The organism is Nocardia sp. NPDC058176, from assembly GCF_042883805.1.
In the GTDB taxonomy this organism is placed as follows: Bacteria; Actinomycetota; Actinomycetes; order Mycobacteriales; family Mycobacteriaceae; genus Nocardia.
The window spans coordinates 2,476,904-2,592,246 of record NZ_JBHVVA010000001.1 but is presented as its reverse complement, the minus strand read 5'-3'; the positions used below and the strand labels follow the sequence as shown (position 1 = coordinate 2,592,246).

The following is a 115,343-nucleotide window of genomic DNA, read 5'->3' as shown; positions in this document are numbered from 1 at the left end:
AGACGTCGAGAATCTCGGCCGCCACCCGGATGTAGTCGTCGAGCGAGCGCGGATCCACCGCCGTGGGCAGGTCGAAGACCCGCTCGGCGAATTCGCGCTCGGCATCGGCGATGAGCCGTTCCAGGATCTCCTCGACCAGAATGGAACGATCCGAGAAGTATCGGTACAGCGTGCCGATACTGATTCCCGCCGTGGTCGCGATCAGATTGGTCGAGGTCTGGGCGATACCCCGCTCGCCGAACAACTCCGCGGCGGTGTCGAGAATGCGCTCGCGCGTCGCTTTGGCCCGTTCCTGGGTGGGTTGCCTACGCCGGTCGACTGCCTTCGGCGGCATATCCGAACTCCTGCCTCGTCTGGGACAGAGGCCAGTATCGGCCGGGGTGATCGCCGGAACCAAGCGCGCACCGGCACTCCTGTGACTGTGGCCAATATCGGGCCGAGGTCATTGCCGTGGGCCACGCCTTGCGCCGATGGTGGATACGTGGGAAATGCAGTCCCACACATCTGGTGGTCGGCAACCGGCATCAGGTCCGACCGCATACCGACTCCGTTCCGAGGCCGTCCGGCCTCGGGGCGGCTCGGCTCGAACCTGTTGTGGAATGTGGACATCGGAGTCTTATGAACACCTTGTTCGACTGCCATCGCGGCTGGGTCGCTGACATCTTCGCCGACGGCCTGCACGGCCCCGGCGTTGCCGCGCACCCGGCGGCGATCGCGGCGCTCGACGCCACCCCGCTCACCCCCGCGCTGTGCCGCACCCGCGAACCCGACGAGGTGATCGGCTGGCGCGTGCTCTGCTCGTGCGGCGCCTGGCACGGGCGCACCTGGCTGCGCACCGAGAATCCGGTCGACCACGATCCGGTGCTGCGGCGATTGCACTGCCCCAGCGGACGGCTCGACGCGAGCGCCACCGCCCTGGTACTCGCGGAATGGGACTACCACCGCGTCGAGATGCAGGCCCTGATCCCGGTGCTCCTGGCCTACCAGGACTCGGTCTCGGCCCAGCGGCGCCTCGTCGAGGCCGTGCGCTTCGTCCGCTCGGCCGGTGCCTCCTGGGCGGCCATCGGGCAGGTGAGCGGTGTCGGCTCGGCCGAGGACGCCGAACTACGTTTCGGTCCCGAAGCCTGTGACATGTGCTGAATGGCGCACACCAAAGGGTCCTGACCTGGGCTTGTGAGCTGTCGCAGGCCGCATCGGTAGCGCTTCGCGGCCGCTGTTCCGCGGCGCACCGTGATCCGGAGACCGGTCATCGTCGACCGGTCCGGACGCGAGGAGACAGCGATGGTTTCGGTGTGGCGAGCGGCGATGGCGGTGGTCGCGACGGTGGGTCTGCTGGGTTCGGCGGCGCAGATCGTACAGGCGCAGGTGCCGTGGCCGACCGGGGTGGCCGACCTGCCGTCGACGTGGACTCCGGCGCTGCCGGGGACCTACGGACCCGACACCGCGGTGGTGATCCTCGGCTACGGCCTCACCCCGGAGGGCGCGATGCGCGAGGAGCTCGTGCGACGACTGCGCGCCGGCCTGCTGCAGGCGGCCCTGGCGCCACTGTCGCCGGTCATCGTCACCGGCGGGAATCCGCGTGCCGGCATCACCGAGGCCGATGCGATGGCGGCGTGGCTGGTGGCCAATGGTGTTGCACCGGAACGGATCCTGCGGGAGGACCGGGCCGACTCGACGGTGCAGAACGCGCGCCGCACCGCGACCATGATGGCCGATCGCGGACTGCGCGCAGCGGTACTGGTGACCTCCGACGACCACATCGTCCGCGCGGCGACCGCCTTCGCCGATGCCGATGTCGCCGTGGTGGGTGAGCTGACGCCCGACCGGATCCCGTGGTTCGTCCAGCCCCTCTGGCTCGGATCGTTCGGAGCCGGCGCGGTCTCGGCAGCACGCTGATAATTCTCGACACAGCGTTGACTATTACCATCGGCATGTGGATTATTGCTCCGCATGAGCGCTTTCCCTTCCCGTCCCCTGAGTCGACGCACCATGCTCGCGGGCTCGCTGGCCGCCCTCGGCGCGCTCGCACTGCCCGGTTGCGCACCCGCGCCGAGCGGCGCCGTCGCACTGGCCGACGCGGACACCCTGTGGCGCTGGGTCGAGAAGATGGTCGAGGGCGGTCCCCGCTTCACCGGCAGCCCGGCCCACCGCCGCTGGATCGACCACCTGGCCGGTGAACTGGAGTCGATCGGTGTGCCCGTCGAGCGTTTCCCCACGCTGCTGAAGTACTGGAACGCCACTTCGTGGGCGCTGTCGGTGACCGACGCGCACGGCAGCACCGAGCAGATCCCCGTCGCCTACTACTGGCCCTACTCGGGCACCACCCCGGCCGCCGGTGTCACCGGCCTGCTCGCCGAGCACACCACCGACGCGGATCTGACCGGCAAGATCGTGCTGCTGGACCGGGTGCCGACGAAGGTGGGCGCGGCGGTCCTGCAGGCCGCCACCGACGCGCGGCCGAAGTCGCTGCTCGCCGAGGCCGCGCTCGAAGATCCGACCCGGCTGTGGGCGTACGCCGCGCCGAGCCTGCGCGCGGCACGCGAACGCGGTGCCGTGGGGGCGATCGGCATCCTGCCCGCCGCGCCCGCGGACGCGAAGGACCAGTTCTCGCCACACCAGCAGGCCCTCGCCGATCTGCCCGCCGTCCAGCTCGATCGGGTGCAGGGCGCCCGCCTGCGCGCGCTGCTCGAGCGCGGCCCCGTCACCGCGACCCTGACCCTCACCGCCGACACCGACGACGCGGCCACCGTCGACTACCTCGTCGCCACCCTGCCCGGCAACGGTGCCGAGCCCGGCGCGATCCTGCTGATGACCCACACCGACGGCCAGAACGCCATCGAGGAGAACGGCGCCGCCGCGGTGCTGGCGATGACCGAGTACTTCGCGAAGATCCCCCGCGAAGACCGTGCTCGCGACCTCTGCGTCGTGTTCTCACCCGCCCACATGACCGCCGCAGACAGCGGTGTGCACGCGAAGGCCTGGCTCGAGCAGAACCCCGCGATCACGAACCGGATCGTGGCCGCGGTGGTTCCCGAGCACCTCGGGGCGATGCAGTGGGACGCCGCCGGCGGCGAGGGCCCGTGGCGGCCCAGCGGCAAACAAGAACTGCTCATCCTCGGTGTCGGCAACAGCCCGGAACTCACCCGGCTGGTCGCCACCGAACTCGAGGCGAGCGAGCTGGAGCGCACCGTCGTCGCGGGGCCGTACACGAACAACCTCTACGGCGAGGCGACCGGGCCGTACCAGGTCGGGATCCCCACGGTGACCGCGATCGCGGGCCCGAACTACCTCGTGCAGGTCGCAGGCGACGGCGACCTCGACAAGCTGGATTCCGCGCTGGCGCACCGGCAGACGCAGTACCTGACCCGGGTCACCGAACAACTGCTGAAGGCGAAGTGGCTACCTGCTCCCCGGTAGTACGGAGCCGATATCGGTAGGCTCACCACCGTGACGATGGCCGAGCAAGTCGACGAATCGCGCTGATGGCGCAGACACGGCAACCGCGTGGCCGACGTGGTCCCAGCAAGGGCGATCTGCGCGAGGCGGCGATCCTGGACACGGCCAGGCAGCTGGTGGCCGAGCGGCCGATCGCCTCGATCACGGTGGATCAGCTGGCCGGTGGTGCCGGGTTGTCGCGGTCGACCTTCTATTTCTACTTCGAGTCGCGGGACGCGGTCTTCTACACCCTGGCCACCGACAGCCTGGCCGAACTCGGTGGCATCCTCGGCGAATTCGAGAGCACCACACCGGCGCGGGCCGCGATCCGCCAGGCCGTCGTCCGCTACCTGGAGCGGTGGCGGGTGCACGGTCCGCTCCTGCGCGCCCTGTCGGATCACGAACTGCAGCTGCACGAACCCTGGCAGACGGTCCACACGCGGGCCGCGGACAGCATCAGCGCGCTGATCGAGGCCGAACGCGCCGCCGATCGCGCACCCGGTGGACCCGACGCCCGCGATCTCGCGGTGGCCTTCCTGGCGATGATGTGGCGCGCCGGCTACGAATTCTCCGTCGAACAGCCGACCGGGGACGCGGCGATTCGCAAGGTCGACACCCTCACCACCGTGTTCGTCCGAAGCATCTGGTGCACCCCGGACTAGGCGCCGCACACCCGCGCGATCACCCGGTGTGCTGGTGGGCGACGGGTTCGGCGTGGGTGGCCCCGATCCAGTGCAGCAACTGGTGGACGGTGTCGTCGGCGAGCCGGTAGCGCACGATGCGCCCGTCCTTGGCGGCGGCGACCCAGCCCTGCTGGCGCAGCAGCCGCAGCGCCTGGGAGGTCGCGGTGGCCGACATACCCACCGCCGCTGCCAGATCGCTGACGCTGATGTCGGGCGCGTGGTGCAGACACAGCAGCAGGCGCAGCCGGTTCACGTCGGAGAGCAGGTCGAATCGCCCGGCCCAGTGCTCGATGCCGGCGATCTTCAACGCGGACGCGGCACGGCTGACGTGCTCGGGATCCAGGGAGGGACTGACTGCCACGATTCCACTGTGCCTTTCCGGGGCGGAGAGAACCAGTCGTACGTCTCAGCAATTCATGTGTTCACATGAGCATATATCCGGCGTATCATCTTGATGGGTGACCCAGATCACTGTGGCAATGCATATGAGCGACGGCATCGTCGATGCGCCGACCTCGTTGCTGTTCGCGGTGATCGCGATCGCCGGACTGGGTTACGCCGCGTGGCGGGCAAGGGCTGATCTCGACGAACGTGCCGCCCCGATGGCCGGTCTGGTCGCCGCGTTCATCTTCGCGGTGCAGATGGTGAATTTCCCGATCCTGCCCGGGGTGAGTGGGCACCTCCTCGGCGGGGCGCTGGCCGCGATCCTGGTCGGCCCGTATCTCGGGGCGCTGTGCGTGGCGATCGTGCTGGTCGTCCAGGCACTGCTGTTCGCCGACGGCGGATTGTCGGCACTGGGTACCAACATCACGAACATGGCGTTGATCGGCGTCGGCGCGGGGTATCTCGTCGCACGGCTGGGGATCGGGCTGCTCGGCAAGCGCTCCGACGCGGGCATCGGGATCGTGGCCTTCGTCGCGGCGCTCATCGGGACCCTCTGCGCCGCCATGGGTTTCGTCGTCGAGTACGCGATCGGTGGCGCGGCGGGCTCGACGGTCGGCGCGGTCGCCGGGTACATGTTCATCACCCACGCACTGATCGGGATCGGCGAGGGGATCATCACCGCGATCACGGTGGTCGCCGTGGCCAGGGCCAGACCCGATCTCGTCTACCTGCTGCGTGCCGCCTCGGCGCGGACGGAGACGTCCTCGCTGCGCGCGCGGGTCTCGGTCCCGGGCTTCCTGCTGGCGTTCGCCGCGGCGGCGGTGCTCGTCGCGGGCGCGCTGTCCTACGTCGCGAGCTCGCACCCCGATGGTCTCGACGCCACCACCCAGCGCGGGTGCACGACGGTCGAGGTCGACAGTGTCGAGGAGCTGCGCGGCGAGTGCATCGCGCAGAACGCGGCCGAACACCGCCTCGCCGATTCCCCACTGGCCGACTACGCGATCGGCGGGGACGAGGCATGGGTCGGGCTCGCCGGTGTGCTCGGTGTCGCCGTCGCGTTCGCGGTGCTGTTCACGGTGGTCAGGGCGATCGGCCGACGGTCGAGCACGGCGGACGACGTTGTCGCCGGGTCGGATCCGGGGCCGAGGTAGGTGAGCGGCCCCAGCCGACTGCTCTACCTGGCGGGGGACTCGCCCGCGCATCGCGCGCCGACGGAAGTGAAGATCGTCTGCGCGGTGCTCGCCGTCTTCGCCGTCGTGGCCACTCCGCGAGAGTTGTTCTGGCCCTACGGTTGTTACGCGCTCGGCCTGCTCGCCGTCTGGCGCTGGTCCGGCATTCCGCTGCGCTGGATCGCGCCGCGCCTGCTCATCGAAGTGCCGTTCGTGGTGCTGGCGGTGTTGTTGCCGTTCGCCGTCGGGGAACCGCGCACCGAGTTCCTCGGCCTGTCGCTGTCGACCACCGGGCTCTGGGCCGCGTGGGGAATCATCGCGAAAGGCACTCTGGGCGTGGGTATCTCGTTGACCCTGGCGGCCACCACGAGCGTGCGCGACCTGCCCGGCGGGCTCACCCGGCTGCGCGTGCCCGGCATGATCGTGATGATCGTGGTCCTGATGCTGCGCTATGTCGACGTGCTGGTCGCCGAGGCGGGCCGGATGCGGCTGGCCCGGATCTCGCGGGGCGACGACCCGCGCACGCTGCGCCAGGCCGGGGCGACGGCACGCGGGGCGGGCACCCTGTTCCTGCGCTCCTACGAACGCGGCGAACGGGTGCACCTGGCCATGCTGTCGCGCGGATTCGACGGCGCGGTACCGGATCTCGGCATCGCGCCCGTGCGCGGCAAGCAATGGGTGCTCGGCTGCCTGCCCGCCGTCGCGGCGATCGCGATCTGTGTCAGTGCTTGGATGGTCCGGTGACCGAACCGGCAGTACCCGCCGTGCGCGTGACCGACCTGAGCTACGCCTACCCCGACGGCACCTGGGCGCTGCGCGGCGTCGACCTCGAGGTCGCGGCGGGGGAGCGGGTGGCGGTGCTCGGCCCCAACGGCGCGGGAAAATCCACCCTCATGCTGCACCTCAACGGGGTGCTCACCGCCACCTCGGGCGAGGTGCGCATCGGCGGTACCCGGCTGGAGCGCGAGACCGTGCGGGCCATCCGGCAGCGGGTCGGGGTGGTGTTCCAGGACCCCGACGACCAGCTGTTCATGCCCACCGTCGAACAGGACGTCGCCTTCGGTCCCGCCAACTTCGGCGTGCGCGGCGCGCAGCTCGCGGAGAACGTGCGCGAGGCACTCGCCGCCGTCGGGATGTCGGATCGCGCCGGTCGTTCCCCGGCCCACCTGTCGCTGGGCGAACGCCGTCGCGCCGCCCTGGCCACCGTGCTGTCGTGTCGTCCCGAGGTGCTCGTCCTCGACGAACCGGCCGCCAATCTCGACCCGGTGGCGCGCCGCGAACTGGCCGACATCCTGCTCGCCCTGCCGACCACCCTGCTCGTGGTGACCCACGATCTGCCGTACGCGCAGCGGATCTGCGATCGCGTGGTGATCCTCGACGCGGGCGAGATCGTCGCCAACGGCCCGGCCGCGCGGATCCTCGGCGATACCGCTCTGCTGGCCCGGCATCGGCTGCACTGAGTGGGAGTAGCCTCGGGATAGGTTCTCACCTTCGACGAGCCGAGACCGCGATGCACGAAATGGCCATCACCCAAAGTGTCATCGACGCCGTGTGTGAACACGCGGCGGGACAGCGGGTGCACAGCGTCCTGGTCGAAGTGGGCGTGCTGTGCGCGGTGGTTCCCGAGGCCATGCGCTTCTGTTTCGAGCTGGCCGCGGAGGGGACCCTCGCCGAAGGCGCCCGCCTCGAGATCGACGAGGTACCCGGCGCCGCGCTCTGCCGGACCTGCGGCGCCGAATTCACCCTGACCCAACCGATCGCCCTGTGCGATTGCGGCAGCGCCGATGTCGACATCAGGGCCGGACACGAACTCCGAATTCGATCCATGGAGGTGAGCCGAGAATGTGCGCAACCTGCGGATGTGGCGACGACGCGGCAGCAGTGATCACCCTGCCGCACGAACACGAACACGAACACGAACACGGTCATGATCACGACCACCCGCACGAGCACGGTCACGACCACCCGCACGATCACGCCCACGGCGCCGACCACGTCCACCTGCCGGTGACCGAGACCATCACCCTCGAGCAGAAGGTCCTCGCCAAGAACGACGAACTGGCCCAGCGCAATCGCGACTGGCTCGCCGCCCGCGACATCCTGGCCCTGAACATGACCAGCTCGCCAGGGGCGGGCAAGACGACCCTGCTCGAGCGCACGATCCGCGAGTTCGGCGACGCCTCGATCGCGGTCATCGAAGGCGATCAGGCCACCCTGCTCGACGCCGAACGGATCGGCGCGACCGGCTGCCGGGTGGTCCAGGTCAACACCGGCGCCGGCTGCCACCTCGACGCCGAGATGACCCATCGCGCGCTGGAAACCCTCGATCCGGCGCCGGGCAGCCTGTTGTTCATCGAGAACGTCGGCAACCTGGTGTGCCCGGCGCTGTTCGATCTCGGCGAGCGCGGCAAAGTCGTGGTGATCTCGGTGACCGAGGGCACCGACAAGCCGCTGAAGTACCCGCACATGTTCGCCGCCGCCTCGCTGGTCCTGGTCAACAAAATCGATCTGCTGCCCTATGTCGACTTCGACCTGGCGAAATGCCGCGAATACGCGGCCATGATCAATCCCGGCGCCGAGATCGTGCCGATCTCGGTCACCAGCGGCGAGGGCATGGCGCGGTGGTACGAGTGGCTGCGCAGCCAACGCGCGGCTATTGATGATCACGCACCGGCGACCTAGACTGTTGTGATCAGGATCACAAATCCACATCGCTTCAGAAAGTGGCACAGCCCATGCCCACCAAGGAAGCAACCACAGCGGAACAGACCCTGATCCACGTCCTGTGGATCAACGCCGGTCTCAGTTGCGACGGAGACTCGGTCGCGTTGACCGCTGCCACGCAACCCAGTATCGAAGAAATAGCCCTCGGCGCCCTGCCCGGACTCCCGCAGATCGCCGTCCACTGGCCCCTGATCGATTTCGAATGCGGACCGACCGGCGGCGCCGACGACTTCCTGGAATGGTTCTTCAAAGCCGATCGTGGCGAACTCGAACCGTTCGTGCTCGTGGTGGAGGGGTCGATTCCCAACGAACAACTCCACGACGAGGGCTACTGGTGCGGATTCGGTAACGATCCCGCCACCGGTCAGCCCATGACGACCAGTGAATGGCTCGATCGTCTGGCACCGAAAGCCACCGCGGTGGTCGCGGTCGGCACCTGCGCCACCTACGGCGGCATCCACGCGATGGCGGGTAATCCCACCGGCGCGATGGGGGTGCCCGACTATCTGGGGTGGGGCTGGAAATCCAAGGCCGACATCCCGATCGTCTGCGTCCCCGGCTGCCCGGTCCACCCGGACAACATGTCCGAGACGCTGACCTACCTGCTCTACATGGCGACCGGCCAGGCGCCGATGATCCCCCTCGACGAGGCGCTGCGCCCGAAGTGGCTGTTCGGCGCCACCGTGCACGAGGGCTGCGATCGCGCGGGCTATTACGAGGAAGGTGATTTCGCCGACGAATACGGCTCCCCGAAATGCATTGTGAAACTGGGCTGTTGGGGCCCGGTGGTCAAATGCAACGTCCCCAAACGGGGCTGGATCAACGGTGTCGGTGGCTGCCCGAATGTGGGCGGCATCTGCATCGGCTGCACCATGCCGGGATTTCCGGACAAATTCATGCCGTTCATGGACGAACCGCCGGGCGGGAAGATCTCCTCCACGGCATCAGGGCTGTACGGGTCGGTGATCCGCAGCCTGCGGCACATCACCGGACGCACCGTCGACAAGGAACCGCGCTGGCGGCACAAGGGCGAGAAGCTGGAATCCGGCGCCACCCGCACCTGGTAGGAGGCGATTGGAATGACTGCCATCATCCCCGAGCCGTCGCACAAGAAGATCGAGCCCGACCGTCTCGTCGAGATGGCGTGGGATCCGATCACCCGAATAGTCGGCAGCCTGGGAATCTATACCAAGATCGATTTCGAGAACCGCGAAGTGGTCGAGTGTCACAGCACCTCGTCCATCTTCCGCGGCTACTCGATCTTCATGCGGGGCAAGGATCCCCGCGACGCGCACTTCATCACCAGCCGCATCTGCGGCATCTGCGGCGACAATCACGCCACCTGTTCGTGCTACGCGCAGAACATGGCCTACGGCGTGAAGCCGCCGCACCTGGGTGAGTGGATCGTCAATCTCGGCGAGGCCGCGGAATACATGTTCGACCACAACATCTTCCAGGAGAACCTGGTCGGCGTCGACTTCTGCGAGAAGATGGTCGCCGAGACCAATCCCGGCGTCCTCGCGCAGGCCGAGCAGACCCTGGCTCCGCATTCGGACGCGCACGGCTATCGCACCGTCGCCGACATCATGCGCGCGCTGAATCCGTTCACCGGCGAGTTCTATCGGGAGGCGCTGCAGGTCAGCCGCTACACCCGCGAGATGTTCTGCCTCATGGAGGGCAGGCATGTGCACCCCTCGACGCTGTATCCGGGCGGTGTGGGCACGGTCGCGACGATTCAATTGATGACCGACTACATGACCCGGCTGATGCGCTACGTCGAGTTCATGAAGAAGGTCGTGCCGATGCACGACGACCTGTTCGACTTCTTCTACGAGGCGCTGCCCGGCTATGAACAGGTCGGTCTGCGGCGCACCCTGCTGGGTTGCTGGGGTTCGTTCCAGGATCCGGAGGTGTGCAATTTCGAATACAAGGACATGGAGGAGTGGGGTCGGCGGATGTTCGTCACCCCAGGTGTGGTCGTCGACGGGAAATTGGTGACCACCTCCCTGGTCGACATCAATCTCGGCATCCGAATCCTGTTGGGCAGTTCGTATTACGACGACTGGACCGATCAGGAGATGTTCGTCAAGACCGATCCGCTCGGTAATCCGGTCGATCGGCGCCATCCCTGGAATCAGCACACCAATCCCAAGCCGCAGAAGCGCGACATGGACGACAAGTACAGCTGGGTGATGTCGCCACGCTGGTTCGACGGCACCGACTATCTCGCCCTCGACACCGGTGGCGGGCCGCTGGCCCGGCTGTGGTCGACGGCGCTGGCCGGACTGGTCGACATCGGCTACGTGAAGTCCACCGGGCACAGTGTGCAGATCAACCTGCCCAAGACGGCTTTGAAGGGGCCGGTCGAATTCGAGTGGAAGATCCCCGAATTCGGCAGCAACACCATCGAACGCAATCGCGCCCGCACCTACTTCCAGGCATATGCCGCCGCCAGCGCGCTGCACTTCGCCGAGCAGGCGCTCGTGGAGATCCGGGCGGGCCGGACCAAGACGTGGGAGCACTTCGAGGTGCCGGAGGAAGGCATCGGCTGCGGGTTCACCGAGGCGGTGCGCGGTGTGCTGTCGCATCACATGGTGATCCGCGACGGCAAGATCGCCAACTACCACCCGTATCCGCCGACGCCGTGGAACGCCAACCCCCGCGACAGTTTCGGCACGCCGGGACCGTACGAGGACGCGGTGCAGGGCCAGCCGATCTTCGAGGAGAACGACCGCGAGCACTTCAAGGGCATCGACATCATGCGCACCGTGCGCAGCTTCGATCCCTGCCTGCCGTGCGGGGTGCACATGTACCTCGGCAACGGCAAGTCGCTGGAGAAACTCCACTCGCCGACACAGACCCTCACCGGGGAGTAACGGTGATGCCGGATCGGCCGGGGGAGCGCGACGAGGCAGCGATCGACACGGACCGATGGCGCGGAGCGGGCGACCGGATCGAAACCCTGCTCGACGCGAGTTCGGCCGGTGGCGTCGTCGCCCGTGAGCGCGCCGAGCAGCTGGTGCGCGAGGTGTCCGATCTCTACGGCGCCGGTTTGGCGCGGATCCTGGACCTGGTCGATCAGGGTGTGCGCGAGCGGCTCGTCGCCGACGACCTGATCGCGAGCCTGCTGCTGGTGCACGGACTGCACCCGCACGACGTGGACACCCGCGTGCGCGCGGCCCTGGACAGCGTGCGCCCGTATCTGGGTTCGCACGGTGGTGATGTGGAGCTGCTCGGCGTGCACGAGGGTGTGGTGCGCCTCGAACTGTCGGGGAGCTGCCGTACCTGTCCGTCGTCCTCGGTGACCCTGGAACTGGCCGTGGAGGACGCGGTGCGCGCCGCGGCGCCGGAGATCGAGTCGATCGAAGTGGCGGCCGCGCAACCCGAGTCGACGGAGTCGCTGATCTCCGCCGACTCGCTGTTCGCCCGGGTGCACGCCGAGGCCCATCCGGTGGAAGCGCACGGGAGCTGGATCGCTGTGCCGGAACTGGGGGAACTGGGTGCGGGTGAGGTCGGTGGCTTCGTGATCGGCGGTCAGGCGGTGCTGGCCTGCCGGGTCGGCGACGACCTGTTCGTCTACCGCGACCACTGCCCGTCCTGCGACCAGTCGCTGGCCGGTGCCGCCCTGCAGCGCCGGGTCGGCTTCCCGGTCGGTGACGCGGTGCTGCGCTGCCCGACCTGCCTGGCCCACTATGACGCCGTCCACGCCGGCGCCAGAGTCGACGGCGAGGGCCATCTGGAACCGCTGCCGGTGCTGGTGCGCGCCGGGGAACTGTCGGTGGCCGTCCCGATGGAGGTGGCCGGGTGAGTTCTCCGCTGGGGGTGCTGCGGCGCCTCACCGTCGATCGCAAGCCCGCCGTCCCGGCGGGTGAGCGGTGCGAGATGTGCGCGGAGACCATCGCCGCCGAGCATCAGCATGTGGTGAATGTCGAAGGGCGCCAGCTGTTGTGCGTCTGCCGGGGCTGCTACCTGCTGTTCACCGACCAGAACGCAACCCTGCGGTATCGCGCGGTGCCCGACCGCTACCTGCGGTTCCCCGGCTTCACCATCAGCCACGGTGAATGGGATGCACTCGAGATCCCAGTCGGCCTGGCGTTCTTCTTCGACAACTCCGCGCTCGGCCGCACCGTCGCGTTCTATCCGGGACCGATGGGCGCGACCGAATCCGAACTCCCCCTGGACGAGTGGCGCACCATCCTCGACCGGCACCCGGAGATCGATGTGGTCGCCCCCGATGTCGAGGCGCTGATGATCCGGGTCCCCGAGCGCGGCACGGCTGAGGCCGCCTGCCTGCTGCTGCCAATCGACGCCTGCTACGAATTCGTCGGCCGGATGCGGATGCTGTGGCGCGGCTTCGACGGCGGTCAGGACGTGCACCGGTACCTCGACGAGTTCTTCGACGCGGTGTCGGCGCGGGCACGACCGGGTGGTGTGTGATGTGCCCGGCCTACTCGACGACCTTCGCGGTCATGGGGATCCAACCCGAGCCGTACGCGGCGACCCCCGCGCTGTCCGCGCGGATCGGCATCGCCGTGCTCGGTGAGGAACCCGTGCACGCGATCGCCCTGCGGGCCCAGGTCCGGATCGAACCGCACCGGCGCGGCTACACCGACGAGGAGAGCGCGGGACTGATCGACCTGTTCGGGCCGCGCGAACGCTGGCGCGACACCCAGCGCTCCTTCCTCTGGATGCACTGCGCCACCATGGTCCCCGGCTTCCACGGCGGTGCCCAGGTGGACCTGCCCATGCCGTGCACCTACGACTTCGAGGTGAGCGGATCAAAATACCTCCATGCTCTGCGCGAGGGCACCGTGCCGCTGATCTTCCTGTTCAGCGGCACCGTGTTCATCCGGGGCACAACGGGTTTCGCGGTGCAGCAGATTCCGTGGGACCGCGAGGACAAGTTCGAGATGCCGGTCTCGGTCTGGGAGGACCTGATGACGGCGCACTTCCCGAACGCGGGCTGGCTGCGCCTGCAACGCGACACCGTCGAGGCGCTGGCCGCCTACAAGTCCAGCCACGGGCTGCTCGGCTTCGACGACGCGGTCCTGCGCCTGCTCGAGGACAGCCCATGAGCACCGAGCCGACGAGGTCGCAGGCCAGGGCACGCGCGGTCGCCGACGCGGTGCTCTACGAGGGCTACCTGCTGTACCCGTACCGGGCGAACTCGCGAAAGAACCAGTCGCGCTGGCAATTCGGTGTGCTCGGCCCGCTCGGTGCGGCCACGGCCGGGCTCGGTGAGGACTCGGAACTCTCGGCGCAATGCCTGCTCGACGCGGGCGAGCGCGCCGTGCTCACGCTGACCGTCCGGTTCCTGCACCTGCAACGCCGCACGGTCGAGGATGCCGGGGGAGCGCCGGTCGCCGACCTCGTCGTCGACGGCCGATCGTGGATCAGCTGGGACGAGGCGGTGGAGTGCGAGCACCTGATCGGCCCGATGTCGCTCGCGGATTCGACCGCGCACCTGTCGATTCCGTCCGGAACCGACCACGAGACGATCCCCGGACCCGATGGCACACCGGCCGGGCGGCTGGTCCGTCGGCGTGAGCGTCTCGACGGTGCGGTCGAGGTGCGCGTGGCGCGCGACGAGCGATTCGTGCGGCTGAGCCTCACCCTGCGCAACACCGGCGCCCCCGTGACCGACCAGCACGACGCCATCGCCCGCTCCCTGATCGGCGCGCACGTCATCGCCGAACTCGACGACGGCCGGTTCGTCTCGCTGCTCGAACCCCCGCCCGACGCCGAAGCCGCCGTGGCCCGCTGTGTGCACCACCGCTGCTTCCCGGTCCTGGCCGGGCCGCCCGGTGACCACAGCATCGTGCTGGTCTCGCCGATCATCCTCTACGACCATCCCGAGATCGCCGAGCAGAGCGAGGGACCGCTGTTCGACTCCACCGAGATCGACGAGATCCTCACCCTGCGCGTCATGACCATGACCGAGCAGGAGAAGGCCCAGGCCCGCGCGACCGACGAGCGGGCCGCGCAGATCATCGACCGGTGCGATGCCATGACACCGGAGGCCCTGCAGCAGCTGCACGGTGTCCTGCGTGATCCGCACGCCGAACCCGCCGCGTTGATCCCCGAGGTGCCCGACGGGGTCGACTGGTGGGATCCGCTGGCCGACAACGCTGTTCGCCCGGAGGCCGACGCGATCCTGGTCGGCGCGGTCCGGGTCAGCAACGGCAGCCGCGTGCGCCTGCACCCCTCGCGGCGGGCCGATGCCCACGATCTGTTCTACGACGGCCGGATCGCCCGGGTCGTCACCGTGCACGAGGACGTCGACGGGCAGGCGCACGTCGGCGTGGTCATCGAGGACGACCCCGCCGCCGAACTGCACGAATGGTACGGCCGCTACCTGTACTTCGCCCCGGAGGAGATCGAACCACTCGACAGCCCACGAGAATGAGAGAAGGGGTCAATCATGGCCACGATAGGAATGATCGCGGTGGCGTGTGCCGCCGTGGTGGCGTTCGCCGCCGCGATACTCGGTGTCCGATCGATACCGGACCTGCAGCGCTACCTGAAGATGCGCCGGATGTGAGATGACGGCGCGGGTGCTCGTCGCCGGGATCGGCAACATCTTCCTCGGCGACGACGGTTTCGGGCCCGAAGTGGTGCGACGGCTCCCGCCGCACGGTGCTCCCGTGCGGGTGGTCGACTACGGCATCCGCGGCATGCACCTGGCCTACGACCTGCTCGACCCCTGGGACGCGCTGATCCTCGTCGACGCCGTCCCCGACCGCGGCACCCCCGGCACCCTCGCGGTCTTCCACGCCGAACCCGACCCCTCGGGCGCGGCCCAGCTCGACGCCCACGCCATGAATCCCGACGCCGTCTTCGCCAGCGTCCGAGCCCTCGGCGGAACCCTGCCGCCCACCGTCGTCGTCGGCTGCCAGGTCGCCTCGGTGGAGGAGGGCATCGGCCTGTCCGAACCGGTCACCGCCGCCCTGGACCCAGCCGTCCACGCGGTTATGGAGGTCATCGCACGACTGTCCGCCGAACCGAATGATCAGGCCACCGTGCCGCGTGGTCCTGCCGCCGACCTCAGCCGCCCCGGTGCGGTGGTCAGCGGTCCGGACGCTGCGCCAAGCGGTTCGGGCGCTGACTCGAGCGACCCGGGGGTCATACCGAATGGCCAGAGTGCGGAGTCGGGTGGTTCGGGCGCTGCACCTCATGGTTCGGGTGTCGTGGCGGGTGGGTCGGCCGCCGGGGCGAGCGCAGCGGGTGGCGAGTCGCGTGGGTCGGCCGCGGTGCCGCGTGGTTCCGGTGGCGGCCTGCGCGAGTCGCTCGCCGCGTGGAACCGATCGGGAGGGTGAACCATGTGTCTCGGTATTCCCGGACAGGTCGTGGAGATCCTCGACGGCTATCACGGTCAGCTCGCGTTGGTCACCGTCTCCGGCGAGGACCGGAAGGTGAATGTCGGTCTGCTGGAGGAGGATCCCGTGCGGCCCGGCGACTGGGTGATCATCCATATGGGGTTGGCGGTGGAGAAGACCGACGAGGCCGGTGCCGCCAGTGCGCTGGCCGGGCTGAACCTGATGGGGCGGGGCGAGCAGCCGTGAGTGCCGACCGGCAGCGTCGTCACCTCGTGGTCCGCGGGGTGGTACAGGGCGTCGGGTTCCGGCCGTTCGTCTACACCACCGCCGCCGAACTGTCCCTGTCCGGCTCGGTCGCCAACGACAGCTGCGGGGTGATCATCGAGATCGAAGGCGCCCCAGGAGATCTCGACGAGTTCTCGCGTCGGCTCCGCGACAACCCGCCCCCGCTGGCCGTCATCGAATCGGTCGACCAGATCACCGTCGCGGTGCGCGGCGGCACCGGCTTCCACATCGCCGACACCACCCGCGCCGACGGCGGCCGCACCCTGGCCTCGCCCGACATCGCGATCTGCGCCGACTGCGCCACCGAACTCACCGACCCCACCGACCGCCGCCACCGCCACCCCTTCATCAACTGCACCAACTGCGGCCCCCGCTTCACCATCATCACCGACCTCCCCTACGACCGCCCCCGCACCTCGATGGCGGACTTCCCGATGTGCGCCCGCTGCGCCACCGAATACACCGACCCCACCAACCGCCGCTTCCACGCCCAACCCATCGCCTGCCCCGACTGCGGGCCCCGCCTGACCTACATCGCCGCATGGCCGTCCGCCGCGACCACAGGCGATCGCTCGCACCTGCCTCGCTCCGACCTCGGCGAATCCCAGGCCACCAGCACCGCCCACTCGGACGACGGCGTGCAGCCGACCTCCAGCGATCCCGCCGACGCACTGGCGGCCGCACGAAACCTGTTGCGCGAAGGGGGGATCCTCGCGGTCAAGGGCATCGGCGGCTACCATCTCGCCTGCGATGCCACGAACGAGCACGCAGTGGCCACCCTTCGAAGCCGAAAGCGGCGCGGCGACAAGCCCTTCGCGGTCATGGTTCCCGACCTTGCCGCCGCACGCACCATCGCCCAAGTCGACGACATCGCCGCAGCGCTCCTCGCCGGTCCCCAGCGCCCGATCGTCTTGCTCGCCCGCAAAGCGCCCGCCGTCGACTCTCCTGTGATGGGGGCTTTCGCACCGAGAACGCAAGACCGGCAGTCCGGCGACCACAGGCCCGACGAGCCGAATGGCCTGATCGCCGGCAGTCGTGACGAATTCGGCCGCTCGACGGCCGGCGACTCCGGCGGCTGCGGGCAATCGGCCGTCGGCACTGCCGCTCTCACCCTGTCGGAAGCTGCCGGCAACTCTGGGGTCGGGACCACCCGTCGCGCCATCGCACTCGCTCCGTCGGTCGCGCCACGTAACCCCGACTTGGGCGTGATGCTGGCCTACACGCCGCTACACCTGCTGCTTTTCGGCCTGCCCGGTGACCCTCCCGGTCCGCAGGTGCTGGTGATGACTTCGGGCAATCTCGGCGGTGAGCCGATCTGCTACGACGACGAAGACGCCCGAACCCGACTGGCCGAACTCGCCGATGGCTGGCTGTCGCACGACCGCCGCATCCTGACACCCTGTGACGACTCGGTGGTGCGCGTGGTCGACGGGATCGAACTGCCGCTGCGTCGTTCGCGCGGTTACGCTCCGCTGCCGGTGACCTTGCCGGTTCCGGTACCGCCCACCCTGGCGGTCGGCGCGGACCTCAAGAACACCTGTGCCGTGGGGGAGGGCCGCTACGCCTGGCTCAGCCAGCACATCGGCGACATGGACGACCTGGCCACGCTGCGCGCCTTCGGCTTCGCAGCCGAGCATCTCGCGGAGCTGACCGGCGTGCAACCGACACAGCTCGTCGCCGACGCGCACCCGGGCTACCGGTCCACCAGCTGGGCGCGCACCCATGCCGAAGGTCGCCCGGTACACACCGTGCAGCATCATCACGCGCACATCGCCGCCGTCATGGGCGAACATGGACTCGGACCGGAGGAGACCGTCGCTGGAATCGGCTTCGACGGCACCGGATTCGGACCGGACGGTGCCATCTGGGGTGGGGAGGTGCTGGCGGCCGGGTACAAGGGCTACCGGCGGCTCGCGCACCTGAAGTACGTGCCGCTGGCCGGTGGTGACGCCAGCGTGGCCCGGCCGTACCGCATGGCGCTGGCCCACCTGTGGGCCGCCCACCTGGACTGGTCGGACACGATTGCCTCGGTCGCCGCCTGCCCCGCCGACGAACGCGCCGTCCTGGCCCACCAATTCGACACCGGACTCGGCTGCGTCCCCACCTCGAGCATGGGCAGGCTCTTCGACGCCATCTCGTCGTTGGTCGGTGTCCGCCACACCGTCGACTACGAGGCCCAGGCCGCGATCGAACTGGAGGCGATCGCGCGCGGCGTCGACACCGGCTCGCACACCTACCGATTCGGGCTCGACCACACCGGCGCCGGTGCCGACGACCTGCCGACCGTGGGCACCGAACCGGCCGTGATCGACCCGGGTCCGGTGGTCGCCGCCGTGGTCGCCGATGCCACCCGCGGTGTCCCGGCCCCCGTCATCGCCGCCCGCTTTCACCACGCCGTGGCCCACCTGGTCCTCGACCTGGCCCAGAACTTCGCCCCGCCCCCGACCACCGTCGCGCTGTCGGGTGGCGTGTTCCAGAACGCGCTGCTGCTCTCGGCGGCGCGCACCCTGCTGCGCGACAACGGATTCCCCGTCATCACGCATCGCAGGCTGCCGCCCAACGACGGTGGCCTCGCGTTCGGGCAACTACTCGCTGGTGCGGGTTGAGGAAAGGAGAGCAGCGATGTGCCTGGCAGTTCCGGGAAAGGTGCTCAGCCTGCACGAACGCGACGGCACGGTGATGTCGGTTGTCGACTTCGGCGGCGTGCACAAAGACGTGTGCCTGGAATACATTCCGGACGCAGCGGTCGGTGACTACGTGGTGGTCCACGTCGGGTTCGCGATCCAGCGCCTCGACGAGGAGTCGGCGCTGCGCACACTGGCCGAATTCGAGCACCTCGGTGTGCTCAACGAGGAGTTCGGCGACGGGTTCGCCCTCGCCGCCAAGCAGTCGGGCCTCCCCGATCCCACGGCACGACCGGCAGCGTCCGACTCCGGCGACGACACGGAGGTGACGTCATGAAGTATCTCGACGAATTCAGCAATCCCGAGCTCGCGAAGAAGCTGCTGGACCAGATCCACGCGGCCACCTCGCATCGCTGGGCCATCATGGAAGTCTGTGGCGGACAGACCCATTCGATCATCCGCCACGGCATCGACCAGCTGCTCCCCGACGAGATCGAGATGATCCACGGCCCCGGCTGCCCGGTGTGTGTCACCCCGCTCGAGGTGATCGACAAGGCGCTCGAGATCGCCGCGCAGCCCGGGGTGATCTTCTGCTCCTTCGGCGACATGCTGCGGGTGCCGGGCAGCGAGCGCGACCTGTTCCGGGTCAAGAGCGAGGGCGGCGACGTCCGGGTGGTGTACTCGCCCCTGGACGCGCTCACCATCGCCCGCGAGAACCCCGACCGCCAGGTGGTGTTCTTCGGCATCGGCTTCGAGACGACCGCACCGGCCAACGCGATGACCGTCTATCAGGCCAAGAAGCTCGGCATCGAGAACTTCTCGCTGCTGGTCTCGCACGTGCTGGTGCCGCCCGCCATCGCCGCGATCATGGAGTCGCCGAGCTGTCGCGTGCAGGGGTTCCTGGCCGCCGGGCACGTCTGCAGCGTGATGGGCACCGAGGAGTATCCGCCGCTGGCCGACAAGTACGGCGTGCCGATGGTGGTCACCGGTTTCGAGCCGCTCGACATTCTCGAAGGGATCCGCCGCACCGTCACCCAGCTCGAGGACGGCAGGCACGAACTCGAGAACGCCTACCCCCGCGCGGTCCGCGCCGAGGGCAATGCGGCCGCGAAGGCGATGCTGACCGATGTCTTCGACGTCACCGACCGTGCCTGGCGCGGGATCGGCGTGATCCCCAGCAGCGGCTGGCGGCTCTCGGATCGCTACCGTGCCTACGATGCCGAGGACCGGTTCTCGGTGAGTGATCTGCACACCGCCGAGTCCTCGATCTGCCGCTCCGGTGAGGTGCTGCAGGGACTGATCAAGCCGCACGAGTGTGCCGCGTTCGGCAAGCAGTGCACACCGCGAAACCCGTTGGGCGCCACCATGGTGTCCTCCGAGGGCGCGTGCGCGGCCTACTACCTCTACCGGCGCCTGGACCTGCCCGCGGAGGTGGCTCATGCGTGAGGACAACGCGGCGGCGACCTTCGACATGGAGAGCTGGGTCTGTCCGATGCCGCTGCGTGATTCGCCGACCATCGTGATGGGTCACGGCGGCGGCGGCGCGATGTCGGGGGAGCTGATCGAGCACCTGTTCCTGCCCGCGTTCGGCTCCGCCGCCGACGCGGGCATGGGTGATTCGGCGGTCCTCACCCTCGGTGGCGTGCGGTTGGCGTTCTCGACCGACTCGTTCGTGGTGAAGCCGCTGGTGTTCCCCGGCGGGTCGATCGGCGATCTGGCCGTGAACGGCACGGTCAACGACCTGGCCATGTCGGGTGCGCGCCCGATCGTGCTGTCCACGGCGTTCATTCTCGAGGAGGGCACCGCGCTGGCCGAGATCGCCCGGGTCGCCGAGGCCGTCGGCACGGCCGCGCTGGCGGCCGGGGTCAAGCTGGTCACCGGCGACACCAAGGTGGTCGACTCCGGACACGGTGACGGGATCTTCATCAACACCGCGGGCATCGGCATGGTCGACGACGGCGTCGACATCCGGCCGCAGCGGGCCCGGCCCGGTGATGTGGTCCTGGTCAGCGGTGATATCGGGGTGCACGGCGTCGCGGTGATGAGCTGCCGCGAGGGCCTGGAGTTCGGCACCACCGTGTGCAGCGACACCGCACCGCTCAACGGCCTGGTCGCGGCGATGCTGGCCACCGGCGCGGACGTGCACGTGCTGCGCGACCCGACTCGCGGTGGTGTGGCGGCGACCCTCAACGAGATCGCCGGTGTCGCGAAAGTCGGTGTCGCACTGGATGAACGGAAGCTGCCGGTGCCCGACGCGGTGCGCGATGCCTGCGGGCTGCTCGGCCTCGACCCGATGTATGTGGCCAACGAGGGCAAGCTGGTCGCCTTCGTCGCACCCGAGGACGCCGACCGGGTCCTGGCCGCGATGCGTGAGCACCCGCTGGGCACCCGAGCGGAAGCCATCGGCGTCTGCGTCGAGGAACATCCAGGCATGGTGGTCGCCCGCACGGCACTCGGCGGCACGAGGGTGGTGGATCTGCCCGCTGGCGAACAACTTCCACGAATCTGCTGACCGGAGGTGCCACCATCGACGGAACCGAACTGTTCGCCCGCTACGCCTACGCCCCCAACCGCCTCGGCTACTGCGGCCCCCGCGACGCCGAGGCACTCCACGGTGGCTCCGCAGCCCAGATCCGCGCCCTGGCCCGCGAGTTCTCCGGCGCCTGGCCCTACCTGCGAGTCATGGCGAAACTGACCGGCATCACCGACCCCCTGGACCACCGCCTCGTCGAGTCCTACTGGCTCGGCGGCGGCATCGGCGCCGACCTCGACCCCACCACCTTCACCACCGAACTCCTCGCCCTCATCGAGCCGATGGCAGGCCACTACTGGTCACACCTGACCGCCGACCTGTCCGACGAGGCCGCCGCCAACCACGGCTTCCACGTCTTCGCCATCTACCCGTGGTCCCGCCTGCTCGACCGCGGCACCGGCGAACACCCACTCCGCATCCTCGACAGCTGCCGCATCACCCCCGCCACCGTCGTCACCACCGGCCTCACCGTCCGCAGCCGCCGCCTGATCCGCGACGGCCCCCTGTTGGCCCTGTCGGAACCCGAACTCCGCCAGGTAGCGTTCGATGACGCACGCCTCGCCGCCGCCCTGCACCCCGGCGACCACGTCGCCCTGCACTGGGACCACGTCTGCGCCCGCCTCACTCCCGACCGACTGATCGACCTGACGACCAGCACCGACCGCCAACTCGCCGTCACCAACCGCCGCCTGTCTCGTCAGCTGAACCACGTCGAGTGACTGGGATATCGCCGCCACCAAAGCTGTTCCACCGCAATGGTCCAGGCGGTTCTCACTCAGAGTCGCAGCACGAGGGTGTAGCGGGCGCTGTGGATTCGATCACTTGACCTGAATTGGGCCTGGTGAACGATCTCTGAATCAGGGCACCGGGCCTAACGTTTCGGTATGAACTGGTCTTCACCGATCTCTTCGTCGGGCGACTCGTACTACACATTGCCCAACGAGTGGGACTTCGCGGACGAACGCCTTGCGTTGCTCGGCGCGGCTTATGATCCGGAAAGTATTGCGCTTGCTCGGCGGCTTGGCGTGGGTGTGGGGTGGCGGTGTCTGGAAGCCGGGGCCGGTGGCGGATCTTTTGCGCGCTGGCTGTGTGGTGCGGCGCTGCCCGGTGGCCGAGTGCTCGCGGTGGATGCCGACACGCGCCATCTCGCCGACTTACCCGGTCTCGGTGGTGAAGTCGGAGAGCTCGACCTTGTCACCGATGAAATCCCCGAGCGTGCATTCGATTTCGTTCATACCCGATTCGTGCTGCTACATATCGCCGATCGGGAGGTCGTTCTGGAGCGATTGGTTCGAGCGCTGGCGCCGGGTGGCGTACTCCTCCTCGAAGAAGGCGATGGGCTGGGCGTACTCGACGAAATGCCAGGTGCGTTCGGCGAGGTCTGGCGTGCTTTCGCGCGGTCGACCGAGATCGCGGGTGCCAGCCAATCGTGGGCCCGGGACTTGCCCATGCGTTTGGAGTCGCTCGGGCTCGACGACATCCACGTCGACGCGGACATCCCGTTCTTTCGTGGCGGCTCGGCGATGGCGCGCATGTGGAGCCTCACCTGGGCGCAGGCACATGACACCCTGGTCGAGCTCGGTGTCTCGCCGGAGGTGATCGGCACCGCGCAGTCGGAGTTGGAGGACGAACGGCAATGGCTGTACGCCCCGCCCACAGTTCGCGCATGGGCTCGCCGAGGCGAGCTGCGCGATCTGTGAGCGGATCCCATCGTTATCCGGGGGTATGGTCGACTATCGCGGGCGAACCTGGCGCGACACCGCGGGTCGGAACCCGCTCTCTCCGGCGACGCGCACCATCCGCTCATGTTGTTCGTCGATGGCGCGTTGGGCGAGTGGATGGGTCGAGTGGCCTGCCGTCCACGCCGGGCGCCCGCCCACATAGACCGATTCGAGATTGCGGAGTGTGCAGGCGAGTACGTAGGTGGCCACCGGATCCCAGATCGGGCCGGTGTCGGGATTGTTGGGGTCGACGATGACGAAGTCGGCGTATTTGCCGACTTCCAGGGAGCCGACCCGGTCGGCCACGCCGATTGCCGCGGCCGCGCCGAGGGTGTGCAGTCGCAGCATGTCGGCGGGGCTGAGGATGGACGCGTCGCTGTGTCGGGCGCGCTGGGTGTAGAGACCGGCGCGCATGTTTTCGAAGGGGTCGGCGACGTCGGTGCAGGACTGGTCGTCGAGGCCGATGCCGACTCGCATTCCGGATTCCAGGATTCGGGGGATGTCGGCTATTCCGGAGCCGAGTCGGCCGTTGGACAGGGGCTGCCAGACCATGGCGCAGCCGGTGTGGGCGGCTCGTTCGAGCATGCGGTCGGTGGGGTGGACGAAATGGCCGAAGGCGAAGTCCGGGCCGAGGGTGCCTGCCTGGTCGTACCAGTCGAACTTGGCCTGCTGGATGTCGAGTTGTTCAGCGGTTTCGACGAAGTGGGCCTGGTTGGTGACGCCGTGGCGGTCCATCATGGCCCGTTCGCGCCGGGCGGTCTCGGGCGAGCTCGACCACTGCACGGCGCCGTAGACCGATCCGCCGAGGTAATGGTCCGGCGGCACAGTGGTTTTCGCGTAGTCCATCACCTCGCCGAACACTGACAGCGCCTCGTCTTCGGGCAGCTGCTCGTCGTCGAGGCGGACGCTGGCCACGAAGCGGATCCCCGCGTCGGCGCCGGCATCGATCTGCCGGGTGAGGAATTCGATCGGTTGGACGGCGGCCGCCTTCATGGTCGAGCTCGCGTAGTCGAACAGCGCCAGTACCCGGCTCTGGGTGAAGTTGTAGGCGGAGGTGACGCCGTTGGACAGGAAGTCCAGCGAGCCGGCCAGCGTCAGCCAGTAGAGGTCCTCGGCCTGCGCGGTCAGCAGCATCTCGGTATTGCGGGTGACCCAGGGGTAGAGCGTGCTGTCGGGTGCGACGCCGCGCATGCCGCCGGTGTAGATGTGGCTGTGCGCGGAGACGAAGCCGGGCGCGACGAATTTGCCTGCCACATCGATGATCTCGCCATCGGTCGGTGGCGGATCGCCCTCACCGATCCCCGAGATACGGCCGTCCGAATCGACGGTCAACCAGCCGTGCAACCACTCCCGCGCGCCGGCGACCGGCAGCAGGGTGGCATTGCGCACTGTCAGCGTGGTCATCCGGGTAGTACCTCCACAGTCCATCGATCCTTGTCCCGTCGGTAGCGCGTGCGCTGGGACGGCCCCAGCGGATCACCACGCCAAAACGTCAATTCCTTTGGCTCTAGTGCGAAGCCGACCCAGTTCGGCGGTGGTTCGAGCCGGGGATGTTCGGCGTCGAACCGGGCCCATGCCGCGTGGCGCCGGGCGGGGTCGAGCGCGGCGATCTCGGGGGTGTTCAGCCAGGCGAGCAGCTGCAGGTAGCGTCCGCGCCGCGCGTACACGGCCTGATCGAGCTGCGGCTCGGACGACGTGATGTCGCCGTACATGCTCACCTGCCGCCCGATCTCCGGCCAGGCCACCGTCACCGCCGCGCGCGGATTCACGCTGAGTTCGGCGACCTTGGCCGAGGTGGCATCGGTGTGGAAATACACGGCGCCGCCGCGGTATTCGCTCAACAGAACGTGGCGGGCCCGCGGATAACCGTCCTCGGCGATCGTGGCCAGCGCCATGAGCGGCGGCGGCGCGTCACCGGGCGCGGGAATCCACATCGACAGCAGCTGCACCGGGTCGATCTCCGCGTACTCCGCGGGTTCGCAGTCGTGCCCGAAGACCGTGCTGCTGGTGATCACCGGCGCACCCGGCCGGGATCGAAGCTCGCGATCTCCGGAATGGCCGCGGTCAACGCGCCGACCTTCTCCGCGAACAGCTCGGCGCCGATCTCGGCACTGGCCCCGGTCGGATCCCCGATCACCCCCGACTCCGCGAAATCGTCGGCGAGCCAGCCGAAGCGGACCGGTTTGCCGAACCCGACGTGCGAGTGCCCCGCGATCGCGTGCGGGACAGCTGATTTCGCCGCACTCATGTCCACCAGATCCGGGCGCAGATGCAACATCATCGACGTCTCCGCCCACCCGGCGTGGATGCCGAACCCCGACTCGGTCGGCCCGGGCTTGGCGGGCGCCGCATACAGGAAGGTCTGTAGATCGAAGCGGCGCCGCAGTTCCCGCAGCGCCACCTCGAGCAGCGCCGAATTTCCACCGTGACAGTTGACGAACAGCAACCGCCGCGCCGGTGTCGCGGCGATACTGCGCCCGAGATCCACCACCGTCCGCAGCATCGTCTCCGCCTGCAACCACATCGCCCCCGGCAGGTTCGCGTGCTCGTCGGACTTGGTGTAGGCCAGCGCGGGCAGCAGCCACGTGTCCTGCCCCTCGGCGACCGCCCGCTCGTGGGCTGCGGCGGCGACGGCCTCGGCCATCACCAGGTCGGTGCGCAGCGGCAGGTGTGGTCCGTGCGGTTCGATCGCGCCGGTCGGCAAGATGAGGACCGAATCCGGATGCAGCGCGTCACCGATCTCTGCGGTCGTGAGATCGGCGAATTGCCTTGTCGCGGTGCTCATTGCTGCCACCGCCCCGGATTCAGCAACCCCTTGGGATCGGTGTCGCGGGCGATCGCCTTGACCCGATCGGCATCGAGATCGACATAGGACTGATGCGGCGAATGCACCCGCACACCGAGCGCTTCGAGTGCGGGCACCCCGGCGAAGACCTGCCCGGGATCGCGGTAGATCCCGTTGATCATCCCGAACATCGTCTCGTGACCCACCTCGAGATGCAGCATCCCGCCTTCGTAGACTTCCTCCACCTCCTGGAGCCGCGTCACCAGCGAATCACCCTGGCACTCCATGTGAAAGTAGGTGTCGGGCACCGCCTTCTGCAGCCACCAGGTGGGATGGTTGTAGGACAGGGTGCTCAGCCGTGCGGTCTGCGCCAGCCCGGAACGGACCGCCTCGATCCGTCCGCCCGCCGCCTCCAGCACCGCGACGGTCTCGTCGAGCGCGGCCGCGTCGATGATTCCGCGCACATTGGCCCGCCCGCGCACCAGTGCCGGATCCGCGGGCAGCGCGTCGACGATCGTCGCGCAGTCGGCGGAGAGCAGGCGCGGCTTCGGCTCGATCCGCGCCGCGCGGAACGCGGCCGGGAACGCCTCGCGATGGGAGTCGAAACTGGCGTAGAGACATCGCCAGTCCTGCAGCGGCTCGATGCGCACGGTCGCCGCGACGATGATCCCGGCCACCCCGTAGGTGTGCACCATCGGTTGTGCCGCAGCACCTTCCAGACGCACGATCTCGGCATCCTCGTGCGCGAACACCACATCCAGCGATTCGACGAACCCCATGTGATTGCGCCCGTGCACGATGGTGCCGGTGCCCGCCGACCCACCGGCGAGGAACCCGCCGAGGGTCGACTGCACCGTCGAGGGATACATCCACAGTTGTTTCCCGGCGTCCCAGGCCGCCTGTTCGAGCGCGATCATCCTGGCCCCCGCCTGCGCGGTCACGGTCGTGCCGGTGATCGCCGTGACCTCCCCCAGCGAGGTCATGTCCATCACCAGGCCGCCGAAGCGGGGCACCACCTGCCCGTAGTTGCCGGTGCCCTTGCCGCGCGCGGTGATCGGCACGCCGTGGCGCACCGCCGCCCGCACGATCGCGGGCACCTGCTCGGCCGATTTGGGGTAGCACACCGCATCCGGCCTGCCGAGGGGATGCTGCGCCGACAGGATCGGGCTCATGCCCGAGCCGTCCCGGCTGGCCCGGTCCAGTGCCCGGTCCAGGGTGCTCACCCCCCGTGGGCCGAGCAGCGCGAGCAGGTCGTCGACGAGCGCGTCGAGCTGATCGGGTCCGAATTCCGGGCGTCCGGCCTCGGTCATCACGGCCCCCGTCACGAGGTGAACCCGATGCTGGGGTCGATGAACCGGTTGGTGGCGAGCTGCTCGGGTGCCAGCCCCGCGGGCACCGACACCTTCTGCTCGGTGAACACCGGGCCGGTGATGTCGATGACGCGCTGCACCCGCGCGGTGTCGAAATCACCGACGGTCGCGTTGTCGCCGTTGCCGACCACACCGGTCGACAGCATCGTCTCGGCCGCGTACTCGGCATTGCCGGCGTTGTAGACCCAGCCGGTGTCGTACTTCTCGACCGCCTCCAGGATCACCTCGTTGGTGGCGGCCGGGTCGGCGAAGTAGTCGACCGCGGCCTGCTGCATCACCGGAACCAGCCGCTCGAAGCAGCTCGCGTTCGCCTCCAGCTCACCCGAGCGCACCGCGAGCGCGGACTTGTACACGGGGAAGCCCGCGTCGTGCAGCAGCTGATAGGCGACCGGCTTCTTCCACTGCGCGATCTCCTGCTCGTAGAGATACGGCTCGGCGCTGGCGAAGCCCTGCTGCGCCTTGCTGCCGCCCGCGGCGACGAAGTTGGCCGGTGAACCGTCGTAGCTGCCGTCGACCTGGCTCTTGTCGAGAATGCCCGCGCCGGTGAAGTAGTCCATGTAGGCCGAGCCCTCGAAGTACAGCACCGTGGCGCCCGTGCCCTTGAGATCGGCGATGGTCCGCACCTGCGGGTAGGTCGCCGGGTCCCACATGATCATCTGCGGATTGATCTCGAGCGAGGCGAACACCGCCGTGGTCGGGTTGGTGCCCGAAGACTGGACGGACTGATCGGTGTCGACATAGCCGAGCAGGATCGAATCGTCCTGATACATCTGCGAGGTCACCGACTGGAACCCGATGGCCGGCCCGCCCGCCCTGACCTCGATGTCGACGCCGGTGTACTCACCCTGCGAGAACAGTGGGCCGGTGGCCTTCTTGGCGCCCGCGTCGATGACCGGGTCGGGGCCGAGCATCTGGTAGAGGCTGCCGTGTTCGGCCTCGGGGTTCCAGTCGGTCTGCACCACGATCTTGGCCGGACAGACGGCGGACAGATCGACCGCGCCGATCGGGCCGTCGTAGCCGGAGGAGGCGGTGGTGCCGGAGTCGGCGCACCCGGTGAGGGCGGCCAGGCCGACCGCGGTGGCGCAGGCGCCGACGCGCAGCGTGCGGGAGAAGCGGCGGGGAACTGTGGACATGAGAACTCCGAAAGGTAGAGCGGGGAAGGGGATTTCAGTTGCGTGCGGTGTCGTGCCAGGCGCCGACCAGCCGACGCGAGAGCCAGCCGAAGAAGGCGAACACCACGACACCGAGGGCCGAGGCCAGCAGGATCGAGGCGAACAGCTGCGGGGACTGCAGCCGCGAGCGGTAGTTGTCGATGAGGATGCCGATACCGGGATCACCCTGTTTGAAGAAGAAGTCGCCGACGATCGCGCCGACCACGGCCAGCCCGGCCGAGATCCGCACACCGGCGAAGATCGCGGGCATGGCGGCGGGGAACTCGAGCTTGCGCAGCACCGTCAGCCGGGGCGTGTTCCGCAGTGCGAACAACTCGCGCATGCCCTTGTCCACGGATTTCAGCCCGAACAGCGTGTTCGACACGATCGGGAACAGTGCGATCAGCACACACACGAAAACCCGTGCGGTGAAGCCGAATCCGAACCAGAACCCGATCAGCGGCACCAGCGCCAGGATCGGGATGCACTGCAGCACCACCGCATACGGGAACAGGGCGGTCTCGGCCCAGCTCGCCTGGGCCATCAGTACTGCCCAGACGATGCCGAGCACCACCGCGATCGCCAGCCCGGTGAACGCCACGGTCGCGGTGCGCTGCAACGCTTCCAGCATGGCGGGTGCGGACGGACCGAACAGGCCCTCGGTCACCACCTCGTGCGGCGGTGGCATCAGGAACCGGCGGGCCGGGGGAAGTACGGCGTAGCTGACCAGGTACCAGGCGGCGATCACGAGGCCGAGCACGGTCGCGGGCGCGATGAACGCGCTCGGCTTCCACGTCCGCTTCGGCGCGGCGACCTTGGTATCGATACTCATGCGTGTGCTCCTCGCAGTGCGCGCGAGACCTGGCCCGCCAGCGTGGTGAACTCGGGGGTGAACCGGATCTCCGGCTTGCGTGGAAAGTCGAACGGGACGTCGAATTCCTCGACGATCCGGCCCGGCCGTCCAGACATCACGGCCACCCGGGTGGACAGGTACACCGCCTCGGCCACCGAATGGGTGATGAACAGACCGGCGAAGCGGCGGGCGGCGAACAGTTCGGTGATCTCGTCGCCGAGCCGCTCCCTGGTGATCTCGTCGAGCGCGCCGAAGGGCTCGTCGAACAGGAACAGTTCCGGATCGACGGTGAGCGAGCGGGCCAGCGACACCCGCATCCGCATCCCGCCCGACAGCATCCGCGGCAGATGATCGGCGAAGCCGGACAGACCGACCAGCTCGATCGCCTCGTCGGCACGGCGATACCGTTCGGCCTTGCCGACCCGGTCGAGTTCGGCCAGCAGGGCCACGTTGTCGCGCACGCTGCGCCAGGGCAGCAGGGTCGCGTCCTGGAAGACGTAGCCGATCCGGTTGGCCCCGACCTGGGTGTAGCCGCCGGTCGCGGTCTCGAGTCCGGACGCGATCCGCAGCAGGGTCGACTTGCCGCAGCCGGAGGGACCGACCACGCTGACGAATTCCCCCGCGCGCACCGTCAGATCGACGCCACGCAGCGCCACGGTGCCGCCGGGATAGGTGAGTTCGGTGGACTCGAAGCCGAGTACCTGGCTGCCGGGACGCGGCGCCGCCTGCTGCATCGTCGCGGGCTTGGTCATGAGAACTCCAATTCGGCGAATATCGCTGTGCGGTGGTCGGTTCGGCTGATCGAGACGATCGCGCCGTCGCGGATGACGATGCGGTCGGCCGGGGCATTGGCGACGATGTCGAGCAGCCCGGTGCCGCGCACGGCCAGCAGTTCGGCGCGGGCCCCCACCCGCACACCGGCCGCGGGCAGCCCGAGGACGGCACGCGCGCCGTCGGTCACCAGGTGCACGGCCTGCGCGGGCGGGAGATGTCCCGCGGTGATCAGCAGCGAGGCGGTCTCGAGCGCATCGCTGCGCCCGACCGGATTGAACGGGTCACGCACATTGTCCGCACCCGCGGCCACCGGCACGCCCGCCGCGAGCAGCGCCGAGAGCGCGGTGAGCCCGCGCGGCGTCGCGACCGGCCGGTCCCAGCCCTGCAGATACAGATTGGTGATCGGCAGGCTCACGATGCCGAGGCCGCTGCGCGCCACCGCGGGCAGTAGTTCGGCCAGTTCGGCGGCGTCCATCGTGCCCAGCCGGCAGCAGTGCCCGGCGGTGCGGGTGCGCGTCGACGGCCAGTCCCGCACCCGTTCGGCGAAGTGCGCGAGGGTGTGGTGGTCGCCGTCGAGGAACTCGTCGACGTGCAGGTCGGCGCCGATACCGTGCGCCTCGGCGATCGTGAGGAGGCGTTCGACCTCGGCGGCCGGGTCCGGTGCGAGATGCGGTGCGCCGCCGACGAGATCGGCGCCCGCCTCGAGCGCGGCGTCGAGCAGCGCGGCCTCGGCCGTGGGCGGGGTGAGCGCCACGATCTCGATGTCGAGCAGTCCGGCCAGTTCACGGCGCACCCGATCGATCGCCCGGATGCCGCGCAGCGGATCGGGTCCGCCGAGGATGTCGGCGTGCGTGCGGATCGCGGTGGTGCCGTTGCGCAGCAGCGCCGCGGCCGCCGCGGTGGCCCGCCGATGGAACGACTCCTCGGTCAGGCCCGCGCTGCCGCCGCGCCAGGACTCGACGGCCGCGCCCAGATCGCCGAACGGCGGGTTCAGCACATCCCAGGACAGTGCTTTGTCCAGGTGCGCATGGGGCTCGGCGGGCGCGGTGAGCACGACGAAGCCGCGCAGATCGATGGCCGTGTCGGCGAGCTCGCCGGAAGGGAAACCCGGGCGGATGGCGGTGACCACGGCGTGGCCATCGCGGCGGCCGATGTCGATGTCGACCACGGCGCCGTCGGGCAGGGTCGCCCCGCACAGCCGCGAAACACGGTGCGGCAGGGGATGTTCCATAGGGCATCCTTCGGCAGGTGGAGGGAAGGGATGGCTCGTCCGTGGCTGGTCGGCGAGGCGTTGGCTGTTATAGAGTCGATGTTGATGTGATCAACATTTGTCACTGTGCAGCGACCGTATTTCCGGCAGATGACGGAGTTCGCGTCGGTCGTGTTAATTCGCCGGGGTCCGCCGCGCCGGCGGGAAAGTGGGTGGGCAGTGCCCGATGACGCTCAACTCGCGCTCGGCACCGAGATTCGCCGCCGTCGCCGTGACCGTGGCCTCACCCTGGTCCAGCTCGCCGGTCAGGCCCAGATCTCGCACCCGTTCCTGAGCCAGCTCGAACGCGGCCTCGCCCGGCCGAGCATGCTGACCCTGGCCCGGCTCGCCTCGGCGCTCGACACCACCCAGGTCGACCTGATGCTGGCCGCCGACACCCGCGATCACGAGGACACCGCGACCGGCGCACAGGTGGTGCGCGCCGACGAGGGTCTGCGGCTGCCGCGCGGCATCGCCGGACGCGGCTCGCAGGCGGGTTCGAGCAGGTTGCTGGTGCGCGGGCGCGCCGCGTTCTATCCGCAGGAGTTCGACGAGGTGCACACCGAGTTCGGGCCGTATTTCGAACACGACGTGGACGAGTGGGTCTACGTGGTGACGGGCGCGATCGTCGTCGACTTCGCCGACGGCGGGCTCACTCGCCTCGCCGAGGGCGACGGCCTCTACTACACTGGCGGCACACCACACCGATGGCGGGTGGTGGACAGCCCGCGTGCCAGGTTGATCGTCGTGAAAGCGGCCGGGCACCAGGCGGATTCCGTGGCTGGGATCACTGCGGCGGGGCCCGACGAGAGGCCCTGATGACCACCTCCGATCCGTTCCCCGTCCTCGTGCGGGACCGTCGCCGACTGGCCGACGACATCGACGAGTTCACCCTCGCCCGCCCCGACGGTGCTTTGTTGCCCGCGTGGACGCCCGGCGCGCACATCGATCTGCTGCTCGACGACACCGTGGTGCGCCAGTACTCGCTGTGCTCGGACCCGGCGGACACCGGCACCTACCGCATCGCGGTGCTGCGGGAAGCGGACGGGCGCGGCGGATCGGTGCTCGCGCACACACTGGCGATCGGCGCGGACGTATCGATCCGCCCACCGCGCAATCACTTTCCGCTCGTCCGCGCGCTCGAATACGTGTTGATCGCCGGTGGCGTCGGCATCACCCCGATCCTCGCGCTCGCCGCGGCGGCCGCACGGAGTGGACGACCGTGGCGGCTGATCTACACCGGTCGCGATGCGTCGAGCATGGCCTATCTGGACGAGGTGGCTCTGCGCTATCCGGAGGCGATGATCCAGCAGTCGGCGAGTGACGGCCGTCTCGATCTGGGCGCCTCCCTCGCCGATCTCACGCCGGGGACCGCGGTATATGTCTGCGGTCCAACGGGTTTGATCGAGGCCGCCGAACTGGCTTGCGAGGCGCAGCCTGCCGTCGATGTGTTCGCCGAGCGGTTCGTCGCCCGTGATCTGGATGCCGCCGCCGATACCGTGCCGTTCGAGGTCTCGCTGGCCGTCTCCGGGCTCACCATCACCGTCGACCCGGCCGGCTCCATCCTCGCGGCGGTCGAGGCACAGGGGGTGGCCACGGTGGCCTCGTGCCGGGAGGGCACCTGCGGAACGTGCGAGACCGGTGTGGTCAGCGGCGAGGTCGACCACCGGGATTCGGTGCTGTCACCGGCCGAACGTGCCGAGAGCGAGTCGATGATGATCTGTGTCTCGCGCAGCGCGAGTGCCCGATTGGTGCTGGAGCTGTGATGGGGATCAGGTCCGGTACCCGGCATCGGATCGGCTCATGACACTGCACGTGCGCGGTGCGCGCGCGATTCTCGGTGCCGCGGACACTGAAGGTGACCTGGTTGTCGCCGGTCCCGACGGCACCCTCGATGCCGAGGGGTGCGTGGTGACTCCCGGCCTCGTCAATGCCCATCACCACCTGCTCCAGTCGGCGTTCCGCACGCTGCCCGGCACACGTGGGGTGGCGATGTCGACCTGGTTGCCGACCATGGCCGCGGCCTACGCAAGGGCCGGGGTCGACGAGGAACTCGTCTACGCGGCGGCACGGGTCGGAATGGCCGAGGCCCTGCTGTGCGGGGTGACGACGGTGGCCGATCATCACCTGACCTGGCCCGCCGCCCTCGCCCCCGAGGACACCGTGGCGCTCGCCCGCGCGACCGAACGGGCCGCGCGCGAACTCGGCGGGCGGCTCGTCTTCGTGCGCGGGTCGGCCGGGGACGATCCCGAAAGTGCCGCGCACAGTGCGGATCTCATCGCCGAGGCGCTCGCGCCGACCGGGGTGAGCGCCGACGCGATGGTGCAGGTCGCGGTCGGGCCCGCCGGGGTGCACTCCGACAGCGAAGCGACCTTTCGGCTGATGGCCGAGGTGGCCGGTCGGCGCGGACTGCGACGGCGCACGCAGGCCAATGAGCAGGTCGACGTGGCGATCGCGCTGGAGCGCTACGGTCGGCGCCCGCTGGACCTGCTCGACGAATGGGGTTGGCTGGCGCCGGATGTCACCGTGGCGCACCTGTGCGACGTCACCGATGCCGAGATCGCGCGGCTCGCCGCGGCGGGTGTCACCGCGACCCACGCGCCCGGCTGCGATCTGCCGATGGGGTGGGGAATCGCCCCCGTTGCCGCCCTGCGTGCCGCGGGCATCACCGTCGGACTCGGCACCAGCGGTGGCGGCAGCAATGACGCCGGGCATCTGCTCGCCGACGCCCGGCTGGCCATGCAGGTGTCACCGCTGGTCGGACCGCCGTTGTCGGCGCTCGACGCACTGACCATGGCCACCACGGGTTCGGCCACCGGCCTCGGCCGCCCGGAACTCGCGTCCGTGACCGGTGGTGACCTGTGCGTCTGGGATACGACCGGGGTCGCCGACGCCGGAGTGGCCGATCCGATCGCGGGCCTGCTCTGGGCCAACCCCGGACGGCGACCACGTCACGTCGTCGTCGCGGGCCGCGTCGTCGTCCGCGACGGACGTCTGGTCACCGCCGACGAACACGAGATCGCCACCGGCCTCGACCGACTCACCCCCGCCGGTCGCTGACAAGCTGTGCCCAGCAGCCACACAAAGCTGGACCGTTGATCACCAGGCTCTCAGGTGAGTATCGGCCGAGAGGCGACCGCCACCAGTGCCTGGTGATCAACGGTCCAGCACGCCTCGGACCCGTCGCCGATCGATGCGGTGGGGCCGGTTCGTGGTCGACGAGGCCGAGTGGTGACAAGACTCGCGCGGTCATCGTGCATTTCCGGGTGGTCGGTGTGACCGCGCGTGGCTCGGTCCTAGGCGTTGACCAAGGCGTCGATGGGCAGGCGCGAGACCCACTCGACGGCCATGTCCTTGGCCTTGATCTCGGTGGAGGCGTCGTGGCGGGCGTGCTCGCCGACCTGGACGGCACCGCGGGCGGCGAGCTTCTCGGCCGCGATCTCGCCGCCACGGTTGAAGGTGTCGCCGTAGACGCTGTCGCCGAGGCCGAACACGGCGAAGCGCAGGCCGGTCAGGTCGGGGCGGGTGGCGTCGAGCTCGTCGAAGAAGGGCTCGGCGCCGGTGGGGAGATCGCCGTCACCGTAGGTCGAGCAGACGATGATGTGGAAGTCGTCCAGCTCGAGGTCGCCCGGATCGAAGTCCATCATGTCGTAGACCGACACCTCATGGGCGTGGAGTTCGTCGGCGAGACGGTCCGCGACCGCCTCGCCCGTGCCGATCTCGGATCCGAACAAGATGATGACGCGCACGCACGACCCCTTTCGTCAGGAAATGTAAGCCTACCCTAACTCGAGGTGGCCGATTCCGTCTCGCCGTGGCCCGGCCATGGCCCGCAGGGTGCCGGTCGCGGCGTCCAGCGCGGCCGGGTCGGGGAGGGTCGTGTTGTCCTCGTAGACGACGCCGGCGGGCACATCGTCGCTGCCCACCGGGTCGGCGTCCCAGAAGTTGCGACGGTAGACGACGTTGTCCAGTGGTGGAAAGACCTGGAGGACCGAGCTGCTGTCGGCGCGGCGGACGACGTTGTCCTCGACCGTCACCCAGGCGGCGCCGTAGTCGGTGTAGAGACCGAAGTTGTAGGGGGTGTGGACGTCTTCGATGACATTGCCGCGGACCAGCGCGCCGTTGTCCGCGCTGTCGCCCTGGCTGCCGGACAGATAGATGCCGCCGCCGTCGGCGAGCGCCGTCAAGGTGTCGGTCACCAGGTTGTGCAGGATGCGGGTGCCCTGAGCGGACCCGGCGACGATGCCGCAGTGCGGGGTGTGCGCGATGTGGTTGTGCGCCACGGTGCATCCGCTGGTCTCGTCGATGGCGATGCCGGGCGCGCCGGAGTAGTCCAGGCCGATGTGCTGGATGCGATTGTCTTCGACGACGAGGTCGCGGCTGCCGGTGGCGGTGATGCCGGAGGCAGCGATGGTGTCGAAATCACACTCGCGCACAACGAGATCCGCGCCGCCGGTGAGGCCGAGCCCGGTGGCGCCGAGGCGGGTGAAGCGGCACCCCTCGATCCGCACGCCGGTGCTGTCCTCGATGCGGACGCAAGCCGGGATCGCCGAGGATTCGCCGGGCACGGTGACCCAGGACCGGTCGGCCTCGATGGTGACGACATCGACCCGGCCGCCGGTGTAGTAGTTGCCGCCGTGGTAGTGGAGGAATCCCTCGGCGGCGGGGCGCAACCAGGTCGCATCCGCGAAAGTCAGTCCGCGGAAAGCGATCTCGGCGACGCCGGTCGCACGCAGCAGGACCTCGAGCGCGGGCGCGACGACCACGGTGCGTTCGGGATCTTCACCGGGCAGCGGCAGATACCGGAGGGCGTGGCGGCCCGGGCGTGACCGATCGAGGACGAAGGTGCCGGGCTCGGTGAGAAAGGCGGCGTCGTTCTCGATGCGGGTGGGCAGGCCGGGCCCGCGTGAGCTGTGACCATCCCAGGCGAAGTGGTACAGCGTGTGGGCGTGGTCGAACGCGGGTTGTGCCATGGTGACGGTGGTGGCGCCGTCGGCGTCGACCGTGGTGGATGCCACGGCGCAGCGGGCCTCGGTCCACGGATAGACACCGCGGTGGACGAACTCCACGTCGGCCGGACTCTGCCAGTTCAGCGTGACGTCTGTGACGTAACCCGTGTCGGTGCTCGTCGCGGCGCCGGGTAGTGTCTCGATCGCGGCCCGCTCGGCCCGCCTGCCGTCGACCGACAGGTGCCTGGTGTCGAGATCGCCCACCTCGGCCACCCAGCTACCTTCCCGGTGCTGCCAGCCGGTGATCCGGCGGCCGCCGCTGACAACCGCCGCCTCCTGCCCGGGCGTTCCGAACCCGTAAGCCTGGAAAGCGATATCGCCCCTGGTGATTTCGAGCGGATCGGTCAGGAAGTGACAGCCCGCCCTGAGCTGGACGACGACCGCGCCGGTCGTTTCGCTCGCGGCGCGCACGGCTCGGTCGAGCGTGGCGAACGGCTGGGTTTCACTGCCCGGCCAGGAATCGTCCCCACTCGGATCGACAAAGAACTCCGACACTGAACTCCCCTTCTTCGCGTATGCGGTGTACACAAGATATAACACCATAGACGGCAGGAGTGGCAATGGTGAGCAAGGCGGACGACCCCGACCACGGGGTGGAATTGCTGTGGGGCGACGGTGCGCGCCAGTCGCGGCCCGGCCTGAGTCCGGACCGCATCGTGCGCGCCGCCGTCGAGCTGGCCGACGCCGAGGGCCTCGACGGGCTGTCCATGCGCAAGGTCGCCGAACGTCTCGGCTTCACCACCATGTCCATCTACCGACACATCCCCGGTCGCGACCAGCTGATCGACCTCATGCTCGACGCCGTACAGGGCGAGAACCCGCTCGTTCCGGTCGGCGACGGCTGGCGGGCGCGCCTGGAATCCTGCGCCCGCGGTGGCTGGGAACTGCGCAGACGTCATCCCTGGATGGCCGAGGTGCGCGGCACCAGACACCTGCCCGGCCCGCACGGCGTCGCGGTCTACGAGCACATGCTGAGCACCCTCGCCGACACCGGACTCCCGCCCGCACAGGTGATCGCCGCGGTCGGCCTGGTCGGCCGCTTCGTCGACGCCGAAGCGCAGACCCTGGTCGAAACCGCCCGCCAGGAACGCCACAGCGGGGTGGGTGAACAGGAGTGGTGGGGCGCCCGCGACTCCCTCTACGACCGCCTCGATTCCTATCCCACGCTCACCGCGCTGTGGGAAGCCGGCGGCTACGACGCCCCGGAGGACTCCTTCGAATTCGGCCTCGCCCGCCTCCTCGACGGCATCGGGGCGCTCATCGCCCGCCACCGTGATGAAAGTCGTGACGAAATATGTCCGGTCTGCGGAACCACCGTGCGGCAACCCACGCCTGGCCGTCCCCGCGTCTACTGCTCCCGGGCGTGTCAACAGCGCGCTTACCGGCGACGACACGACACCTGACCGCGATCGACCTCCCGGCTCGGCAGTGCGCAGCCGAGGCGCTCGACGACGGCGCCGCGCGCACCTCACCTCGGGCCCGGGTCGCCTGCCTCGGGTCCGGAATCCGCCCCGGTGAAGGAACCATGACTCCGTGCCGGGTCGCCGGCGGAGGTCCCGGCAGTCAGCAGGCGCTGGGCGAGGTCGCGGCAGCGGGTGGCGAGTTCCGGTGGACTCAGCACGTCGAAATCGGGGCCGAGCCGGAGCATGTGCAGGAGTACGGCATCGAGATCCGCAGCGCCACTGAGCACTTCGCAGTGTCCGTCGTCACGGGGGCGGACGACGGCCGCGGCGGCGGGGATCAGCGCGCGGACGGCATCGGCGGTGGCGTAGACGAGGAAGCGCGCCTGGTGAGGGTAGGCGCGGCTCGCGATGTTCTCCTGCACATAGGCCGCCGCGGCCGGTGCGGGGCGGGGGCGGAAACGCCAGGTTCGCGTGGCGACCTCGGTCATCCGGTCGACCCGGAAGTTCCGCCAGTCGTCGCGGTCCAGGTCGTAGGCGAGCAGGTACCAGCGTCGATCCGAGGCGACGAGGCGATAGGGCTCGACTCGTCGCTGTGCCTGTGTCGCCGACGGATAGCCGAAACCGATCTCGACCTCGTCGCGGCAGGCGCGGGCCAGCGTCATGAGCGTGTCGGGGTCGACCGGGAGATGTCCGGTGCCGAAGGACTCCACCGAGCCCATCAGGGCGTGCACCTCGTGCCGCAGCCGCGTCGGCAGCACCCGGTCGAGTTTGCTCAGCGCCCGCAGCGCGGCGTCCCCGGAGCCGGACACCGCGCCGCCCGCGCCGACCAGCAGCGCGACGGCGGTGGCGATGGCCTCCTCGTCGTCGAGCAGCAGCGGCGGCAGGTCACGGCCGGGACCGAGCCGGTAACCGCCGCCGACCCCCTGACCGGCCTGCACCGGATAGCCGAGCGCGCGTAGCCGTTGCACATCGCGGCGCACCGTGCGCGCGGTGACGCCGAGCCGGTCGGCGAGTTCGGGACCGGTCCACACCGCGCGCTGCTGTAACAGTCCGAGCAGGGTCAGCACCCGCTCGGTCGTTCCGCGCTCGTCACTCGCTGTCACCCGTTCAGCTTGCCAGAGATAGCGGACCGATCCTGTCCGCTTCGGGGTGCAGGGTGGCGGTATGGACATCGACGAACTCGACTGGAATCAGACACTGCGCGACCAGTGGGAGTTCCACTGGAACCATCAGATCCGCGCCCGGCTCGACGGCCTCACCGACGACGAGTACTTCTGGTCGCCGGTGCCGGAGGCGTGGAGCGTACGACCGCGCGGCACCTCGACCGCGCCCATACAGGGCGGAACAGGGGATTTCACCATAGATTTCGCCTTCCCCGAGCCGGTCCCCGCACCGCTGACCACCATCGCCTGGCGCCTCGGCCACGTCATCGTCGGCGTGCTCGCCATGCGCAACGCGGCGCACTTCGGCGCACCCGCCGCCGACTATCAGACGTGGGAGTACGCGGGCAGCGCCAAGGCGGCACTGGTCCAGCTCGACACCGAACTCGACACCTGGCAGGCCGGAGTGCGCGGTCTCGGCGAGGCCGGGCTGCGGGTGCCGGTCGGCGAGAAGGAGCCGTTTCCGGACTTGCCGATGGCCGCCCTGGTACTGCACATTCAGCGTGAATTGATCCACCATCTGTCCGAGGTCTCCCTGCTGCGTGACCTCTACCTGCACACCCACACCGCCACGAACGGAGCCGCCCGATGAGCCGCGACATCCAGATCACCTTCGACGCCCACGACCCGCGGGCCCTGTCGACCTTCTGGCGCGACGCGCTCGGCTACGTCCACCCCGGCCCGCCCGGTGTCGAGGTGCCCGCGGGCACCGACCCGCTCGACGCGTGGGACGAGTTCCTCGCCGGGATCGGTGTGCCGCCGGAGCAGCGCAACACCAACTCGGCCATCGAAGATCCGGACGGGCACGGCCCGCGCGTCTTCTTCCAGCAGGTGCCCGAGGACAAGGTCGCCAAGAACCGCGTCCACCTCGACGTCCGCGCCGCCCCAGGGCTGGCGGGGGAGGAGCGGATGGCCGCGCTGGAGACCGAGTGCGCGCGGTTGGTCGCCCTGGGCGCCAACAGGATTCGCCGTTTCGAGCCCAGCCCGCCGATGAGCGCCGGGTTCATCGTGATGGCAGATCCCGAGGGCAACGAGTTCTGTCTGGACTGATGCGGTGAGATCCCGTGCCGTCGATCATCCGCCCGGCGCGGGGTCCTTCGGGGGCGAAGTCGCTGGATCAGGTCCGCCTTGCGGGCGGCGCGGAATCCGTGCGGTGCCGAACAGCACCGCGATGGCGAGCAGAGCGGTGAGCGAGAACGCGACTCGCAAGGCGTCGAGGCGGGCATCGCCGTTGAGGGCGAGGATGTCCGCGGCCTGTGGGTCCGGAACTGCGCTCTCGCTCAACGCTTCCCGCAGCTGAGCATCGGACAGGAAGGGGACACCCGCGGCCAGTTCGGTGGTGGCTTGTTGTTTCACCGATGACGGCACGTCGGGGTTGTCGTTGATGCCGGTGATGATCGAGGTGCTCAATGTCGCGATGAGTACCGAACCGACCAGCGCCGTCCCCAGGGAGGCACCGAGGTTGGATGCGGCGTTCTGCAGGCCGCCGACCTCGGCGCTCTGCGCGTCCGGCACCGCGGACACGGTGACGGCGCCGAGCTGGGAAGCCAAGGCGCCCAGCCCCAGTCCCATCAGCAGCATCGGGATGGCGACCACGCCCGCCTCGGCGCCGGGGTCCATCCCGGCCACGAGGAACAGGATGCCGACGATCATGGCGGTCACCCCCGCCCGGACGACGCGGCGCGGATCGGCCCGCGGCCAGATCTTGGGAATTCCGACGGCGGACACCAGCAGCGCCACCGACAGGGGGACCAGCCGCAGCCCGGTCTGCAGGGCGTCGAGTTCGAGGACCACGGTCAAGAAGAGCGGGACGGTGAAGAACACCCCGGCTTGAATCGTGTACTGGCCGAGGAACATCGTGAGTCCGCCGGTGAGCTGTCGATTGCGAAACAGCCCGGGGTCGATCAGCGGTTCGCCTCCGGTCTCGGCGAGGTGGGTCTGCCTGCGCGCGAATCCGTACAGCAGCAGGAGCCCGCTCATCAGCAGCCAGATGACCGGGGACAGTCCGGCGATGTCGGCACCGCCGGGTTTGGTCTCGACCCAGCCCCATTCGCTCGACCGCAGCACGCCGTAGACGATCGTGCCCAGACCGAGCACCGAGAGCACGGCACCGAGCAGGTCGATCCGGACCTTCGACGGCGCGACATCCTTGATGCCGCGCAGGGCGAACAGGATGATCACGACGAGGACGGTCTCGCCGAGGAACACATAGCGCCACGACGCGAAGGTGGTCACCGCGCCGCCGATCAGCGGGCCCGCGGCGACGGCCATCGCCCCCGCCGCGGCGACCAGCCCGTAAGCGGCGCCGCGGCGTTCGGGCGGGAAATTCGACGCGACCAGGGCGACGATCGCGGGCATGATCAGGGCGGCGCCGATGCCTTCGAGCAGCGACCAGCCCAGGAGCAGAACCGGCAGGTTGGGCGCCGCGGCGGTGGTCAGCGAGCCCGTTCCGTAGATGACGAGCCCGATCGCGAACGCGCGGCGACGGCCCATGATGGTGCCCAGTTTGCCGCCGGTGATCATCAAGGTCGCCATGACGAGCGTGTACAGGGTCATGGCGGTCTGGATGCCGGTGATGGTGGTGTCCAGGTCGGCGGCCACGTCGGCCATCGACACGTTCATCACCGAGCTGTCCAGCGTCATCAGGAACTGGCCCGATGCCAGCACCAGCAGCACCCCACCGGATCCGGTGCGATGCCCGACGCTCGACGGATTGCTCAACTCGGCTCCTGCCCCGCGGACGGACCAATCCGGACCTGTGCGATGGTCACACACCGTCAGCGGGGCCGGGTCACCCGAAACGGATGAACCTCGCTATCTTGCCGGACAATATTCCGGTAAACTCTTGGCTACCGTTTTCGCGGGGGTCGAACCAGCGAGGGCTGACTCATGACCGACCACAAGGTAGCGGCGAACAATCCGGTGGCCGAGCCCCGTCAGGGGCAGAGCATCGCAGCGGGGATATCCATCGTGGCCGCGATCATGCTGCTCATCGCCGCCACGGCCTCGATCCTCCAGGGCATCGCCGCCCTCGTCGACGACGAGTTCTACGTCGTCGGCATCGACTACGTCTACAAGTTCGACGCGACCACTTGGGGCTGGATTCACCTCGTCCTCGGCGTGATCGCACTGATCTGCGCCTTCGGTTTGATGTTCGGCACCGCGTGGGGCCGTTATGCGGCGATGGGCATCGCCGCGCTGGTGATGATCGCGAATTTCCTGTCGCTGCCCTACTACCCGGCCTGGTCGCTGGTCATCATCGCGCTGAGCGTCGTGGTCATCTGGGCCGCGGCCGCGTGGCATCCGGACCGCTGACGCCACGTCGCGCTCCGCAGGGAATCCACATCAGGAGTTGTCGTGCCGAAACTGGAGATCAAGCGGAAGTCCGAACTTTCTCGCGCCGAGGCGGCCGAGCGGCTCATCGCGATCGGACAGGCCCTCGCCCGCGGCTCCGAGGTGGAACTCGAAGCGGGTGACGACTCGATCGAGACCGTTGTCGCCGACCGCGTCCGATGGGAATTCGAGATCGAGGTCGACGGCGACGAGACCGAGATCGAGATCGAGATCAGCTGGCGCGACGATCCCGCCACCGATCCGGACGACGACGCGGCACCGGCCACCCCGGCCAAGCCCGCGCGCCGCGGGCGAGCGCGCAAGACGACCGGCAAGTGACCGATGCTGCGCTGACACCCACCGACCGCGCGCGACGCTGGTGGGCGCGGTCGGCGCTGTGCTGTGCCGCCGCGGTGGTGGTGGTTCCGATTCTCGCCGCGGGCTTCCTCGGCGCCGTGGCATTGCTCATCGTCGGCACCGGCGGCCTCGTGGTCACGGTGGCGGCGCTCTACGCGGTTCTCACGCGCACCGGCTTGCTGCGGTGGCTCGCCCTCGGCATGGCGCTGCTCGTGCCGGTCCTCGTCGCGGTCTGGTTCATCCGCGCACACCTGCTGTGGGTCGTGCTGGTGTCGTGTGCGCTCGCACTGGCCGCAATCGGGCTCGGCCGCACCGCATTGCGGCACAGCGGTGCGGAGACGGCGATGCCCGAATTCCCCGCGCCACCACCACAGCACCCGTTCCTGATCATGAATCCGCGCTCGGGCGGCGGGAAGGTCTGGAAGTACGACCTCGTGCGCAAGGCCGAGGAGCTCGGCGCCCGGGTCGCGCTGCTCGAAGGGCCCGACACCATCGATGTCACCGCCCTGGCCGAACGAGCCGTCGGCGAGGGGGCCGATCTGCTCGGCGTCGCGGGTGGTGACGGCACCCAGGCCCTGGTCGCGGCGGTCGCGGCCGAACACCACCTGCCCTTCCTGGTGATCAGCGCCGGGACCCGCAACCACTTCGCGATGGATCTCGGGCTCGACCGCGGCGACCCCGTCCGATCACTGGACGCACTGCGCGACGGCGTGGAGTTGCGCGTCGACCTCGGCACAGTTAACGGCCGCACCTTCGTCAACAACGTCTCGTTCGGGGTATACGCCGAGATCGTACGCAGCCCGGAGTATCGCGATGACAAAACCGCGACGGTGCTCGCCCTGCTGCCCGATCTGCTCGCCGGGCACCGTGGCCCCACCCTGGTCGCGCGGATCGGCGACACCGTCGTGCGCGGCCCGCAGGCGGTCTTGGTGAGCAACAACGCCTATGACAGCAGCGATCTGGCGGGACTGAGCCGTCGCGCGCGTCTCGATCGCGGGGTGCTCGGCGCGGTGACGCTGTCGGTCGCCAGTGCCAGGGAAGCGGTCGGCCTGCTGCGCCGCACCCGGTTGCGCGGCCTGTCGCAGGAGATGCCGGTCGAGGTGGTCGTCGACGCCGACACCGACGAGATCCCGGCCGGCGTGGACGGTGAATCGGTGCTGCTCCGGACTCCGGTGCGGTGCGCGATCCGGCCGGGCGTGCTGCGGGCCCGGGTGCCGAGGAACAGGCCGGGCGTGCGGCCCGCCGCGGTGGCGGTCGACTGGGCGCGACTGTGGCAATCGGCGTGGCGGGGCTGAGCCGCTAGCGACTGTCGGCCGTCGACGGACCGGTGGAGAGGAGGACACCGCGCGCGGCACCCGCGCGCAGGGTCTGCTCGACCTCGTCCAGGAAGGGCAGTACCACCGCCCTGGCCCGCGCGGTGGCGGGATAGCGGGCGCGCAGGGACAGGCCGTTGTCGTCGCGGGAGAACCAGATCTGGACGTCGTCGGCGGAGCTGGTATTGGAGATGTGGGTGGCGTCGCGGGCCTCGGCGCCGGGCAGGCGCCGGTAGTCGATGTAGGACACCATGAAGATGTCGGCGCGGCGCAGGCGCAGGCCGCCCAGCGCGTGCAGGGTCTCGGCCAGGGGGACGGTGCCGACCTCGATCGCCGCGCGGACGGCGTGCTGGGCGTGGCTTACGGTCTGGGTGAGCTCGCCGGTGGCGTCCACCGTGACGGGGGCGTTGGTCGTGAACCACCCCACGGCGTGCTGCCACCGCGGTTCGTGTCGGGTGTGCATCGGGAACAGCAGGCGTGCGCGATCGCCGCCCCCGACGGCACGGATGCCATGCGCCGTCGCGGCCAGTACGCCGGCGAACACGCCTGAATCGGCGGTGCGGCAATAGTTCTCGAAGTCCATGGTGGTTCCGGCCGACAGGATTCGACGCAATTCCACGGCCTGCGGTGCGGAACTGCCTGGTGCGAGACCCAGATCGAGCGGGAACGACGGCGGAACCACTCCCTGATCGCCGAAGAACTCCCGCCAGCCGTCCAGGCGCGGATCGTCGTCGCGGAACTCGACCGGCTCGGCGCAGTGGTCGACGAAATCGCCCACCGGGGGCAAGGTTTCGGGGTCGGCGCCGTGATAAAGCAGCCGTAGTTCCTCGATGACGATCGCGATCGAGTAGGCATCGACATGGGCGTGGTCGAAGGCGCACACGATGGTGGCGGTGTCCGGCCGGTCGATGGCGGCCAGGAGGTAGGCCCGCTCGGCGAAGGGCGCGCACCGATCGTTGCAGTGCCGCCAGAGTGTGTCGCGCAGTGCGGCGCCGGAGTGGTGCACGGCGCCGGGCTGCTCCGCGAGCCGGACCGCCGCTGACCGCAGCACCCGGCGCGGGCCCGTCGAGGTGGGGACGAAGGAACTGCGCAAGGTGCCGTGGCGGGCGATCAGCGCGCGGTAGGCATCGGCCAGCGCCACCCGATCCAGCGGGCCGGACACCTCGAATGCCGCTGCCAGCCAGGTGTTTCCCGCTTCGGACCCGGCCAGATGGACGAGCTGGTTGAACGACGGCGGTATGGGCGAATCGATCGAAGTCCCGTCGTCGCGCACGGTCCAGTGCACGAAGGTCCCCGGCTCGGGTACGTACCGATCAACCGTGGTGACGCGCAACCGCCACCTCCAGGTCCCCGGCCCCGATCAGATAGTCGCCGTCGGCGGCGACGGCGTCGAACACCCGGCGCAGGTGCGCGTGATACCGGGCCAGCTGCTGCTGGGCGAACGGCGTCCCCGGACTCTGGCAGCCGAGATAGAGATGCTCGGCGTCACGGTTGAACCACATCGACGCGTTCGAGGTCTCGCCCTCCCCGGTGAACAGCATGCCCCGCTCGTAGGGCGCGGTCCCGGTACCGGGGAAGCGGCGGAAGTCCATGTAGGACAGCATGTTCGGGCTGGTCATCACGGCGGCCGGGTCGGCGCCGGAGGCGAGCAGCGCGCCGAGCACCGCCTGCAGGGGCACCGCGGACAGGGCGATCGCGCGATCGTAGGCCGTGTTGGCGCGGGCCACCAGCTCGGTGAACGAGGTCGCGCCGTGCACGCTGAACGCCACCGGCGCGAAATTGCACAACCAGCCCTGTGCCAGCAGGAACTCACCGAATCCGCGCGTACTCAGCACCGTCATGCCGTAGTACTCGTCGCGCCCGGCGAGCTCGCGATCGGTGATGGCGACCGCGGCGAGCACCCCGGCCACGTAACGTCCGCCCGCGGCGCGGCAGACCTCGGCGAAGGCGGCCGAACCGGCGCCGTCGAGCACATCGAACTCGATGCCGTGCATCGGCGCGGTGCTCCCCGGCTCGAGGCCGAGATCGAGGGGGAAGCGGGGCATCAGATGGCCGTGCCGCCGGAAGATGTCGACCCATTCGACGATCTCGGGACTGGACGGGGAGAACCGCTGGGCCCGTTCGTGTTCGGTACGGGCGTAGTCGGGGAAGCCGCCGGTCGGCGCGGCGGTGTAGGGGCCGAGCGCCCGCCCGGAGGTCTCGTTGTCGTAGAAGTCGAGGAGCTCGGTGAGGACGAGGGCCTGGGACGCGCCGTCGCTCAGGGCGTGGTCGGTGGCGTAGTAGAGGGTGAACGAGTCCGCGCGGGCGATGGCGCCGAGCAGGAAGCCGGGCCAGGTCGTCGCCACCGCCTCGCGGGCGATGCGGGTGAGCGCGTGGTCGCGGAACTCGGTGTCGCCCAGGGTGTGACCGGTCGTGTGCGCCTCGAACGCGATCCGGTCGGCCTCGACACTGTGCCGGGTCACCGTGGCGTCGTCGGTGGCGAACCAGGTCAGCAGCCCGCTGTGCCGGACGACGAACCGCCGCAGCGCCCGGCTCATCGCCTCGGCGTCGAGCACGCCGTCGACCTCGGTGGTCACCGCGAGATACGCGGTGTGCGGCTTGCCTGCCTGGGCCCGGGCATGCACACCGCGAAGGTGATTGTCCTGCAGGAAGGTTCCCGGATCGGGATCGGCGGGCGCCGCGGTGGCCGCCCGGCGGGCGGCCTCGGTCGGCTGCCATTCCACCAGGGCGCCCGCCGCGGGGCGCCAGTTGCGCAGTGCGGTGATGATCATCGGTACTCAGCTCACTCCGGCGGCCGGTGCGACAGCGGTGCGACGGTCGACCAGTTCGCCCTCGGTGGTCACCGTCGACAGCATCGCGGTGAAAGTGTTGATGAACCGGTGCACATTCGCGGTGGCGACCTCGTTGCTCGGGAACCGCGCCGAGACCGCCAGCCCGCCGGGGGAGCGGGCGATCCAGAAGTACACCTCGTCGTCGGACTCCTCGCCGCTGCGCAGCGGTCGCACGTTCCACTGCTGCCACTGGGCGGCATCGGGAACATGGCGGACATCCACATACGACACGACGAACCGCGGCACCTGATCGCAGCCGAGCAGTTCGGCGATCCGCGGAAACGGATAGTGCGCCAGTGGTTTCGCCGTATCGATCGCCGTCGAGGTTCGGGCGAGCAGTTCCTCGAGCGTGTCGGCGCCCGCGTGGTCGATCTCGAGCGGGAGCAGGCCCACGTACCAGCCCATGGCGTGCACATGCGCGGCGGTCTGCCTGGTGTGCACCGGCATCGCGCAGCGCAACGGCTCCGAGCCGACCAGAACGCGATGGGTCGCGGCGAGCGCGGCGAAGACCGCGGTCTGGACCGAGTGCCCGGCCCGGCGGGCACGAGCCTGGAGCTGCTCGGCCTGTTCGGCGGTGAGCACCCACGACGAGAGCCCGCTCTGATGCAATCGGGTCGGCGCTTTGGCGCGCGGCGCGATCGGCAGCGGGAACGCCGGGAACTCGGCGTTGCGCAGATAGCGGCGCCAGACGGTGACCGCGGGATCGGTCGCGGTGAGTGCCGCGCCGACGGCGCGATCGTGCGCGCCGAAATCGATGTAGCTGCCGACCTCGGGGAGTTCGGCAGGCGCCCCGGTGAGCACGGAATGGTAGATGCGCTGAATCTCGCTGATGGCCAGCATCATCGAGTAGGCGTCCATCACGGAGTGGTCGGCGCCGAAGACCAGCAGAAAGCCCGTTCGATCGCCGGTCAGCTCGGTATCGCTGACGGTCGCGAGCAGGCAGTGCGGCCACTCGGTGGGCGAGAGCCGGGAGCCGAAATAGTCGGTGAGGTGCTGATACACCCTGGTGCCGGTGCGCAGGTGCCCGACGCGCCGGGCCGCGACGTGGACGTCCTCGGCGGGGCAGGTGTAGCGCGTGAACCGGTCCTCGTCGGCGTGGGCCGTGGTGCGGAAGGCGTCGTGGCGGGCCATCCAGCGCCGCAGCGTGGTGCGGACCGCGGCCTCCTCGAACGGCAGCGGAATCTCGAAGATCGTGCCGAGCCAGGAGCTTTCGCCGCCCGATGATCCGCCCGACCGCACGCAATGCTCTTCGTGCAGGTGACTCAGCGGACGATCGTCGCGCCGCCACGCACTCGATCGACCGGTGACCGGCACCCATTCGATGAGCGTCCCCGCCCGAAGCGGATAGTCGGCTAGCTCTGTGAATTCCATACGAATGCGCCCCAACCATGTTGCTGACCGAAAGCTGAAAACACTGTGAATCCCCATGCTCGCCCCGCGGTGCCACAACGTCGACGTTGAATGGACCGATGGCGTCTACCCGGTGACGGGCATGAAACGAGCGTAGGGGTAACCGGAAGATAGTTCCTGCCGGGCGGCGGTGGCCTTCGTCACGATGTTTCCGGCTGGATATATCACCTGGCTATGGCGATATTTCGGGCATGACAGGGTATTTCGAGGTTTCCATCGGATCAGCGTCGGGTGAACATCACGTTGCCTGGCGATACCTCATCGACAATGTGGCGATCGATACGCATCCGGCGAACGATGTGGGGTTGCCGCTGTATTCGCACAGAACATAAGCTGCCAGAAGTTCGCAGTGGTGCGACCGCACTCCCGTACGGCATTCGTCGATTATTCGGCGCCGACCGATGAGGAGGTGACGATGGTCGAATTCGAATCGGCGATCGAAACCAGGGGATTGACCAAGTCTTTCGGCGCGTTCCGCGCGGTGGACGGCATCGACCTGACCGTGCCGATGGGCACCGTCTGTGCCGTGCTCGGCCCGAACGGGGCGGGCAAGACGACGACGGTCCGGATGATCGCGACCCTGCTGCGCCCCGACGCGGGCACCGCGCGGGTGTTCGGCTACGACGTGGTGCGCGATGCCACGGCGGTGCGTTCGCTGATCGGGCTCACCGGGCAGTACGCCTCGGTCGACGAAGATCTCACCGCCACCGAGAACCTGACGATCTTCGCCCGGTTGTTCGGCTCCTCCGGTGCCCGCGCCGCCCGGCGCGCAGATGAACTGCTCGAGGAGTTCGGCCTGCAATCCGCCGCGAGCAGACCGCTCAAGCACTTCTCCGGTGGGATGCGCCGCAGGCTCGACCTGGCCGCCAGCCTGATCGGCCGGCCACCGCTGTTGTTCCTCGACGAACCGACGACCGGGCTCGATCCGCGCACGCGGGTGCAGATGTGGACGACGGTGCGGGAACTCGTGCGCACCGGCACCACCGTGCTGTTGACCACCCAATACCTCGACGAGGCCGACGAACTGGCCGACCGGGTCGTGGTGATCGACCACGGCCGGGTCGTCGCCGACGGCACCGCCGACGAACTCAAAGCCACCGTCGGCGCCGCCGCGCTGACCCTGCGCGTTGCCCCCGCCGACCTCGCCACCGCCGCCGCGCTCGTACACCGCTACACCGGCGCCGAGGCGGTCCTCACCACCGACGACGGGAACATCACGGTCGCGGCCGCCGACACCACGGCCCTGCCCGAATTGCTGGCCGCCCTGCGGGACGCCGGGATCGAGGTGCGCGAACTCGGCCTCGCCCAGCCCAGCCTGGACGAGGTGTTCTTCGCCATCACCGGCCCGACCGACCCGCTGCGCGTTCCGGAGCCCGCGTGACGACCGCGGCCGAGCGGATCGGCACACCCACCGCGGTCCGCCGGATCTCGCTGTCGCAGTCGGCGTATCACGCCTCGACGATGGCGCGGCGCGGTCTGCTCAAGATCAAGCACAATCCGCAGGAGCTGTTCGACGTCGTCGCGCTGCCGGTGGTGTTCACGGTGATGTTCTCCAGCATCTTCGGCGGCGCCATCGCGGGCACGGTCACCGGCTATCTGCCCATCCTCATTCCCGGTGTGCTGGTGCAGGTGGCGGTCGCGGCCTCGGTCAACACCGGGGTGAAGCTGCGCGAGGACATGAACAAGGGCGTGTTCGACCGTTTCCGCGCGCTGCCGATCGCGCGGATCGCGCCACTGGCCGGTTCGCTGCTGGCCGACATGGTCCGCTACGCCGTCGCCACGGTCATGACGGTGCTGGTCGGCCTGGCGATGGGCTACCGCCCCGCCAGCGCCCTCGGCCTGTTCATCGCCTGCCTGCTGGTCATGGTGGTGGCCTTCGCCCTGAGCTGGATCTTCGCGCTGATGGGCGTCCTGATGGACAAACCCTCCACCGTCCAGGGCGTCTCCATGCTGGTCCTGATGCCGCTGACCTTCGTCTCCAACGCCCTGGTCCCGGTCTCGACCATGCCCGGCTGGATGCAGGCCTTCGCCGGCGTCAACCCCGTCTCCCACCTGGTCACCGCCGTCCGCGAACTCGCCGACGGCCGCTACGGCCCCGAAATCGCCATCTCCCTCCTCGGCGCCCTGGCGGTCATCGCCGTCATGGCCCCCCTCACCGTCCGCATCTACATGCGCCGCACCTGATCCGGCCGGGTAGCCCGTGGGAGACCACGGGCTACCCCGGTCCGGTCTAGGGTGCGACGCGTTCGGGGGTTTTGCGGAACAGGTCTGTGGGGGTGAAGCGGCCGGTGTGGGTGTTGTAGGTGCGGAGGAGGGCCAGGCGGGCGGCGTGGAGGGTGATGATCGGGGGGAGGTAGAGGGTGGCGGCGGCGAGGGCGAGGGCGTAGCGCTTGTGGAGGAGGAGGGTGCGGGGGAGGCAGGACATGTAGCGGGTGAAGGAGACCATGCCGGTGGCCATGCGGCGGGGGGCGACGCCGACGGTGATGGTGGGGAGGAAGGCGTTGCGGCCGCCGATCTCGGTGACGCAGAGGCCGGTGTCGACGTCTTCGAAGACGTCGCGGCGCATGGCGACCCGGTCGCGGATCAGCGCCCAGGTGTGCTGTCGCAGGATCATGTTCGAGCCGTAGAGCACTGGCACCTGCTTGACCCGGTGCGCCTTGCGCTCGCGCCACCGCTGACGCAGGGCGCCGACCGTGTCGCCGTAGGGGAGGTCGTAGGCCTGCCCGCGACCACAGGCGGCGGCCCAGTGCCCGGTCGTGTCGGCGGCGAAGAAGTCGACGATGTGGCGGGCCCAGTCCGGCGGGACGAGGGTGTCGGCGTCGATCCGGGCGATCAACTCGCCGACCGCGCTGTCGAGCCCGCGATTGCGGGCGTGAACGAGTCCCTGTTCGGATTCGCCGATCAGCCGGATCGCGGGCCAGCGCACGGCGTGCTCGGCCACGATCGCGGCGGTGCGGTCGGTGGAATTGTTGTCCACCACGAGCACTTCGGCGATGTGCTCGCGCTGCTCGGCCAGCCGAGCCAGACACTTGCCGATGATCTCCTCCTCGTTGTAGGCGGGGATCACCACGGACAGCGACAGCGGGTTCATCGGACTCCTCCACGGGACGGGCCTGCACCGACGGGCGTGCGGGCCGAGACTTCGACGAGCGCGGCCGCGGCGCGGACGGCATCGTGCGGTGCCACCATCGCCGCCGCCACGCGCCGGGCGGCAGCGGCCCGTTCGGGGCGAAGGAGCTCGCGCACCGCGCGGGTGAGGGTGAGCCGGTCGAGCCGGGTGGCGGCCAGACCGGCACCGACACCGAGCGCGTCGAGCCTGCGCCCCCACATCGGCTGATCGGCCCCGATCCAGCAGGCCAGCGCCGGGATTCCGGCCCGCAGCGCGGCGGCGGTCGAGCCCGCGCCACCGTGGTGCACGGCCGCGACACAGCGCGGCAGCACCGCCGCGTGATCGACGGCGCGCACCACCCGGACCCGGTCGCTCGACTCGCCCGCCATGAACTCGCTCCAGCCCGCGGCGACCAGCAGCCGCAACCCGAGCGCGTCGGCGACCTCGGTGAAGGTGCGGGCCAGCCGGTCCGGGTCGGCGATCGTCATGCTGCCGAATCCGACGTAGAGCGGCGGTGATCCGGCGTCGAGCCAGTCGTCGAGGCCGGTGCTGTCCTCGCCGATCATGGCGCGGGTCTGCGGGGTGAGGTCGAGGAATCCGATCAGGGGCCGCTCGCGCCCCCACTCCTGTGCCAGACCGGGAAACAGCACCGGATCGTAGGCCTGGATCTCGGGGACGCGGCGCTGGGCGATCCGGGTGGCGGGCGGGCTCGTCGGCGGTGGCAATCCGAGGTCGGTGGCGAGTTCGCGTTCGGCCGAGCGGGTCGCGAGCCAGGTCAGCTGTTCGAGCGCGACCCAGCTGAGGTGATGCGCGCGGCCCGGCGCCGCACGCAGCGGCAGCAGCGAGGCGACGCTGTTGCGGCGCAATGGGCAGTAGTGCAGCGGAACGTACGGAATGCCACGCGCGGTGGCGACGTTCAGTAGTCGTTCCTGCCCGACGCTGCCGCCGATCACAGCGTCCGCGCCCGCCGTGAGATCCATGAGTTCGTGTTGCGCCCGGCGACCGTCGCGCACCGTGAGCCGGGCCAGTGCGCGCAGGCGGGTGAGCGGGTTGGCCGATTTCAGTTCGCTCGACACCAGCGCGGAATCGAGCAATTCTTTCGTGTCGGCGCCGAAATCCCGGGTGGGAATTCCGGCACGTCGACAGAAATCGGCCAGATTCGGCGGAACAGCCATTGTCACATCGTGGCCGAGCGCCCGTAATTGCACGCCGAGCGCCAGGCCGGGCTGCACGTCACCGCGGCTGCCGGTGAACGCGAGTACGAATTCCATCGAGCTCCTCGCAGTACGGCTACCAGGGGGTCGAGAAAAGCCACCGTAACCAGATCGGCGCGCACCGCGCGCGGTGAGAGCGGCGACGGGTGCTCCATCTCACAGACGGCGGGTGGATGCTGGTCCATTGCTGCCTGTTTCGCCTACCGTGCTCGTAACTCGAGGCAGGGAGATCGATGAGGTTTCTACTCGCGTTCAATGGCACACGCGGAGATGTCCAGCCTGCTGTGGTCGTCGGGTCGGAGCTGCAGCGTCGCGGCCACGATGTGCTCGTCGGGGCACCGCCCAATCTGGGTGAGTTCGTCGCGGCAGCCGGGCTGGCGACCGCGCCGTTCGGCTACGACACCCACGCGCACATGAACTCCGAGGTGGTGCGGACGAAACTGCGCACCGGCGGCCCGCGGCAGCGGTGGCAGGCCTTCACCGAGATCCGCGATCTCGGCTGGTCACAGGCGGTCGCCGACATGGCGGAACTGCACCCCGGCGCCCAGGCGATCGTCACCGGTTTCGTCACCGAGCAGATCGCCGCGCCCTTCGCCGAGGCCACCGGCGCGGCGTGTATCTCGCTGCACCACGCGCCGATCCGGCCCAACGGCACCGTCTCGCCGGTGCCCGCCGCACTGTCGGGCCTGCCGCCGGTGGTCACGCGCGCGAGCTGGTGGCTCACCGAGAGCGCGATGTGGCTGCTGACCAAGGACCGCCAGAACGCGCTGCGCCGCGAACTCGGCGTCGCAGGCACGGTCCCGTGTTCGCCCGCGGACCGGCTCGAGATCCAGGCCTACGATCCACGGCTGTGCCCCGAGCTGGTGGACGAGTGGTCCGAACTACGCCCGTTCGTGGGATTTCTCGGCCTGGCCGCCGAGCAGCGCGCCCGCATCGGCGCCGACACCGGCGACACCGCCCTGCTGGACTGGATCGCGTCGGGCACCGCACCGGTCTACTTCGGATTCGGCAGCATGCCGGTGCCCGATCCGGCGGCGGTGGTCGACGCGATCGTGCGAGCCTGCGAGCGACTCGGCGTGCGCGCGCTGATCAGCAATGGCTGGGCCGGGCTCGACGTGGCCGACAGCGCGGACGTGCGAGTCGTCGGCGCGCTCGATCACGAACGGATCCTGCCGCTGTGCCGGGCCGCGGTGCACCACGGCGGCGCCGGCACCACGGCGGCCGTGCTGCGCGCCGGAATTCCGGGCCTGGTGTGCTGGGTGGGCTCGGATCAGCCGTACTGGGGTGCGCAGTGCGCGCGCCACGGGGTCGGCTCCACGACCCGGCTGAAGGGCCTCACCGCCGACACTCTCGTCACCGAGCTGACCACCGTCCTCGCCCCGGAGCCCGCGCACACCGCGCGCGAGCTGGCCGGGGAACTGATCACCCCGGAGGCGGCGGTGCGGCACTGCGCCGACCTGGTCGAAGAGCACGCCGAGGCGGGCAGCCCGGCCCGGCGCGGTGAACGCTGATGGCTGCGGTCGCGCGCATGCAGCCCGAGGACACCACCTACTGGTTGGTGCGCGAGGCCTTCGGCTGGTCGGTGGTCCTGCAGATCCTGTGGCGGTTCCCCGCGGCCCCCGAGCGTGCCGACCTCGAGGCATTCGCTGAGCGACTGCGCCACAGCGTGCTCAACCGCCGGCTGGTCCGGGCACGGACACCGTTCGCCAGACACCGCTGGGAACACGCCGATTTCGCCCCTGAGCTGCTCGTCGACGAGGGCACGATCCCGGTCGATGACATCGAATCCTGGTCCGGCACAGAGCTGCACAGCTCACCTCTCGACCCAGAACATGGCCCCGCCTGGCGCCTGCGCGGAACACCGATCACCGACGGTGGCTTCGTCCTGTCCCTCACCGCACTCCACCTGATCGCCGACGGCCGCACCATGGTCACCGCCGCGACAGCGGCCTTGACCGGCACTCCCTCGGACCCACTGGCCCGTCCGCCCATCCACGACCCGTCATCCCGCGTCGCCGCGGATGGACTCGGCCCCCGCGCCGCCCGCCGGGCTGTGCGCCGCCTGTCCGATTCCGCCCCGGGGATCCTTGCTACCCGCGGGGCAACGCGCCGGCTGGGCGACATCGCGTTGGACGCCGCCGACGGTGTCGGACAGGTCGCCACCGCTGGACTCGGAATCGGGCGGGCCGCAATGGCATTCACGCGCCATCGCGGTTCGCGAGCCCCTGTCGACGAACGACCCGCCAAGCCGCAGGCGCATGTGCGTTCTCCGCTGGCTAGGAATTCCTGGGCCACGGTCAGTGTCGAGGTGGCGCACTGGGAATCGGTCGCGAGGCAGCACGGGGGCACGACGAACACCCTGTTCATCGCGGTTCTGGCCGGTGCGCTGCGCGCGTCCGGGTACGGTACAGCGCTGAAGATCGGCATCCCGGTGAGCCGTCGCGCCGAGGACGACGACGCGGGCGGCAACGCCACCGCGGGTGTCTCGGTGCAGCTGATCGACGAGCTGATCCCCGGTGGCGACCTCGGACCCCTTCGCCGCCAGTGCAAAGAGGCGTTCACCCGGCTGTCGGCAGGGGAGCGCGCCCCCCATGTGCACCTGCTGCCGCTCGTCGCGCTGTTGCCGACGGTGCTGGTGGTGCGTGCTGCCACCGCCGGCTCGGGCATGCCCGACGTGGTCGCCTCCAACCTCGGTGACTTCGGCGACGAATTGCGGTGCCTGGGCGGCGTTTCCGCGACCGCGGTCGCCTTCCGCGGCATCGCGCAGGGCGTCGATCCGGCCGAGCCGTACCGCTTCGGCGACGGCGTCCAATCCTGGGCGATCCGCACCGGTGACACCTGGACCTTCTCCGTCGCCGCCTTCGACGAGCAGCACTTCCCGCACCCGGACGACCTGCGCAAACTACTCGCCGCCGAGCTCGACGGCTGGGGTGTCGAGCACCGGATGTGGTGAACCTCGCTTTCGGGCTCCGCCGAGATGCGGGGGCACCCGAGCCTGGCTAGCCTGGCGAAATGAACCGTGTTGCCGGGGCAGACGAGTCATATCTTCTCGCCGAACAGCTCTTCGGCTGGTCGGCGCCGATCCAGTACGCGTGGGTGTTCGGTACCGAACCCGACCCCGCCGAGCTGGCGCGTTTCAGCGACCAGCTCGCCACCGGATCGCTGAGCCGCAAGGTGGTGCGCGCGGTGGTGCCGTTCGCGCGCCACCGCTGGGTGCGCTCCCCATACCCGCCGGTGCTGCGGATCGACCCGGACCCGATCGCCGACGCCGAGATCGGCGCGTGGGCCGACCGCACCCTGCGCGCCGCCGACCTCGACCCTGTCGACGGACGCGGCTGGCAACTGATCGGTGTGCGCACCACCTCGGGCAAATTCGCCCTGTCGCTGCTGATCTCGCACATGGTCGCCGACGGCCACGGCCTCTACAACGCCCTCGCCGCCGCGAACGCGGGCAGCTCGGCGAGCACCCTGCCCAGCGAAGCCGAGGTGCTCGCCCGCCCGCGCTGGCGCGCCGATGCCGGGGACGCGCTCGCTCAGCTCGGCGCTGCGGCGTCGGCGGCTCGCGTGATCGCCACCGAACTCTGGCGCACCCGCGACAACCGGACCCCCGCCGCGGCCCGCCCGCCCCGCGTCGCCGACCTGGCCACCGACGGTCCGGACACCACCCTCGCCATCGTCGACATCGACCGTGCCCGCTGGACCGAACAGGCCCGCGCCTTCGACGGCACCGGCAACAGCCTGTTCACCGCACTGCTCGGTGGCATCGTCCAGCGCTCCGGCGCACCGATCGGTCCCGACGGGCTGCGTGTGTGCATCGCGGTGAGCAAGCGCGAAGCCGGTGACGAGCGCGCCAATGCCTCGGGCGGGGTCTGGATCCGGGTGCCGGATCCCATCACCCCCGACGCGGGCCTGCGCCAGATCCGAACGCTGAGCAAAGAGGCGTTCACCCGCTACGCGGCCGCCGGGCAGGACAAACTCACCGACAATCTCCAGCCGGTCGTGCGCCTGCTGCCCAACCGCGTGATCGCCACGATGATGCGCGCGATCGCGGGCCCCGACACCACCGTCTCCAATCTCGGCGCCGCCCCCGACAGCGTCATCGAGATCGCCGGTCGGCGCGCCGAATCCTTCGCCATCCGCGCCATCATGCAGGGCCGCAGCGCCGCCGAACGTCGCCGTCAGGGTCCGGCGGTCGCCGCCTGGGCGGTGGAATACGACGACAAGCTGACCATCACCTTCTTCGGCATCCACCCCGACTATTTCGGCGACGAGGACAAGCTCCGCGCCCACATCGACGCCGAACTCGACGCCTGGGGCCTCGGCGGCACCAGCTGGTGACCCGCCGCGCGGCACCGGCGGCGACGCCCGAAGACCGCGGCTGACCGGCGATCCCGAAATCAGCGGCCGCTGAGGCTGTTCCAGCGTCGGCGACCGTGCGATGATGGAGAACACATTCGTTCGCAGTGTGGGTGGGGCCGCCGCTGACAACCTCGTTCGTCGACGAGCCGGGACCAGGTGTCCCCGGACGGCGAATTCCGTACCCGCGCCGCGTGTTCGCGTTCGATCCGAGGTGGTTCGCCGTGTACCAGTTCCCACCCGACCCGGTCCGCCGCCCCGCTGCGCATCCGAAGCGCTGGTCCCTGATCGCCGTCGTGATCGGTGTCGTGCTGGTCCTCGTCGCGGCCGGTGCCCTCGCCCTGCGCGGACAATCCGGCACGAATTCCGCAGGCACCACAGGTGATTCGAGTTCGACGACCGAGCTGCGCGTGACCGCGCGGGTCGACCTGTCCCAGCCCTACCGCAACACCCCCGCCGAGGCGTGGCCGGAGGGGGAGGCGGGCATCGTGGTACCGCCCGCCGCGCCGATCGGTCGCTACTCGGCCGATCAGGTGGCCACCGCCATGGCGAAGGCCGCCGCGCTGATCAGCGCCTCCCGGCTGAACCGGCATGTGCTGGAGACCCACGATGTCGAACCGGTGCTGGCGCTGCTGTCCCCGCATCAGGCCGACGCGTTGCGTGAGCAGCTCGGCGAGGGTGACGAGATCGCCGCCGCGTGGCTCTCGATCCGGATCTCCCCGGATTACACCCTGCTCCCGGTGACCCCACGGGTGACCGGGAAGATGTCGACCGCGCTGAACGAACACGACGAGCTCGTGATCCGCACCGACTATCTGGTCGCCTACGCGTTCGACGCCCGTGAACCGTCGCGCCTGGACGGACCGCTCGACATCGTGTCGGTCGTTCGCTGGGAATTCGATTACATCTGGATCGACGATCCGCACTATGACGACCGCTCGCAGGGCATGTACCTGGGCGACGTCGATGGCCATCACTATTCGGTGAGCTGCCGCCATCACGACCAGGGCCTGCTCGCGCCGAACTATCTCAATCCGCCTCGCTTCGGTTCCGTCTTCGCGGATGAGGACCCCGAGACCTACTTCGACCCGAACGCGCCGATCGCGAGCGACGCCGACTGCTGATCCGCGCAGCAGGGATCCCCGCAGGTCGACCCGGAGTGTTGGCGCTCCCGCGGCAGCAGAGGTTAGCCTGGCCTAATGGCAACCGAGACTGTGAATCGTCCGACCATGGCCTACGCGCCGCTGCTGGTGCGGCGCGCGGTGCGGCTGACACCGAGCATGGTTCGGATCACCCTCAGTGGTGACGATCCGGCCGCGCTGGTCGATGTGGGTCCTGACCAGTACACGAAGCTGTTCTTTCCGCTGCCCGGCCAGGCCCGGCCCGTGGTGCCGCCGCCGCTGGACGCCGAGGCGGGGGTGATGAGCTGGTATCAGCAGTACCTGGCGATGCCCGACGAACTCCGGCCGCCGATGCGGACCTATACGGTCCGGGCGGTGCGGGCCGAGTCGAGCGAGCTCGACATCGACTTCGTCCTGCATCCCGACCACGCCGGGCCCGCCTCGGAGTGGGCGGCGCGGGCCGAGCCCGGTCACGAGATCGGCTTCCTCTGCCCGCCGCACGCCCTCTACACCCCGCAGGCCGACGCCGCCTGGCAGCTGCTGGTGGGTGATGAGACGGCGATCCCGGCGATCGGCGCGATCATCGAACAACTCGCACCCGGCACCGTCCTGCGCGCGTTCGTCGAGGTTTCCGGCGCCGAGGACGAGCAGCGTTTCCAGACGCGCGGTGACGTCCGGATCGAGTGGGTGCATCGCGGTGCCCGCCCGCATGGCGAAGCGGTGGTCGATGCCGTGCGCGCCGCCGAATTCCCTGACGGCGCACCGTATGCCTGGATCTCCGGCGAGTCGAACCTGGTGAAGTTCACCCGCCGCCACCTCGTGCGCGAACGCGAGATCGACAAGCAGGCCATCACCTTCACCGGTTACTGGCGCAAGGGCCGCTCCGAGGAGGACAACGGTCGCGAGAAGGTCCGTCGCGCCGCCGCGGGCGAGCCGCTCGTCGAAGAGGACTGAGACACCGCCCGTCCGGTCACCGGGAACCTGATCCGGACGCGGTGATCGGCGGCGGTATCGGATCCGGCTCGGGTCCTGGTGGCGTCGGTTCGGGCCCCGGTACGGGCGGAACGGGTTCGCGCGGGTCCGGTCGTCCGGGTTCGGGAGGACGCGGCGGTATCGGATCCGGCGGTGGCGGCGGTACCGGTTCACCCGGCGTGGGTGGCGCGGGCTCCGGTGGCGCGAACGGGTCCGGCGAATCGGGAACCCGCCCTGTGGGCGGCGGCTGATCCGGCAACGTCGACATGTCCCTCCTCCTCGATGCTCGAAGCATTCGAGGCGCGACTACCCGTTCCCGGACCACCCAACCACCTGCCCTCGGCCCGCGCGGAGACCGAGCGGCTCGCTCAGCTGCGGGACAAGGGTTGGGTCGAGCAGCGAAAAGCGCCACCGAACAGGCGGGAGACGGCGAAGTCGATGTACTCGACGGTGACGCCCCTGACCTCCAGAGCGCGGCCGACCCGGTCGAACGCCGGGTCGGTGATGTAGGTGTCGGGATCGATGGGCAGGCCGTTGGTGGCCATGGCGGCCGCTTCCGCTTCGCTCACCTCGATGAAGTCCCAGTCCCGCAGGCTGTCGGGGACGCCGTCGGGCAGGCGGTCGCCGCAGCGGATCGCCAACCCTTCGCGGACGAGTCCGAGCGCGCAGTCCAGATGCAGCACGTGCGGGGCCAGCCGCACCGGTGTGACGGAAAGGCCGTGCTGCCGTAGATATTTCGTCAGCCATGCGCACCCCGACTCGTCGGTCGCCATGCCGGACACGCCGACGAACACCTCCGTGCCGTGGACGAGGACATCGCCGCCCTCGAGGAACGGACCTTCACCGGCGACGCCGACCGGCGCGATCGCGGGCTGGGGGATCGCGACATAGCCCGCGGCCGATGGCATCACGCGATCGAGCAGAATCGACCGGCTCGGCAGCACCTCACCGCGGCGATGCCGAAACTGCAGCGACCCTTCGATCACCTGGTCGCCCACGGTGAACCAGGGATCACGGACGAAGAAGTTCGCGTATCCCTCGGCGCCGGCGGCGGCCTTCTCCTCGGCGGTGAACAGGCGAGGGCGCAGTACCTCGACACCGTGGCGGCGCAAGACCTCGGCGAGCTCGTCGCGCTCGGCTTCCCAGACGCGCTGGCGGTCCGGGAACACCGCGCCGAAGTCCTTTCCCCAGGTCTGCTCGAGGATCTGCACGGCCTCGGGTTCCACCGGCATCCGATGACCGAGAATCTCCGGACTGTCGGGCGCCCGGAACTCACACCGGGCGACGACCACGGTGTGCAACGGCGCGAACTCGCTGGTGACCCCCACATTGTCGGCACCCATCGGCACACGATACCGCGCGGTCGCCCGCCGGGCCGGGAGCCTGATTCGACGACATCGTAATCCGGCCATTCGTGGACGAAATCAATCCGTTGTGGTGCGCGTGGTCCTGCCAGACTCGTTGGTGTGATCAGCGCGATTGTGCGAATTCGGTCCATTTCCTACGAGGCAGAAGGCGTGCTGTCTTTTGTGCTCATCGATCCGGCGGGGGCGCCGTTGCCGCCCTGGGAGCCGGGGGCGCACGTGGATGTGGTGCTGCCCGATGGTGTGGTGCGGCAGTACTCGCTATGTGGTGATCCCGCCGACCGCGACAGCTACCGGATCGCGGTGCTGTTGGAAGAGCAGGGGCGGGGCGGGTCGGCGTGGATGCACGAGAAGGTGCGGCCGGGCACGCTGCTCGAGATCAGGGAGCCGCGCAACAACTTTCCGCTGGCCGCCGCGGATCGGTACGTCCTGATCGCGGGTGGGATCGGGATCACCCCGCTGCTGCCGATGATCCGCGAACTCGACCGGAGTGGTGCCGCCTGGGAGCTGCACTACGGGGGTCGCAGTGCGGAGCGGATGGGCTTCGCCGGTGAACTGGCGGCCTACGGCGAACGGGTGCGCCGCTATCCGCAGGACGAGTGCGGGCTGATCCCGCTGCCCGAGATTCTCGATCCGGTGGCGGCGGGCACTCTCGTCTACTGCTGTGGTCCCGGACCGTTGCTCGACGCGGTCGAGAAGTCGTGCACCCCGGATGTGTTGCGGGTGGAGCGATTTCATCCCAGGGAGCTCGAGACCGGACCCGACCGTCCGATGACGGTGGTCCTGAACCGCTCCGGCCGGACCATCGAGGTTCCCGCGGACGAGACCGTTCTCGACGCGCTCGAACGCGTCGGCGCCGACGTCCTGTGGTCGTGCCGTGAGGGCACCTGCGCGACCTGCGAGACCCCGGTGCTCGAAGGCGAGATCGACCACCGCGACTCGATCCTGACCGCGAAGGAGCGGGAATCGGGCGAAACCATGATGATCTGCGTCTCCCGGGCCCGCACGGATCGCCTCGTGCTCGACGCCTGAAATCCCCTGTGCTGCTGGAAGGTCGGAATTGTGCACGATGTCATTGTCGTAGGGGCGCGCTGCGCCGGTGCCACGGTCGCGATGCTGCTCGCGCGGCGCGGCTACCGCGTGCTCTGCGTCGACCAGGCGAACTTCCCCAGGGACTCCGTCTCGACCCACATGCTGCGCCAGGGCGGTCTCGCGCGACTGCGTGACTGGGGCCTGCTCGACCGGCTGATCGCCACCGGCTGCACGCCGATCCATTCGATCACCATGTCCTACGGCGACGCCCAGTTCGCCGGCTTCGCCGACCCGATCGACGGCATCGCCGAGACCTACGCGCCGCGGCGCATCGTGCTCGACGCACTGCTCCAGGACGCGGCCCGCACGGCCGGTGTCGCACTGCGCGAGGGGATCACCGTGGTCGACCTGGTGCGCGAGGGCGAGACCGTCACCGGCATCGTCGGCCGCGACCGCGACGGTCACCTCGTCACCGAGCACGCCCGCCTCGTCATCGGCGCCGACGGTTACGCCTCGACCGTCGCCAAACTCACCGGTGCCGAGAAATACGACGTGATCGCCGGGGAGACCTTCACCGCCTACTCCTACTGGACCGGCCTGGACATCCAGAGCCAGTTGCGCATCGGCGACAAGCAGGCGGTCGGCGGCTGGCCGACCAATGACGGCAAGACGCTGATCTGGTGCGTGCAGTACGTCGACCGGTTCGCCGAGTTCCGCACCGATGTCGAACGCAATTTCCACCTGGCGTTCAAGGAGACCGCCCCCGACCTAGCCGAACTGCTCGACGCCGGGGAACGCGCCGAGCGGTTCACCCTCGCCCGCTATCCGGAGAACTTCTACCGCGAATCACACGGCCCCGGATGGGCACTCGTCGGTGACGCCGGATATCACAAGGACCCGTTCACCGGCCTCGGCATCAGTGACGCGTTCACCTATGCCGACCTGCTCGCCGAGCGGGCGCACGAGGGCCTGTCGGGCGCGCGACCGCTGACCGGGGCGCTGGCGGACTACCAGGCGCAGCGGGACAGGTCGAGCAAGCCGATGTACCGGTTCACCTGTGATTCCTCGCGACTCGTCCTGCCGGACAGCCATGTCGAGGTGATGCGGGCGTTGCCGAGCAGCCCGGCGCACACCACGCAATGGTTCCGGATGATGGCCGGTGGGCTCAGTGGTCGCGAGTTCTTCGCCGAGGACAACATGCGGGCCCTGTTCGACGCGGCGGGCCGGGCATCGTGATGACCGTCCAACCGTTCGACACCACCGGGATCTACCGCGACGAGCATGGGGTTGCCCACTACGCGGACCTGCCCGAGTCGCTGATCGCCATGCTGCGCACCACCGTCGGGACCTGGCCCGAGCGCGAAGCCGTCGTCGAGGTGGACGGTGAACGGCTGTCGTTCCGGCAGCTGTGGGATCGCGCGACGCACGTCGCGGGCGGATTGCGTGACCAGGGTGTCCAGCCGGGAGACCGTGTCGCCAATCTGCTCGATGCCGGAACCGATTGGGTCGTGGGCTTTCTCGGCACGGTGCTCGCGGGTGCCGTCGCGGTGCCGGTGAATACCCGCTTCGCCGAGCCCGAGATCGCCTATGTCCTCGAAGATTCCACCGCGACGTTCACGCTGCGTCCGGGAGTCGCCCTGCCGCAAGGCGATCCGTACGTCCATGACGACGCATGTCCCGATGATCTGGCAGCGATCTTCTACACCAGCGGCACCACCGGCCGCCCCAAGGGTGCGATGACCACCCACCGCAACCTGCTCGCCACCGTCGAGAACGTGCGCAGACTGGCCGACATCGGCGACGACGAGGGTGCGACCCTGCGCAACCTGGTCTCGGTGCCCCTGTTCCACGTCACCGCCTGCAACAGCCAGCTGATCCCGCAGCTGGCGATCGGCGGTGCCACGATCATCCTGCCGCGCTTCGGAATCCAGCCCTTCCTGCGCGCGATCGTCGACGAGCGGATCACCTCGCTCACCAACACCCCCGCCATCTACTACCTGGCCTTCCAGCAGCCCAACCTCGCCGAATTCGATCTCGGCGCGGTCGAACGTGTCGCCTACGGTGGTGCGCCGGTCGCGCCCGCGCTGGTGCAGCAGATCGCCGAGCACTTCCCGAACGCGCGCCTGGCCAACGGTTTCGGCCTCACCGAGACCTCCTCCATCTCGACCTACCTCCCGCACGACTGGGCACTCGACCACGCGGAATCGGTGGGCTTCGCCGCGCCGATCGTCGACCTGGCCATCGACGCGCCCGACCCGGTCAGCGGAGTCGGTGAACTGCTCATCCGCGGCGCCAATGTCGTTGCCGGATATTGGAACAACCCCGAAGCCACCGCCACGAGCTTCGTCGACGGCTGGCTGCGCACCGGTGATCTCGCCCGCCTCGACGACCAGGGCCTGCTCTCGATCGCCGATCGCGCCAAGGACATGATCAACCGCGGCGGCGAGAACGTGTACTGCGTCGAGGTCGAGAACGCCCTGGCCGGTGCGCCCGGCATCGGCGAATCCGCGGTCGTCGGCGTCCCCGACGACATGATGGGGGAGAAGGTCGGCGCGGTCGTCGTGCCACTGGCCGGCACCGAGTTCGACGAGCTCGCCGTCCTCGCCCACCTCCGCGAGCATCTCGCCGATTTCAAAGTCCCCCAGTACTTCTCGGTCCGCACCGAGCCGCTGCCGCGTAATCCGGGCGGCAAGATCGTCAAGTCCGCACTGCGGTCGGCGGCGTTCGCGCCCGTCGCACGAGGCTGACCGCACGCGATAACCGGGGCATGCGCCTGACTGCCACCCGGGTCGCCGACGGCAGTCAGGCGCAGTCCCGCCGCACGAGAGTGATGCTGGTGCGTTTGTGTTCGGCGAAGGCGGTGATGTCGTCGTCGGGGGAGAGGTCGTCGGCGTGGTAGCCGATCGCGCTGCGGATGATGCCGCGGGTGAGGTCGTAGGTGTCGGTGTAGTACAGGGTGCGGCTGACCCGGGTGTAGGCCGGATCGGCACCACGGTCGGTGCCGGAGAGATTGACATTGGCGGTGAACCAGCCCGTGCGCGCGGCCAGCAGCGTGGTCAGGATCCGGCTGGTGGCCTCCGGCACCCAGGTCCAGTCCCAGCCCTCGGGTTCGGCCCACGGCCCGCCGAACTCGCGCGAGAACGCGATACCGGGCACATCGCGCACCGCAGCTTCCTGCACGGCGCCATAGGTGCCGCTGACATTCAGTGCGCCGCCGAGGTTCTCGCCCGCGTTCACCCCGCTCAGGCACAGGTCGACCGGGCCGATCAGCCCGGAGGTCAGCGCGAAGACCACGCAGGCCGCGGGTGTCGAATTCACCTGGATCGTCGGAATCCCCGCGACCGGTTCGGCCCACGCCCAGTCCGCCGCGACGCCACTGCGCCGGGACTGCCCGGCACCCGACATCGGCCCGCTCGGGGCGACCACGGTCGCGTCCACCCCGAGCGCGCGCACGCTCTCCGCCAACGCCCGCAGACCGGGCGCGCGGTAGCCGTCATCGTTGGTGATCAGCAGGTGCATCGGCGGCCTCCACTCGTGCGCCGGTGGCCGGGTCGAACAGGTGCAGTCGATCCGCGGGGACGTGCACCCGCACCGATTCGCCGACCGCGGGCGCGGGACCGTTGGCGGGCACCGTCACCGCCCAGCGACCCGACGGGCCGGTGCACTGCGCGATCTTCGTGTCACCGGTGAACTCGACCAGATCGACGACACCGTGCACCGAGAGTCCCGATGGCCTTGTCGCGCTGTCGGATTCGAGGGTGCCGTCACCGGGACGCCAACCGAGGCGCAGCTCGTCGGGCACATCGAGCAGCGGCCCGGCCAGCCGCCCGGCGAGCCCGGGACCGGTCAGCCCGTCGCGGGTGTCGTCGATCGTCACTGTCGCCAGGTTCATCGGCGGACTACCCAGGAAGGTCGCGACGAACAGGTCCGTCGGCCGTCGATAAACCTCCGCCGGACTGCCGACCTGCAACACTTTCGCGTTGTTCATCACCACCAGATGGGTCGCCATCGACAACGCCTCCAACTGGTCGTGGGTGACCAGCACGATGGTGTTGCCGAGCTCGCGATGCAACCGCACCAGCTCCACCCGCGCCTGCTGACGCAACTGGGCGTCCAGCGCCGACAGTGGTTCGTCGAGCAGCAGCACCTTCGGCTGCCGCACGATGGCCCGGGCCAGCCCGACGCGCTGACGCTGACCACCCGAGAGCTGCGCGGGCCGGCGATGCCGCAGCTCACCGAGCCCGAGGCTGGCACACGCCTGCGCCACCCGCCGTTCGATCTCGGCCCGATCGAGCCCGGACTTGCGATTGTGCTTGGCCTCCAACCGCAGCCCGAAGGAGATGTTGCGCTCGACCGTCATGTGCGGATACAGCGCGAAGTCCTGGAACACCATCGACACCCCACGCCGCCCCGGCGCCAGCTCGGTGACATCGGTGCCGTCGATGAGCACCCGCCCGTCGGTGGGCGGGATCAGCCCGGACACCACGCCGAGCGCGGTCGACTTGCCGCAGCCGGACGGGCCGACCAGCACGGTCAGCGACTGCCCCGGAATGTGCAGGCGGTCGACGTCGAGCGCCGGGCTGTCGTCGTCGTAGCGTTTGGTGATGCCGTCGAGCAGCACACCGGCCGACAGGTCGGCCTCGGCACGCACCGTCACGGGTTCGGTCACACTGAGACTTGTCATGTTGATTTACCGCACCCCTGAGTGAAGGAAGGCGTCCGCGATCCGTCGCGACGCCAGGACATAGATCGCCACCACCGGCAGCGAGGCCAGCATCGCGGCGGCCAGCATCGGCCCGTACTGCGAGCTCTCCGGGCCCAGGAACAGCGCCAGACCCGGCTGGATCGTGGTGTCCTCCGGATCGGGCATCACCAGCAGCGGCCACAGGAATTCGTTCCAGGTGCTGATGAACAGCAGGATCGCCACCGCGCCGAGCGCCGGGCGCAGCAGGCCGAGCACCACGTGCCGCAGGATGTCCCACGACGTCGCGCCCTCGAGCACCGCCGCGCCGATCAGCGACTGCGGGATCGCGCGAATGTGGTCGCGCAGCAGCAGGACGGCCAGCGCGCTCACGCCCAGCTGCGGGATGATCACGCCGATCGTGTGGCCCTGCCAGCCCAGCCGCGCCGTCATCAGGAACTGCGGAATGATCAACGCCTGCGGCGGGATCAGCAGCGAGGCGCCGACGGCGACCAGCACGAGACCGCGCCCGCGGGCCCGGTCGAAACGCACCAGGGCATACGCCCCCGGCAGCGCGACGAGGATCGTCGTCACCGTGACGCCGAGGGCCATCACGAAGGTGTTGTACAGCAACCGGCCGATCGGGAACCGGCCCAGCGCCAGGTCGTAGTTCTCCAGGCTGGCAGGCACCGGGATCGGATTGAGATCGAAGATCGTCGTCACCGGTTTGAACGAGGTGGCCAGCGCCAGCACCACCGGGAACAGCATCGCCACGATCGCCGTGATCACCAGCGCGTGGCGGCCTATCGTGTCACCGCGTCGCACGGAATCTCCTCGAGAGCAGGGAACTGAAGGTCAGCAGCAGACCGAAGACGATCGCGATGACGATGGCGGCCGCCGAGGCGGTGCCGGCGTCGAAGAAGGTGAAACCGTAGGTGTAGAGCCGGTAGTAGACGTTGTCGGTGGCACCACTCGGCCCGCCCCTGGTGAGGACGCCGATATTGGTGAACAGCCACGGCCAGACGACCACCATCGACAGCAGCCCGAGCAGGATGAACGGGCGCCGCAGCTGGGGCAGGATGATCGCGCGGGTGATCTCGCCCTCGGTGGCGTCGTCGAGGCGCGCGGCATCGACCGTGCGGCGATCGACATTCGCCAGGGCGGCGCCGAAGAGCAAGGTGTTGAGCGCCACCACCTTCGGTGCCGTGACCGCGACGATGGTGGGCAGCGCGGTGGCCGGATCCCCGAGCCAGTTCACCGGCTCGACGCCGACGATCCCGAGCAGCTGGTTCAAGGTGCCGTGGAGCGGATCCAGAATGAACTGCCACGACAGCGCGTTCGCCACCGGCGCGAGCACCACCGGCAGGAACAGCAGCATCCGGTAGAACTCGCTGGTGCGGCCCGGCCGCTTCCACAGGGCGATGGCCAGCGCGCACGGGACGACGGTCGCGAACGGCAGCACCCACACCGCGTACTTCACGGTGTTCCAGGCGGCATTGCCGAATTCCGGCTGGGTGAGCAGGGTCTGGTAGTTCGCCAGCCCGTTCCACTCGATGTCGGGCGCGACCAGGTTCCAGTCCAGGAAACTGAGCACCGCGGTGAACACGAGCGGGCCGTAGACCCAGACGATGATCGAGAGCATGACCGGCGAGAAGTACAGCCAGGCGACGCCGGACTGTGTTCCGCCGCCGCCGGGCCTGTTCCGTGGCTTGGGCGGCGCGAGGGTGAGGGTCATGAGCCGGTCCGCACGGCCAGCAGGGCGCGCGTGGTCGCCAGCGCCTCGGCGAAGTGCCGGGCGTGGCCCATCTCGACGATGATCGCCGGATCGCGGGGAAAGGCGGTGGTGAACACTTCCGTCAGCGGGATCGTGCCCCAGCCGGGCGGCAGGTGCAGATCGCCTTCGCCGAGCAGTTCGAGTTCGTAGGGGCTGGCCTCGGGCTGACGCGCCATCCGGCCGAAGTTGTCGTGCAGATGGATGTGCCCGACGTAGGGCGCGACCTGGGCGACCGCCGCGAGGAAGTCGAAATTCAGATAGCTCGCCGCCAGATAGGCGTGGCCGATGTCGAGGCACATCGACACCGCGGGATGGTCGATCAGGGCGACCTGCTCGGCCACCGCGTCCAGGCGCATCCCGTAGGAACGCCGGGTGAGTACCGCGGGGGTCGGCGCCCGGTTCTCGACCGCGATCATGACCCCGCGCGCGCCCGCCTCCTCGGCCAGATCACGCAGCATGGTCCGTTCGGTGGCCATGCCGGCGGTCAGTTCCTCGCCGTCGCTGTAGCGATTGGGCAGTACCCCGGCGTGATAGACCAGCACTTCGGCCCCGATCGCACCGGCGATCTCCAGATCCGCCAACAGCCCGAGCAACTGGGCTCGCGCGCTCGCGGGATCGAGGAGATTGCCGGTGCGGCCGGAGGAATGCCAGGAGCTGTGCAGGGTGAGCTGCAAGGGGCACCCGGCCAGTGCAGCGCGCAACGCGTCGATGCGCGCGCGCTGTACCTTTCCGCCGATCACCACACCGAGCCCGCAGCCGCCGATCTCGGCATAGCCGAATCCGGCGGCGGCGGCCTCGTCGAGGAATTCGCGCATCTCCTCGAAATCGGACTTCAGGAGTTGCTTGCCCGCCCACGGATTGACCGTGAGACCGATCCTGTTCGGGGCGGCACCGTTCGGGATGCTCTCCGACGGCGTTGCGGCGAAAACCTTGTGTGACAACCTGCTGTCTCTCTGCGGGAGGGCACGTCGTCGTGCCCGAGTGGGTGGATGGTGCGGGCTAGTTGAGCGCGCGGATCTTGGCGGCGGCGGCCTTCAAGGTGTCGGCGGGGTCGGCGCCGCGCAGCACGATGGGTTCCACGGCGTCGTCCTGGAGGATGACCACGCCCTGGTTGGACTGCTTGCCCGGGAAGGCCGTGTACGGCATGAGATCGGCGAGCTGCTGCACCGCCGAGCCCAGGCGCGGGTCGGCGGCGTCGGCGGCCCCGGTACGCAGCGGCAGATAGCCCATCTCCGCGGCGATCACCTTGAAGCTGTCCTCACTGGTGAGGAACTGCACGAACCTCCACGAGGCCTGTGCTTTGGCGTCGTCCTTGGCCAGGATGGTCAGCCCGGCACCGGAGAAGGTGGGCCGGGCGGGCAGGTCGCCGAAGGCGGGCAACGGCGCGACCTGCAGCTCGAACTTGCCCTTGGCGGCCTCGTCGAGGGTGAGCAGGCCACCCGCGGTGGTGATCAGCATGCCGAGCTTGCCCGCGCTGAAAGCGCCCATCGCCGAAGCGAAGTCGACGCCGGGCTGGGCACCGGAGGTGGTGAGATCCTGGACCGTCGACAGCGCGGTGATGACCGGCGCCGAGTCCACTGTGACCTCGCCGCTGGCGGAGACCAGCGCGCCACCGGCACTGTTGACCAGCGACTGGGTCAGGAAGTCGGACTTGCCGGGGTCGACCGCCGAGACGTACACGCCGTCCGCGTCGGTCTTGTCCACGACCGCCAGCGCCGCCTCTTTCAGCTGCGCCATCGTCTTGGGCGGCTGCTCGGGGTTCAGCCCGGCGGCCCGGAACAGGTCGGCGTTGATGAAGATCACCGGGGTCGCCATCAGGAACGGCATCGAGACCGGCTTGTCCGTGCCGGTGGGCGTGGCCTTGAGCACGGACGGGACGAAACCGGCCATGGTGTCGGTCCAGTCCTGCTCGGAGGCGATGTCCTGGAACGGCCGCAGCGGCAGGGTCTGCGCGGCCTGGTTCACCTTGCTCCAGCCGATCTGGGCGACATCGGGCGGATTGCCCGCGACGACCTCGCTCTGCAGCTTGATCAAGGCGTCGGCCGTCGGGACCGACTGCGGACGCACCGTGATGTTCGGGTTGGCCGCCTCGAAGTCGGCGATCAACTTCTCGACCCCTTTGCCGACCGCGTTGGGCTGACCGTAGGAGTAGGACAGGAACGTGATGCTGACCGGTCCGTCGGGATCGGTGGTGGTCGAGCTGTTCTGGCCGCAGGCGGCCAGCAGCGTGGTGACCGCGACGAGCACGATCCCCCATCCGGCCCGCAGGCCGCGGTGGTGCGATGTCATGACAAGCTTTCTCGTGGAAGGGCGTTCGGATCGGGCATCAGCGGAGTCGGACTCCGCCGTGCGTGACGGACATGGTCTGGATGCCGCGCAGATTCACGTTCGGGCGGTAGCGCACCGAATCGGGAACGAGCACGGGGTCGATGACGCGGCCGGCGAAGGCCGACAGCGCGGCCGCGCCCTCGGCCCGGCCCAGCGCCGCGGCCAGGCAGAAGTGCGCGCCGGCGGAGAACGCGAGATGGTCGGCGGCGCCGCGGGTCACGTCGAAACGGTCGGCGTCGGGGTAGTGCGCGGGGTCGCGATTGGCCGCGGCCAGCAGCACCAGCATGGCGGTGCCCGGGCTGATCGTCGTCGCGCCGACCCGCATCTCGCGGGTCGCGATGCGCATGACGAACTGGATGGGCGCGTCGTAGCGCAGGGCCTCGTCGGTGGCGCTGATGCCGAGTTCGGGATCGGCGGCGAGGCGCTCGCGCTGCTCGGGATGCTGCAGCAGGGCGTGCACACCGTTGGCGATGAGATTGGCCGTCGTCTCGTGCCCGGCGACCATCAGCAGCACACAGGTGGCGAGCAGTTCGCCCTCGCTGAGCACCTCGCCTTCCTCCTCGACCTGGATCAGGCGCGAGAGCAGGTCCTCGCCGAGATCGCCGCGGCGGCGGGAGATCAGGTTCTTCAGGTAGTTCATCAACTCGTTGCGCGCGCCCTCGGCATCGTCGAGGTCGTCGTTGTGCACCACCAGGTTGAAGTCCAGGACGCGGCCGAGCCTGCGGGCGGCGGGTTCGAAGTCGTCGAACTCCTCGAGCGGAATCCCCAGCAGCGCGCACATGATCCGCACCGGCAACGGCAGGGCGAAATCGGTGATCACGTCGAATTCGGACTTGCTCGCGATCCCGGCGACCAGATCGTCGACGATCGAGTGGATCTGCGGCTGCGAGGCCCGGATCACCCTGGGGGTGAACGCTTTCGAGACCAGGCGCCGAATACGGGTGTGGGCGGGCGGATCGAGGAACAGCAGGGATTCCGGACGCTCGGGATGATCCTTGCCCAGCCGGGACAGTTTCGGGTCGTTGCGCACGGTGGGATCGCGCAGAACCTGTTGGCAATCGGCGTAATTGGCGACGATCACGAGATCGCCGCCCTTGGCGATCAGCGGTGACTCGGTACGCAGCGCGCGCAGTACCGGATAGGGGTCGGGGCGGGTATCGGGGGCGAACAGCGCGGCCAGGGTTGATTCGGCGTCGTGCTGGCTGGCAACCGTGAACGTCATTTTCTGAGCTCCTTGGGTTTTCAATTCCTGGCCACGAAAAAAGTGTTCCACTCGGTCGACGCCAGCGGCAACGCGAAACGAATTATTGATCAATTCCCGTCCGAGATGGATCGGAGCTGCCGATCATTGAGTGATTCGGCGTCAGCGATTCGATTAGCGAATCGTTCGTGTTCACCGTGCCGGTCGTCGGTCCAGATGACGATCGGGTGACGCGAACACGCCGGGCGGGGAGCAGGAATTCGGTCTTTGCTCACCTGCCCGTCACAGTCACGTTCCGTGGCGACGCGCGGCAGGGCTATACAGGTCCATATCTCAGACGAGGCACGTTCCTGATACGCGAGGCGCGCACCATGGAGACACGGCACATCGAGGCTTTTCTCGCCATCGCTGACGAGCTGCACTTCGGCCGGGCAGCCGCCCGGCTGCACCTGACCCAACCGTCACTGAGCCAGCAACTCAAGCGCCTGGAACGCCATCTCGGCGTCGAACTGGTGTCGCGGACCTCGCGGGTGGTGCAGCTGACCCCCGCGGGCGAGGCGTTCCGCGCCGACGCCCGGCGGATCCTCGGCGAGGTCGACCTGGCCACGAGCACCGTCCGCGACATCGCGGCCGGGCGGATGGGCCGGATCAGCATCGGCTTCAACGGCCGGGCGGGCCAGCTCATCATGCCCAGGTCACTGGCCCAATTGCACGCGCACTACCCCAATATCACCACCGAACTGAGCTCGGGTCGTTCCGGCCCGCAGCTCACCGCGCTGACCCGCGGTGAGCTCGATGTCGGGCTGCTCTACGGCGGCGCCTCCAATGGCGGATCGGTGCTGTCACGGTGTCTGCTGCCGATGCGCATCGGCGCGCTGGTCGGGCACGGGCACCGGTGGGCCGAGCGGTCGTCGATCTCGATTCGCGAACTGGCCGAGACGCCGTGCGTGATGTTCAACCGCGAGGTGAGCCCGGCGATGTACGACGCCATCATGACCGCGGGCGAGCGGGCGGGCGCGTTTCCCCGGGTGGCGGAGTACATGAACGATTCGGTGGCCACCGAGATCATCGTCGCCGCGCGCCGGTACGTGGGGTTCGCCTCGTTCCTGAGCATGGACGAACCGCGGCCGATGGGGCTGAAGGTGGTGCCGCTGGTGGATCCGGAACCGGTCGTCGAACTCCAGGTCGCCTGGCGGGTGGACAGTTCCAACGAGGTGGTGCAGGTATTTCTCGACAGCCTCGATGCCACCCGCAATTATCTACAGTCCACGGTGCGTGGCAAGGTTTTCGGCGAACCGTTGGCCAGTTGATCATCTGAATTCCACCCGGTGCGGCGGCGGAAACATTCGGTCGATTCGTTTCGGTGATGGAAATCCGAATTCGACGGTGGCTCTGCTGGAATCGACACATGGCATCTGATCTGAAAACCTCCGCCGCGTTGGGCTCGGTATTCGAGTCGATCGACCCGGACAATCCAGACTTCCTGAGCTTGCAGCGCATCGTCAGCACAATGGTGCCGTTCGGTACCCATTCCGGCGCCGAGATCACCGAGATCGGACCGCGGCGCGCGGTCGTCGAACTCCCCGACGAGCCGTACATCCTCAATCATCTGCGCACGGTGCACGCCGGCGCGCTGTTCCTGGCCGCCGACATCGCGGGCGCGTGCGCCTTCGTCGGCGCGCTCGCTTCTCGCCTGTCCACGGTCGACACCCTGGTGCTGCGCGACGCGCGCCTGTCGTTCCGCAAGCCCGCGCTCGGCCGGATCAAGGCCGTCGGCGTGATCGACCCGAACGATGTCGCGGCCGTGCTGGCGGCCAAGGGCGCGCAGCGGCTGGACGTGGACGCCAAGGCGCTGATGTACGACACCGCCGGTGTGCTGGTCGGCAAGGTCACCCTCGACTACGTGTGCACCCTGGTCGCGGAGGCGTGATGAGCGACAACCGCACCGATCTCGCCGGCCTGGAGACGAGTACCGTCACCACCGCCGACGGCGCCGCCCTCGCGCTGCGCCTGCTGCCACACTCCGATCCCGCCGCGCCGGTGGTGCTCGTGCTGCCCGCCATGGCGATCAAGGCCAAGTACTACCTTCCCCTGCTCACCGCGCTGCACGCCGCCGGACTCACCGCCGCCGTGGTCGACCTGCGCGCCCAGGGCGACAGCACGCCCGCCCTCGGCGAAGGCCCCGGGTTCGGCTATCGCGCGCTGATCGAGACCGACCTGCCCGCCGTGACCGCCGAACTGGCACAGCGGTTCCCGCAGGCGCCGCTGCACCTGTTCGGGCACAGCCTCGGCGGCCAGCTCGCGCTGCTGTTCGCCGCGGCCGAGCCGGACCGGGTCGCGAGTGTCACGACCATCGGCACCGGATCGGTCTACTGGCGTTCGTTCGAGCCGAGCCGACGGCTCGAGGTCCTGGCCCAGGGACTGTGGGTCGGCGTGGTCACCCGCCTGCGCGGGCGCTGGCCCGGCGGCAGCGGCATCGGCCCGATGACCGCGGGCGTGATGGCCGACTGGGCGCGGCACCTGCGGACCGGTCACTACCGGCCCAGCGGCAGCACCCGCGACTACGACCGGCTGCTCGGCGAACTCGCCCTACCGGTGCTCGTGATCTCCCTCGACGGTGACCCGCTCGGCCCGCAGTCCACGGTGCGCTTCCTGTGCCGCCGGATCGCCGTGGCCAAGCCGGTGCGCTGGCACATCGACCGGTCCTCGGGCATGACCCACATCGGCCACGCGTCCTGGGTGAAGGACAGCGACAAGGTGGCGCCCGCGGTGGCGGCGTGGGTCATCGACGGCCGCGCCCCCCAGCTCCGAGAAAGGTCGGCGCAGTGACGATCTCGATCGCGACCTCGGCACCGGTCCGGGACGACGATGCCATCTATCGCGCACTGTCGGCGCTGGACGAGCCGGTGTTCGTGGTGCGCGATGAGCAGGGTGTCGCGGTGACCACCGACGCCACGGTGGCCCGGACCGCGCAGGTACTGGCCGCCGCCCCGGCGCTGCGCCCGGAATCCTTGGGCGACAACACCTTCCGCTCCGATCATGACGTGCGCTACGCCTACCACGGCGGGGCGATGGCCAATGGCATCGCCTCGGCGTCGCTGGTGGTCGCGATGGCGCGCGCGGGCCTGCTCGCCTCGTTCGGCGCGGCCGGTGTGCTCCCCGCCCGGATCGACGAGGCGCTGGCCACCATCCGGCGCGACGCACCGGGAAAACCCTTCGCCTGCAATCTGATCCACAGCCCCAGCGAGCCCGCCCTGGAGCGGGCCATCGTCGACGCCTGCCTGCGCCACGAGGTGCGCTGTGTCGAGGCCTCGGCCTTCCTCGACCTGACCCCGCAGGTGGTGCGCTACCGCCTGGCCGGGTTGCACCGCGACCGGACCGGCCGGGTGGCCACTCGACACCGGGTGATCGCCAAGGTCTCCCGGGCCGAGGTCGCCGAGCTGTTCCTGCGCCCGCCGCCGCCGCACCTGGTGCGCGGACTGCACGAGGCGGGCGAGATCACCGCCGAGCAGGCCGAGCTGGCTTCCGCGATCCCGATGGCCGACGACATCACCGCCGAGGCGGACTCCGGCGGTCACACCGACCGCCGCCCGCTGGTGGTGCTGCTGCCCTCGCTGATCGCGGTGCGTGAACGGATCCAGCGCGAACACGGCTTCGCCCAGCGGGTCCGGATCGGCGCGGCCGGTGGCATCGGCACCCCGGCGGCGGCCGCCGCGGCGTTCGCGATGGGTGCGGCCTATGTCGTCACCGGGTCGATCAATCAGGCCACGGTCGAGGCGGCGCAGTCCGACGCGGCCAAGCGGCTGCTGGCCGCGGCCGGGGTCGCCGACACCACGATGGCGCCCGCCTCGGACATGTTCGAACTCGGCGTCGACGTGCAGGTCCTGCAGCGCGGCACCATGTTCCCGAGCCGGGCCCGGCGCCTCTACGACACCTATCGGGCCTACGACGGCGTCGAGTCGATCCCCGCCGCCGAGCGCGCCGAACTCGAACAGCGGATCCTGCAGCGGTCCTTCGACCAGGTCTGGGCCGAGTGCCAGCAGTACTTCCGGGCGCGCGATCCCGAGCAGATCGAGCGGGCCGAGGGGAACCCGAAACGGCGGATGGCCCTGATCTTCCGGTGGTACCTGGGCCGGTCGTCGGGCTGGAGCACCGCCGCGACACCGGAGCGGGTCGCGGACTATCAGATCTGGTGCGGGCCCGCGATGGGCGCGTTCAACGACTGGGTCGCCGGAACCTATCTGGCGGCCCCGGCGCATCGCCACGTGGCCGAGGTCGGCGCGCAGATCATGCGCGGTGCCGCGTTCACCACCCGGGTGAGCCAGCTGCGCGCGGCCGGGGTGCGCCTGCCCGCCCGGTGCTCGACCTACGTCCCCGCCCCGCTGAGCACCCTCGAGTCGCGATGACCACCGCGAACACCGTGCGCGAGTACCGGGTCGCGCCGCTGGTGACCATGGCCGACGACGACAATCTGGCGAATGTGGTGTTCGACCGGGCCGCTGCCGGTCCGGCCGACATCGTGTTCAGCCGTAAGGGCGCCGACGGCTGGCTCGACGTGCGCTACGACGACTTCGCCCGGCTCGTCCGCGATCTCGCGAAAGGCCTGGTGGCCAGCGGGATCGGGCCGGGCGAGCGGGTGCTGATCCTGGGCGGGACCAGTTTCGAATGGTCGGCGGCGGATTTCGCGGTGCTCAGCGTCGGCGCGGTGACCGTGCCGGTGTATCCGACCTCCTCGGCCGAACAGATCGACCACATCGTGGGCGACTCGCGGCCGAGCGCGTGCTTCGTGGCGACCGAGGAACAGCGGGCGCTGATCGTCGGGGTCGCGGGGGAGGCGGTCGCCGACCGCGCCTGGCTGCTCGGCACCTCGTTCGCCGAACTCATCGAGCGGGGCACCGCGAGTTCCGACACCGAGGTGGACCAGCGGCGCGCGACGGTGCGCGCCGACGACATCGCCACGATCGTCTACACCAGCGGCACGACCGGTGTCCCGAAAGGCTGCCTGCTGACCCACCGCAACATCTTCGCCGCCGCGGCGAACGTGGTGGAACTGCTCGACACCGTATTCCACGGCACACCCACCGATCCCGCCTCCACGCTGCTGTTCCTGCCCCTGGCCCACGTGTACGGGCGAGTGGTCCAGTTCGGGTGCGTTCTGGCCGGTGTCCGCACCGGACTGGTGGCCACGCCCGCCGAACTGCCCGGTGAACTCCCGGTCTTCCAGCCGAGTTTCCTGATCGGCGTCCCCTACGTCCTGGAGAAGATCCGCAAGGGCGCGCGCCAGGCGTTCGGTGGCGCGCGCTACGAGGCCGCGGAGGCGGCGGCCATCGCCCTCGGGCACGCGCGCCGCACCGGGGCGGAGTCCACCGTGACCTTCGACCCCGAGATTCACCGGCAGTTGCGCGGAATGCTCGGCGGCAGCCTCGACTACGTGATCGCGGGTGGCGCGTCGCTGGATCCGTCGACCGCGGACTTCTTCACCGGGATCGACGTGCAGATCCTGGGGGCCTACGGCCTGACCGAGGCGTCCTCGACGGTCAGTATGAGTGCGCCGCAGGCGAATCGGGCGAACTCGGTCGGTCGACCGGTGCCGGGCACGACGGTCGCCATCGCCGAGGACGGCGAGATCCTGGTCCGCGGTCCGCAGGTCTTTCCTGGCTACTGGCCCGACAGCGAGCACGAGGCCGAGAGTTGGCTGGCCACCGGCGATCTCGGGCATCTCGACGAGGACGGGTTCCTGTTCATCACCGGCAGGCGCAAAGAGATCATCGTGACCAGCGGCGGCAAGAACGTGGCGCCCGCGCCGCTCGAGGACCGGGTCCGCCTGCACCCGCTGGTCAGCAACTGCATGGTCGTCGGCGAGGGCCGTCCCTATGTCGCCGCCCTGATCACCGTCGATCCGGTGGTGCTCGCACGCTGGGCCGACCGGCACGGGGTCGACCTGACCGATGGCGTCCCGACCGAGGACGAGCGGCTCGTCGCCGAGATCGCCGCGGGGGTGGAAGCGGCGAACCAGCTCGTCTCCCGGGCCGAGTCGATTCGCCGATTCGCCATCCTGCCCACGGATTTCACGATCGAGCAGGGTCATCTCACCGCATCGTTGCGGCTGCGGCGGGCGGCGATCGAGGCGGACCTCGCCACGACCGTCGCCGCGCTCTACCCGGGCTGAGTCAGGCCGCGGCGAGCCAGCAGAAGTAGGCCAGGTCCACCTTCGCGATCAAGGCGCCGCCCTCGTCGCGCACCAGCGCCTTGCCGGTGATGTCGAACTGCTCCTCGGTCCTGCGCCCGATCACCTCGGCCAGGACCGGGGAGGAGACGGTGCCCTCGGCGCGCAACCGGCCGTGGCCCGGCCGGAAGAAGGTGGCCTTGGTGTCGCGCAGCACGAAGGTGCGCACGTGCAGGATGCGCGGCGCGATGATGCCGGAAAAGGCACCGGCACAGGCGACTTCGGCCGCCAGGAACAACGCGCCCGCGTGCACGGTCCCCAGGTGATTGCTCATCCGCGGTGACTCCGGGATCTCGGCGACCGCCGAGCCGGGACCGAGCTCGACCATGCGCACCCCCACCAGATTGACGAAGGGCACCACGGTGTCGACGGTCCGGCGGATCTGTTCGTAATCCGGCGCCGCCGCGCCGGGAATCGTGGACAACCGCGCCTGGGCGGCGGCGATTCCGGGGGCTGATTCATTTCCAGTAGGCATGCCCCAATTAGCGCATATCCCACCGTGGTTCGTGGTGAACGGGAGCTGAATTCGACCATTCGGTAGCGCAGCCGGATCGCGAATAGTGCGCGCCATTGTTTGATATCGCCTATGCAATTAATCCATTTGGAAATCGGTCTACGGCGCGCGCCGATCGTGTCCGTAGGATCGTTTTCGGGCTCATAAGTGTTTCATTTACCGAGGAGTTACCTGATGTATGACGCGATTGTCGTCGGCGCGCGGTGTGCGGGTTCGCCGGTCGGGATGTTGTTGGCGCGGCAGGGCCATCGGGTCCTCGTGGTCGACCGTGCCACCTTCCCCAGCGACACCATCTCCACGCACTACATCCAGCAGCGCGGGCTGGCCCGGCTGCGGGACTGGGGCCTGCTCGACCAGGTGATCGCCACCGGGGTGCCCCCGATCGGGCACATGACGGTGTCCTACCGCGACATCGTGATCGCCGGCTTCGCCGACCCCATCAACGGCATCGACAAGACCTACGCGCCGCGGCGCACCGAACTCGACACCATCCTGGTCGAGGGCGCCCGCGCGGCCGGTGCCGAGGTGCGCGAGAACTACACCGTCCGTGAGCTGATCATCGAGGACGGCACGGTCGTCGGCATCCGCAGCGCGGTGGCTGGTGGCGAGGTCACCGAGGAGCGGGCCCGCATCGTGATCGGTGCCGACGGCACCAACTCCTTCGTCGCCGACGCCGTCGGCGCGGAGCCGTACACCGAGGTCGGGGCCGAATGCTTCGTCTACTACACCTACTACAGCGGCCTGGCGCGCACCGAGTTCCACAGCCGGATCGGTGAGCACCAGCAGATCGGCATCTGGCCGACCAACGACGGACTGACCCTGGTCGCGGTCATGCGCAAGCTCGACGCCTACCCCGATTTCCGCGGCGACGTCGAGAACAACTTCCTGAGCATCGCCCGCGACATCGTCCCGGAGTTCGCCGAGGAACTGGTTGCCAAGGGCAAGCGCGAGGACCGTTTCTACCCGATGCGCTATCCGAACAACTACCGCCGCCAGTCCTTCGGCGACGGCTGGGCCCTGGTGGGCGACGCGGCGTACCACAAGGACCCGCTGACCGGGCTCGGGATCTCCGACGCGTTCGACTACGCGGCGCTGCTGGCCGAGCGCGTGCACGAGGGACTGAGCGGGCAGCGACCGCTCGCCGAGGCGCTGGCCGACTACCAGCGTGAGCGGGACGAGAAGTCGCAGTCGGGTTTCGAATTCACCTGCCAGATCTCCACCCTGGAATTGACTCCGCAATTGCTGGCGGTGTTCGGTGCGCTCGGTTCGAACGAAGAATACGCCAAGGAATTCTTCGCGATGATCGGCGGCGGCATGACCGGCGAGGAATTCTTCGCGCCGGAACGGATCGCGAAACTGCTCGGGGTCAAGGCCCCGGCGTGATCGGAACGAATGCATTATGCCCGACTTCGATTTGATCGTCGTCGGTGACAGTTTCGCGGAGGGGCGCGGCGGCGCGGTGCGCGCCGACGGCTCCTTCGCGGGATTCGTCACCCACGTGACGAATGTTCTCGGAATTTCGGGTCCGATCAGAAATCTCGGCGCGTACGGCGCGACCACGCAGGATGTGGTCGATCGGCAGTTACCGATCGCGCTGGCCGACAACGCCGGGCTGGTCGGGGTGATCGTCGGCGGCAACGACCTGGTCACCGACTACGACCGGGACCGATTCCGCCGCAATCTGCGCGAGATCTACACCGGCCTGGCGCGTCCGGACCGGCTGGTGTTCACCACGAACTGGCCGAACATCCCCGACCGCCTGCCCGGCCTGCCCGACACCTTTCGCGCCGTCCTGCGGTCGCGCTTCGCCGAGGCCAACGACCATCTCGACGAGCTCGTCGACGAATTCGCGCTCGTGCGACTCGATCTGGCGCGCGCGCCGATCACCGCCGATCCGGTCATGTGGTGCCCGGACGGTATGCATCCGAGCCCGGCGGGCCATCAGGTGATCGGGCAGGCCATGGCCGACCTCATCGACGAGGTACGCACCATGCGGGTCGCGCGCCTGCGCTAGCTCGGCACAGTTCTCGCTGATCAACGGCGATCAGAGCACACGCTTTTGCCTTGACCAGATCGGCAGCTCCAGACAGGGGTAGCACATGAACGACCACCTACAGCACCGCGACGATTCGGCCGCGACGCGACGACTGGCCGAGACGCCGATCGCGATCGTGGGCCTGAGCGGCCTGTTCCCGATGGCCGCGAATTTCCGCGACTTCTGGCAGAACGTCGTCGACGCCGCGGACTGCATGTCCGACGTCCCCGCGACGCACTGGAATCTCGACGACTACTACGACGCGGATCCCACCGCGACCGACAAGACCTATTGCCGCCGTGGCGGTTTCGTGCCCGAGGTGCCGTTCAGCGTCACCGAGTTCGGGCTGCCGCCCAATCAGCTCGAGGTCACCACGGTGGTGCAGCTGCTGAGCCTGCTGGTGGCGCGCAATGTGCTCGCCGATGCCGGGGCGCCCGGCGCGGACTGGTACCGGCCCGAGCGGACCGGTGTCGTCCTCGGTGTCGCCGGGCCGACCACGCTGTCGCATCCCCTGGCCGCGCGGCTGTCGACGCCGGTGCTCAAGGAGGTCGTGCGCAGCTGTGGGCTGACGCAGGCCGACGCCGAGGAGATCGCACAGCGGTACGCGGCGGCTTTCCCGTCGTGGGAGGAGAATTCGTTCCCCGGACTGCTGGGCAATGTGATCGCGGGCCGGGTCGCCAATCGGCTCGATCTGGGCGGGATGAACTGCACCGTCGACGCGGCGTGCGCGAGCTCGCTCTCGGCCGTACATGTGGCGATCAGCGAGCTGGTCTCCGGGCGCGCCGACATGATGATCACCGGTGGCTGTGACACCGAGAACTCGATCTTCGGCTACATGTGCTTCAGCAAGGTCGGGGCGCTGTCGCGCTCGGGCACCATCAAGCCGCTCGACGACGGTGCCGACGGCACCCTGGTCGGCGAGGGCATCGGCATGCTCGCGCTCAAGCGCCTCGCCGACGCCGAGCGCGACGGCGACCGCGTGTACGCGGTGATCCGCGGTATCGGTTCCTCGAGCGACGGGCGCTTCAAGAGCATCTACGCCCCGCGCGCCGAGGGCCAGCAGGCCGCCTTGCGCCGCGCCTACGAGGACGCCGACTGCTCGCCCGCCTCGATCGGGCTGTTCGAAGCGCACGCCACCGGCACCAGGGTCGGCGACCAGACCGAACTGGCCGCGCTCACCTCGGTGCTGCGCGAGGCCACCGAGGAGACCGGGTACGCCGCGGTCGGCAGCGTGAAATCCCAGATCGGGCACACCAAGGGCGCCGCGGGCGCGGCGAGCCTGATCAAGCTGGCGCTCGCGCTGCACCACAAGGTGCTGCCGCCCACGATCAATGTCGCCGCGCCGAACGCCGCGATCGATGCCGCGTCGCCGCTCTACGTCAACACCAGGACCCGGCCGTGGATCCGCGATCCGCGCCGGCCGCAGCGTCGCGCCGCGGCGTCCGCGATGGGCTTCGGCGGCACCAACTTCCACGCTGTGCTCGAGGAGACCACCGGCGATCGCGAGCACCTGCGCACGATGCACCGCACCGCGCGGGTGCGGCTGTGGCACGCCCCGTCCACGGCCGAGCTGGTGGACCTGCTGCGCTCGGGTGCGGCCCCCGACGATGCCACTGAGATCCCGGCCGAGCACGCCAGGGTCGGCTTCGTGGCCCGCGACGAGCAGGAATCGGCGGCGCTGCGTGAGCTGGCGGTGGCCGAGCTGAGCGGCAATGCCGAGGCGCAGGAGTGGGAGCACCCGCGCGGGGTGTTCTTCCGTCGCCGCGCGCTGCCGGACCTGAAGATCGGCGCGCTGTTCGCCGGGCAGGGCAGCCAGTACGTCGACATGGGGCTGGCCGCCGTGCTCAACAACCCGACCGTGGCCACCGCCTTCGACGAGGCCAATGCCGTGTTCTGCGACGCGCCCCGCGCGCCCGGCGCGGTGGTGTTCCCGGCGCCGGTGTTCGACCCGGAGGAGCGCAACGCCCAGGAGACGACCCTGCGGCGCACCGAGTTCGCCCAGCCCGCGATCGCGGCGCTGTCGGTGGGGCAGTTCCGCTTCCTGACCGAGCGTGGCCTGAGCTGCGCCGGGTTCATGGGCCACAGCTTCGGTGAGCTCACCGCGCTGTGGGCGGCCGGTTCGCTCGACCCGACCGACTACTTCACCCTGGCCAAGGCCCGCGGTGCGGCGATGGCGGTGCAGACCGACGCCGACGCGGGCACGATGGCCGCGGTGCAGGCCACCCGCGAGCAGGTCACCGAGATCCTCGCCGGGCATCCCGACGTGAGTGTCTGCAATCACAACGCGCCCGACCAGGTGGTCGTCGGCGGTGGCACCGAGGCCGTCGCGGCGTTCGTGGTGGCGTGCCGGGCCCGTGAACTGACCGTGCGCGAACTGCCCGTGGCGGGTGCATTCCACACCCGCTACGTCGCGCACGCGGTCGAGCCGTTCCGCGCGGCGGTGAAGAGTGTGTCGGTGCGGGCGCCCAAGATCCGTGTCTACGCCAATTCCCGTGACGCCGAATATGGTTCGCGGGTCGCGACGAATCGTAAGGTGCTCACCGAGCAGCTGCTCGAGACCGTCGAATTCGTGCGCGGACTCGAGGCCATGCGGGCCGACGGCTGCAATGTCTTCGTGGAATTCGGGCCGAAGGCCACGCTCACCTCGCTGGTGCGCCGGACCCTCGGTGCCGAGGTGATCGCCGTCGCCACCGATCAGGGGCCGACCGGTGACAGCGATGTGGCGTTGAAGAAGGCCGCGGTGCAGCTGGCCGTGCTCGGCGCGCCGATCGTCGACGTGCATCGCCACGATGCGCCGGAGTTCGTCGAGCCCGAGGCGAAGGGCATGGTGGTCCGGCTGACCGGGCGCGATTTCGTGCCCGAGTCCCGGCAGACGCTCTATCGCGAGGGGATCGCCCAGCCGATCGAGTTGGAAGCTGTTGCCGCGGCGGCGGATCAGGCTCGTGTGGTCGCCGAAGCGGAGGTTGCCGCTCGGGTCCGTGCCGAGGTGGCCGTGGCAGAGCCCGCGCGAGTGGGTGCCGTGTCAGAGCCTGCGCGGGTGGGCGCCGGGGTGGCCGTGCCGGAGCCCACTCGGGTGGGTGCCGAGGTCGCCGTGGCCGAGTCTGCCCGGGTGCGCAACGAAGTATCCGTGGCCCAGCCCGCTACGTTCGAGCCCGTCGCCGCGTCGACGAATGGCGCCGGTGCCGTCGCGGTTCCGGATCAGGTGCCTGTTGCGAGTGCGACCGAAAATCATTACGTCGGAGCGGGATTGGATACGGTCGCTCAGCAGCACCTGGCGATTCACAGCCGGTACGCGGAGGGTCAGCTCGAGGTCGCCGAGGGACTGGTCTCGGTCCTGCGCGAAGCCCAGCGCACCGGTGGCGCCGACGACCGTCTGCACGCCACCGTGCACGCGGTCAAGGAACAGAGCTTGGCCATCGGCCAGACCCACATCCGGGTCAACGAGATCCTGGCTTCGTTGGCCGGGCTCGAACAGGCGCCCTCGACCGACAGCTTCCGCCCGCAGCCTGCTCCCGGTGCCGGTGCCGGTGCCGGTGCCGGAGCCGGAGCCGGGAACGGAAACGGTGCTGGCAACGGAACCGGCATCAGCATCGGTGCCGGCAATGGCAATGGCAACGGCGCGGCCGCCCTGCAGACGGCGCTGCACGAGCCTTCGGTCTCGCCGACGCCCGTCACGCCACAACGGCCGGAATCTCCTGCCCCGCTGACACAGTCGCCCGCCGATGCGGCCCCCGCCTCGCCGGCGCAGCCGCCCGTCGATCCCACCCCGGCCCGCGCCGCGGAGCCGGTAGCCACGAACCCGGTCCTCGACGCGGACGCAGTGTGGTCGGTGCTGGCGGAGGTCGTGTCGGAGAAGACCGGTTACCCGCCGGAGATGCTGGCCCTGTCGATGGATCTGGAGGCCGACCTCGGCGTGGACTCGATCAAGCGAGTCCAGATCATGGGCGTGCTCGGTGAGCGCGTCGACGGCCTGCCGACGGTCGGTCCCGAGCAGGTCGCCGAACTGCGCACCCTCGACGACATCGTGGGTTTCGTTGCCGCTTCGGTGGTGTCGAGTGCGGGAGCGCCCGTGGCGCCGACCAGCAGCTCCGCGGCGAGTCCAGCACTGGACACCGATGCCGTGTGGTCGGTCCTGGCACAGGTGGTCTCGGAGAAGACCGGCTACCCGCCGGAGATGCTCGCGCTGTCCATGGATCTGGAGGCCGACCTCGGCGTGGACTCGATCAAGCGGGTCCAGATCATGGGTGCACTCGGTGAGCGTGTCGATGGTGTGCCGACGGTCGGTCCCGAGCAGGTCGCGGAACTGAGGTCGCTGAACGACATCGTGGATTTCGTTGCCGCCTCGGTGGTCTCGAACTCCACGGTGTCCGGTACCGCACCTGCGGCCGGCTCCGCGCCGAGTCAGGGCCTGGACACCGACGCGGTGTGGTCAGTGCTGGTGCAGGTGGTGTCGGAGAAGACCGGCTATCCGCCGGAGATGCTGGCGCTGTCGATGGATCTGGAGGCGGATCTGGGTGTCGATTCGATCAAGCGGGTGCAGATCATGGGTGCGCTCGGTGAGCGTGTCGATGGTGTGCCGACGGTCGGTCCCGAGCAGGTCGCGGAACTGCGGACACTGGACGACATCGTGGGATTCGTCGCCGCCTCGGTGGTTTCGGATTCGGTAGCGGCCCCCGGGGCTTCGGCCCCCGCGGCCGGTGCATCCCTCGATCCGGATGCGGTGTGGGCGGTGCTGGTGCAGGTTGTTTCGGAGAAGACCGGCTATCCGCCGGAGATGCTCGCGTTGTCGATGGATCTGGAAGCCGACCTCGGGGTGGGCTCGATCAAGCGGGTGCAGATCATGGGTGCGCTCGGTGAGCGCGTCGAAGGTGTACCGACCGTGGGTCCGGAGCAGGTCGCCGAACTGCGGACGTTGAACGACATCGTGAGTTTCGTTGCCGCCTCGGTGGTTTCGAGCTCCGCAGGGGCAGTCTCTCCGGCGACGGCCGGCGTCGCCACCACCGGTGCGTCCCTCGACTCGGATGTGGTGTGGGCGGTGCTGGTGCAGGTTGTTTCGGAGAAGACCGGTTATCCACCGGAGATGCTCGCGCACTCCATGGATCTGGAAGCCGATCTCGGGGTCGATTCGATCAAGCGGGTCCAGATCATGGGCACGGTCGGTGAGCGTGTCGAGGGTGTGCCCACGGTGGGCCCCGAGCAGGTCGCGGAACTGCGGACACTGAACGACATCGTCGGTTTCGTCATCGGCAGCGCGGCAGCCACTGCGCCCGCCGGGCAGCTGGAGCCCAAGCAGCTCGGGAAGTTTGGTGGCGCGGCAGCCTCAGCGCCCGTGCAGTCGGAGCCGGGGCGGCTCGGAAACCTTGGTAGCGCGGCAGCCTCGGCGCCCGTTCAGTCGGAGCCCGGGCGGCTCAGGAACCTTGGTGCCGCGGTAGCCCCAGCGTCGATCCAGCCAGAACCTCGGCAGCTCGGGAACACTGGTGGCGCGGCGGCATCTGCGTCTGCCATCCACGCGGAAGGCAAGCAGTTCGGGAACCTGGGTGGCGTCGAGAATCTCGCCGATGCACAGCAGCTCGCCGCCGTGGAGGACGCTCCGGTGCTGGTGCGGATCGCGCCGGTCGCCCTGCCCGGGGTGGACCGGGTGGTCGAGCCCTACGCCGCCGGGCGGGTCGCCCTGATCGTCGACCACGGTGACGACACCGCGGCGACCCTCGCGAACGGGCTCACCCAGCACGGCTGGACCGTGCACACGGCCACCGTGGCGGCGGCGGAGAACTCCGGCGTCGCCGCCTGGGGCAGCGCCACCGTCACCACGGCGGTCGACGCGGCCCTGAAAGGTGTTGCCAGGCTGGACCTCTGCCTGACGGTCCTGCCCGCCGACAGTGAGTGGCTGGTCGGGGGACATCGTCTCGCCGACACCATCCACACCGCCACGCTGCTGCACGACCGCCTCGTGGCGACCGCCCAATCCGGTACCCGCGCGGCCTTCGTCACGCTCACCCGGATCGACGGTGTGCTCGGCCATCTGGGCGACCGGCCGGCCACAGCGGCCGTCGTCGGTGGTGTGAGCGGTCTGGTCAAGACCCTCGCCCAGGAATCGCCCACGCTGTTCTGCCGGGCGCTCGACCTGTCGCCGCAGCTCACCGGTGCGGCGCTGGTCGACTCCGTACTCGGCGAACTCCACGATGCCGCGCTCGACGTCCGCGAGGTCGGCATCGACGCCGATCTCCACCGATGGACACTGCGCCCCCAGCCGGTGGATGGCATTGCCGTCACCACGGAGCGTGCCGTCACCACGGAGCGTGCCGTCACCACGGAGCGTGCCGTCACCACGGACCGTGCAGTCGGCACCAGCCGTGCAGCTGCTGGCACCGAGGGTGCAGCCGCCACCGGGCGTGCTGCCACCGCAGGGCGTGCCACCAACGCAGGGCGTTCCACCACCGAATTCGCAGGCGCCACCGAAATCGTCGCCACCAGGGATCTGGCTCTCACCGTGGACGATGTTCTCGTCGTCACCGGCGGGGCCCGGGGCGTGACCGCACGGTGTGTCCGGGAACTGGCTGCCCGGCGACCCTGCGAATTCATCCTGCTCGGCCGCACCGCGCTCGATGACGAGCCGGAATGGGCGGTCGGCGTTGCCGACGATGCGCTCAAGCCCGCCGCCATCGCGGCCGTCCGAGCCGCGGGGGAGCAGCCGACTCCCAAGCAGATCGACCGCTTGACCCGTGATCTGCTGGCACAGCGTGAGATTCGGGCAACGGTTGACGCGGTGGCCGAGACCGGGGCGCGCGTGCGCTATCTCGCGGTCGACATCACCGATGCCGCGGCGACCGAACAGGCACTGGCGGCGGATGCCGGTCGGGTCACCGGCATCGTGCACGGGGCGGGTGCGCTGGCCGACTCGCTGCTGAATGCCAAGTCGGACAATGACATCCGCCTCGTCCTGTCGACCAAACTCGACGGGCTCCACAATGTGGTCACCGCCCTGCGGGAATCCACGCTCGGGCACATCATCCTGTTCGGTTCGGTCGCCGGGGTCTACGGCAATCCGGGTCAGGCCGACTATGCCGTCGCCAACGAGGCGCTCAACCGGGTGGCGGTGAGCTGGCGGCGCCACGGCCTCGCCGGGCATGTCACCACAGTGAACTGGGGTGCCTGGGACGGTGGCATGGTGACACCGCAGCTGCGGGAGGTCTTCCTCGCCCGCGGGATCGCGTTGCTCGGCATGGACGCGGGGGCCCGGATGTTCGCCGAGCAGTTCGCCCCAGCACGCGCCGACGATGTCTCGGTGCTGATCGGCCCGGCAGCCCCACTCGCCACCGCCACCGTGCTCGCGCCGACCCCGGCCTTCACCACCTACCGCGACCTCGCGCCGCTGGCCGATGACCCGGTGATCCTCGATCATCGTGTCGGCCGCTTCCCGGTGTTCCCCGCGGCGGCCGGCCTCGGCTGGGCGATCAACGTGCTCGAGCGGGCCAACCCCGGCCTGCGGGTCGTGGAGTGCACGGACTTCGAAGTCCTGCGCGGCATCGTCTACGACGGTGGTGACGAACGGGCCTATCACCTCGATGTGCAGGCGGGCACGGTCGTCGACGACCGGCTGCGGGTCACCGCCTGGATCCGCAGCGACGAACCGGGCAAGACCCTGGCGCCCGCGCACTTCACCGGCACCTTCGTCCTCGCCCCCGAAGCGTGGCCGACCTCGGTGCCGACCGGCTGGTCCGGCTACCCGATCGGTGTGGGGCCGGAGAACGGACTCGACGTCTACCGTGACGCCGACCTGTTCCACGGCCCGCTGCTCCAGGGAGTCCGCCGCGTGCTCGACCGTGCGGAGCGCCGCCTGGTGGTGGAATGCCGGCTGCCCGACACCCGCATCGGCGCGGGCGAATACGGGGGCATCCTGCACAGTCCGGCGCTGGCCGATGTCGTCATCCAGGCGGGCGCGCTGCTCGGCGTGTGGTTCATGAACTCGGCCTGCCTGCCGCTGTCCATCGGGCGCGTCGAGTACTTCGCGCCGCTGCCCGACGACAGCCCGTTCCTGGTGGTGGTCGACGACCTGCGTGCCCACCCCGATGGTTCGTCGGTCACCGTGACGGCCACCGCACACGATCCGAACGGCACTGTCCTGCAGCGATATTCCGACCTCGCGGTGATCGCCACCCCGGAGATGACCGCGAAGTTCGCCGAAGCGGTGCGCCTGCGCGAGCAGCACGCATGAGCACCGTCGATGTCAGAAACGGAGATCCGATGACCACCCCACTGGATGCCCTCGACTTCGACGGCGAGCCGTTCGACGTCCTCGCCTGGTCACTGGCCCTGGAACCGGACACCCGCCCGGTCCCGGCAACCCGGTCGACCACCCCACCCGCCCCCAACCCGGGGGAGCTGCCCACGGCGACGACCACCCGCGCCGCCGCCCCCGCAGCCGTGCGAGCCCCCGCGCCACAACCCGCACAGCACGGCGGTGACCCGATTTCCCAACTGGTGCACGAGGTCCGCTCCGAACTCGTCGCCGCACACCTGTCCGCGATCGCGGTCCACACCGCGTGGCAACGGCAGGCCCTCGACGCGCTCGGCCTGGGCGTGCCATCGCACAGGCCCGCGACAACGCCCAGACCTACGACAACCCCCGAGTCCCCGACAACGCCCTGGCTCACACCAACGGCAGGGTCCTCAACGTCGCCCACTTCTTCGGCAACGCCCTGGCTCACGCCAACGGTCGCGTCCTCGGCGACACCACCTACGTCCTCTGCAACGCCTGGGTTCGTGACAACGCCCGGGTTCGCGACGACGCCCGAGCCCTCGGCGACGCCCGGGCTCACGCCAACGGGCGAGTCCTTGGCGACGCCTGAGTCGACGACGCCGAGATCCACGACGACGGCCGAGTCCTCGGCCACCCCCTGGCGCACGTCAACGGCTGGGTCCACGACGACGCCCGAGCCCTCGACAACGGCCAGGTCGGCGGACGCGGCCGAGCAGATCCTCACGGCCACAATCGACTACACCGCGGAGTCCGGCCTCACGGTCGAGGCGGTCCCCGGCCATCCGGTGACGGTCGACCTACCCGCACCGGCGACCACCATGAACGCGTTCAAGATGCTGGCCCGCACCCCGATCACCACGGTGGACGGTTCGGCCCTCGCCGCATTGGTCCGCGGCGAGATCGCGGCGGTGTTCGGCCGGGCCTACGACCAGGAGGGCGTCAACCCCGAGATCCGGCTGACCGAGGGCGTCCACGGTTCCCTGGTCGAGGTCCTCGACGTCGAAGGGCGCGGTGGGCAGTGGGCGCGGGGCCGGCTGGCGGCGACCTGCCGGATCGACGGTCCCGATCTCGCCACCTCGGTGACCGAGATCGCCTGGCAGGCAGCACAGGTCCTGTCGCTGCGCGCCGGGCAGCACCTGTGCCTGGCCGGCGCACGGTTCCAGGCCGGCGAGGCATTCGAACTGCACCTGTCCGCACCGGTGACCGGTCCGGCCGAACTGGTCGCCGAAGTGGTCCAGATCGACCTGCTGCCGCGTCCCTGGCTGCGGATCAATGCCGAAATCCGCAGCGGGGGAGTGGTTGTGGCCCGCGTCTACGGGCTGACGCTCGAGATCAGGGAAGTGCCGGGGCTGCCGGTCGGGCCCGCGGACGGTGGCGTGATCCCCCGATTCTTCGGGCGCCGCAACATCTTCGGACAGCGCGCACTGCTCGGCGAATTCCACATGACGCACAGCGCGCGCGGTGATCTCGGCATCGCGCTCGGCCCGGAATTCTCGGCCTACACCGGCCGCCGCGCCACCCGGATGCCCAATCACGGTCTCCAGCTGTGCGATCGGGTGATGGCTGTCGAGGGCGAACGCGGGAATCTGACGGGCGGCATCGGGCACACCGAATACGACTCACCCGCCGACTCCTGGTACTACGCCGAATCGGCGAACGCCTCCATGCCCAATGTCGTGTACATGGAGACCTCGCTGCAGTCGGCGCTGCTGCTCGGCTATTTCCTCGGCGCCACCCTCACCGCGCCCGCCGAGGACTACAGCCTGCGCAATCTCGACGGCACCGCCACGGTGCTGCGCGAAGTCGACCTGCGCGACAAGACGATCCAGCAGACCAGCCGCCTGCTCGACACCACCGTGCTGACCGGCGCGGTGCTGCAGACCTTCGCCTACGAACTCGCCGTCGACGGCGAACCGTTCTACGCCGGCGAGTCGCTGTTCGGGTTCTTCAACGCCCGCGCGCTGGCGAACCAGAACGGCCTCGACAACGGCGAATTCGTGCCGCCGTGGCTGGACAGCCAGACCCAGCGGCCCACCGTCCGGGTGATCGACGTGGCCGCCCGCCGCGCCGCGGGCGCCGGAATGCCCTGCGCGACCGGGCATCTGGCCATGCTCGACGACATCGAGGTCGTCGACGGCGGCGGGACCTACGGCCACGGCTACCTGCGCGCGGTGCGCCCGGTAGGCCCCGACGACTGGTTCTTCGGCTACCACTTCTTCATGGACCCGGTCATGCCCGGATCTCTCGGCGTCGAAGCGGTCCTGCAGGCCATGCAGGAGTGGGCGGTCGACACCGGTCTCGCGGCCGAACTGACCGAACCGGAATTCGTCGTCCCCGTGGGTGTCCCGCTGTCGTGGCGCTATCGCGGGCAGATCCTGTCCGGCGATGCGGTGATGACTCTGGACGTGCACATCAAGAGCGTCGAGCGTCGCCCCGGCCGGATCCGGGTGATCGGCGACGCGAGCGTGTGGAAGCCGAGCATGCGGATCTACGAGCTCACCGATGTCGCCATCGAGCTGCGCGATGCCGGCGCCGAACCCTGGTGATGCCGAAGGGCATTCGGTGCGGTGGTTGCCGGTGCTCGTGCTCGCGCTCGGCGCGTTCTGCGCGGGCACCGACCACTACCTCGTCGCCGGGGTGCTCGCCCCGATGGCAGCCGATCTGGAGGTGTCCGTCGCCGCGGCCGGACTCTTCGTCACCGGGTACTCCTTGGCCTACGCCCTCGGCGCGCCGATCGTCATCACCGCGCTGCGGGTGCGTTCACCGCGCCGGTTGCTGCTGACCGCGATCGCCCTGTTCGTCGCGGTCAACCTGCTCTCGGCGGCCGCCTGGTCGCCGTGGGTGATGGCGATCGCGCGCATCGCCGCCGGCTGCGTCGCGGGACTCTACGTCCCGCTCGCGGGCGCCGCGGCGGCGAGCATGGCAGGCGCGGATCGGCGCGGACGGGCCTTGGCGATCGTGCTCGGCGGGATCTCGATCGCCACGGTCGCCAGTGTGCCGATCGGGGTGTGGGTCAGCAACCTGTCGTCGTGGCGGATGGCCTTCGTCTTCGTCGCGGTGGTGGCGCTGATCGCGACCGTCGGTGTGGCACTGACGGTTCCGGCGGGCAGCGACACTCCCGTGGTGTCGCTGCGCCAGCGCCTGGCACCGCTGCGCCACGCACCGGTGTGGCTCGGACTCGCGGTGACGATCTCCGGTATGACGGCCGGATTGATGATCTTCACCTACGTCGGCCCGATCTACACCGACGTACCCGCCGTCGGCGCGGGGTACGTCGGCGCGCTGATCATGGCGCACGGCGTCGGCGCGCTGATCGGGCTGTGGGGCGGGAGCCAGCTGGTGGACCGCTACGGTTCCCGGCCGGTGCTGCTGGGCAGTCTGACGGCGTTCACCGTCAACCTGGCCTGGCAGCCGCTCGCGGCACACACCCTGGCGAGCACCGTCGTGTTCGTCGTGATCTGGGGAGTGGTCGGCTGGGCGTTCCTGCCCGCCCAGCAGCACAGCATGATCGCCGATGCCGACCCGGAGCAGGCACCGATGTTGTTGTCGCTCAACGGATCGGCGATGTATCTGGGCGCCGCCTTCGGTTCGGCCATCGGCGGCGCGGTCATCGCGATCCGCGGTGCCGATGACCTGTGGATGTTCGCCACCGGTTTCGCCGCGCTCAGCGTGACACTGTCGCTGATCCGCCACCGACAGCGAGCCCGCCCCCAGGACCGATTGCCCGTCGATGACGACGCGGTGTCGGCGTGATAAGCGATTCCGATCCGTCGATCGGCAATCCAGACAGTGCTTTCCGCGCCGACGCGAGCGTGGATACGGTGAGCGGGTCCAGCTGTCCCGCTCGGTTCTCGGTACCGACGAAGGTGTAGTTGAGTGATGATGGAAAACAACGCTCCGGACACGAATCCGTTCCCGGATCCCGACAAGCCCGGACCGCGCAGGAAAACGATCAGTAGTCCCTACATTCACCGTTTGCAGCGACGCCATTTCCTGCTGTTCGACATTCTGCCGATCATCGGCACGGTCGTCGCCTTCGCCTTTCTGTTCGTTCGCCCTTTCGGCCTGCTCGAATTCGTTCTGCTGTTTGCCATGTGGCTGGTCACCGGACTCGGTGTGACGGTCGGCTATCACCGCCTGTTCACGCACCGCACTTTCAAGGCGACACCGTGGGTCGCGTGGATCCTGGCGGTCGTCGGCTCGATGGCGGGCCAGGGCCCGGTGATCTCCTGGGTCGCGCTGCACCGGCGCCACCACGAATACAGCGACCGCGAAGGCGACCCGCACTCACCCAACCTGGCCGGCGGTGGCCTGCGGGGCACACTGCGCGGCCTGGCCCACTCGCATTTCCTGTGGATGCGCCGCCACGAATACCCCAACGTGGTGCACTACGCCCCCGACCTGATCAAGGACCATGCCCTGGTCCGCATCGCCCGGCTGTACTACTGGTGGGTGGCGCTGGGGCTGCTGATTCCGACGGTGATCGGCGGCCTGGTCACCATGAGCTGGACCGGTGCGGTGAGTGGTCTGCTGTGGGGCGGACTGGTCCGGATCTTCGTGCTCGAGCACATCGTGTGGGCGATCAATTCCTTCCTGCACATGTTCGGCACCCGCAATTACGATTCCCGCGAGAACAGTCACAACGGCGGCGTGTTCGCGCTGGCGACGCTCGGGGAGTCCTGGCACAACAATCATCACGCGTTTCCCGAGTCGCCGTCCTTCGGTTTGGACTGGTATCGGCTCGACCCCGGTTTCTGGCTCATCAAAGCACTGGCTGTTTGTGGTCTCGCCTGGGACCTCAAGACGCCCTCCGCCGAACGCATGGCGGCCAAACGACTTTCCGCCCGCGCCGGTTCCGCCGGTCCTGCCTGAGGAATTCTCATCGTGGACACGAGTAAAGAAGCCATTGTCACCTGGTGCCAGGAATACCTCGCGAGCCTGCTCGAGGTCCCGGCCGCCACCATCGATCCGACCGCCGATTTCGACCGGCTCGGTATCGACTCCGCCGTCGCCGTCGCACTGCTGATCGAGGTCGAGGACCGCTACGGCGTCGACCTGGCGCCCGAGGACCTGTTCGAGAACCCGAATCTCGACGCCGTCGCCACCTACCTGCACGCGCAGAGCCGCCCGAGCGTGGGTTGACGATGGCCGTCGACACCGCGCGGACCACGGCGGCCGCGGCCGCGATCCGGCACCACTACGACGCGGGCAACGATTTCTACCGGCTCTGGCTCGACCCCTCCCTCACCTACTCCTGCGCGCTGCGCGAAAACCCCGACGACACACTGGAACTCGCCCAGGACCGCAAACTGCGCCACCATCTCGACGCGATCGGCGCCGAGCGGGCCGAGGCGGTCCTCGACATCGGCTGCGGCTGGGGCGCGATCCTGCAGCGACTGTCCCAGCTGGGCGTCGCCGAGTCCGTCGGACTCACCCTGAGCCCCGAGCAGGCGGATTACGTGCGTTCGCGCGACTATCGCGGTGTCGAGGTGCGCACCGAGAACTGGCTGCACTACGAGCCGAACCGGCGTTTCGACGGCATCATCTCGATCGGCGCCTTCGAGCACTTCGCCCGCCCCGACGACTCGCCCGCCGAGAAGATCCGCGTGTACCGGGAGTTCTTCACCCGCTGCCGCGACTGGTTGACCGCCGACGGCGTGCTGTCGTTGCAGACCATCGTCTACGCCAACATGGACCGCGACCAGGCCAGTACCTTCATGCAGCAGCAGATCTTCCCCGACGCCGACCTGCCGACGCTGGCCGAGATCACCGCCGCCGCCGAAGGCGTGTTCGAAGTCCGCTCGATCAGCAATGGCCGCCTCGACTACGCCTGGACCTGCGAACAGTGGGCCCGCAGGCTGCGCGCGCACCGTGCCGAGGCCACCGAACTCGTCGGCGCCGAGGTGCTCGCCCGCTACGAGCGCTACCTCAAACTCTCGGCGCTCGGCTTCCGGATGGGCAAGATCGGGCTGCTGCGACTCGTGCTGGCGCCCTACGACTCCGGGTTCTTCGCCTCCGCCGGGGGACGGTCCGCATGACGGTGCATTCGGCCGGCAAGGCCCGGCCGCGGGTGCGGTTCAACCCGTTCGGCGCCGAATTCCGCCACGACCCGTATCCGGTCTACCGGCAGTTGCGCGAGGCCGAACCGGTGCACCGGACGCTCGGCATGTGGGTGCTCACCCGGCACGCCGATGTGCGCGGGGTCCTGCACGACCGGTCCTTCGGTGCCGGTCTGATTCCGAGTCTGGTGCGCAGGCAGGCCGAGCGGCTCGGCCACGACGACGTGGACCGGATCGAACGCCTCGGCCGAAAGTCGCTGGTGTTCACCGACAATCCCGATCACGCCCGCCTGCGCGGCCTGGTGAACCGGGTGTTCACCGCCAAGTCGGTCGCCGCGCTGCGCCCGCTGGTCACCCGGATCGCCGGCGACCTGATGGCGCCCGCCCGGGCGGCGGGCGGACTCGATGTCATCGCCGATCTGGCCGCGCCGCTGCCGGTGGCGGTGCTGTGCGAGTGGATGGATCTACCAGGGGAGTTGCGGGCGCGGGTCGGTCCGTGGACCCACGACATCCGGTTCCTGCTCGAACCCGGTCTGATGAAGGCAGGGGACTTCGAGCGGGTCCGCGAGGTGGTCGAGGAGTTCGCCGCGGCCCTCGATGTCGTGCTGGCCCAACGGCAGGCGAACCCCGGTGCCGACCTGATCAGCCAGTTGCTCGCCGCGCGCACCGCGGGCGGCGATCTGCTCAGCGACGAGGAACTGGTCTTCGTCTGCATCATGTGCTTCGTCGCGGGCAACGAGACCACCAAATCGCTGATCGGCAACGGCACCCTGGCGCTGCTACGCCACCCCGACCAGGCCGCCCTGCTGCGCGAGCAGCCCGACACGGTCGACGCGGCCGTCGTCGAGGCCCTGCGCTACGACTCCCCACTGCAACTGACCAAGCGGCTGGCCACCCGCGATGTCGAGATCGACGATGCCAGGATCTTCGCGGGCGACCAGGTCATGGTGTGTCTCGGCGGTGCCAACCGCGATCCGGCCGTCTTCGCCCGCCCCGACGAGTTCGACCTCACCCGCACCGGCGGTGGACATCTCGCCTTCGGCCACGGCATGCACGGCTGCCTCGGCGGCCTGCTGGCCGAGCTACAGGCCAAGGTCGCCTTCGAACACCTCTTCCAGGATTCGGCGATCCCGGTGTCGCGCGACGGCGAACTCGCCTGGCAGGACCACAGTTTCATCGTCCGCGGCCTGAAAAGCCTTCCGGTCGAACTGCGGCCGGTGCGATGACCGGGATCGGGCTGACCAGGTCCTGGTTGCGCGGCGAGACGGACGCAGCGCCGATACGGCTGCTGTGTATTCCGCACGCGGGCGCCGGGGCGTCGTCGTTCAACCGCTGGCTCGACCTGTTCGGGCCGAAGATCGGCGTGGTCAGGGTCCAGCTTCCCGGGCGCGAGGACGTCGCCGACCGGGAACCACTGCGACGGGTCGGCGTGGCCGTCGACGAATTGGTCACGCAGTGCACCACTTTCGGTGCCGGGCCCGTCGCCCTCTACGGCCACAGCATGGGCGCGCTGATCGCCTACGAGCTGGCCCGCGCGCTGACCGCCGCGCACCGGCCACCGGCGCACCTGTTCGTCTCCGGTCGCCGCGCACCGCACCTGGCGGCCAGCCGCGCGGTCCTGCACCGCCTGCCCGACCCGGACTTCGCCGAGGCCCTGTCGGCGATGGGCGCCTGGGGCGCGGCCGGGCGCAGCGCCAGTTTCCTGCGCTACGCGCTCCCGCTGACCAGGGCCGACCTCGAGCTCTCCGAGGAATACACCCACTACCAGGTGCCCCGGCTCGCCTGCCCGATCACCGCGTTCCACGGCACCGAGGACCCGATCGCCGACCCCGACGAGGTGGCCGCCTGGGCCGCACTCACCGACGGCGCCTTCGCGATCCACGAATACCCCGGCGACCACCTGTTCCACCACCGGCATCGCGAGGCCATCGCGGCGATCATGACCGCCGCCCTGAACTGAGGACCGACGTGCAGCTGCTCACCGACATACTCCGGCGTCGCGCCGCCGACGAGCCCGATCGGATCGCCTACCGCTTCCTCGACGACACCGGCGCCGAAAACATCACCCTGACCTACCGCGAACTCCACGACCGGGCCCTCGCCGTGGCAGGCACGCTGCACGACCGCTGCGCGCCCGGTGATCGTGCGCTGCTGGTGTTCGGGCAGAGCGCCGAGTTCGTCATCGCCTACTTCGGGTGCCTCTACGCGCGGATCATCGCCGTGCCGGTGAACCCGCCGCGCCGCGACCGGGTGCAGGAGGCGACCCGCGCCGTCGTCGGGGACTGCACGCCCACGGCGGTGCTCACCGTGGGGCCGCTGCTACCGCTGCTGCGACCGGTGCTGGAACCACTGTGCACCGCTGAGCACTGGCTCGCCGTCGACGAATTACACACGGCGGAAACCGGTTTCACGTCGAAGTCACCCGACCCGGACTCGGTCGCGTTCCTGCAGTACACCTCCGGCTCCACCTCCGCGCCCAAGGGTGTCATGGTGACCCACCGGAACCTGGTGGCCAATGAAGAGATGATCCGGCGCAGCTTCGGCCACGACCGCGAGTCGACGGTGGTCGGCTGGGCGCCGTTCTTCCACGATCAGGGCCTGATCGGCAATGTGCTGCAACCGGTCTACGTGGGCGCGACCAGTGTCCTGATGTCGCCGCTGGCCTTCATCCGGCGCCCGCTGCTGTGGCTCGAGGCCATCTCGCGGTACCGCGTGCACACCAGCGGCGGCCCGAACTTCGCCTTCGACGCCTGCGTCGCGCGCGCCACGGCCGGTGGCCTGCCCGACCTCGACCTGAGCAGCTGGCAGGTGGCCTTCAACGGCGCCGAACCGATCCGCGCCGACACCCTGGCCCGCTTCACGAAAACCTTCGCGCCACTGGGCTTCCGCGCCGAGGCGGTCTATCCCTGCTATGGCCTCGCCGAGGCGACCCTGCTGGTTTCGGCCAGTGTGAAAGGTCGCGGTCCGCGCCTGCTCGACGCCGATGTCGACGCGCTCGCCGAACGCCGCTACGTCGCGGCGGCGGTGGATCGTGGGCGCACGCTGGTCGGTGTGGGGGAGCTGCTGCCGGGCGAGGATCTGCGCATCGTCGACCCGGATTCCCGCGAGCTGTCCGCGCCGGACCGCATCGGCGAGATCTGGGTGGCGGGTGACCATGTCGCCCAAGGCTATTGGGAACGGCCCGAGGCCACCGCCGCCACCTTCCACGCCCGCCGCGCCGACGACCCCGAGCGCGTCTACCTGCGCACCGGCGACCTCGGCCTGCTCGTCGACGGCGAACTGTATGTCGTCGGCCGGATCAAGGACATGATCATCATCCGCGGCCGCAACTACTACCCGCACGACATCGAACACACCGTGCAGCGCGCGCACCCGGCGCTGCGGCCCGGCAGCGGCGCGGCGTTCTCGGTGCCCGGCCGAGACGGCGAGAAACTGGTCGTCGTCCAGGAGGTCCGGCGCGACCACACCGGAACCGACAGCGCCGACATCACGGGCGCGATCCGCGCGGCGGTGCTGCGCGAACACGAGCTCGCGATCGGGGACGTGGTGCTGACCGCGCCGGACGAGGTGCACCGGACCAGCAGCGGAAAGATCATGCGGGCGGCAGCCAGGAACCGCTATCTCGACGCCGGATTCGCGCCCTGGGTGCCACGCTCGACCGACCAACCGACCGAACCCGCACCGAAGGAGCCGACAGACATGCAGACCTGGCAAGCGACCAACCCCGATTACGCCGCGGCCGTGCAGGGCGCCGTGCTCAGCATGCCCGCCGCCAAACACCTCGGCTTCACGTTCGGTTGGATCGCCCCCGGTGAAGCCGAGATCGTGCAGCCCTACCGCACCGAACTCACCCAGCACAACGGCTTCTTCCAGGGCGGTGTCCTCGGTTCGCTGGCCGACTTCGCCGGCGGCTCCGCAGCGGGCACCCTGCTGCCGCCTGGCTGGGTCAACATGACCATCGACTACACCGTCAAGATCCTGGCCCCGGCCAAAGGACCGACGGTCGTGGCCCGGGGCCGGGTGGTCAAGCCCGGTGCGCTGATCACGATCGCCGCGGTCGACGTCTTCTCGGTCGACGGTGACGACGAAACCCTCAGCGCGACCGCACTGGTCACCATGCGCAATGTGGCACTCGGCAAACAGGAGTAGTCGATGAGCACCGCGGCCTACGTCTTCGACCCGTTCGCCCCCGGCTTCGCCGAGGACCCCTACCCGCACTACGCCCGGCTGCGCGCCGCGGGCCCCGCCCTGGAACACCCGCTCGGGTTCTGGCTCGTCTCCCGGCACGCCGACGTGGCCGCCCTGCAACGCTCGGCGCACTCGGTCGACGAACAGCACCTGCGGCACCTGCCCGCGTGGAAGAGCGGCAGCGCCGAGGTACGCAAGGAGAGCCGGGTGATGGGCGGGCTGTCCATTCTCGACCAGGACCCGCCCGATCACACCCGCCTGCGGCGCCTGGTGTCGAAGGCCTTCACACCCCGGTCGATCGAGGCCTTGCAGCCACGGGTCGAGGAGCTGGTGGCGGAGGCGCTGGCGCGCATCGCCGCGGCGGGCACGGCCGATGTCGTCGCCGAACTCGCCTTCCCGCTGCCGTTCACGATCATCTCGGAGCTGCTCGGCATCCCGGTGGGGGACCACACCCGGTTGCGCGAACTCACCGAGATCGTCGTGCTGGTGTTCGAGCCGTTCGCCAGTCCCGAGACCCAGGCCCGGATCCGGGCGGCCAATCAGGAACTGTTCGCGATGGTGCGCGAACTGATCCGGTGGAAGCGCGACAACCCCGGCGACGACCTGCTCACGGCGCTGATCGAGGCCGAACACGACGGCGATGTGCTCAGCGAGGACGAACTGATCTCGCAGGTGATGTTCCTCTACATCGCCGGGCACGAGACCACGGTGACCCACCTAGCCAGCGGAATCCTCTCGCTGCTGCGCCATCCCGAGCAGGCCCACCGGTTGCGGACCGAGCCGGAACTGGCCGCCAACGCGGTCGACGAACTGATGCGCTTCGACACCCCGGTCCACCTCATGCGCCGGATCACCGTGGCGCCGTTGACCATCGGCGAGGCCGAGATCCCCGCCGGGAGCTGGGTGATCGGCGCACTGGCCGCCGCCAATCGTGATCCGGAATTCTGGGGCGCCGATGCCGACGAATTGCGGCTCGATCGCCCCACCGCCCATCGCAATGTCGCGCTGGGCGCGGGGCATCCACCACTGCCTCGGGGCGGCGCTGGTCCGGATGGAGGCCCGAATCGTGTTCCCGCGCTTCGTGGCTCGCTTCCCGGAGGCCACCGTCGACGCACTGACCTGGAACGGCCGGATCAACCTGCGCGGCCTGTCGACACTGACGGTGACGGTGTAGCCGTGCCGACTGTCGTCATCGACGGGATACCGATCGCCTACACCGACACCGGAGCACCGGCGGCCCGACCGGACGCGCCGACCATCGTGTTCGGACACGGACTGTTGTTCGGCGGCTGGATGTTCCGGTCCCAGATCGGTGCGCTGCGCGCCGACTACCGGTGCGTCACCCTCGACTGGCGCGGGCAGGGCGACACGCCGCCCACCGCGGGCGGATACGACATGGACACCCTCACCGGCGACGCGGTCGGCGTGATCCGGACACTCGGGATCGGCCCGGTGCACTGGGTCGGGCTGTCCATGGGCGGATTCATCGGCCAGCGCCTCGCCGCCCGCCACGGCCGGCTCCTGCGCTCACTCACCCTGCTCGACACCAGCGCCGCCGCCGAGGAACCCGACAAGATCGGCGAGTACAAGCGGCTCGCCCTGGCCTGGCGACTGCTCGGCGGCGGCCCGATCCTGCACAAGATCACCCCGCACATGTTCGGCCCGCGCTTCCGCGCCGACCCGGCCAACGCGGACCTCCTCGCGGAGTGGGCCACCCGCCTGCGCGGCCGGAACCGGCGGGCGGTGCGCCAGGCGGTACTCGGTGTGGCCGATCGCCTGCCGGTGGATCACGAGATCCCCGCCATCACCATGCCGACCCTGGTGGTAGTCGGCGCCGACGACATCGCCACGCCCCCGGCCCGCTCCGAACGCATCGCGGATCTCATCCCGTCGGCCCGGCTGCACACCCTCGCCGACTGCGGGCATTCCAGCAGCCTCGAACAACCCGCCGCGGTCACCGCGCTGCTGCGGGAATTCCTGGCCGAGGTCGACCACACCAGGATCTGACCCGGCGCCGAATCCGGTCGAATTCGTATCGGACAATCCGATCCAGCCATTGCCATTTCCGATCGAATCACCGCTGTCACACTCCCGACCTGCGGAAATATCCGGATACCCGCGGTGCTCGCGCGCAATTCGGAAATGGCGCCTCCGGCGTCGAATACCGTCGATCGGACTGTGTTCAGGTGCGGGAGATCGGGGATTGTGATGACTGATGGTGCGAGCTCGGCAACGGGCCGGGAACTGCCGTTGCGCGGGGCGGTGAACGCGCGCGATCTGGGTGGGTTGCGGACCGGGGACGGGCGGCAGGTGCGCCGCCTGCGGGTGCTGCGCTCGGATCTGCTGACCGAGCTGGACGCCGACGACGTGGCGTTCCTGCTGGGCGACTGCGGACTTCGCACGATCATCGATCTGCGCGCCCCCGGCGAGATCACCACCGACGGATCCGGTCTGCTGGCCGACCGCGTCACCGTCCACAACACCCACGTCCACGGCGCCGACGGGGTCCGGCTCGACCTCGCCGCGGTCTCGCCCGAGGGAAACATCGTCGACCGGTACGTGCAGTACCTCGACCACAGCTCCGCGAACATCGCCGCCGCACTGGACCTGCTGGCCACCGCCGAGCATCTCCCCGCGCTCGTCCACTGCGCCGCGGGCAAGGACCGCACCGGCGTGGTGATCGCCCTGCTCCTCGCCCTCGTCGGTGTCCGGCCGGACGACATCGTCGCCGACTACGCCGCCACCACCCCGAACATCGCCGCCCTGCGCGCCCGCAGCGCCCGCTCCCGCACCGTCCGTGCGGGCAGCGTGGCCGTCGACCAGCTGCCCGCCTGGGTCTTCGCCGCCGACGCCTCGACCATGCGCCGGTTCCTGGCCCACCTCGACACCGAACACGGCGGCGCTCTCGGCTGGGCGACCCGCGCCGGACTCGACCGGGCCACCCTGGACCGCCTCGCCGACAGTCTGCTCACGCCCCCGCGCTGATCCGCTCGACCGGGCCGACCTGGGGTGTCGCACCGAGTAAAACACCTGCTCAGCGGGTACAGTACGGCCATTCCAGCTCGGCTCGGTCGGACATCTCGGCGCGGCGAAGGGGAACGAATGGCGGCTGAATCCGCCTCGGCGGCAATCCATTCGGAGCGGGCTTCCTGGCTGCCGATGGTCGGCCTGTTCTTCGCCCAGGTCCTCATGTCGTTCAATGTCGCCGCACTGCCGGTCTCCCTCGGCGGCATGGTCGAGGATTTCGGTTCCGCGCCGACCGTGGTCAGTTCGACGATCGTCGTCTACGGCCTGTCGGTCGCCGCGCTGGTCATGGTCGGCGCCAAACTCGGGCAGCGGATCGGCTGGCTGCGGATCTTCCGTTTCGTCGTCGCCACCTTCGCCGTCTCGGCGCTGATGATGATCTTCGCGCCCTCGGTGAGCTGGGCGATCGCCGGACAGGCGGTGGCCGGCGCGTCCGCCGCGATCATCGTCCCGGCGCTGGTTGCCCTGATCGCGGAGAACTATCACGGCGATCAACAGGCGACCGCCATCGGCTCGCTCGGGTCCGCGCGCGCCATCTCCGGCGTGAGCGCGTTCTTCCTCGGTGGCGCGCTCGGCTCGCTGGTCGGCTGGCGACCGGTGTTCGGCATCGTGCTCGTCCTCGCGGTGATCGTGTTCGCGTTCAGCTTCACCCTGCGCTCCGATCACGGCGCCGCGGGCATCGACATCGACCTCGTCGCTGCGGTTCTCATCGGTGCCGCGGTCGTGCTGCTCACCCTGGGGTTCAACAATCTCAACGGCTGGGGCGTGTTCTTCGCCGACCCCGCGGCACCGTTCGATCTGCTCGGCCTCTCACCCGCGCCCGTGCTGATCGTGCTCGGGATAGTCCTAGGGCAGGCCTTCTTCGTCTGGACGCGACAGCGGATGCGGGCGGGCAAGGCGCCGCTGGTCGACCTGTCGGTCCTCGGCAGCTCCCGCGAGCGCGCCGCCGTGTACGCGATGTTCATCGTCGTCGCGCTCGAGGCGGCCCTGAACTTCACCGTCCCGCTCTACATCCAGATCGTGCAGGGCCGGTCACCGTTCGACACCGCCCTGGCGATGATGCCGTTCAACCTCACCGTCTTCGTCACCGCGACCCTCGTCGTCCGGTTCTACAAGCACTACAGCTCCCGCACCATCGGCATCTTCTCGTTCACCCTGACCACCGGCGCGCTCGTCTGGCTCGCCTACGTGGTGAACAACAACTGGGAGACGCTGCCCACGATCGCCGGGTTGATCGTGTTCGGCATCGGCCAGGGCGCACTGGTCACCCTGGTGTTCAACGTGCTCGTCACCGCCGCGCCCACCCGTCTGGCCGGCGACGTGGGATCGATCCGGGGGACCACCCAGAACCTCGCCTCCGCGGTCGGCACCGCCGTGGTCGGGGCCCTGCTGGTGACGATCCTGAGCTTCACCGTCGGCCAGTCCGTCATGAGCAGCCTCGACCTGCCCGAATCGCTGGTCGTCCAGGTGGATCTCGACAAGGTCGACTTCGTCGGCAACGACCGGCTGCACGAAGTCCTCGAACGCACCGACGCCACCCCGGAACAGGTCGACGCCGCGGTCCGGATCAACGAGGACGCCCGCCTGCGCACCCTGAAACTGGGCCTGCTCATCCTGGCCGGAATCAGCGCGACCGCGATCCTGCCCGCCGGCCGGCTGCCGAACTACCGGCCCGGCGAGATCCCGGATCCGTCGCCCGAACCATGACGCCGAGCCAACCGGAGGGAATCCGATGTCACTGATGCTTCGCGGGGTGGCGTGGCTCGGCCTGTATCTGGCGGTGGCGGTGGTGCCGCTGATCTTCGCGGTCATCGGGATCGCGGAGCCGGGGCGCGGATTCCTGACCGAGTTCTCCGTGGCACTGGGATTCATCGGTATGTCGATGCTCGGCATGCAGTTCGCGCTGGTCGCCCGGTTCCAGGCGGTCGCCGCGCCGTTCGGCGAGGACGCGCTGGTGCAGTTCCATCGCCAGGTGTCCTATGTCGCACTGGCTTTCGTGCTGGCGCACCCGGTGCTGCTGCAGCTCGCGGGGACCGACATCATCGGACTGCTGAATCTCGTGGAGGCGCCGCCGCGGGCGCGGTTCGCGGTGGCCTCGACGGTGCTGCTGCTGATCGTGGTCGCCACCTCGATCTGGCGGCAGCGCCTGCGGATCCGCTACGAGGTGTGGCACGTGCTGCACGGGGGACTGTCGGTGCTGGTCGTCGCCTTCGCGCTCGCCCACATGCTGCTCGTCGGCTACTACCTCGACCAGCCGTGGAAGAAGTGGCTGTGGGTGGTGATGACCGTCTGCCTGGTGGCGCTGCTGCTGTGGGTGCGGGTGGTGCGGCCGATCGCACGGCTGCGCAGGCCGTGGGCGATCGAGGAGGTCGTCGCCGAACGCGGGAACGCGCACACCCTGCGGATGCGGCCCGACGGCCATGCCGGATTCCGGTTCGAGCCGGGGCAATTCGGGTGGCTGGTCGTCGATCGCTCGGCGTTCTCGATCACCGCGCATCCGTTCTCGTTCTCCTCCAGTGCCGAGGACGGCGAACGGGTCGAGATGACGATCAAGTCACTCGGCGACTTCACCGGCACGGTCGGCGGGATCGCGCCGGGCACCCGTGCCTACGTCGACGGGCCGCACGGGGTGTTCAGCCCTGATCGCAATGAAGGCGCGGTGTTCGTCCTCATCGCGGGTGGCGTCGGCATCACGCCCATGACCAGCATTCTGCGCACCATGGCCGATCGCGGTGACCGCCGCCCGGTGCTGCTGCTGTACGCGGTGCGCTCCTTCGACGACGCGACGCTCTACGACGAGATCCGCACGCTCGCACCGCGACTGGACCTCACCTTCGTCCTCGTGCCCGAGAATCCGCCCGCGGAGTGGGAGGGCGAGCACGGCTTCATCGATCGAGCGATGCTGGCCCGTCACCTCCCGGCCGGTCACCTGCGCGGCCAGTACTTCATCTGCGGTCCCGGGCCGATGGTCACCGCGGTCGAGGACGCGCTCGCCGCCCTCGACATCCCGGCCGAGCGCATCCACACCGAGCGCTTCAACTTCGTCTGAACGGAGCATCGTGCGCCACATCTACACCACCCGCGCGGTCGTCGCGATCGCGATCATCCTGCTCGTCGCCGCGACCTGGTTCGCCCTCGCGACCAACTGACCCACCGTCACCGTGACGGGGAGTGCGTCTCGTCGGTGGTCACCCGCCAATCGCCACGACCGAGCACGTCGACCACCAGGGCGCCGATGTTCCAGGCGTCGTCCTCGCCCCGATGATGGCGGCCCACCAGCGTCAACCCGGCCAGCGGCAGCGCCGCCGCCATCCCCGGCCGCTTGCGCAATCCGTGGGACTCGCTGAAGACCTGCTTGGCATTGGTGTGGCGCCCACTGAACGGATACCGCACCCCCGTCGCCGCGCACTGGGTCCGGAACTGCTTGCGGTCGTAGTCGCCCCAGCTCGCCCACGGCCGCGACCCCGCCTCGAACTCGGTCGCCAGCAACCGGCACGCCTCGGCGAAATCCACGCCCGCGTCGACCTGCTCCTGGGTGAGCCCGGTCAGCTCGGTGCAGAACTCGCTCACCCGCGACCGCGTCGGCCGCACGAGAATCCCGTGCCTGCTCACCCGCGCCTTCGCCCCGAGATCCACCACGGTGATCCCCACCTCGATGATCTCGTTCACCTGCCCCGGCGGCGTCGGCCCCGCCCAGCACGTCGCCTCCACATCGACGACATTGAGCAATCCGGTCAGTGCGTTCATGACCCCGACGCTACGGCCCACACCCCGCGCCTTCCACCGGATTTCCGTTCCGCGCACGCACCCATACCCGACCACGACCACCGATGCCGCTGGTCACAACACCTGATCACCGGTCCGCTCCATCGCCTACGAGGGAGTCGATCACAGTGCGCGATATATCCGCCGGGCACTGGCAAGATTCCGCCGAGTGTTTCGAATGTGGCGTGTCGCGATGGTGATCGCGGTCGGTGTGGGTGTGACGAGTTGCGGTGCGAGCGCCGATGATCCGGGGACGGCGCGGACGCCCCCGGCGCCCGGCCTGGAACGGTTCTACGACCAGCGGGTGAGCTGGGCGGAATGCGACTCCTACGACGTGTACATCGACGACACCGAGCCGCCGATCCGGTGCGCCAGGATCGACGTCCCACTCGACTACGCGCGCCCGGACGGCACCGTCGTGCAGATCGCGCTCTCCCGGGTCGAGGCGAGCGAGCGGCGGATCGGCTCGGTGCTGATGCTGCCCGGTGGGCCGGGCGGGTCGGGGCTGTGGATGGCGAACTACGGGCGCGACACCGAGATCGCCCAGCGGTTCGACCGGATCGGGTTCGATCCGCGCGGGGTCGGGGACTCGATTCCCGCCGTCGCCTGCCTGACCGGACCGGAGACCGATGCCGAACGGGCCGAACCGCCACTGGAGAACACGCCGGAGGGGATCGCGGCGGCCGAACTCGATCTCATCGACTACGCCGAGGCGTGTGAGCGGCGCAACGGCCGGGACCTGCTCGCCCACCTGGGTACCCGCGAGGTGTCCCAGGACATGGATGTGGTTCGGGCCGTCCTGGACGAGGAGCGGTTGACCGCGGTCGGCTACTCCTACGGCACACGGCTCGGGTCGGCCTACGCGGAGCGGTTCCCGCAGCGGGTCCGGGCACTGGTGCTCGACGGGGCGGTCGATCCGTCGGCCGATCCCGTCGACGACGCCGTCACCCAGGCCGCCGGATTCCAGCAGGCCTTCGAGGCGTTCGCCGCCGCGTGCGTGCTGGATTCGGGGTGCCCGCTCGGTACCGATGCCGCCACGGCGGTGCGGAGCTTCCAGGAGCTGCTCGAGCCGCTGCGCACGGCACCGGCGTACACCGACGATCCGCGCGGACTGTCCTACAACGACGCCGTGTCCGGGGTGATCTGGTCGTTGTACTGGGAGGACGCGTGGGAAACACTGACCGCCGGGCTGGCGGAACTGCGCGAGGGTTACGGCGATGTGCTGCTCCAGGTGGCCGACCAGCTCGAGGATCGCCGCGACGACGGAACCTACGCGGGCTTCACCGACGCGTTCCATGTGATCCGCTGTGTCGACACCCCACGCATCCACGATCGCGCCGTCGTCGCCCGCCTCGACGCCGAATACCGGCGGGCGGCACCGTTCCTGGACGACGGGCGGGCCACCGGCGCCGCGCCGAAGGAACTGTGCGCCTTCTGGCCGGTGCCCAACACCACCGAGCCGCACACCCTGTCGATACCTGACCTGCCGCGGACCGTGGTGGTGTCGACGACCGGCGACCCGGCCACCCCGCACAGCGACGGCATCGCCCTGGCCCGCCAGCTCGACGCCGCGCTGATCACCTACGAGGGCAACCAGCACACGGTCGCCCTCCAGGGTGTGAGCTGCGTCGACGACGCGGTGATCCGCTACCTGGTCGACCTCGAGACACCGGCGGACGGGCTGCTCTGCTGACCGGTCGCCACAGCCGCTCACCGGCGACCGCGACCGGGTGTGTCCGATGGCACTGGACAGGCGCCCGACATGGGGACATGCCAGAATGTCGCACACCGACCACGACCCGCCGAGGAGAGAATCGATGCGCCTGTCGCCGCACGAGCAGGAACGGCTGCTGCTGAGTTATGCGGCCGAGCTGGCGCGCCGGAGGCAGGCGCGGGGACTCAAGCTCAATCATCCCGAGGCGGTCGCGCTGATCACCGATCACGTGCTCGAGGGGGCGCGCGACGGGCGGACGGTGGCCGAGCTGATGTCGTCGGGGCGCTCGGTACTGACCCGTGACGACGTGATGGACGGCGTGCCGGAGATGATCCACGACGTACAGGTCGAGGCGACGTTCCCCGACGGCACCAAGCTCGTCACCGTGCACCACCCGATCGGATAGGCGAGGCCATGATTCCCGGTGAGTATCTCTGTGCCGAGGGCACGATCGAGCTGAACGCGGGCGCGATCCGCGTGGAACTCGATGTCGTCAACACCGGCGACCGGCCGGTGCAGGTGGGCAGCCACGTGCACTTCCCGCAGGCCAACGCCGCGCTCGACTTCGACCGCGCCGCCGCGCACGGCCATCGCCTCGACATCCCGGCGGGCACCGCGGTGCGCTTCGAACCCGGTCTGCCGCAACGCGTTGCCCTGGTTCCGCTCGGCGGCACCCGCGAGGTCTACGGCATCAGCCCGAATCCGCCGGGACGCCTCGATGCCTGACACCCACCCGATCCGCACTCCGGGAGAGAGCCGATGAGCGAACTGAGCCGCGCCCGCTACGCCGAACTGTTCGGGCCCACCACCGGCGACCGCATCCGCCTCGCCGACACCGACCTGCTGATCGAGATCACCGAGGACCGCAGCGGCGGACCCGGCCTGGCCGGTGAGGAAGCCGTCTTCGGCGGCGGCAAGGTGCTGCGCGAATCGATGGGCCAGTCGCGCGCCACCCGCGCCGACGGCGCCCCCGACACCGTCATCACCGGCGTGGTGATCGTCGACCACTGGGGGATCATCAAGGCCGACGTCGGCATCCGCGACGGCCGCATCTGCGGGATCGGCAAGGCGGGCAACCCCGACACCATGTCGGGCGTGCACCCGGATCTGGTCGTCGGCCCGTCGACCGAGATCATCGCGGGCAACGGCCGCATCCTCACCGCGGGCGCCATCGACTGTCACGTGCACTTCATCTGTCCCCAGCTGATGGACGAGGCGCTCGGCGGCGGCATCACCACCCTCATCGGCGGCGGCACCGGCCCCGCCGAGGGCTCCAAGGCCACCACCGTCACCCCCGGCTCCTGGCATCTGGCCCGGATGCTGGAATCGCTCGACCACTGGCCGATGAACATCGTGCTGCTCGGCAAGGGCAACACGGTCAGCCACGAATCCATGTGGGAGCAATTGCGCGGCGGCGCATCGGGTTTCAAGCTGCACGAGGACTGGGGCTCCACCCCGGCCGCGATCGATGCCTGCCTCACCGTCGCCGATGCGGCGGGCGTGCAGGTGGCACTGCACTCCGACACGCTCAACGAAGCCGGTTTCGTCGAGGACACCCTCGCCGCCATCGCGGGCCGCGGCATCCACGCCTATCACACCGAGGGCGCGGGCGGCGGGCACGCACCCGACATCATCACCGTCGCTTCGCATCTCAACGTGCTGCCCAGCTCCACCAACCCCACCAGGCCGCACACCGTGAACACCCTCGACGAGCACCTCGACATGCTCATGGTGTGCCACCACCTGAGCCCGTCGATCCCCGAGGACCTGGCCTTCGCCGAGTCCCGGATCCGGCCCTCCACCATCGCCGCCGAAGACCTGCTGCACGATCTGGGCGCGATCTCGATGATCGGCTCGGACTCCCAGGCCATGGGCCGTATCGGCGAAGTGGTCATGCGCACCTGGCAGACCGCGCACGTGATGAAGAAGCGCCGCGGCGCGCTGCCCGGCGACGGCGCGGCCGACAATGCCAGGGTTCAGCGCTACATCGCCAAATACACCATCTGCCCGGCCATCTCGCACGGCCTCGACGACGAGATCGGCTCGGTGGAGGTCGGCAAACTCGCCGATCTGGTGCTGTGGGAGCCCGCGTTCTTCGGCGTCCGCCCGCACGCCGTGCTCAAGGGCGGCATGATCGCCTGGGCCGCGATGGGTGACGCCAACGCCTCCATCCCCACCCCGCAGCCGGTGCTGCCGCGCCCGATGTTCGGCGCCGCCGCCCCGGCCGCCGCGGCCACCTCACTGCACTTCGTCTCCGAACACGCCATCGCCGACGGCCTGGCCGACCGGCTGGACGTGCGCCGAAAGCTGGTGCCGGTCAAGAACGTTCGCCGGGTCACCAAGGCAGACATGCCGCACAACGACGCCATGCCGAACATCGAGGTCGATCCCGACACCTTCACCGTGCGCGTGGACGGCGAGGTCTGGACCGAGGCGCCGGCCACCGAACTCCCGATGGCCCAGCGCTACTTCCTCTTCTGACGACGAACGCCGCCGACCACGCTGTCGGCGGCATTCGAGGCCACTCTCGTTCAGTCGAACGAGCAGCCGGTGACCGGCTTGTCGGCGAGCCGGTCGAGCAGGTAGGAGATGGCGTTGTCCGGGCCGAAGCCGTCGATCAGTTCCGGGCCGAAGTGATTCGGGATCGTGGTGCCCGGCAGGATCGGCGGCAGCTCGTTGGTGCGGAAGGTGACCGTGCCGCCCTGACCGCACCAGTCCTCGGCGAGACGGCGGGCCTGACCGTAGGGGACGGTGTCGTCGTTGCGCCCGCTGGTGATCAGGACCGGGGTGGCCGGTGCGCGGCTGCCGAGACGCAGTTCGGCGAGTACCGGCGCGGCTTCGGGGAGATCGACCAGGTGCTCGCTCAGTGAGCGCCCGTCCACGGTCAGCGAATTGGTCCGCAGGAACGGGTGGTAGAAGATCAGGTCGGCCACACACGTCTCGCTCAGGGTCGCGAGCATGTCGCGCCCCTGCTGGGTGGTCACCCGATCCACCGCCGTGCTCAATGCGGGATAGCGGGCGAGCATGGCGTTGACGCCGTAGCCAATGGCGCCGCCGATCAGCGCGCCGTCGATGACCTCCACGATCGCCGAGAGGTCGGCGACCGGGCCGCCTGCCCAGGTGCCCTTGAGATTGAGCTCCGGCGCGTAGTCCGGCTGCATCTCCGCCGCGGCGGCGGTGGCCCCGCCACCCTGCGAGTACCCCCAGAAGACCACCGGGGTCTCGGGGCCGACACCGGCGAGCGTGTTGGCCGCGCGGGCGCCGTCGAGGACCGCGTGCGCGCTCTCGAACCGGTTGGCGTAGGTGTGGATTCCCGGGGTGCCGAGACCGATGTAATCGGTGACCAGCACGCGGGCGCCGAGCATGCTCCACGCGGCCGAGGACGGCAGTTCCTGGTTCGCCGAGATCCCGAGGGCCGGATCGGCGGTCACCGAGAGGCCGGTGGAGAACGCCACCGACATCGCGCACCGGTCGGCCTGCCCCGAGGTGCCCGGCCCGATCACCACGGTCGGGCGCGGGCCCTCGCCGCGCCAGGGGTTCGTCGCCTCGATGTAGGTGCCGGTCACCGCGACCGGGGAACCGTCCTGCAAGCGGCTGGTGTACATGACGTGCTGGGCCTGCGCCGGCCAGCCCGCTTCGGTGGGCGCGGTCGCCAGGATGGTCATCGGCTTGGTCTTGACGATCGCGCCCGGCTCCTGCGGGATCTGCGCGGGCGGGGTGTAGAAGCCGTCCAGTGGCGCGGCCGCCACCTGTCCGGCGCCGACGCCGTGACCAGCCGCCGCGGCCAGGCACACCAGTGCCGTCACTGCCGCGAGACGGGCCAGCGATCGTGTTCTTCGCATGCAACTCTCCATCGATGTCACCACGCCGGTGCGTGATGTGCGCCGCGTCGCAGTAGCAACCAGCCGTGACCCATGTCACCGGCCCGCGACCCTGGAACGGTAACACTGTTACTACTTCCTGGGCAATCAGGGTGCGGGAACCGCGTGCCCGGCCGGGCGAACCGGGTCGGGTACTCTCGGCGCCGAGCTGGGCGGGGCGGGAGCGACGCGTCCCGGACCACGGATCGCCGGACGGGCCGGCAGGAGGGGACGAGGGCCGATGGACAACCTGAACAACGCCGCCGACGAATTGTCGCGCTGGGCCGAGGATCTGGAGCGCAAGGCGCAGCGGTACCAGGAACTGCACGGCAAGATGACCGAGGTCAGCGTCACCGAGACCTCGGCCGACGGGCGGATCGGCGTCACCATCGATGCCAACGGGGTGACCACCGCCGTCACCCTGGCGCCCGCGGTCCGCGGGATGGACCCCGCCGCGGTGGCGAACGAGCTGATGGCGTGCACGCACCGCGCGCAGGCCCGGCTGCGGGATCGCGTGACCGGACTCGTCCACGACATGGTCGGCACCGACGACGCGGGCGAGGCCATCGTCGGCCAGTACGCCGAGCGCTTCCCCGATCCCGAACCGGCTCCCTCGGAGCAGGCCCCCACGCCACCCTCGCCCCCGGCGCCGCCTGCCGCCCCGTGGCCCGCCGCCACCGCGCCCGACGCGCCCGCGACCCGCAAGCCCGATCGTGACCGGGTGGTCGCCCCCGAGGAGCCGACCGACGAAGATCTGTTCTACCAGCGCAAATCCTGGCTGCAATAACTCCACGCGGTACCGGTCGCACCTTCGTGGGAACCGAACCACCCCCACGCGCGTCCAACTAGTCGACTCGAACAAATCCGCCGCCGGGAGGCGGCCGTGCAGAGAGTGGGGACGGCGAATGACGAGCAAGCAGGTCCAGGTGGCGCCGGGGGCGATTCGCGCCCACGCGGCGAAGGTGGGTGCGGTGGCCGTCGATCTGGCCGGCGCGCTGGAGGCCGCGAGCTATCTCGCCCACGCCGATGACGGGTACGGCACGCTCGTGCGCCCCTACGCCGCCATGATCCTGACCGACCTGCACGACTCGATCACCGAGGCCCTCACGACTCTCGACGAACTGACCGGTGCCATGCCCGGCAAATTGCGCACCGCCGCGGACGCTTTCGAGAACCGCGACGGCTCCTTCGCCGGCGACATCGCCGCGAGGGCCGCCGAGATCGCCGGGCGGGTGTGACCGTGGCCGAGCAGACCGCGCTGGGAACGTTCCTCAACGAGTCCGGGGTGTGGGTGCCCGGCGAAGATCTCGACACCTTCGACGACGCCCCCGCGCCCGCCAACGACCTGATCGCACCCGGCACCGATTTCCGCGACGAGTACTACCAGGAAACCAATCCCTTCCTGCGTAATGTCGGCCGCACCAGCCTGGCCGAGGGCGAGGACGCGGCCGACGGCGGAATCATGAAGGGCACCCTCGCCGGTGACACCTTCGAAGGCGCCTCGAACCTGGTCAACGCCTTCACCAGCGACTCCTCGATCACCGACAAGATCTCCGCCATCACCAGCGCCGCCGGGACCGCCGGGCAGTGGGGCGAACTGGCCAAGATGGGCACCGCCATCGCCAAGGGCTCCACCCTGGCCAAGTTCGACCCGTTCAACTTCCTCGGCAGCCAGCTGATGAGCTGGATGCTCGAACACGTCGAGCCGCTGCGCAAGACCCTGGACTCGCTGGCGGGCAATCCCGACATGGTCGAGGCGTATTCGGCCTCGTGGACCAAGATCGCCGAGCGGCTCACCGATGTGGCGCAGGAGTGGGCGACCCAGATCGAGGAGGGCACCGCCGAATGGATCGGCGCCGCCAGGGAGGCCTACCGCGCCAAGGCCACCGAACTGGCCGCGAGCATCGCCGAGAAGGCGGCGCTGGCCGAGGCGCTGGCCAAGGTCAACGACGCGATGAAGCGCATCGTCGAGGCGGTACGCGGGGTGATCACCGAGGTGCTCAGCAGTTTGGCGGGCATGCTGGCCGAGATCACCGCGCTGCTCATCGCCTCCGCGGGCACCGCCACCCCGGCGCTGATCGCGCGAGCGCTGTTCGACATCTCGTCCGCGAGCATGACCGTCTCGCAGCTGCTGATCACCATGGCCAAGGAACTCGTCAACGTCAAGCAGCTGGCCGGTGCGGCCAAGGAGATCATCCGAGGTGTCTACGAGGCGCAGACCGCCGCGGCCGGAGTCTGAGCGATGACGATCACCCTGCGCTGAATCCGGCGCCGACCGGGTCCGCGGTGGCAGACTGCCACCATGACCAATACCTGGGAAGACGTCGATTCCTATGTCGTTGACACTCTCGTGGGCACCGAGGGTTCGCCCGCGCTGGCGGCCAACGCCTCGGCCGGGCTGCCCGCGATCGACGTCTCCCCGCCGCAGGGCAAACTGCTGAATCTGCTGGCCCGCACCGCCGGTGCGCGGCGGGTGCTCGAGATCGGCACGCTCGGCGGATACAGCACGGAGTGGCTGGCGCGCGCGGTCGGTGACGGCGGACTCGTCGTCACCCTCGAGTTCGAGCCGCGTCACGCCAAGGTCGCGCGCGAGAACCTGGACCGGGCGGGCGTCGGCGCGCGGGTCGACATCCGGGTCGGCGCCGCGCTGGACACCCTGCCCGGTGTCGCCGAGGACGCGACCGAGCCGTTCGACCTGGTGTTCATCGACGCCGACAAGGTGAACAACCCCAACTACGTGCAGTGGGCGCTGCGCCTGACCCGGCCGGGTTCGGTGATCATCGTCGACAATGTCGTGCGCGGCGGCGCGGTCGCCGACGAGCACTCCGAGGACCCGAACGCGCTCGCGAGCCGCGAACTGATCGAATTGCTCGCCGCCGAACCGAGCCTGGACGCGACGGTGATCCAGACGGTCGGTTCCAAGGGGTGGGACGGATTCGCCTACGCGGTCGTCAACGGGCCCGCGTCCTGAGCACGCTTCACGCGGCGGACACCTCGGGGGCGACTGCCGGGCATCGGTGATTCACCGCGGGTTATCCGCTGTCGATAGCGTGGGAGGTACTCGACAAGGAGCCGCGTCATGGAGTTCCGACACCTCGTCTCGTTCATCGCCATCGCCGAGGAACTGCACTTCGGTCGTGCCGCGCGGCGCCTGCACCTGACCCAGCCGAGTCTGAGCGCCCAGCTGCAGAAGCTGGAGCGCTCGCTCGGCGTGCAACTGGTCGCCCGGACCTCCCACGAGGTGCGGTTGACTCCGGCGGGCCGGGAGTTCGAGGTACAGGCCCGCCAGATCGTCGCCCAGCTCGACCGGGCCGCCCAGGTCGCCAAGGCCACCGCCGAGGGCAGGGCGGGCAGCCTGAGCATCGGCTACAACCTGCCCGCGAGCAGGCACATCCTCCCCGACGCGCTGACCAGGCTGACCGAGCGTCATCCCGATGTCGGCGTGACGCTGTGGGAGAAGCGCACCGGCCCGCAACTGGCGGCACTGGCCGACGGTTCCCTGGACGTGGCGCTGGTCTACGGCCATCCCGCCACCGCGGAGTTCCGGTATCGCCGTGTGCTGCACCGGATTCCGCTGGTGGCCGTGGTCGGCAAGCGGCACCGCTGGGCCGAGCGCGCCGCGGTGCCGTTCGCCGAACTCCAGGACCAGCAGTGCGTGCTGTTCGCGCGCGAGCAGTGTCCGGCGATGTACGACGCCATCCTGCGCTCGGCCGCCGCGACCCGGATCGCGCTCACCGTCACCCATTCGGCCGACGATCCCGGCGCCACCGCGCACATGGTCTCGGTGCGGCCGCTGGTGGGTTTCGCCTCGCTGCCGCGGGCGATCGCGGAGGGGATGGGTGCCGCGCACAGCAGTTCGGTCGCGGTGAAGCTGCTCGACCCGGTCCCCACCCTGGACGTGTACGCGGTGTGGCGCGCCGATGACCCCAATCCCGCGGTCGCGCTGTTCCTGGACTGCCTCGACGCGGCCCGCGATCTGCCGGTCCTGTCGGTCTGACCGACTCACTTGAGCCCCGACCGCACGAACGCGTTGACGATCTGGCGCTGCAGCACCAGATACAGCAGCAGCACCGGCAGACACGCCAGCCCGGCCAGCGCCATCATCGGCCCCCACTGATCGCCCTCGGTGCCCATGAAGCTGCGCAGGCCCAGCTGCAGTACGGAATTGGACTGCCGCAGCACCACCGCGGGCCAGAAGTACTCGTTCCAGGAATTGATGAACAGCAGGATGCCCAGCGCGGCGAGCGCGGGCCGCAGGTTCGGCACCACCACCGTCCACAGGATCGACCACGACGAGCGGCCGTCGATCCGCGCCGCGGCGATGAGCTCCTTGGGGAACGCCGCCATGTGCTGGCGCAACAGCAGCACCGCCAGCGCCGAGCACATCGTCGGCAGCACGACGCCGATCAGCGTGTTGATCAGCCCGAGCTGGGTGAGCAGGATGTAGTTGGGCAGCATGGTGACCTGGAACGGCACCAGCCAGATCCCGACGAAGGCCAGGTACAGCACCCGCTGCAGCGGAAAGGTGTACACCGCGAAGGCGTACGAGGCGAGCAGCGCGATCAGCAGCTGGGCGGTCGCGGACAGGATCGCCACGAAGAACGTGTTGGCGATCAGACCGAGGACGTCGACCTTGTCGGCGGCGTCGAGGAAGTTGTCGATCGACAGCGGCCA

General features: G+C 69.4%; 102 protein-coding genes and 2 pseudogenes (2 of these 104 running past the window's edge). 73 read left to right on the top strand and 31 right to left on the bottom strand.

The window, feature by feature from the left end:
• On the bottom strand, positions 1 to 334 hold the 5' portion of the coding sequence (locus ACFVVM_RS12055) for a TetR/AcrR family transcriptional regulator (RefSeq protein ID WP_387616486.1). It extends 305 nt beyond the left edge of the window; 334 of the gene's 639 nt are visible here — the first part of the coding sequence; it begins with the start codon at positions 332 to 334; its stop codon lies beyond the left edge, outside the window.
• Positions 335 to 618: 284 nt separating this feature from the next.
• On the opposite strand from ACFVVM_RS12055, the gene ACFVVM_RS12050 reads away from it, so the two are divergent.
• The 4 genes from ACFVVM_RS12050 to ACFVVM_RS12035 all read left to right on the top strand — a co-directional run bounded on the left by ACFVVM_RS12050 (position 619) and on the right by ACFVVM_RS12035 (position 4,097).
• A complete protein-coding gene (locus ACFVVM_RS12050; RefSeq protein ID WP_387616484.1) occupies positions 619 to 1,140 on the top strand; it encodes a hypothetical protein in 522 nt (173 codons plus the stop codon).
• A 141-nt stretch (positions 1,141 to 1,281) separates the two neighbouring features.
• Positions 1,282 to 1,896, top strand: coding sequence for a YdcF family protein (locus tag ACFVVM_RS12045; RefSeq protein ID WP_387616482.1), 615 nt, complete (start codon positions 1,282 to 1,284; stop codon positions 1,894 to 1,896).
• 54 nt (positions 1,897 to 1,950) lie between these two features.
• Positions 1,951 to 3,417 carry a hypothetical protein gene (locus tag ACFVVM_RS12040; RefSeq protein WP_387616480.1) on the top strand — a complete coding sequence of 489 codons (1,467 nt, stop codon included), beginning with the start codon at positions 1,951 to 1,953 and terminating at the stop codon, positions 3,415 to 3,417.
• Positions 3,418 to 3,482: 65 nt separating this feature from the next.
• Positions 3,483 to 4,097: a TetR/AcrR family transcriptional regulator gene (locus tag ACFVVM_RS12035; protein WP_387616478.1), complete on the top strand. Its 615-nt coding sequence runs from the start codon at positions 3,483 to 3,485 to the stop codon at positions 4,095 to 4,097.
• A 19-nt stretch (positions 4,098 to 4,116) separates the two neighbouring features.
• Here the strand turns inward: ACFVVM_RS12035 and ACFVVM_RS12030 are convergent, their stop codons facing one another.
• Positions 4,117 to 4,479: an ArsR/SmtB family transcription factor gene (locus ACFVVM_RS12030; protein ID WP_387616476.1), complete on the bottom strand. Its 363-nt coding sequence runs from the start codon at positions 4,477 to 4,479 to the stop codon at positions 4,117 to 4,119.
• Between the two features lie 118 nt (positions 4,480 to 4,597).
• Here ACFVVM_RS12030 and ACFVVM_RS12025 point away from each other — a divergent pair.
• From ACFVVM_RS12025 to ACFVVM_RS11925, 21 genes and pseudogenes are all read left to right on the top strand, one after another.
• Positions 4,598 to 5,254, top strand: a pseudogene (locus tag ACFVVM_RS12025) (energy-coupling factor ABC transporter permease); the annotation flags it as partial.
• Positions 5,231 to 5,653 carry a PDGLE domain-containing protein gene (locus ACFVVM_RS12020; RefSeq protein ID WP_387616844.1) on the top strand — a complete coding sequence of 141 codons (423 nt, stop codon included), beginning with the start codon at positions 5,231 to 5,233 and terminating at the stop codon, positions 5,651 to 5,653. The pseudogene ACFVVM_RS12025 and the gene ACFVVM_RS12020, both read left to right, overlap by 24 nt.
• The gene (cbiQ, locus tag ACFVVM_RS12015) at positions 5,654 to 6,415 is read left to right on the top strand and encodes a cobalt ECF transporter T component CbiQ (protein ID WP_387616474.1); all 762 of its coding nucleotides are present in this window, start codon (positions 5,654 to 5,656) and stop codon (positions 6,413 to 6,415) included.
• The gene (locus tag ACFVVM_RS12010) at positions 6,412 to 7,131 is read left to right on the top strand and encodes an energy-coupling factor ABC transporter ATP-binding protein (protein WP_387616472.1); all 720 of its coding nucleotides are present in this window, start codon (positions 6,412 to 6,414) and stop codon (positions 7,129 to 7,131) included. The genes cbiQ and ACFVVM_RS12010 overlap by 4 nt, the downstream gene beginning before the upstream one ends.
• Before the next feature lie 50 nt (positions 7,132 to 7,181).
• Positions 7,182 to 7,556, top strand: a complete 375-nt coding sequence (gene hypA, locus ACFVVM_RS12005) for a hydrogenase maturation nickel metallochaperone HypA (protein WP_387616470.1) — start codon at positions 7,182 to 7,184, stop codon at positions 7,554 to 7,556.
• Entirely contained in the window at positions 7,514 to 8,353 is an 840-nt protein-coding gene (gene hypB, locus ACFVVM_RS12000; RefSeq protein ID WP_387616468.1) for a hydrogenase nickel incorporation protein HypB, read from the top strand. The genes hypA and hypB overlap by 43 nt, the downstream gene beginning before the upstream one ends.
• Positions 8,354 to 8,406: 53 nt before the next feature.
• A complete protein-coding gene (locus ACFVVM_RS11995; RefSeq protein WP_387616466.1) occupies positions 8,407 to 9,462 on the top strand; it encodes a hydrogenase expression protein HypE in 1,056 nt (351 codons plus the stop codon).
• A 12-nt stretch (positions 9,463 to 9,474) separates the two neighbouring features.
• The gene (locus ACFVVM_RS11990) at positions 9,475 to 11,271 is read left to right on the top strand and encodes a nickel-dependent hydrogenase large subunit (RefSeq protein WP_387616464.1); all 1,797 of its coding nucleotides are present in this window, start codon (positions 9,475 to 9,477) and stop codon (positions 11,269 to 11,271) included.
• Positions 11,272 to 11,276: 5 nt separating this feature from the next.
• The gene (locus ACFVVM_RS11985; RefSeq protein ID WP_387616462.1) at positions 11,277 to 12,203 is read left to right on the top strand and encodes a NifU family protein; all 927 of its coding nucleotides are present in this window, start codon (positions 11,277 to 11,279) and stop codon (positions 12,201 to 12,203) included.
• Positions 12,200 to 12,832 (top strand): DUF5947 family protein, encoded by a 633-nt coding sequence (locus ACFVVM_RS11980; RefSeq protein ID WP_387616460.1) that lies wholly within the window; start codon positions 12,200 to 12,202, stop codon positions 12,830 to 12,832. The genes ACFVVM_RS11985 and ACFVVM_RS11980 overlap by 4 nt, the downstream gene beginning before the upstream one ends.
• Complete coding sequence (locus ACFVVM_RS11975) at positions 12,832 to 13,470, top strand: DUF6084 family protein (RefSeq protein ID WP_387616458.1); 639 nt, start codon at positions 12,832 to 12,834, stop codon at positions 13,468 to 13,470. The genes ACFVVM_RS11980 and ACFVVM_RS11975 overlap by 1 nt, the downstream gene beginning before the upstream one ends.
• Complete coding sequence (locus ACFVVM_RS11970; protein WP_387616456.1) at positions 13,467 to 14,801, top strand: hypothetical protein; 1,335 nt, start codon at positions 13,467 to 13,469, stop codon at positions 14,799 to 14,801. Before ACFVVM_RS11975 ends, ACFVVM_RS11970 begins: the two co-directional genes overlap by 4 nt.
• Positions 14,802 to 14,816: 15 nt before the next feature.
• Positions 14,817 to 14,936 carry a DUF6893 family small protein gene (locus tag ACFVVM_RS11965; RefSeq protein WP_387616454.1) on the top strand — a complete coding sequence of 40 codons (120 nt, stop codon included), beginning with the start codon at positions 14,817 to 14,819 and terminating at the stop codon, positions 14,934 to 14,936.
• 1 nt (position 14,937) lies between these two features.
• Positions 14,938 to 15,414 (top strand): annotated as a pseudogene (locus tag ACFVVM_RS11960) (hydrogenase maturation protease); the annotation flags it as partial.
• Positions 15,415 to 15,714: 300 nt separating this feature from the next.
• Positions 15,715 to 15,957 (top strand): HypC/HybG/HupF family hydrogenase formation chaperone, encoded by a 243-nt coding sequence (locus ACFVVM_RS11955; RefSeq protein ID WP_387616452.1) that lies wholly within the window; start codon positions 15,715 to 15,717, stop codon positions 15,955 to 15,957.
• Positions 15,954 to 18,602 (top strand): carbamoyltransferase HypF, encoded by a 2,649-nt coding sequence (locus ACFVVM_RS11950; protein WP_387616450.1) that lies wholly within the window; start codon positions 15,954 to 15,956, stop codon positions 18,600 to 18,602. The genes ACFVVM_RS11955 and ACFVVM_RS11950 overlap by 4 nt, the downstream gene beginning before the upstream one ends.
• Before the next feature lie 16 nt (positions 18,603 to 18,618).
• Positions 18,619 to 18,957 (top strand): HypC/HybG/HupF family hydrogenase formation chaperone, encoded by a 339-nt coding sequence (locus tag ACFVVM_RS11945; RefSeq protein ID WP_387616448.1) that lies wholly within the window; start codon positions 18,619 to 18,621, stop codon positions 18,955 to 18,957.
• The gene (hypD, locus tag ACFVVM_RS11940; protein ID WP_387616446.1) at positions 18,954 to 20,066 is read left to right on the top strand and encodes a hydrogenase formation protein HypD; all 1,113 of its coding nucleotides are present in this window, start codon (positions 18,954 to 18,956) and stop codon (positions 20,064 to 20,066) included. Before ACFVVM_RS11945 ends, hypD begins: the two co-directional genes overlap by 4 nt.
• Positions 20,059 to 21,132, top strand: coding sequence for a hydrogenase expression/formation protein HypE (gene hypE / locus ACFVVM_RS11935; RefSeq protein WP_387616444.1), 1,074 nt, complete (start codon positions 20,059 to 20,061; stop codon positions 21,130 to 21,132). Before hypD ends, hypE begins: the two co-directional genes overlap by 8 nt.
• Positions 21,030 to 21,872 (top strand): DUF6390 family protein, encoded by an 843-nt coding sequence (locus ACFVVM_RS11930; protein WP_387616842.1) that lies wholly within the window; start codon positions 21,030 to 21,032, stop codon positions 21,870 to 21,872. Before hypE ends, ACFVVM_RS11930 begins: the two co-directional genes overlap by 103 nt.
• Positions 21,873 to 22,037: 165 nt before the next feature.
• A complete protein-coding gene (locus tag ACFVVM_RS11925; protein WP_387616442.1) occupies positions 22,038 to 22,853 on the top strand; it encodes a class I SAM-dependent methyltransferase in 816 nt (271 codons plus the stop codon).
• 33 nt (positions 22,854 to 22,886) lie between these two features.
• Here the strand turns inward: ACFVVM_RS11925 and ACFVVM_RS11920 are convergent, their stop codons facing one another.
• Genes ACFVVM_RS11920 through ACFVVM_RS11885 form a run of 8 tightly spaced genes read right to left on the bottom strand, consistent with a single transcriptional unit; the run spans position 22,887 to position 31,038 of the window.
• The gene (locus tag ACFVVM_RS11920; protein WP_387616440.1) at positions 22,887 to 24,278 is read right to left on the bottom strand and encodes an amidohydrolase family protein; all 1,392 of its coding nucleotides are present in this window, start codon (positions 24,276 to 24,278) and stop codon (positions 22,887 to 22,889) included.
• The gene (locus ACFVVM_RS11915; protein WP_387616438.1) at positions 24,275 to 24,889 is read right to left on the bottom strand and encodes a pyridoxal 5'-phosphate synthase; all 615 of its coding nucleotides are present in this window, start codon (positions 24,887 to 24,889) and stop codon (positions 24,275 to 24,277) included. Before ACFVVM_RS11915 ends, ACFVVM_RS11920 begins: the two co-directional genes overlap by 4 nt.
• Positions 24,886 to 25,659: a creatininase family protein gene (locus ACFVVM_RS11910; RefSeq protein WP_387616436.1), complete on the bottom strand. Its 774-nt coding sequence runs from the start codon at positions 25,657 to 25,659 to the stop codon at positions 24,886 to 24,888. Before ACFVVM_RS11910 ends, ACFVVM_RS11915 begins: the two co-directional genes overlap by 4 nt.
• Positions 25,656 to 26,969 (bottom strand): FAD-binding oxidoreductase, encoded by a 1,314-nt coding sequence (locus ACFVVM_RS11905; RefSeq protein ID WP_387616434.1) that lies wholly within the window; start codon positions 26,967 to 26,969, stop codon positions 25,656 to 25,658. The genes ACFVVM_RS11910 and ACFVVM_RS11905 overlap by 4 nt, the downstream gene beginning before the upstream one ends.
• Positions 26,970 to 26,980: 11 nt before the next feature.
• A complete protein-coding gene (locus ACFVVM_RS11900; RefSeq protein ID WP_387616432.1) occupies positions 26,981 to 28,162 on the bottom strand; it encodes an ABC transporter substrate-binding protein in 1,182 nt (393 codons plus the stop codon).
• A gap of 34 nt (positions 28,163 to 28,196) precedes the next feature.
• A complete protein-coding gene (locus tag ACFVVM_RS11895; RefSeq protein WP_387616430.1) occupies positions 28,197 to 29,012 on the bottom strand; it encodes an ABC transporter permease in 816 nt (271 codons plus the stop codon).
• Positions 29,009 to 29,785, bottom strand: coding sequence for an ABC transporter ATP-binding protein (locus ACFVVM_RS11890; protein WP_387616428.1), 777 nt, complete (start codon positions 29,783 to 29,785; stop codon positions 29,009 to 29,011). Before ACFVVM_RS11890 ends, ACFVVM_RS11895 begins: the two co-directional genes overlap by 4 nt.
• Complete coding sequence (locus tag ACFVVM_RS11885) at positions 29,782 to 31,038, bottom strand: amidohydrolase family protein (protein ID WP_387616426.1); 1,257 nt, start codon at positions 31,036 to 31,038, stop codon at positions 29,782 to 29,784. Before ACFVVM_RS11885 ends, ACFVVM_RS11890 begins: the two co-directional genes overlap by 4 nt.
• Before the next feature lie 198 nt (positions 31,039 to 31,236).
• On the opposite strand from ACFVVM_RS11885, the gene ACFVVM_RS11880 reads away from it, so the two are divergent.
• The 3 genes from ACFVVM_RS11880 to ACFVVM_RS11870 are packed head-to-tail and all read left to right on the top strand — an operon-like array spanning position 31,237 to position 34,116.
• Positions 31,237 to 31,875 carry a helix-turn-helix domain-containing protein gene (locus ACFVVM_RS11880; protein WP_387616424.1) on the top strand — a complete coding sequence of 213 codons (639 nt, stop codon included), beginning with the start codon at positions 31,237 to 31,239 and terminating at the stop codon, positions 31,873 to 31,875.
• Entirely contained in the window at positions 31,875 to 32,822 is a 948-nt protein-coding gene (locus ACFVVM_RS11875; RefSeq protein WP_387616422.1) for a PDR/VanB family oxidoreductase, read from the top strand. Before ACFVVM_RS11880 ends, ACFVVM_RS11875 begins: the two co-directional genes overlap by 1 nt.
• 37 nt (positions 32,823 to 32,859) lie before the next feature.
• Positions 32,860 to 34,116 (top strand): amidohydrolase family protein, encoded by a 1,257-nt coding sequence (locus ACFVVM_RS11870; protein WP_387616420.1) that lies wholly within the window; start codon positions 32,860 to 32,862, stop codon positions 34,114 to 34,116.
• A gap of 236 nt (positions 34,117 to 34,352) precedes the next feature.
• On the opposite strand, the gene ACFVVM_RS11865 is transcribed toward ACFVVM_RS11870, so the two are convergent.
• Entirely contained in the window at positions 34,353 to 34,805 is a 453-nt protein-coding gene (locus tag ACFVVM_RS11865) for a flavodoxin domain-containing protein (RefSeq protein WP_387616418.1), read from the bottom strand.
• Between the two features lie 30 nt (positions 34,806 to 34,835).
• Complete coding sequence (locus ACFVVM_RS11860; RefSeq protein ID WP_387616416.1) at positions 34,836 to 36,560, bottom strand: right-handed parallel beta-helix repeat-containing protein; 1,725 nt, start codon at positions 36,558 to 36,560, stop codon at positions 34,836 to 34,838.
• A 65-nt stretch (positions 36,561 to 36,625) separates the two neighbouring features.
• On the opposite strand from ACFVVM_RS11860, the gene ACFVVM_RS11855 reads away from it, so the two are divergent.
• Positions 36,626 to 37,468 carry a TetR/AcrR family transcriptional regulator gene (locus ACFVVM_RS11855; RefSeq protein WP_387616414.1) on the top strand — a complete coding sequence of 281 codons (843 nt, stop codon included), beginning with the start codon at positions 36,626 to 36,628 and terminating at the stop codon, positions 37,466 to 37,468.
• A gap of 65 nt (positions 37,469 to 37,533) precedes the next feature.
• On the opposite strand, the gene ACFVVM_RS11850 is transcribed toward ACFVVM_RS11855, so the two are convergent.
• Positions 37,534 to 38,571, bottom strand: a complete 1,038-nt coding sequence (locus tag ACFVVM_RS11850; RefSeq protein ID WP_387616412.1) for a helix-turn-helix transcriptional regulator — start codon at positions 38,569 to 38,571, stop codon at positions 37,534 to 37,536.
• Positions 38,572 to 38,632: 61 nt separating this feature from the next.
• Here ACFVVM_RS11850 and ACFVVM_RS11845 point away from each other — a divergent pair, with 61 nt between their 5' ends.
• Positions 38,633 to 39,220, top strand: a complete 588-nt coding sequence (locus tag ACFVVM_RS11845) for a DinB family protein (RefSeq protein WP_387616410.1) — start codon at positions 38,633 to 38,635, stop codon at positions 39,218 to 39,220.
• Entirely contained in the window at positions 39,217 to 39,678 is a 462-nt protein-coding gene (locus ACFVVM_RS11840; protein ID WP_387616408.1) for a VOC family protein, read from the top strand. The genes ACFVVM_RS11845 and ACFVVM_RS11840 overlap by 4 nt, the downstream gene beginning before the upstream one ends.
• A gap of 24 nt (positions 39,679 to 39,702) precedes the next feature.
• Here the strand turns inward: ACFVVM_RS11840 and ACFVVM_RS11835 are convergent, their stop codons facing one another.
• A complete protein-coding gene (locus ACFVVM_RS11835; protein ID WP_387616407.1) occupies positions 39,703 to 41,349 on the bottom strand; it encodes an MFS transporter in 1,647 nt (548 codons plus the stop codon).
• A 168-nt stretch (positions 41,350 to 41,517) separates the two neighbouring features.
• Here ACFVVM_RS11835 and ACFVVM_RS11830 point away from each other — a divergent pair, with 168 nt between their 5' ends.
• From ACFVVM_RS11830 to ACFVVM_RS11820, 3 genes are read left to right on the top strand one after another with little or no spacing between them, the layout of a single operon-like run.
• Positions 41,518 to 41,943 carry an acetyltransferase gene (locus ACFVVM_RS11830; protein WP_387616405.1) on the top strand — a complete coding sequence of 142 codons (426 nt, stop codon included), beginning with the start codon at positions 41,518 to 41,520 and terminating at the stop codon, positions 41,941 to 41,943.
• A 42-nt stretch (positions 41,944 to 41,985) separates the two neighbouring features.
• Positions 41,986 to 42,300 carry an amphi-Trp domain-containing protein gene (locus ACFVVM_RS11825; protein ID WP_387616403.1) on the top strand — a complete coding sequence of 105 codons (315 nt, stop codon included), beginning with the start codon at positions 41,986 to 41,988 and terminating at the stop codon, positions 42,298 to 42,300.
• Positions 42,297 to 43,613 (top strand): diacylglycerol/lipid kinase family protein, encoded by a 1,317-nt coding sequence (locus ACFVVM_RS11820; protein ID WP_387616401.1) that lies wholly within the window; start codon positions 42,297 to 42,299, stop codon positions 43,611 to 43,613. Before ACFVVM_RS11825 ends, ACFVVM_RS11820 begins: the two co-directional genes overlap by 4 nt.
• Positions 43,614 to 43,617: 4 nt before the next feature.
• On the opposite strand, the gene ACFVVM_RS11815 is transcribed toward ACFVVM_RS11820, so the two are convergent.
• Genes ACFVVM_RS11815 through ACFVVM_RS11805 form a run of 3 tightly spaced genes read right to left on the bottom strand, consistent with a single transcriptional unit; the run spans position 43,618 to position 47,833 of the window.
• Positions 43,618 to 44,964, bottom strand: a complete 1,347-nt coding sequence (locus tag ACFVVM_RS11815) for a condensation domain-containing protein (protein WP_387616399.1) — start codon at positions 44,962 to 44,964, stop codon at positions 43,618 to 43,620.
• Complete coding sequence (locus ACFVVM_RS11810; protein WP_387616397.1) at positions 44,945 to 46,402, bottom strand: condensation domain-containing protein; 1,458 nt, start codon at positions 46,400 to 46,402, stop codon at positions 44,945 to 44,947. The genes ACFVVM_RS11815 and ACFVVM_RS11810 overlap by 20 nt, the downstream gene beginning before the upstream one ends.
• Before the next feature lie 6 nt (positions 46,403 to 46,408).
• Positions 46,409 to 47,833 (bottom strand): condensation domain-containing protein, encoded by a 1,425-nt coding sequence (locus ACFVVM_RS11805; RefSeq protein WP_387616395.1) that lies wholly within the window; start codon positions 47,831 to 47,833, stop codon positions 46,409 to 46,411.
• A 454-nt stretch (positions 47,834 to 48,287) separates the two neighbouring features.
• Here ACFVVM_RS11805 and ACFVVM_RS11800 point away from each other — a divergent pair, with 454 nt between their 5' ends.
• Entirely contained in the window at positions 48,288 to 49,253 is a 966-nt protein-coding gene (locus ACFVVM_RS11800; RefSeq protein WP_387616393.1) for an ATP-binding cassette domain-containing protein, read from the top strand.
• On the top strand, positions 49,250 to 50,056 hold the full coding sequence (locus ACFVVM_RS11795) for an ABC transporter permease (protein ID WP_387616391.1): 807 nt from the start codon (positions 49,250 to 49,252) through the stop codon (positions 50,054 to 50,056). Before ACFVVM_RS11800 ends, ACFVVM_RS11795 begins: the two co-directional genes overlap by 4 nt.
• 46 nt (positions 50,057 to 50,102) lie before the next feature.
• On the opposite strand, the gene ACFVVM_RS11790 is transcribed toward ACFVVM_RS11795, so the two are convergent.
• Together ACFVVM_RS11790 and ACFVVM_RS11785 are read right to left on the bottom strand one after the other, a co-directional pair.
• Complete coding sequence (locus tag ACFVVM_RS11790; protein WP_387616389.1) at positions 50,103 to 50,963, bottom strand: glycosyltransferase family 2 protein; 861 nt, start codon at positions 50,961 to 50,963, stop codon at positions 50,103 to 50,105.
• A complete protein-coding gene (locus tag ACFVVM_RS11785; protein WP_387616387.1) occupies positions 50,960 to 52,252 on the bottom strand; it encodes a glycosyltransferase in 1,293 nt (430 codons plus the stop codon). Before ACFVVM_RS11785 ends, ACFVVM_RS11790 begins: the two co-directional genes overlap by 4 nt.
• A 176-nt stretch (positions 52,253 to 52,428) precedes the next feature.
• On the opposite strand from ACFVVM_RS11785, the gene ACFVVM_RS11780 reads away from it, so the two are divergent.
• The 5 genes from ACFVVM_RS11780 (at position 52,429) to ACFVVM_RS11760 (ending at position 58,626) form a co-directional block, all read left to right on the top strand.
• Positions 52,429 to 53,706 (top strand): glycosyltransferase, encoded by a 1,278-nt coding sequence (locus ACFVVM_RS11780; RefSeq protein WP_387616385.1) that lies wholly within the window; start codon positions 52,429 to 52,431, stop codon positions 53,704 to 53,706.
• Positions 53,706 to 55,148 (top strand): hypothetical protein, encoded by a 1,443-nt coding sequence (locus ACFVVM_RS11775; RefSeq protein WP_387616383.1) that lies wholly within the window; start codon positions 53,706 to 53,708, stop codon positions 55,146 to 55,148. Before ACFVVM_RS11780 ends, ACFVVM_RS11775 begins: the two co-directional genes overlap by 1 nt.
• A 59-nt stretch (positions 55,149 to 55,207) precedes the next feature.
• On the top strand, positions 55,208 to 56,533 hold the full coding sequence (locus ACFVVM_RS11770; protein ID WP_387616381.1) for a hypothetical protein: 1,326 nt from the start codon (positions 55,208 to 55,210) through the stop codon (positions 56,531 to 56,533).
• A gap of 242 nt (positions 56,534 to 56,775) precedes the next feature.
• Positions 56,776 to 57,675, top strand: coding sequence for a hypothetical protein (locus ACFVVM_RS11765; RefSeq protein WP_387616379.1), 900 nt, complete (start codon positions 56,776 to 56,778; stop codon positions 57,673 to 57,675).
• A 75-nt stretch (positions 57,676 to 57,750) separates the two neighbouring features.
• On the top strand, positions 57,751 to 58,626 hold the full coding sequence (locus ACFVVM_RS11760) for a siderophore-interacting protein (protein WP_387616377.1): 876 nt from the start codon (positions 57,751 to 57,753) through the stop codon (positions 58,624 to 58,626).
• Positions 58,627 to 59,012: 386 nt separating this feature from the next.
• On the opposite strand, the gene ACFVVM_RS11755 is transcribed toward ACFVVM_RS11760, so the two are convergent.
• A complete protein-coding gene (locus tag ACFVVM_RS11755; protein WP_387616375.1) occupies positions 59,013 to 59,987 on the bottom strand; it encodes a dimethylarginine dimethylaminohydrolase family protein in 975 nt (324 codons plus the stop codon).
• Positions 59,988 to 60,161: 174 nt separating this feature from the next.
• On the opposite strand from ACFVVM_RS11755, the gene ACFVVM_RS11750 reads away from it, so the two are divergent.
• From ACFVVM_RS11750 to ACFVVM_RS11740, 3 genes are read left to right on the top strand one after another with little or no spacing between them, the layout of a single operon-like run.
• The gene (locus ACFVVM_RS11750; RefSeq protein ID WP_387616373.1) at positions 60,162 to 61,040 is read left to right on the top strand and encodes a PDR/VanB family oxidoreductase; all 879 of its coding nucleotides are present in this window, start codon (positions 60,162 to 60,164) and stop codon (positions 61,038 to 61,040) included.
• 30 nt (positions 61,041 to 61,070) lie between these two features.
• Positions 61,071 to 62,276 (top strand): FAD-dependent oxidoreductase, encoded by a 1,206-nt coding sequence (locus ACFVVM_RS11745; protein WP_387616371.1) that lies wholly within the window; start codon positions 61,071 to 61,073, stop codon positions 62,274 to 62,276.
• Entirely contained in the window at positions 62,276 to 63,787 is a 1,512-nt protein-coding gene (locus ACFVVM_RS11740) for a class I adenylate-forming enzyme family protein (RefSeq protein WP_387616369.1), read from the top strand. The genes ACFVVM_RS11745 and ACFVVM_RS11740 overlap by 1 nt, the downstream gene beginning before the upstream one ends.
• A gap of 55 nt (positions 63,788 to 63,842) precedes the next feature.
• Here the strand turns inward: ACFVVM_RS11740 and surE are convergent, their stop codons facing one another.
• The 7 genes from surE to ACFVVM_RS11705 are packed head-to-tail and all read right to left on the bottom strand — an operon-like array spanning position 63,843 to position 71,045.
• The gene (gene surE, locus ACFVVM_RS11735) at positions 63,843 to 64,559 is read right to left on the bottom strand and encodes a 5'/3'-nucleotidase SurE (RefSeq protein ID WP_387616367.1); all 717 of its coding nucleotides are present in this window, start codon (positions 64,557 to 64,559) and stop codon (positions 63,843 to 63,845) included.
• A complete protein-coding gene (locus ACFVVM_RS11730) occupies positions 64,534 to 65,724 on the bottom strand; it encodes an ABC transporter ATP-binding protein (RefSeq protein ID WP_387616365.1) in 1,191 nt (396 codons plus the stop codon). Before ACFVVM_RS11730 ends, surE begins: the two co-directional genes overlap by 26 nt.
• Before the next feature lie 6 nt (positions 65,725 to 65,730).
• Entirely contained in the window at positions 65,731 to 66,546 is an 816-nt protein-coding gene (locus tag ACFVVM_RS11725) for a carbohydrate ABC transporter permease (RefSeq protein WP_387616363.1), read from the bottom strand.
• Positions 66,533 to 67,456 carry a carbohydrate ABC transporter permease gene (locus tag ACFVVM_RS11720; RefSeq protein WP_387616361.1) on the bottom strand — a complete coding sequence of 308 codons (924 nt, stop codon included), beginning with the start codon at positions 67,454 to 67,456 and terminating at the stop codon, positions 66,533 to 66,535. The genes ACFVVM_RS11725 and ACFVVM_RS11720 overlap by 14 nt, the downstream gene beginning before the upstream one ends.
• A complete protein-coding gene (locus ACFVVM_RS11715) occupies positions 67,453 to 68,436 on the bottom strand; it encodes a sugar phosphate isomerase/epimerase family protein (protein ID WP_387616359.1) in 984 nt (327 codons plus the stop codon). The genes ACFVVM_RS11720 and ACFVVM_RS11715 overlap by 4 nt, the downstream gene beginning before the upstream one ends.
• Before the next feature lie 58 nt (positions 68,437 to 68,494).
• Positions 68,495 to 69,784: an ABC transporter substrate-binding protein gene (locus ACFVVM_RS11710; protein ID WP_387616357.1), complete on the bottom strand. Its 1,290-nt coding sequence runs from the start codon at positions 69,782 to 69,784 to the stop codon at positions 68,495 to 68,497.
• 37 nt (positions 69,785 to 69,821) lie between these two features.
• Complete coding sequence (locus ACFVVM_RS11705) at positions 69,822 to 71,045, bottom strand: cytochrome P450 (RefSeq protein ID WP_387616355.1); 1,224 nt, start codon at positions 71,043 to 71,045, stop codon at positions 69,822 to 69,824.
• A 350-nt stretch (positions 71,046 to 71,395) separates the two neighbouring features.
• On the opposite strand from ACFVVM_RS11705, the gene ACFVVM_RS11700 reads away from it, so the two are divergent.
• The 5 genes from ACFVVM_RS11700 (at position 71,396) to ACFVVM_RS11680 (ending at position 77,193) form a co-directional block, all read left to right on the top strand.
• The gene (locus ACFVVM_RS11700; protein WP_387616353.1) at positions 71,396 to 72,334 is read left to right on the top strand and encodes a LysR family transcriptional regulator; all 939 of its coding nucleotides are present in this window, start codon (positions 71,396 to 71,398) and stop codon (positions 72,332 to 72,334) included.
• Positions 72,335 to 72,432: 98 nt separating this feature from the next.
• On the top strand, positions 72,433 to 72,954 hold the full coding sequence (locus ACFVVM_RS11695; RefSeq protein WP_387616351.1) for a DUF4442 domain-containing protein: 522 nt from the start codon (positions 72,433 to 72,435) through the stop codon (positions 72,952 to 72,954).
• Entirely contained in the window at positions 72,954 to 73,853 is a 900-nt protein-coding gene (locus ACFVVM_RS11690; protein WP_387616349.1) for an alpha/beta fold hydrolase, read from the top strand. The genes ACFVVM_RS11695 and ACFVVM_RS11690 overlap by 1 nt, the downstream gene beginning before the upstream one ends.
• Positions 73,850 to 75,430: a PfaD family polyunsaturated fatty acid/polyketide biosynthesis protein gene (locus tag ACFVVM_RS11685; protein ID WP_387616347.1), complete on the top strand. Its 1,581-nt coding sequence runs from the start codon at positions 73,850 to 73,852 to the stop codon at positions 75,428 to 75,430. Before ACFVVM_RS11690 ends, ACFVVM_RS11685 begins: the two co-directional genes overlap by 4 nt.
• Positions 75,427 to 77,193: an AMP-dependent synthetase/ligase gene (locus ACFVVM_RS11680; protein WP_387616345.1), complete on the top strand. Its 1,767-nt coding sequence runs from the start codon at positions 75,427 to 75,429 to the stop codon at positions 77,191 to 77,193. The genes ACFVVM_RS11685 and ACFVVM_RS11680 overlap by 4 nt, the downstream gene beginning before the upstream one ends.
• A 1-nt stretch (position 77,194) precedes the next feature.
• Here ACFVVM_RS11680 and ACFVVM_RS11675 read toward each other — a convergent pair whose 3' ends face one another.
• A complete protein-coding gene (locus tag ACFVVM_RS11675) occupies positions 77,195 to 77,725 on the bottom strand; it encodes a PaaI family thioesterase (RefSeq protein WP_387616343.1) in 531 nt (176 codons plus the stop codon).
• 213 nt (positions 77,726 to 77,938) lie between these two features.
• On the opposite strand from ACFVVM_RS11675, the gene ACFVVM_RS11670 reads away from it, so the two are divergent.
• The 15 genes from ACFVVM_RS11670 to ACFVVM_RS11600 all read left to right on the top strand — a co-directional run bounded on the left by ACFVVM_RS11670 (position 77,939) and on the right by ACFVVM_RS11600 (position 104,379).
• On the top strand, positions 77,939 to 79,147 hold the full coding sequence (locus tag ACFVVM_RS11670; protein ID WP_387616341.1) for an NAD(P)/FAD-dependent oxidoreductase: 1,209 nt from the start codon (positions 77,939 to 77,941) through the stop codon (positions 79,145 to 79,147).
• A gap of 16 nt (positions 79,148 to 79,163) precedes the next feature.
• Positions 79,164 to 79,778 (top strand): GDSL-type esterase/lipase family protein, encoded by a 615-nt coding sequence (locus tag ACFVVM_RS11665; protein WP_387616339.1) that lies wholly within the window; start codon positions 79,164 to 79,166, stop codon positions 79,776 to 79,778.
• Positions 79,779 to 79,863: 85 nt separating this feature from the next.
• Positions 79,864 to 88,014 (top strand): SDR family NAD(P)-dependent oxidoreductase, encoded by an 8,151-nt coding sequence (locus ACFVVM_RS11660; RefSeq protein ID WP_387616337.1) that lies wholly within the window; start codon positions 79,864 to 79,866, stop codon positions 88,012 to 88,014.
• A gap of 29 nt (positions 88,015 to 88,043) precedes the next feature.
• Entirely contained in the window at positions 88,044 to 90,605 is a 2,562-nt protein-coding gene (locus ACFVVM_RS11655) for a beta-ketoacyl synthase (protein WP_387616335.1), read from the top strand.
• Complete coding sequence (locus tag ACFVVM_RS11650) at positions 90,583 to 91,812, top strand: MFS transporter (RefSeq protein WP_387616333.1); 1,230 nt, start codon at positions 90,583 to 90,585, stop codon at positions 91,810 to 91,812. The genes ACFVVM_RS11655 and ACFVVM_RS11650 overlap by 23 nt, the downstream gene beginning before the upstream one ends.
• Positions 91,813 to 92,034: 222 nt before the next feature.
• Positions 92,035 to 92,931, top strand: a complete 897-nt coding sequence (locus tag ACFVVM_RS11645) for an acyl-CoA desaturase (protein WP_387616331.1) — start codon at positions 92,035 to 92,037, stop codon at positions 92,929 to 92,931.
• 12 nt (positions 92,932 to 92,943) lie between these two features.
• Positions 92,944 to 93,201 (top strand): acyl carrier protein, encoded by a 258-nt coding sequence (locus tag ACFVVM_RS11640; protein WP_387616329.1) that lies wholly within the window; start codon positions 92,944 to 92,946, stop codon positions 93,199 to 93,201.
• A gap of 2 nt (positions 93,202 to 93,203) precedes the next feature.
• Positions 93,204 to 94,097, top strand: a complete 894-nt coding sequence (locus ACFVVM_RS11635) for a class I SAM-dependent methyltransferase (RefSeq protein WP_387616327.1) — start codon at positions 93,204 to 93,206, stop codon at positions 94,095 to 94,097.
• Positions 94,094 to 95,344 carry a cytochrome P450 gene (locus ACFVVM_RS11630; RefSeq protein ID WP_387616325.1) on the top strand — a complete coding sequence of 417 codons (1,251 nt, stop codon included), beginning with the start codon at positions 94,094 to 94,096 and terminating at the stop codon, positions 95,342 to 95,344. Before ACFVVM_RS11635 ends, ACFVVM_RS11630 begins: the two co-directional genes overlap by 4 nt.
• Positions 95,341 to 96,078 carry a thioesterase II family protein gene (locus ACFVVM_RS11625; protein WP_387616323.1) on the top strand — a complete coding sequence of 246 codons (738 nt, stop codon included), beginning with the start codon at positions 95,341 to 95,343 and terminating at the stop codon, positions 96,076 to 96,078. The genes ACFVVM_RS11630 and ACFVVM_RS11625 overlap by 4 nt, the downstream gene beginning before the upstream one ends.
• An 8-nt stretch (positions 96,079 to 96,086) precedes the next feature.
• Positions 96,087 to 98,267, top strand: coding sequence for an AMP-binding protein (locus ACFVVM_RS11620; protein WP_387616321.1), 2,181 nt, complete (start codon positions 96,087 to 96,089; stop codon positions 98,265 to 98,267).
• 3 nt (positions 98,268 to 98,270) lie between these two features.
• A complete protein-coding gene (locus ACFVVM_RS11615) occupies positions 98,271 to 100,313 on the top strand; it encodes an alpha/beta fold hydrolase (protein WP_387616319.1) in 2,043 nt (680 codons plus the stop codon).
• Positions 100,314 to 100,514: 201 nt separating this feature from the next.
• Positions 100,515 to 101,291 (top strand): tyrosine-protein phosphatase, encoded by a 777-nt coding sequence (locus tag ACFVVM_RS11610; protein WP_387616317.1) that lies wholly within the window; start codon positions 100,515 to 100,517, stop codon positions 101,289 to 101,291.
• Positions 101,292 to 101,408: 117 nt separating this feature from the next.
• Entirely contained in the window at positions 101,409 to 103,037 is a 1,629-nt protein-coding gene (locus ACFVVM_RS11605) for an MFS transporter (protein ID WP_387616315.1), read from the top strand.
• A 25-nt stretch (positions 103,038 to 103,062) separates the two neighbouring features.
• On the top strand, positions 103,063 to 104,379 hold the full coding sequence (locus ACFVVM_RS11600; protein WP_387616313.1) for a ferric reductase-like transmembrane domain-containing protein: 1,317 nt from the start codon (positions 103,063 to 103,065) through the stop codon (positions 104,377 to 104,379).
• 107 nt (positions 104,380 to 104,486) lie between these two features.
• On the opposite strand, the gene ACFVVM_RS11595 is transcribed toward ACFVVM_RS11600, so the two are convergent.
• On the bottom strand, positions 104,487 to 105,077 hold the full coding sequence (locus ACFVVM_RS11595) for an exonuclease domain-containing protein (RefSeq protein ID WP_387616311.1): 591 nt from the start codon (positions 105,075 to 105,077) through the stop codon (positions 104,487 to 104,489).
• A 211-nt stretch (positions 105,078 to 105,288) separates the two neighbouring features.
• On the opposite strand from ACFVVM_RS11595, the gene ACFVVM_RS11590 reads away from it, so the two are divergent.
• The 4 genes from ACFVVM_RS11590 (at position 105,289) to ACFVVM_RS11575 (ending at position 109,290) form a co-directional block, all read left to right on the top strand.
• A complete protein-coding gene (locus ACFVVM_RS11590) occupies positions 105,289 to 106,788 on the top strand; it encodes an alpha/beta fold hydrolase (protein ID WP_387616309.1) in 1,500 nt (499 codons plus the stop codon).
• A gap of 124 nt (positions 106,789 to 106,912) precedes the next feature.
• Positions 106,913 to 107,215 carry an urease subunit gamma gene (locus tag ACFVVM_RS11585; protein ID WP_218716289.1) on the top strand — a complete coding sequence of 101 codons (303 nt, stop codon included), beginning with the start codon at positions 106,913 to 106,915 and terminating at the stop codon, positions 107,213 to 107,215.
• Positions 107,216 to 107,223: 8 nt separating this feature from the next.
• A complete protein-coding gene (locus tag ACFVVM_RS11580; RefSeq protein ID WP_071927576.1) occupies positions 107,224 to 107,535 on the top strand; it encodes an urease subunit beta in 312 nt (103 codons plus the stop codon).
• A 33-nt stretch (positions 107,536 to 107,568) separates the two neighbouring features.
• The gene (locus tag ACFVVM_RS11575; protein ID WP_387616307.1) at positions 107,569 to 109,290 is read left to right on the top strand and encodes an urease subunit alpha; all 1,722 of its coding nucleotides are present in this window, start codon (positions 107,569 to 107,571) and stop codon (positions 109,288 to 109,290) included.
• A gap of 50 nt (positions 109,291 to 109,340) precedes the next feature.
• On the opposite strand, the gene ACFVVM_RS11570 is transcribed toward ACFVVM_RS11575, so the two are convergent.
• Positions 109,341 to 110,651: a lipase family protein gene (locus ACFVVM_RS11570; RefSeq protein WP_387616305.1), complete on the bottom strand. Its 1,311-nt coding sequence runs from the start codon at positions 110,649 to 110,651 to the stop codon at positions 109,341 to 109,343.
• Between the two features lie 259 nt (positions 110,652 to 110,910).
• Here ACFVVM_RS11570 and ACFVVM_RS11565 point away from each other — a divergent pair, with 259 nt between their 5' ends.
• From ACFVVM_RS11565 to ACFVVM_RS11545, 5 genes are all read left to right on the top strand, one after another.
• Positions 110,911 to 111,456, top strand: coding sequence for a YbaB/EbfC family nucleoid-associated protein (locus ACFVVM_RS11565; protein WP_387616303.1), 546 nt, complete (start codon positions 110,911 to 110,913; stop codon positions 111,454 to 111,456).
• 118 nt (positions 111,457 to 111,574) lie between these two features.
• Positions 111,575 to 111,907, top strand: coding sequence for a type VII secretion target (locus ACFVVM_RS11560; RefSeq protein ID WP_387616301.1), 333 nt, complete (start codon positions 111,575 to 111,577; stop codon positions 111,905 to 111,907).
• Positions 111,908 to 111,909: 2 nt separating this feature from the next.
• Positions 111,910 to 112,908, top strand: a complete 999-nt coding sequence (locus tag ACFVVM_RS11555; protein ID WP_387616299.1) for a hypothetical protein — start codon at positions 111,910 to 111,912, stop codon at positions 112,906 to 112,908.
• Between the two features lie 63 nt (positions 112,909 to 112,971).
• Complete coding sequence (locus tag ACFVVM_RS11550; RefSeq protein ID WP_387616297.1) at positions 112,972 to 113,640, top strand: O-methyltransferase; 669 nt, start codon at positions 112,972 to 112,974, stop codon at positions 113,638 to 113,640.
• A gap of 108 nt (positions 113,641 to 113,748) precedes the next feature.
• A complete protein-coding gene (locus tag ACFVVM_RS11545; protein ID WP_387616295.1) occupies positions 113,749 to 114,666 on the top strand; it encodes a LysR family transcriptional regulator in 918 nt (305 codons plus the stop codon).
• Positions 114,667 to 114,671: 5 nt separating this feature from the next.
• Here ACFVVM_RS11545 and ACFVVM_RS11540 read toward each other — a convergent pair whose 3' ends face one another.
• A protein-coding gene (locus ACFVVM_RS11540; protein ID WP_387616293.1) for a carbohydrate ABC transporter permease crosses the window boundary here: on the bottom strand, positions 114,672 to 115,343 show its 3' portion. The gene runs 141 nt beyond the window's last position; 672 of the gene's 813 nt are visible here — the last part of the coding sequence; the start codon falls outside the window, past its right edge — the gene reads right to left on this strand; it ends in the stop codon at positions 114,672 to 114,674.

Bases quoted from the DNA above. Each gene is read 5' to 3' on its own strand.
- ACFVVM_RS12050 (WP_387616484.1), top strand. From the start codon at position 619: ATGAACACCTTGTTCGACTGCCATCGCGGCTGGGTCGCTGACATCTTC.
- ACFVVM_RS12045 (WP_387616482.1), top strand. From the start codon at position 1,282: ATGGTTTCGGTGTGGCGAGCGGCGATGGCGGTGGTCGCGACGGTGGGT.
- ACFVVM_RS12040 (WP_387616480.1), top strand. From the start codon at position 1,951: ATGAGCGCTTTCCCTTCCCGTCCCCTGAGTCGACGCACCATGCTCGCG.
- ACFVVM_RS12035 (WP_387616478.1), top strand. From the start codon at position 3,483: ATGGCGCAGACACGGCAACCGCGTGGCCGACGTGGTCCCAGCAAGGGC.
- hypA (WP_387616470.1), top strand. From the start codon at position 7,182: ATGCACGAAATGGCCATCACCCAAAGTGTCATCGACGCCGTGTGTGAA.
- hypB (WP_387616468.1), top strand. From the start codon at position 7,514: ATGTGCGCAACCTGCGGATGTGGCGACGACGCGGCAGCAGTGATCACC.
- ACFVVM_RS11995 (WP_387616466.1), top strand. From the start codon at position 8,407: ATGCCCACCAAGGAAGCAACCACAGCGGAACAGACCCTGATCCACGTC.
- ACFVVM_RS11990 (WP_387616464.1), top strand. From the start codon at position 9,475: ATGACTGCCATCATCCCCGAGCCGTCGCACAAGAAGATCGAGCCCGAC.
- ACFVVM_RS11985 (WP_387616462.1), top strand. From the start codon at position 11,277: ATGCCGGATCGGCCGGGGGAGCGCGACGAGGCAGCGATCGACACGGAC.
- ACFVVM_RS11975 (WP_387616458.1), top strand. From the start codon at position 12,832: ATGTGCCCGGCCTACTCGACGACCTTCGCGGTCATGGGGATCCAACCC.
- ACFVVM_RS11970 (WP_387616456.1), top strand. From the start codon at position 13,467: ATGAGCACCGAGCCGACGAGGTCGCAGGCCAGGGCACGCGCGGTCGCC.
- ACFVVM_RS11965 (WP_387616454.1), top strand. From the start codon at position 14,817: ATGGCCACGATAGGAATGATCGCGGTGGCGTGTGCCGCCGTGGTGGCG.
- ACFVVM_RS11955 (WP_387616452.1), top strand. From the start codon at position 15,715: ATGTGTCTCGGTATTCCCGGACAGGTCGTGGAGATCCTCGACGGCTAT.
- ACFVVM_RS11945 (WP_387616448.1), top strand. From the start codon at position 18,619: ATGTGCCTGGCAGTTCCGGGAAAGGTGCTCAGCCTGCACGAACGCGAC.
- hypD (WP_387616446.1), top strand. From the start codon at position 18,954: ATGAAGTATCTCGACGAATTCAGCAATCCCGAGCTCGCGAAGAAGCTG.
- hypE (WP_387616444.1), top strand. From the start codon at position 20,059: ATGCGTGAGGACAACGCGGCGGCGACCTTCGACATGGAGAGCTGGGTC.
- ACFVVM_RS11925 (WP_387616442.1), top strand. From the start codon at position 22,038: ATGAACTGGTCTTCACCGATCTCTTCGTCGGGCGACTCGTACTACACA.
- ACFVVM_RS11920 (WP_387616440.1), bottom strand. From the start codon at position 24,278: ATGACCACGCTGACAGTGCGCAATGCCACCCTGCTGCCGGTCGCCGGC.
- ACFVVM_RS11910 (WP_387616436.1), bottom strand. From the start codon at position 25,659: ATGAGCACCGCGACAAGGCAATTCGCCGATCTCACGACCGCAGAGATC.
- ACFVVM_RS11905 (WP_387616434.1), bottom strand. From the start codon at position 26,969: ATGACCGAGGCCGGACGCCCGGAATTCGGACCCGATCAGCTCGACGCG.
- ACFVVM_RS11900 (WP_387616432.1), bottom strand. From the start codon at position 28,162: ATGTCCACAGTTCCCCGCCGCTTCTCCCGCACGCTGCGCGTCGGCGCC.
- ACFVVM_RS11895 (WP_387616430.1), bottom strand. From the start codon at position 29,012: ATGAGTATCGATACCAAGGTCGCCGCGCCGAAGCGGACGTGGAAGCCG.
- ACFVVM_RS11890 (WP_387616428.1), bottom strand. From the start codon at position 29,785: ATGACCAAGCCCGCGACGATGCAGCAGGCGGCGCCGCGTCCCGGCAGC.
- ACFVVM_RS11885 (WP_387616426.1), bottom strand. From the start codon at position 31,038: ATGGAACATCCCCTGCCGCACCGTGTTTCGCGGCTGTGCGGGGCGACC.
- ACFVVM_RS11875 (WP_387616422.1), top strand. From the start codon at position 31,875: ATGACCACCTCCGATCCGTTCCCCGTCCTCGTGCGGGACCGTCGCCGA.
- ACFVVM_RS11870 (WP_387616420.1), top strand. From the start codon at position 32,860: ATGACACTGCACGTGCGCGGTGCGCGCGCGATTCTCGGTGCCGCGGAC.
- ACFVVM_RS11855 (WP_387616414.1), top strand. From the start codon at position 36,626: ATGGTGAGCAAGGCGGACGACCCCGACCACGGGGTGGAATTGCTGTGG.
- ACFVVM_RS11845 (WP_387616410.1), top strand. From the start codon at position 38,633: ATGGACATCGACGAACTCGACTGGAATCAGACACTGCGCGACCAGTGG.
- ACFVVM_RS11840 (WP_387616408.1), top strand. From the start codon at position 39,217: ATGAGCCGCGACATCCAGATCACCTTCGACGCCCACGACCCGCGGGCC.
- ACFVVM_RS11830 (WP_387616405.1), top strand. From the start codon at position 41,518: ATGACCGACCACAAGGTAGCGGCGAACAATCCGGTGGCCGAGCCCCGT.
- ACFVVM_RS11810 (WP_387616397.1), bottom strand. From the start codon at position 46,402: ATGATCATCACCGCACTGCGCAACTGGCGCCCCGCGGCGGGCGCCCTG.
- ACFVVM_RS11805 (WP_387616395.1), bottom strand. From the start codon at position 47,833: ATGGAATTCACAGAGCTAGCCGACTATCCGCTTCGGGCGGGGACGCTC.
- ACFVVM_RS11800 (WP_387616393.1), top strand. From the start codon at position 48,288: ATGGTCGAATTCGAATCGGCGATCGAAACCAGGGGATTGACCAAGTCT.
- ACFVVM_RS11790 (WP_387616389.1), bottom strand. From the start codon at position 50,963: ATGAACCCGCTGTCGCTGTCCGTGGTGATCCCCGCCTACAACGAGGAG.
- ACFVVM_RS11785 (WP_387616387.1), bottom strand. From the start codon at position 52,252: ATGGAATTCGTACTCGCGTTCACCGGCAGCCGCGGTGACGTGCAGCCC.
- ACFVVM_RS11780 (WP_387616385.1), top strand. From the start codon at position 52,429: ATGAGGTTTCTACTCGCGTTCAATGGCACACGCGGAGATGTCCAGCCT.
- ACFVVM_RS11775 (WP_387616383.1), top strand. From the start codon at position 53,706: ATGGCTGCGGTCGCGCGCATGCAGCCCGAGGACACCACCTACTGGTTG.
- ACFVVM_RS11770 (WP_387616381.1), top strand. From the start codon at position 55,208: ATGAACCGTGTTGCCGGGGCAGACGAGTCATATCTTCTCGCCGAACAG.
- ACFVVM_RS11760 (WP_387616377.1), top strand. From the start codon at position 57,751: ATGGCAACCGAGACTGTGAATCGTCCGACCATGGCCTACGCGCCGCTG.
- ACFVVM_RS11755 (WP_387616375.1), bottom strand. From the start codon at position 59,987: ATGGGTGCCGACAATGTGGGGGTCACCAGCGAGTTCGCGCCGTTGCAC.
- ACFVVM_RS11740 (WP_387616369.1), top strand. From the start codon at position 62,276: ATGACCGTCCAACCGTTCGACACCACCGGGATCTACCGCGACGAGCAT.
- surE (WP_387616367.1), bottom strand. From the start codon at position 64,559: ATGCACCTGCTGATCACCAACGATGACGGCTACCGCGCGCCCGGTCTG.
- ACFVVM_RS11730 (WP_387616365.1), bottom strand. From the start codon at position 65,724: ATGACAAGTCTCAGTGTGACCGAACCCGTGACGGTGCGTGCCGAGGCC.
- ACFVVM_RS11720 (WP_387616361.1), bottom strand. From the start codon at position 67,456: ATGACCCTCACCCTCGCGCCGCCCAAGCCACGGAACAGGCCCGGCGGC.
- ACFVVM_RS11710 (WP_387616357.1), bottom strand. From the start codon at position 69,784: ATGACATCGCACCACCGCGGCCTGCGGGCCGGATGGGGGATCGTGCTC.
- ACFVVM_RS11705 (WP_387616355.1), bottom strand. From the start codon at position 71,045: ATGACGTTCACGGTTGCCAGCCAGCACGACGCCGAATCAACCCTGGCC.
- ACFVVM_RS11700 (WP_387616353.1), top strand. From the start codon at position 71,396: ATGGAGACACGGCACATCGAGGCTTTTCTCGCCATCGCTGACGAGCTG.
- ACFVVM_RS11695 (WP_387616351.1), top strand. From the start codon at position 72,433: ATGGCATCTGATCTGAAAACCTCCGCCGCGTTGGGCTCGGTATTCGAG.
- ACFVVM_RS11690 (WP_387616349.1), top strand. From the start codon at position 72,954: ATGAGCGACAACCGCACCGATCTCGCCGGCCTGGAGACGAGTACCGTC.
- ACFVVM_RS11680 (WP_387616345.1), top strand. From the start codon at position 75,427: ATGACCACCGCGAACACCGTGCGCGAGTACCGGGTCGCGCCGCTGGTG.
- ACFVVM_RS11675 (WP_387616343.1), bottom strand. From the start codon at position 77,725: ATGCCTACTGGAAATGAATCAGCCCCCGGAATCGCCGCCGCCCAGGCG.
- ACFVVM_RS11670 (WP_387616341.1), top strand. From the start codon at position 77,939: ATGTATGACGCGATTGTCGTCGGCGCGCGGTGTGCGGGTTCGCCGGTC.
- ACFVVM_RS11665 (WP_387616339.1), top strand. From the start codon at position 79,164: ATGCCCGACTTCGATTTGATCGTCGTCGGTGACAGTTTCGCGGAGGGG.
- ACFVVM_RS11660 (WP_387616337.1), top strand. From the start codon at position 79,864: ATGAACGACCACCTACAGCACCGCGACGATTCGGCCGCGACGCGACGA.
- ACFVVM_RS11655 (WP_387616335.1), top strand. From the start codon at position 88,044: ATGACCACCCCACTGGATGCCCTCGACTTCGACGGCGAGCCGTTCGAC.
- ACFVVM_RS11650 (WP_387616333.1), top strand. From the start codon at position 90,583: ATGCCGGCGCCGAACCCTGGTGATGCCGAAGGGCATTCGGTGCGGTGG.
- ACFVVM_RS11635 (WP_387616327.1), top strand. From the start codon at position 93,204: ATGGCCGTCGACACCGCGCGGACCACGGCGGCCGCGGCCGCGATCCGG.
- ACFVVM_RS11630 (WP_387616325.1), top strand. From the start codon at position 94,094: ATGACGGTGCATTCGGCCGGCAAGGCCCGGCCGCGGGTGCGGTTCAAC.
- ACFVVM_RS11625 (WP_387616323.1), top strand. From the start codon at position 95,341: ATGACCGGGATCGGGCTGACCAGGTCCTGGTTGCGCGGCGAGACGGAC.
- ACFVVM_RS11615 (WP_387616319.1), top strand. From the start codon at position 98,271: ATGAGCACCGCGGCCTACGTCTTCGACCCGTTCGCCCCCGGCTTCGCC.
- ACFVVM_RS11610 (WP_387616317.1), top strand. From the start codon at position 100,515: ATGACTGATGGTGCGAGCTCGGCAACGGGCCGGGAACTGCCGTTGCGC.
- ACFVVM_RS11605 (WP_387616315.1), top strand. From the start codon at position 101,409: ATGGCGGCTGAATCCGCCTCGGCGGCAATCCATTCGGAGCGGGCTTCC.
- ACFVVM_RS11600 (WP_387616313.1), top strand. From the start codon at position 103,063: ATGTCACTGATGCTTCGCGGGGTGGCGTGGCTCGGCCTGTATCTGGCG.
- ACFVVM_RS11595 (WP_387616311.1), bottom strand. From the start codon at position 105,077: ATGAACGCACTGACCGGATTGCTCAATGTCGTCGATGTGGAGGCGACG.
- ACFVVM_RS11590 (WP_387616309.1), top strand. From the start codon at position 105,289: ATGGTGATCGCGGTCGGTGTGGGTGTGACGAGTTGCGGTGCGAGCGCC.
- ACFVVM_RS11585 (WP_218716289.1), top strand. From the start codon at position 106,913: ATGCGCCTGTCGCCGCACGAGCAGGAACGGCTGCTGCTGAGTTATGCG.
- ACFVVM_RS11580 (WP_071927576.1), top strand. From the start codon at position 107,224: ATGATTCCCGGTGAGTATCTCTGTGCCGAGGGCACGATCGAGCTGAAC.
- ACFVVM_RS11575 (WP_387616307.1), top strand. From the start codon at position 107,569: ATGAGCGAACTGAGCCGCGCCCGCTACGCCGAACTGTTCGGGCCCACC.
- ACFVVM_RS11570 (WP_387616305.1), bottom strand. From the start codon at position 110,651: ATGCGAAGAACACGATCGCTGGCCCGTCTCGCGGCAGTGACGGCACTG.
- ACFVVM_RS11565 (WP_387616303.1), top strand. From the start codon at position 110,911: ATGGACAACCTGAACAACGCCGCCGACGAATTGTCGCGCTGGGCCGAG.
- ACFVVM_RS11560 (WP_387616301.1), top strand. From the start codon at position 111,575: ATGACGAGCAAGCAGGTCCAGGTGGCGCCGGGGGCGATTCGCGCCCAC.
- ACFVVM_RS11550 (WP_387616297.1), top strand. From the start codon at position 112,972: ATGACCAATACCTGGGAAGACGTCGATTCCTATGTCGTTGACACTCTC.
- ACFVVM_RS11545 (WP_387616295.1), top strand. From the start codon at position 113,749: ATGGAGTTCCGACACCTCGTCTCGTTCATCGCCATCGCCGAGGAACTG.